Genomic DNA, 115,343 nt, shown 5'->3' on the forward strand with positions numbered 1-115,343 from the left:
GACGAAGTCGGCGTGCGGCACCGGGTTCGGGTACAGGCCGGCGGCGATCAGGCCGGCGTAGTGGGCCATGTCGACCATGAAGTAGGCGCCAACGGCCTTGGCCACGGCGGCGAAACGCTCGAAATCGATTTTCTTGGAGAAGGCCGAAGCGCCGGCGATGATCAGCTTAGGCTTGTGTTCCTTGGCCAGCGCTTCCATGGCGGCGTAGTCGATGTCCTCTTCCGGGGTCAGGCCGTAGGACACGACGTTGAACCACTTGCCGGACATGTTGAGCGGCATGCCGTGGGTCAGGTGGCCGCCTTCGGCCAGCGACATGCCCATGATGGTGTCGCCCGGTTTCAGGACGGCGAAGAACACGCCCTGGTTCGCCTGCGAGCCCGAGTTCGGCTGCACGTTGGCCGCTTCCGCGCCGAACAGTTGCTTGACGCGGTCGATCGCCAGTTGCTCGACGACGTCGACGTATTCGCAGCCACCGTAATAGCGCTTGCCTGGATAGCCTTCGGCATATTTATTGGTCAGCTGCGAGCCTTGCGCTTCCATCACGGCCGGCGAGGTGTAGTTCTCCGACGCGATCAGCTCGATGTGGTCGTGCTGGCGGGTATTTTCTTTTTGGATGGCGCCGAACAATTCCGGGTCAACGCTGGCGAGGGTGTGATCTTTTGCGAACATGAAAAACTCCAATCGAATGAGTAACTGTAGTACTTGGCAGGCTGGATCGAATGAGGGACGCCGATAGCGGACAGGCAGCCTCTTTCGTGCTTTCCATCGATGGGCTGCCCAGGCGAACGGCTAATGAAATCTCACGTTTCCCGGTGGATGCCCACCTTTCGCCGACGGATCGACGCACCATTTTGGGGCCGACCGCAGCTTTTCGCCAGTTACGTGAGACGTAATGGAACCCGGATTGTAATTTATGCGCCAGATTTGAGCAAGGAAACGGCTTGCATAACTGGCAAGATTGTGCGTTTTACCGGCGGGCCTCGAGGGATACTGCCATTTCGGCTACAATTTTGTCCAGCCTTCCGCCCTCTTACCTCATCGACAAGGATAAAACATGATCGTCTTCATCACTGGCGCCACCGCCGGCTTCGGCGCCGCCATGGCCCGCACTTTCGTTCAAAACGGCCACAAAGTGCTGATCAGCGGACGCCGCGAGGACCGCCTGCAGACCTTGTCGGCCGAGCTGGGCGACGCCGTGCTGCCGGTAGTGCTGGACGTCACCGACAAGGCATCGATCAAAACCGCGCTGGACGGCCTGCCTGCCGAATGGAAGCAGATCGACGTACTGATTAACAATGCCGGCCTGGCGCTGGGCGTCACCCCGGCCCACGAATCGTCGCTGGACGACTGGGACACGATGATCGCCACTAACTGCAGCGGCCTGGTCGCCATGACCCGCGCGATCCTGCCGGACATGGTCAAGCGCGGCAGCGGCACCGTCATCAACCTCGGTTCCGTCGCCGGCGCCACGCCCTACCCGGGCGGCAACGTCTACGGCGCCACCAAGGCGTTTGTCGAACAGTTCACCTTGAACCTACGGGCGGACCTGATCGGCACCGGCGTGCGCGCCACCAATCTGGCGCCGGGCCTGTGCGGCGGCACCGAATTCTCGAACGTGCGCATGAAGGGCAACGACGAAGCCGCCGCCAAGGTGTATGAAGGCACCGTGCCGCTGACTGCAGAGGACATCGCCAACACCGCGTTCTGGATCGCGACCTTGCCGCCGCACATCAACATCAACCGCATCGAGATGATGCCGACGTGCCAGGGCTACGGTCCGCTGGCGATCAAGCGCAACCCTTAAACCCGAGGACGGAGGGGTCGTACCCCGTACGGGGTACGACCCCGGCGGTGCGTCGCCGTGCGGGTGAAAGCATGCGTCCCTGCAATTCGTAAGCGGTTGTTACAATCCTTGGCAAGTTGCCTGTAAACCGCTTAACTGTCACTAGTGCAATCTTTGCGCCCCAAGTTGAAATCCCGCACAAGTGGCGGGATGGACGTGCATTCAACCGTCCAAACTTCAACCAAAAGAACAAAATCGCGTAGAATGTTGCTCAACACAACTTGCAATCCTAACAACATGCCAGCAGAGTTCATCTGGAACGTCCGGGTCTACTACGAAGACACCGACGCCGGCGGTATCGTCTATTACGCGAACTATCTGAAGTTCTTCGAGCGCGCCCGCACCGAATGGCTGCGGCAGATCAATGTGAGCCAGCACGCTTTATTACAGGAACACGACGCTATGTTCGTCGTCAAAAGCGTCAGCGCGGAGTATCATGCGCCTGCTAAGCTTGACGACGTAATAAAATTAACATTAAGTATCGAAAAATTAGGACGCGCCTCGATCTCCTTTGTCCAGGAGGCCTGGTGCGGCGAGCAACTGCTGAACACGGCGCGGGTCAGGGTCGGCTGCGTCGATTCGACGCTGCGCCCGCGCGCGGTGCCGCCGGCGGTCGCGGACAAAATGCGCAGCACCACCAACATCACGAAAACAGACTGATCAGACTGATAAATAATGAACGTCACCCAAGACCTCTCTTTCCTGTCCCTCATCTCCAACGCCCACCTGATCGTGCAACTGATCATGGCGTTGTTGTTCATCATCTCGCTGACCAGCTGGACCTACATCTTCAGTAAATTGTTCGCGGTGCGCTCGGCGCGCCGCCTGACGATCGACTTCGAAAAAACCTTCTGGGCCGGCGGCAACCTGCACGCGCTGCACCAGAACGCCGGCAAGGACCGCGCCAACAGCGGCCCGCTGGCGCGCATCTTCGAAGCCGGCATGGGTGAGTTCATCAAAAGCAAGGCCGCCTACGCCGCCAGCCGCGATCCCGTCGACCACGGCGCCATCCTCGACGGCGCGCGCCGCGCCATGCGCGCCGCCTTCCAGCGCGAAATGGACGTGCTCGAATCGCACCTGGCCTTCCTGGCCTCGGTCGGCTCGGTGTCGCCGTACATCGGCCTGCTGGGCACCGTCTGGGGCATCATGAACGCCTTCCGCGGCCTGGCCAACGTGCAGCAAGCCACCCTGGCCGCCGTCGCGCCCGGCATCGCCGAAGCGCTGATCGCCACCGCCATCGGCCTGTTCGCGGCGATTCCAGCGGTTGTCGCCTACAACCGCTTCTCGCACGACATCGATCGGCTGGCGATCCGCTTCGAAAGTTTCGTCGAAGAGTTCTCCAATATCCTGCAACGTCAATCGCGTTAAGAAGGCAGAGAGACCATGGCTTCCTCTTTCTCCAGCAGCATGCGCGGCGGTCGCGGCCGCAAGTTCAAGTCCGAAATCAACGTCGTGCCGTACATCGACGTTATGCTCGTTTTGCTGATCATCTTCATGGTCATGCCGTCGGCCACCGACCCGAGCATCGTCGATTTGCCGAACGCTGAAAAATCGACCAAGCCGCCAAGCGACTACGTGCAGATCGTCATCAAGCCGAACGGCGCGCTGTCGATCGGCGTCAAGGGCAAAGGCGAGGACGCGCCAGAGACGGCGCCGAACCGCGACGCGCTGGTCAAGAAACTGCGCACGCTGCACGAAACGCATCCGGAATACCCGGTGCTGATCGCCGGCGACAAGGAAAGCAAGTACGACGACGTGATCCAGCTGATCTCGGAAGCGAAAAAGATGGGCATCAACCGGGTCGGCTTGTCCACCAAATAACTAGTGCAGACGATGAAACCCGCAACCGCAGGCGGTCCGTACAAGGTTCCGCGACATAACGAAGGCTGGCGCTCCGTGGTGCTGGCCGTGGCGATGCACGCGGTGCTGCTGCTGTTCCTGTGGGTCGGCGTGAGCTGGCAGAACAATGAACCGACCGAAGTGCAGGCCGAGATCTGGGACATGAAGGTGCAGGACGCCGCGCCGGCCGAGCCGACGCCCGAGCCTAAACCAGCGCCCGAACCGGAGCCGGAACCGGAGCCGGCGCCCGTCGTCAAGGCCCCGCCGCCGCCGCCGGTGGAGGCGCCGCCCGCGCCGAAGGAACCCGATATCGCCCTCGAACGGCTGAAGGCCAAGAAAAAACTCGAAGAGAAGAAGCTGGCCGAAGCCAAGGAAGCCAAGCTGAAGCAGGAAGCCGAAGAGAAGCAGGCCAAGCTGGAAGCGAAGAAGCTGGCTGACAAGAAACTCGCCGAGCAAAAGCTGAAGGAAGAAAAGCTGAAAGAGGAAAAAGAGCAAGCCGAGAAAGAGAAGAAGGAACTGGCCGAAAAAGACAAGAAAAAAGCCGCCGCCGACAAACTGGCCAAGGAAAAAGCCGAGAAAGCCGACAAGGCCGCCAAGGACAAGGCCTTCGCCGCCGAAATGAGCCGCATCACGGGCTCGGCGGCCAAGGGCTCGACCGGCACGGCCGCGCAATCGACCGGCGGCAAGGTCGACGGCGGTTATTCGGCGGCCGTCCGCGCCAAGATCAAGAGCAATCTGGCTTACGGCGGCGAAGACGACAGCCTGACAGCCACTTACCTGATCACCCAGTTGCCGTCCGGTGAAATCATCAACAAACGCAAGATCAAAGGCAGCGGTTCGCCGGCCTACGACCAAGCGATCGAGAACGCGATTGACAAGTCGTCACCACTGCCAAAGAAGAAAGATGGTACGGTAGAACGCGAACTTACAGCCGTCTTCAACCTGAAGGAAATGCATTGATATGAAAAAACTGACCCTCCTTTACGCCGGCCTGACCATTGCGGCCACCATGGGCGCGGCCCAGGCGCAGATGCGCATCGAAATTTCCGGTGTCGGCAGCAACCAGATCCCGGTCGCCGTGGCCGGTTTCGCCAACGAAGGCGTATCGCCGCAAAAAATCTCGGAAATCATCAAGGCCGACCTTGAGCGCAGCGGCGCCTTCAAAGTGATCGACGCCGGCGTCATCAGCGACGTCAACAACATCGACTACAGCGCCTGGAAATCCAAGGGCGCCGACGCGCTCGTCGTCGGCACGGTCGACGCGCTGGCCGACGGCCGCTACGACGTGCGCTACAAGCTGCTCGACACCGTCAAGCAAGCCAAGATCTCCAATTTAGACAAAGCCGTCACCGCGCAGTTCACCCGCCTGTCGGCCCACCTGATCGCCGACGACGTCTACTTCAAGCTCACCGGCATCCGTGGCGCCTTCGCCACCCGCATCTCCTACGTCAAGCAGGAAGGCCGCAACTATCAACTGCTGGTGGCCGACGCCGACGGCGAAGGCGAGCAACTGGCGCTGCGCTCGAACGAACCGATCATCTCGCCATCGTGGTCGCCGGACGGCACCAAGGTCGCCTACGTCTCGTTCGAGCAGAAAAAGCCGGTGGTCTACGTGCAAAACCTGGTCACCCGCGCCCGCACCGTGGTCGCCAACGAAAAAGGCAGCAACTCCGCCCCGTCGTGGTCGCCGGCGGGCAATAAACTGGCCGTGGCGCTGTCGAAGGACGGCCACACCCAGGTCTACACGGTCAACACCGACGGCAGCGGCCTGCGCCGCGTCTCCAACAGCAACGGCATCGACACCGAGCCGCAGTTCTCGGCCGACGGCCAGAGCATCTACTTCACCAGCGACCGCAGCGGCGGCCCGCAGATCTACCGCATGAGCGCCGACGGCGGCGAAGCCAAGCGCGTGACCTTCAGCGGCACCTACAACACCAGCCCGCGCATCTCGTCGGACGGCAAGACCCTGGCCTACATTTCGCGCCGCGACGGCAACTTCCAGCTGTACGTGCTGGACCTGGCCAGCGGCCAGGAGCAGCGCCTGTCGGACACCACCAGCGACGAATCGCCGAGCTTTGCCCCCAACGGCAAATACATCATGTACGCCACGCAAGCCGGTGGCCGCAAATCGCTGGCCGTGGTGTCCGTCGACGGACGTGTCAAGCAACGCCTGACCACGCAGGCGGGCAACATCAAGGAGCCCACCTGGGGTCCGTTCATGCAGTAAATAAATCTGGTCTTTCATTATTACTAGGAGAATCAAATGCGTAAACTCAGCAGCTTAGCTTTCGTCATCACCACCGCCGCCATCCTGTCCGCCTGCTCGACCCCGGTCAAAGTCTCGGAGCCGGCACCAGTCGTCGAGCGTCCAGCCGACAAGGCCGCGCCGTCGCAATCGGACACCCGCACCGTCGCCCCGGTTGAAACCAAATCGCTGGATCCGCTGGACGATCCAAAAGGCGTGCTGGCCAACCGTAGCATCTACTTCGACCTGGACAGCTACGTCGTGCGCGCCGACGGCAAGCCAGTGGTGGAAAACCACTCCGCTTACCTGACCAAAAACAAATCGCGTTCGATCCTGGTTCAAGGCAATACCGATGAGCGCGGCAGCTCCGAGTACAACCTGGCGCTGGGCCAGAAGCGCGCCGAAGCCGTGCGCAAAGCCATGACCACGCTGGGCGTGCCGGAATCGCAGATCGAAGCCGTCTCGCTGGGCAAAGAGAAGCCAAAAGCGACCGGTTCGAACGAAGAGGCATGGGCACAGAACCGTCGTGCTGACATCGTCTACAAGTAATCGAAAGCACTACCCTTTTGCCGGGTCACAGGCATAATACGGGGCGGCGCGCGGTATTCAACCGCGCCCTGCCCCGTTTCCATTTTGATTTGCTGAAAGCGCCCGACATGAAGAAACTCACCAAATCCGGCCTCGCCGCCGCCCTGCTGGCCGCGCTGACGTGGCTGCCGATGCAAGCCCACGCCGGCCTGTTCGACGACGACGAAGCCCGTAAAGCCCTGCTCGACCTGCGCGCCAAGGTCGAAGCGATGCGCATCGAAATGAACGCCCGACTGGACACCAAGTCCGACAAGTCCAGCGCGCTGGATCTGGTCGCGCAAAACGATAACACGATGCAGGAGCTCAACAAGCTGCGCGGCCAGATCGAAGTGCTGCAAAACGAGCTGTCGAACGCGCAAAAGCGCCAGAAGGATTTCTACGTCGACCTCGACACCCGCCTGCGCAAGCTAGAGCCGCGTGAAGTGACGGTCGACGGCAAGGCCGCCCAGGTCGATCCGAACGAGGAGAAGAACTACGGCGCGGCCATGGAACTGTTCAAGGCCGGCGACTACAAGGCGGCGGGCACGGCCCTGTCCGACTTCGTGCGCCAGTACCCCGCCTCCGTGTACACGCCCAACGCGCAATACTGGCTCGGCAACGCCTTTTATGCCCAGCGCGACTGCAAGAGCGCCATCAGCGCGCAGCTGCAAGTGCTGAAGAACTACCCGGACAGCCCGAAGGCGCCGGACGCCATGCTCAACATCGCCAGCTGCCAGACCGAGCTGAAGGACAAGGCCGCCAAGAAGACGCTGCAGGACCTGATCAAGCAATATCCGGAGTCGTCGGCCGCCGTCACGGCCAAACAGCGCCTCGGCGGAAAATAATATCCTGAGGGCATTTGACAGGTTGGGCCGATACCCCCTATAATCTCGCTTCTTCGGGGGTCGTTAGCTCAGCTGGTAGAGCAGCGGACTTTTAATCCGTTGGTCGCAGGTTCGAATCCCGCACGGCCTACCACCGAAGCACCCTTGGGTCGTTAGCTCAGCTGGTAGAGCAGCGGACTTTTAATCCGTTGGTCGCAGGTTCGAATCCCGCACGGCCTACCAAGATTCATCAATAAAGCCCACAAACTTCGGTTTGTGGGCTTTTTTGTTTTGGGTCATTAGATCGCAAGCGAATACACAATCTACGCTAGCAGCCAATCTCATGGCGAGTTACACTGTCTGCAGATACAGTGATTTGTATTGATTTCACCGACGCGGCCAGATTGGTCAGCATATGTGTCTCTTGCTCAAGAAGATAACGTGGGGGAAAATATGGAATCAAGTCAACTATATATTTTGAGAAACCGATCTTTCCAACAAAATGTTTTGAAAATCGGGATGACAAACAAACACGCAAGTGCTCGGGCAAAGCAGATGTATGCGGGAGCCACCGGTGTACCGGAACCATTTGATGTTCTGTTCGCATGTAGCGTTGCCGACTGCCGTGTTGCAGAGCGCCAGGTTCACCGCCGCCTTTCAGCTTATCGCGTGAATTACTCTAGGGAATTCTTTAGAATTTCTGCTAAAGCAGCTCGACAAATAGTGTTAGACGTTTGCTCAGAAATAAATATTGACCGCGAACAGGAGCGCCCAGTCGTTACAGTTGATTTGATTACTGTGGAAGAGCCAGAATTACCTCCAAGCGACCAGTACCAAGAAAAGTACGGTGAGGTCCTGTCAATCCCGCTCGATCAAATCAGTCAGCGACCTATCGGCACCAGCATTTTAAGCAAGCTGCAACAAGAAAGAGTCTCCACCATCGACGTAATTCTTCAGGAAGTATTCCCAGAGTGCGAAGAAAGTTGGCATGACTCTTTCTCTCGCGACAAGCATCCAGAACCAGAAATAAGAGTTTGGGAACACATCGCCAAAGCTTTTTTAAAAGTCGATCAAATCGATTGCTTGAATACGAAAGAAAAAAAAGAGGCTTACGAGCTATTGTTAGCCAGATCACTGTGTCCGACCAAAGCTGTTCTTCAGCAACATGCTCTTCGGTATTTTACAAGGGACGCTGCCCTCAAGATTATGGCTGGCTACGAACTACCTCCAAAGCCGGTTGTCGTAGAGAAGGTAGAATCTGACCTCTCCGCGACGAAACACTGGAGTATCAAACCTTTAAAGTCGGTTGTCCCAGATATACTGGCAACTCCCAGCAAAAAAAAATAATGGCGCAGTGGCGACGAATTTAACCCGCCCCATTCCCTTCAACGGGAGATGCTCGCCGCGTCTGATGCCTCCGTGTCACTGTAAAAATCAGGTATCAAAAGAAACTTGCACAATGAAATCTTTAATACCCCAGACGCGACGCAATTTGTCGGGGCTGCTACACGAAAAATATAAGGAAAGCCTACAAACTGCGCTTCGTGAGCTTTTGTTCTCAGAGCATCTGGACACTCAAGCGAGCGGCTTGCGGCACCGTGCCGCGAAACCGTATTGACGAGCCCGGTGAGCAGCAACACCGCAGAGGTCTAGCGCTCCGAAAGTAACTAATCACGGGTACGCGTGGCCGCGGTCTCATGAAAAGCAACCATTTGCTGATCTCATATTCCGGCGTTAAATCCCGTTCGGGAAGAACCCTGCCTCGCTGAGCCATCTTGAGGCAGCGAGCCTGCCACTGGTTGGCGGCACCGCGTGGGGAGGCTTTCGTCGTGCGCGCGGGCCTCAGGGTCGGGAAAGCATTCTGATCGGCGGGGCGCCGGGGGCGTCAGCCGCGTAGCGATCCAGCTGGCGAAAGCCATTGGCGCGAAGGTGTTCACCACCGTGCGCGAGGCTAACTTTGAGTTCGCACGCAGCCTAGGGGCCGATGTTCCCATCGACTACGAGAAAGAGAATTATGTCGACGCCGTCATGCGTGAGACGAATGGACGCGGTGTCGACGTCGTGCTCGACACCATCGGCGGCGACACCCTTGCGCGCAGCCCGACGTGCTCGCGCAACTTGGCCGCGTGGTCAGCATCGTGGACATTGCAAAGCCGCAGAACCTGATTCAGGCTTGCGGCAAGAACGCGAGTTATCACTTTGTGTTCACGCGACAAAACCGTGGCAAGCTCGATGAGTTAAGCGCATTGATCGAGCGGGGACAGCTGCGGCCACACGTCGGCGCCGTCTATTCGCTTGCCGACATCCCGCTGGCCCATGCGCGGCTGGAGAGTGCCAACAACGGTCTTCGACAAGTAATTGCGACAGTTCACAAGATCATCGAAGCGAAGCGCGACGACAATGCTTCCGATCCGATGGCAAGCTGAAGCGGAATCAGATTTGGCGACGATTCTCGCCTACATCACGCGACGTAGCCGGCAAGCAGCCACTGACCTGTTCAACAAGATGAATCAGGCCATCTCAACACTCTTACAGCATCCACACCTCTATCGTCTTGGAAGGGTAGCGGGCACCTGTGAAACAAACCGCAGCTCCGGGGTCAGGTCCACCATTCCCACACGGGCCCATGCATACCCCCGTCCTGTTGCCCTGCCGCGCAACGCAAGCGGTGCTAACATGGAAATAAATCATCAACCTCGGAGGGCATCATGGCTTTGGAACATGCGAAACCCGGAGAAGTCATTGCATTGACACATGCGGGCGAAGACGTCTCGACTTTTTCTTCCATCGCGCTCACCAAGACCGAACAGATCGAACTGATCCGGCTGGTGCTGCCAGCCGGAAAAGAGATGCCGGAGCACCACGTCAAGGGCGAGATCACCTTCCAGTGCCTCTCGGGGGAAATCGCGTTCATCACGCGTGGCGAGTCCACCACGGTCAAGGCCGGCGAGATGTTGTACCTTCAAGGCGGCGCCCCGCACGCGGTCCGCGCGCTGGTCGACTCTGTGGCGCTGCTGACCATCGTCCTGCGCCACTGAGCCATCGTACCGGCAGGAGATGTCGCGTTGACCTGCGAGCCTGCGCGCAGCAAGGCGCCAGGCGGACTACGCTACGCGCATCCGCCTGTAGTGATGTGGACGAGCTCCAACACTATCGGCGTCTAGGCATCGCCCCTCAGGCACGCCGCCGCTTGAGCAGGTACCAACCGATCCCCACCATCGCTGCGCCGATCGCCGCCTTCTTCGCCACGCCGGCCTTGTTGTAGCGCCACTCCGCTGCCATGCCCATTTCGCCGAGCACGTTTGGCACCCTGCCGTGACGCAAGTCATCACCGATGCCTTCGACAGCATCGACGCGGTCGGCCAGCAACAGCATCAGCCAATGCCGAATATCGTTCTCGGTCGTTTTGAAGGCGGCACGGCGCAGCATGCCGCTCAGGCCACGCGGCGGCGCGCTGGTGCCGTACAGCGGCGTGATGCCGGGCCGTTCGGGCGATACCAGCACTTCGACGGCGCTGTGCTGCTGTTCGGGCGGCCGCAGCGGGCCGTCGAGCCGGGGCGGCGTCCGCTCCATCGGCACGCCGGGCCGGTTGGCGCGGTCGAGATCGCTTCCCCAGCCGGGGATCTGCTCGCGCGGCGTCACACCTTGGCGCACCGCGACGTCGCCGTGCGGCCCGTGCGCGTGGCCGTGCCGGTGGATGTGACTGGCGTCGTTTTCACCGTACTCTTTATCGTCGTTTTGCATGATGCCTCCTAGTGCAAGATGACGCCGGCGGGCGTCGTGGCGATCCGGGGAGTGGCGTTGGGCGGAATCAATACCGTCTTGATGCACTGATCCAGCTTCTTGGCGAAGATGTGATACGCATCGGACACCTCTTCAAGCGGCACCCGATGCGTGATGATCTGTTTCGGGTCGATGTGGCCGGCGCGAATGTGCTCGATGAGGCGCGGCAAGTGTCGCTTGACGCTGGCCTGGTTCATGCGCAACGTCAGTCCCTTGTTGAGGGCGTTGCCGATCGGCACCGCGTTGAAGGTCGGGCCATAGACGCCGACGATGGACACGTTGCCGCCCTTGCGCACCGAGTTGATGGCCCAGTGCAGGGCCGTGGCCGAGCCGGCCTGCAGTTTCATGTAGCGCCCGGTCAGGCGTTGCGCCGCGCTACCGGCCGCCTCGCAGCCGACCGCGTCGATGCAGACGTCGGCGCCGAGCCAGTCGGTCATCTTCTTGATATGCAGCGCCATATCGCCCACCTCGCGGAAGTTGACCACTTCGCATTGGGCGTAACGGCTCACGAAATCGAGCCGGTAGTCGACATGGTCGACCACGATCACCCGCCCGGCGCCCATCAACCACGCCGACTTGGCGGCGAAAATGCCGACCGGTCCGGCGCCAAACACCACCACCGTGTCGCCTTCGCTGATATCGCCCATTTCGGCGGCCTGATAGCCGGTCGGCAAGGCGTCGGTCAGCAACACCGCGTCGTCCTCATGGATGTCGGAAGGTATCACGGTGGGTCCGACGTCGGCCATCGGCACGCGCACCAGTTCGGCCTGCCCGCCATCGTAGCCGCCGGCCGTGTGGGAGTAGCCGTAGATGCCGCCCACCGCGGTCGCTTCTGGATTGGTGTTGTGGCAATTGCCGAAAAGTTCGCGGTCGCAAAAGAAGCACGAGCCGCAGAACACGTTGAACGGGACCAGCACCCGATCCCCCACCTTGAGCCGCTGCACGCCGGTGCCGACGTCGACCACCTCGCCGACGAATTCATGGCCGAACGTGCTGCCGACGCGGGTGTCCGGCACCATGCCGTGATACAAATGTAGGTCCGATCCACAGATACACGAGCGTGTGACGCGAACAATCGCGTCACCGGGATGCTCGATCTCGGGGTCAGGTTTTTGCACCGCGCGGACGCGGTAAGGGCCACGATAGTCCATTGCAAGCATGAAATCCTCCTCGGTATAGGCGCGCGGCGACCGCCTTTCGGCCACCGCTGCGTACATGGTAGGCGCCGCCGCGCTGGCCAACGTAGGCCGTGATATAGCGATCCTGTAGGAGTTTGACCAATCAACCGGCAATGCCCTGGAGCACCCAAGTTCGTTCCAGGTCAAAGGACCATGGTCGAAACCCGCATAAGATGCCAAAGCCCCCTCGAACCTGCCGCCGCGTCCATGCGGACAACCTGAAATGAACGCGATTAAAAGTTCCCTGCTGATGTCGTTCGCGGAGAAGTACACCGTACTGGTGATCGGCATGGCCGGCGGCATGGTCATCGCGCGCCTGCTGACACCAGGCCAGATCGGCATCTTTTCGATCGGCGCCGTGGTCGTCGGCATCACCCAGCTGGTGCGCGATTTCGGCATCGGCCAATACCTGATCCAGGAAAAAGACCTCAGCACCGAGCACCTGCGCGCCGCCTACACCTTGACGATGCTGATCTCCTGGAGCATGGCCGCCCTGCTCGCGCTGGCCGGCGCTCCGGCCGCGGCTTTCTACGACGAGCCCGGTGTCGGCGACGTCCTGCGCGTGCTGGCCCTCAACGTCCTGCTGATCCCGTTCGGCTCCATCACGCTGCCGGTGCTGCGCCGCCAGCTGCGCTTCCGCGCGCTCTACTGCATCAACGCGGCCAACGCGCTGACGAACCTGCTTGTCTGCCTGATGCTGATCGAACTGGGCTTCGGCTACCTGAGCCTGGCGTGGGCGGCGGTCGCCAGCAGCCTTGCGACGGTGCTGGTGAGCCTGCCGTTCCGCCCGGCCGACATCCCCTGGCTGCCCGGCCTCACCGGCATGCGCCAGCTGCTGCGCTTCGGCGCTTATGCGACAGGCTCGAACGTGATCGACGAGTGCGGCGTCGCCGCGCCGGACATGATCATCGGCAAGCTCATCGATGTCGAGGCGGTGGGCCTGTTCGGCAAGGCCCAGGCCACCCTGAACATCTTCAACATGCTCATCACGCGCGCGGTCACGCCGGTGATCCTGCCACTGTTCGCCGCCAATGTCCGTGAGGGCCACGACGTCAAACGGCTGTATCTGCGCACGGTCGCCTGCATGGCCGGGCTGGCGTGGCCGTTCTTTGCCGTGCTGGCCGTGCTGGCCACGCCGCTGACACGCCTGCTATACGGGCCGCAGTGGGATGCCAGCGCGCCCTTGGTGCGCATCATGTGCGTCTCGACCGCCACGTTCTGCCTGTTCAGCATGGCGCGCGACCTGTTCGTGGCCATGGGACAGGTGCGGCTGCGCGCGCAGCTGGAGGCCATCGGCGTGTCGGCACGCATCGCCGGCATCGTCGTGGCGGCGCCGTTCGGGCTGGAGGCGGTGGCCTGGAGCATCGCGGCGACGTCGCTGCTGCGTTCCGCGCTACTGTACCGCAGCCTGGCGGCGCTGACCGGCATGCGCATCGCCGAGCTCGCAAGCGGCGTGGCGCGCTCGGCCGCCCTGACGGCGCTGACGGTGGCCGGTCCGGCGCTGCTGATGCTGTCGGCCGGCCTCGACGGCGCCAACCCGGTGGTGCTGCTCGCGCTTGCAGGTACGGCCGCGCTGGCCTGCTGGGTGGCGGGAATAATCTTGCTGAACCACGAGATCAAGCCGGACCTGATGGCGACGGTGCGCCCGCTGCTGCGCCGACTGCTGTCGAAACCGGCGCGGCGCTAGGAACGATATGCCACAACACACCGTCATCATGCCCGTCTACAACGGCCAGGCCTATCTGGCCGAGGCGATCGACAGCATCCTCGGCCAGACCTGCGCGGACCTTGAACTGATCATCGTCAACGATTGCGCCACCGACGCCTCGGCTGAGATCGCGGCCGACTATGCCGCGCGCGACACCCGGATGCGCGTCGTCTCCACGGCGGTCAACTCCGGCGCGCCCGCGCTGCCGAAGAACGTCGGGCTGTCGCTGGCGAGGGGGCGCTACATTTCCTTCTGCGACCAGGACGACGTGATGCTGCCGGACAAACTGGCACACGCCACGCGCGTGTTCGAACAGCATGCCGAGCTCGACATCCTCTTCGCCGACTTCGAACCGTTCGGCGAGGCGCTGCGCGGGCAGCGCGGCTACCTCGCGCACAAGGAGTTCACCTCGAAGGCGCGCGACTACCTGGAGCCGCTGGGCGGCGAGCTGTACCGCTGCCGCAACTTCTGGGGCTGCATGGCCGGCCTGCAGACCGGCATGAGCACGCAAACCATCCTGTGCCGGCGCGAAGTCATCGTCGGCCAGCGCTTCGACGTCCGCTACCGCATCCTGGACGACATCGCGATGTGGTACCGGTTCGGGGAGACAGCGCGGATCGGCTTCCTCGACCGCACCGTGGCCCGCTACCGCCACCATGACCACGCGCTCACGACAAACGAAGCCCTGCTCGCGCGCGAAACGCTCGCCTTCCACAAGGAAAATTACTTCCGCCAATCGCATTTGTTCAACGCCGCCGAGAACCAGCGCTACCGCCGCATGCTGGCCGGATTCCTGATCCGCGTCGCCTCGTGTCCCAACGTCACAAAGCTGGAGCAGCGCGCCAATCTGGCGCAGGCGCTGATTTTCGAGGTCCGCCTGAGCACCTTGCGCTGGCTGCTGCAAACATTCGCGTGACAGGCGATGCGCGGTGTTAAACTTTCCCTCATGCATTCATCATTCACGTCCCACCTTTCAACCGGCACAGCGCCCAGCACGTCACGCAGAACCGCGCTACTGGCCTTGACCGCGCTGGCCTTGCGTCCACATGACGCGCTGGCGTCAGCGGAACCGATGGCCTACCGCTACTGGGACTGGGGCAAGACCCCGAAGCGCGATCAATACCAGACCGCCGTGCTCAATCTGGCCCTGCAAAAGACGATACCGGCCTACGGCCCCTTCACGGTCGAGCGCGTGACGGACACGATGAGCACCTCGCGCGTCCGGCGCGAAATCCATTCCGGCAAGCGCATGAACGTCCAGGCCTCGCCGTGGCGCGATCTGGATGCCGACGATCCGCAGGAACGCGCCATCATGATCGGCACGCCCGTCCTGAGCGGCTTGCTGGGCTACCGCCGATTGATCGTGCGCCGCGACGACCTGCCGAAATTCAAAGCCATCAACACCGCCGCGCAATTAAAACAACTGGTGGCCGGACAAGGCCGCGGCTGGGTCGACAACGCCGTGCTGCGCCACAACGGCTACCAGGTCGTCGACAGCGGCAACATCGCCACCTTGCTCGACATGCTGGTCAGCCGCCGCTTCGACTACCTGCCGATCAGCGTTGTCGAGGCGGATTTCCTGATGAAGGAGCACGCGCAACTGGTCGACACCTTGGCGCTGGCGCCGGGTCTGATGCTGTATTACCCGTTGCCGGTGGTGTACTACGTCAGCGCCAGCGCGCCGCGCCTGGCGCAGCGGCTCGAAGCGGGCCTGTCGATGGCCAAACGCGACGGTTCGCTGGAGGCGCTGACCGCGCGCTACTTCGCCAAGGAAATCGCGCTGGTGAAAGCCAGCGCCGGCCGCTGCTTCACGCTAGCCCATCCGCTACTGCCGAAAAACTACGCGATGGAGCCGCCGCGATTGCCAAGCCACTAGCGCCGCATCGGCCATGAAAAAACGGCCGGGTCCCGCATGCGATGCGGAACCCGGCCGTTCTGTTTGGAGCGGACTTTAGAAGGCCATGCGCACGCCGACGTTCACACGGCGGCCGACATCTTCCAGGGTCAGGAACTGGCTCTCGTTGTTGGCGTACTCGCGCATTCTCGCGTTGTTCAAATTGATCGCGTCGAGGTAGAGCGCGATCTTCGGCGTGATGTTGTAGCGCAAGCTGGCATCGGTCTGGCCGTACGCGGCGCGGTTGCGCGGCATGGTGCTGCCGCCGCCGCAATCGACCGAGAAGTGGTTGCGCCAGTTGTAGCTCACGCGCGCCGAGAACTGGGTGTTCTCGAAAAACAGCGAACCGTTGTACGACTGCGGCGACAGGCCTGGATAGCCGCACGCCGGCGCGCCGCCCGCGCGCTCGGCGCTGGCGTCCACGTAGGTGTAGTTGGCGGCCACGCCGAAGCCCTGCAGCCAAGGCATGATCGAGTCGTCGAAGGCGTACTGGCCGGCGATCTCGATCCCCTTGATCTTGCCTTTCTGGCCGTTGCGCACGCGGGAGTCATGCACCACTTCGTCGAACTGCGGTATCCGCATGTCCTGCAAGGTGGTCTCCAGGAAGTCGGACACCTTCTTCATGAACACGGCGGTGCTGACGTAGTTGGTCTTCGACAGATACCATTCATACGACACGTCGAAGTTCTTCGACTGCATCGGCTTCAGGTAAGGATTGCCGCCGCCGGTCTGCACGTCGCCGAAGCGGCCGCCGTACGAGTTGTCCACGCTCATCTGGCTCAACGTCGGCCGGGTCTCGGTCTTGGAGGCGGCAAAGCGCAGCAGCATGTCCTTGGTCAGGTCGAATTTCACATTGGCCGACGGCAGGTAGCTGTTATAGCTGTTGTCGACCGTGATGATCTGGTACGGTCCCCACTGCGAAATGAAGGTCGTGTCGTTCGGGCTCTTGACCGCCGACAGCAGCACGCGGCTGGTGCCGGTGGAGCTCGAGTTCACGCGCACCATGCGCATGCCGGCGTTGGCCGACCAGCCGCTGCCCTCCCAGCGCGTGTCGAGGAACAGACTCTTGACCTTTTCCTCCACGGCCCACGACGACGGCTTGGTGTAGTCGATCGCCATCGGGCCGTTCGGATACTTGGTCTTGTCCGAATACAGCGCCGGATCGTTCGACTGCGGCAGCAGCGACGGCTGATTCAGGTAATTGATGTAGGCGTGCGGGTCGAAGCGCAGATACGCCGACGGCACCTGGGCGCCGCCGCCGATGAAGTTTTCCAGCGGCGTCACCGTGAACAGGCTGGCCGGCAGGCCCACGTGGTAGCCGCTGAAGGCGTTCCACGAGTCGCTGCTGTAGGTCAGGCGGCCGACCTCGCGCTGCGAATACGCGACGCCGGTGTCGGCGCCCTTGAAGAAGCCGATATCGTGGTCCCACGACAGATTCATGCGGCCTTCCTTCAACTTGTCATGCAGGTTGACCTGGCCGTTGGAGACGGCGTGCGCGCGCACCGCCGTCGGGTCGGCGATGCCGTCGCCGAAGGTGATGCTGGGCGTGCCGTTAAAACTGAGCACGTCGCCGTTTTTCGGCACCATGCCGGCCACCACCCACATGTCCGGCGTGGCCGACGTCGAGCGCGAGGTCGACACGTCGCCCTCCAGGCGCCATTCGTCGCCCAGCTTCCATTTCGAATTCAGGCCGAAGGCGCGGGTGATCGACAGGCGGTCGCCGCCCTTGACGATCATGTCGTTGGAGGCCGCTTCGCCGAGCAGCTTGCCGGGGCCGGCGATGGCCGGGTTGTTGGCGAAGAAGTTGGAACCGGGACGCAGGAAGCTGGTCACCTGGTCGTTGTTGTCGTACTTCACCCCCAGCTGGACAGGGTTGTTCCAGTCGCTGACGGCGATCACATCGTTTTTCTGGTCCAGACGCGAGTACAAGGCGTCGGCGCTGAGCTTCCACGTCGGCGACGGATTGTATTGCACGGCCAGGTTACCGACCAGGCGCTTGCGGCTTTCCTCCTCCTGCTGGAAGCCGTAGCTCTGCGGCATATACAGCTTGCGGGTGGTAACGTCGGCCATCGTCAAGCCGCGCGAGTTGAGGTCGCCGTTGATCATCGACACGTCGCGGTAATTCCAGGCGTCGGTGATGGCCTTGTTCTGCTTGGACGCGCGGTCGGTGTACGACACCGAGCCGGCCACGCCGAAGGTGCGCGCCTCGTTGGCGAACGAGTACATGCCGCTGGCGTTGGGCGTGTACTTTTTCGAATTGTCGTCGTAGGAGCTCGATGCGTTGAACACCGTCGAATGCCCCACCTTGCCCGACAGCGGACGCGCGGTCTGGATATCCACGGTCGAGCCGATGCCGCCCTCGGGCAGGAAGGCCTGCGAGGTCTTGTAGACCAGCACCTTGGAAATGAGGTCGGACGACAGCATGTCGAACGAGAACTCGCGCCCGCCGGTGTCGCTGGTCATCGTGCGGCCGTTGACCAGCACGTTGTTGAATTCCGGTCCCAGGCCGCGCACCGAGATGTAGCGGCCCTCGCCGCCATTGCGCTGGATTTGCACGCCGGTCACGCGTTGCAAGGATTCGGCGATATTGGTGTCGGGGAACTTGCCGGCGTCCTCGGCCGACACGGCGTCGACCACGCCGTCCTGCATGCGTTTGGTGTTGAGCGAGGAACTGAGGGAAGCGCGGATACCGCTGACGACAACTGTCGCCGAGGGATCGATCGCCGGCTGATCGGCCGTTTGCGCCGAGGCGCTGAGGGAAATCACCATTTCGGCGATGAGTGCGGCCAATACAGTCTTCCGCATACGGGTCTGAGGCGTTGTCATTGTTGTCTCCAGTGTTGTGGTTGCAGTCCTTTTTTGTATTGCCATGGCTGCATGACTTTTATATTACGCCCCCCTCAACAATGCCAATCTATCATTTATTTGCAAATTCATATTCCAAAATCATATAACTGGCAACGGTGGATTTTTGTCCTGAACAACAAAATGAAAAAAGCCAACCGTTGATCGATTGGCTTTTGTAACTGCGGCGGAAGTTGACGGCGCTTAGGCGGACGACGGGCGCGCGGCGCTCTGGCCCGCCGTGCGTTGCACCAGACGGGCCAGCGGCGCCTCTACGCAGCGGAAGAACACGGCCCCGGCGGCGAGGCTGGCGGCCCACGCCGCGAGCATGCCGAACGCTTGCAATTCGGGCTCCGGCGGCACGAAACGGGTAAACATCGCGTTCACCAGCAGGCATACCGGAAAATGTATCAGAAACACGGAATACGATATCCGCGCCAAGCCATTGACGAGCGACCATCCCTGGCCGGTGGATGTTGTTTTCGCGCGACCAAACAACACCAACACGCAGGCAACCGCCATCGCCAGCGCGATGCGGCTGCGAAAATCAAGGGCCTGGGCGGCGATTACCGGCAAAAATGCCATTCCCACGAGCAACGCGGCGGCGCCCGGCTTGCGGCGCGGATCGCTGGCCCACCAGGCCATCAGCCCCAGGCCGTAGCTGCCGAAGAAATATGGCGCCCAGTTGTCCCAGTCGGCATCGAGGTTGAAGTACACCAGGGACAGCGTGACGGCCAGCGCGATCATGCCGGGCATCAACCACGCGGGGCGGCGCTCGGCGGCGAGGCGACCGCCAAACCACAGCATCAAGGCCATCAGCGCGTACAGCTGGAAGTCGATGGCGACGTACCAGGCGCCCGCAGACAAGGATGGATAGCCCAGTACGCCGTGCAGCAACAGCGCGTGCGCGGCAAGCTGGCTAAAGGTGGCAGGCGCGGAGATCGAATCGTGCGCCATCAACTTGCCTGCCAGCATGGACGCCGCGGCGGCCAGCAACGTGGCGACGATGAACGGCGGCGCCAGCTTGGCGTAGCGGCGCCAGATCGCGCCGATGGGGTCGGCCAGGCCGGCGTGGCCCGTCGGCGCGAGCGATTTGGCGGCCAAAAAGCCACCGATGACGAGGAAGGCCTGCACCGCGATGCGCGCGCTGTCACCCAGCCAACCGATCAGGGCCGGCAACATCGGTCGCACGTGATCGGCCATCGGACCATAGAAGGCGAGATGATGCAGCACGATCAGCTGCGCCGCGCCCGCCTTCAACAGATTGATCAAGCCGAATTGCGACGGCGGACGTTTCTCCGCCCCAATCGCTCCTTTTAACGCTAACGTCATGCCATTCCTTGCCATGCTAAAACCATTCAACAACATGTCGAGAAGCAATTAAATTGCTGTCAATGTTGTCAACCGGTCGCTATCATAGCTGAGGCTAGCATATAGGTGGCGCGCGCATTGCCGAGTTAGGTGAGGAAATTAACGTTTCTTCATGATCGAGCCGAGCACGCCGCGGATGATTTCCCGGCCGACCTGGGAGCCGATGCTGCGCACGGCCGACTTGACCATCGCCTGCACCGCCGTGTCGCGCTTGCCGCTTTGGCCGAACAAACCGCCCAGCACGTCGCCGAACATCGAGCCGCCGGCGGTCTCTGCCGGCGGCGGCGGTTGCCCCGGTGACTGTTGAGGTTGCTGCGCCCCCGGCGACGTCCCGCGTCCGGCGGCCGCGTCGGGAGCGTCCCGCGCCGTGCGGGCGCCGGCCGCCACGCGGCCGTTCAACTTTTCATACGCCGATTCGCGGTCGATCGTCTTTTCATAGACGCCCGCCACGATGGAGCCGTCGATGGCGGCCTTGCGCTCGGCCGCGTCGAGCGGACCGAGCTGGCTGGCCGGCGGCAGGATGAAGACACGCTCCACCATGCGCGGCGCGCCCTTTTCGTCGAGGAAGGACACCAGCGCCTCGCCCACGCCCAGTTCGGTGATCACCTGCGAGACATCCAGCGCCGGATTGGGACGGAACGTCTCGGCGGCCGCCTTGACCGCCTTCTGGTCGCGCGGCGTGTAGGCGCGCAGCGCGTGCTGGACGCGGTTGCCGAGCTGGCCCAGCACCGTGTCCGGAATGTCGATCGGATTTTGCGTCACGAAAAACACGCCCACGCCCTTGGAGCGGATCAATCGCACCACCTGTTCTATCTTTTGCAGCAAGGCCTTGGGCGCGTCGGTGAACAGCAGGTGCGCCTCGTCGAAGAAGAACACCAGCTTAGGCTTGTCGAGATCGCCCACCTCGGGCAGGTTCTCGAACAGCTCGGAAAGCATCCACAACAGAAACACCGCGTACAGGCGCGGCGCGTTCATCAGCTTGTCCGCGCTGAGGATGTTGATCACGCCCTTGCCGCGCGCATCGGTCTGCAGCAGGTCGTCGATGTTGAGCATCGGTTCGCCGAAGAACCGGTCGCCGCCCTGCTCCTCGATGGCGATCAGGCCGCGCTGGATGGCGCCGATGCTGGCCGCGCTGATGTTGCCGTAACTGGTCTTGAAGTCGGCCGCGTTGTCGCCGACGTGTTGCAGCATGGCGCGCAGGTCCTTGCTATCGAGCAGCAGCAACCCGTTGTCGTCGGCGATGCGGAACACCAGTTGCAGCACGCCCTCCTGCGTATCGTTCAGGTTGAGCATGCGCGCCAGCAGCAGCGGGCCGAGGTCGGAAACGGTGGCGCGCACCGGGTGGCCCTTTTCGCCGAACACGTCCCAGAAGGTGACCGGGCAGCCGGCCCACTGCGGCGTCTCCAGCTTGAGCGCGGCCAGGCGCGCGCCCATCTTCTCGCTTGGCGCGCCGGCCTTGGCGATGCCGGACAGGTCGCCCTTGACGTCGGCCATGAAGACCGGCACGCCGATCTCCGACAGCGACTGCGCGATCTTCTGCAAGGTCACGGTCTTGCCGGTGCCGGTGGCGCCGGTGATGCAGCCGTGGCGGTTGACCAGGTTGGACAGCATGTCCAGGGAAATGGTGTCGTTCTTCGCGATGGTAATCGGGGTAGGCATGGTCGTCCTGCTGCGGGATGATAGGAAAAACCATCATACCTCAACCGTTCCCGCTGGTGGCCTCAGCCCGTGCGGCGCAGCGCCAGCACGCGGGCGTCGTGGTGGACATTGATGGCGTAACCATTGCGCCCGGCGCTTTTGACGCCGTACAGCGCCTGGTCGGCCGCATGCATCAAGCCCTCCGGCGTGGCGCTCGGGTCGTTGCTGATGGCGATGCCGACGCTGGTGGTCACGCGCAGCCCCGGGCCGCCGACCTCGCCGAAATGGAAGGGCGCGGCCATCGCCTCGACGATCTTGTCGCCGAGCGGCGCGCCCTCCGCGGCGGAGCCGAGCTGCTCGAACACGATGACGAACTCGTCGCCGGCCAGCCGCGCCACGGTGTCGCTGCGGCGCACCAAGCCGTTCAACCGGCGGGAGAACTCGATCAGCACGGCGTCGCCGACGCCATGGCCGTAGGTGTCGTTGATCTGCTTGAATTTATCGATATCCAGGAAGGCCAGGCCCACATAGCTGCCGGCGCGCCCGGCGCGCGCGATCGCCGCCGGCAGCAACTGGTCGAACATGCGCCGGTTGTTGGCGCCGGTGAGCGGGTCGGTGCTGGCCAGGCGCTGCATCGCGTCCTGCGCCTCCTGACGCTGGCGCGACAGCAAGTGCAGCGCGCGGCTCAGCGTGCCGAACTCGTCGCGCCGCTCGCTGGCGAACACGTCGATATCGGCGACCCCGGAATTGATCGACTCGACTTGTTTGTGCAAGTGCGCCAGCGGCTGCATCAAGGCCTTGGTCAAGACCCAGCCGAAGAACGCGGCCAGCGCGGTGATCATCGACGCCGCCGCCAGCGCGCGCCCGCGCACCGCCGCCATCGGCGCAAAGGCGTTGCGGATCGGGTAGACGGCGGCGATGGTCCAATCGACCTTGCGCAGCAGCGTGTGCGCCACCAGCACCGGGGTGTCGTCGTCGAGCACGTCGTCGCGCCAGCCCTCGGGACGGTGCAGCACGGCCTGGCCGAGCGCGCCGTCCGGGTCCAGCCGGGTCAGCACGCGGGCCTTGTCGGGATGATGGATGATGGTGCCGTCGGCGCCGACGATGAACAGATAACCCTGGCCGCGGTGCAGCGAGTCGAGATAGTCGGAGAAAGACGGGCGCAGCAGGTCGATCGCGCCGAGCAGCACCATGATGACGTTGCCCTGCTCGTCCTCGACCGGCTGGGTGACGGCGATCACCGGCTTGCCCGACAGCGCGCTGACGAACGGCGCCGAGACCACGCCCTCGCGCGCGGCCAGCGTATCCTTGAAATACTGCCGTCCGGCGACGTTGATGCGGCGCGTATTGCGGCTGTTCAAGCTGGCGATGAGATTGCCCTGGACGTCGAACGCGGTCACGTTGAAGAACTCGCCGCGCAGGCTCTCGCGCGACTCGAGCAAGCGCTGCACCTGCCCCGGCGCCGTGCCACGCTCGCGCATCTCTTCCATCAGCGAGAACAGCAACAGCTTTTTTGCCTTGAGATCGTTATCGATGTGGCCGGCCGCGCTGGTCAGCAGCGACAGTTGTTGTCTGGCGACACCTTCGCGCATTTCGGTCTCAGCAATCAGCAGCGACACGCCGCCAGCGCCGAGCGCGGCGAGCATCACCATCGCCGTCACCAGCATGGCGATCTTGAAATTAAAACTCTGGATGATGCGGGCCACTGGTTTCATGTCGGTCTCTGCCACACCATGCGCGGGGAGCGCGTGGCTACGAGTGTCCGGCACGGTCTGGGCCAGGGGAAGGACGCGGGCGGGAATCGGGCTCCAACGTCAATCGGACGAGTCTATACCATTTTTATAAGTTCCACAAAGTAATTAAGTTGCATATCAACCACAATCGGGATGCAGCAGCGGTGACCGGCGCCGGGGGTTTCCAGATTTACTGGAAGACCGGCCGGAAGAAGCTGCGCTCGTAGCTGACGATGCAGCGAGTTTCTTCTGCGTATTTGAAAGCGGCCTCGCACTCGGCGTCATCCTGCGACTTGATCCGGTATTCTTCATAGGCAGCGAGCGAGGGGAACGTGAACATCGCCAGGGCGACGTTGTTGGCGCCCTCCGACGGCAGAAAATATCCATGATGCCGACCGCCGAACTTCTCAACCAACGGTATCCAGATTTTCCCGTAGTGCTCAAATTCCTTGAGTTTGTATGGATCGATGACGTAACGCAGATAGCAGGTAACCATTGATATATTTAAGTGAGTATCGAAGGCCAACTATAATATAAAGAAGGCAATCCGAAAACTTTTTGTCCAGGTCACTTCGCACTTGTAGACTGCGCCGCGCCTCACGTCCGCAGCACATACATCAAATCCTCGCGATCCTGCCCTGGCGGCTGGCTGTAGAGGCAAGCGTCCACGCCCAGCCGCGCGCCATTGGCCTCGTCCAGGCTGAAGCCGCGCACATCCTGCGCGCGCTGGATCAGGTGCACTTCGTAGCACATGTCCACGCCACATTGCAGCGCTAGCATCGCCGCCAGTCGCAGCGCGCCGCTGTTGCCGGGCAGGAAGCGGTCGTACGCTTCACGGTCCAGCGGTCCGATCCGCAACCGCACGCGCGCGTCGCAACGATACAGCCGATGGCCCAGCAACACGCCGCCGCCGAGATCGACATTCGCCATGCCCAGCCGGGCCTGGTCGCCTGCGGGCAAGTCCTGCCACTCGCCCACCAGTTGCTCCACGGCGAACGGCACGTCGAAGTACTCCGCGTACATGCCGGCCATCAGCGGCGCCGAGACCGCCCTGCTGCGGATCTGCATCGCATAGAACGCCAGCGTTTCGCGCTCGATGGTGTCGCCGGCGGCGGCGCAAGGCGCGCCCGACAGCGAAGTCAGCATGCGCAGGAAGGCGTCGTCGCCGTCGGGCGTGGTCATACACTCCGGCCGATGCCGGGCCCACGCCTCGTAGAACATGTCCAGCGCGCGATGCGAGAACATGTCGAGAAACGCCCTCGGTCCGCCGTCGCTGTTGCCTTTCTCGTGGCGGTTGATGCGCTCCGAATAGTGCAGCGGCAAGCTGCCCTGGCTACCCAGCAAGCCCATGAACGCGGGCGTGATGCGGATGCCCTTGTCGTCGCTGCTGACGTTGTCGATCTGGCTGGGCGGAAAGCCCAACGACAGCCGGTTGCGGAAGCGCACGTCGCTCAAACCGGCGCCGCCCTCCCGTTGCCGCGCCAGCGCGATCAACCGCACCGCCTGGAAGAATTCGAAGCGGTGGGGTTCGGCCAGCAGCTCGCCGATCAGGCCAGGCTCAACGCGCCGTTGCGGGGCAGGCATCGCAGTAACTCCTTTCCATTGACGCTGGAGACTATCACCAGCTGGGTGTAACTGTTCAGATGAACGTGCAGGCCAAACAGATAATCGAGCAGCTGCGCGAACATATGCAGCCCGGTGCCGGCGTACGCCTCCTCGTCCAGGGTGACCGTCACCTCGGTGCCGCGCAGGGTCGCGCTGCCTTGCGCTTGCCGCACCAGCCTGGTCGAGGGCCGGTGCGACAGGCCGGCGATGCCGTCGATCTGCCGCTGGGATACGGCGTTGTCCCGCCGCGCGTACAGCCGCAGCATCTGCGTCAGCGCCGGCAAGCCTTCGTGCGTCAGCGTGCGGTGGTTGAGCGCCAGATGGCTGATCAGTCCCCACTGGCCATTGCCGTTCGCGCTCAGCCGGTACGAGGTGGTCGGCCGGCGCAGCACGCGGATCGGCAAGCCGCCGGCGGCCGCCTCCATGGCCAGGTCGCCGCGTGGCCGTCCGTATTCCATGTGGTGCGGCAGGTCGCGATTGGTGCAGGTGACGCGCACCGACGCCGTGGCCGGCTGGTTGCGCAACGGCGAAAAGTCATGGTCGATCAAGGTCAGCGAAAAGTCGTGGCCGGCGCCGCTGGCGGCCAGCGCCTCATCGCGGCCGGCCAGCCAGTAGCGGCCCTTGCGGCTGGGCGCGCCGCCATGGCGCAGCGAGTAGTAGGGAAAGAACTCGGTCACGCTGTCGCCTTGTGGGGCCGGCCGCACCAGGTGCACCGAGTCGACGCTGTAGATCTCGCTGCCGCTGCCGGGCAGTTGGTCGGGCATCAAGGGATAGCTGCTGAGCGCATGGGTGACGCGGATCGGCGTGGCCGGCTGCGTGTACAGGTTGACAATGGGCGTGCAGCCGAGCACCAGGTTGTCCGCCAGCAGCGCGCGCAGGATGCGCGCGGCGGGCATGTCGGGCCGGCAGCCGGTCAGCGCCAGCCGCAAGGTCAGCCGGGCGCAGCAGGCGGGAACATCGGCCAGTACCGCGTCCAGGTCGATGTCGAAGAAGTCGAATTTTTCGGGAAAGGCGAAGTACTCGGCAAGCAAACGGTAGCCGCCGTGCTCGGAGGCGGCCGCAGGCAGCAGCGCATCGTCGTCGGCAAAGCCAACCGGGGCGATGGGCGACCCGGACAACACCTGCCATTGCCCGTCGGCTTCCACGCAGGCGCCGGCGACGCGCATGAACAGCGTGTCGCGCAAGGCGGCGCGCAGCGACGCTTCGCCGTCGATGAACACCCTCAGCTTCGACAGTCCGGCCAATGCCTGGCCAAGCGCGCAGCCGGCACTTTCCAGCGTGAGGCAAATGGCCGCGCCGGCATCCGCCGGTAGCGGCAAGCCCGGCGGCACCTCGATGTGCGGCTCGAACCAAGCGGCGCCGATCGCCACCGGCGCGACGGCCACGTCGTAGGCCGTGCGGAAGCGGCACGCCACCCTCGCCTGTCCCAGCGCCGTCATCGGCGTGCCGCGCGGCACCGTAATTGGCACCATCGTGACGCCGGCGCTCTCGCCGGCCCTGGCGCCGCCGTGGTCGATGCGCGCGACCGAGCACGACGGCATCGGCCTCAGGTAATGCGGGTACAGCATGCCGAGCAGCGCTTCGGTGAAGCCGGCATAGCCGTCGTCGAGCAGCTTGCCGACGCGCGCGTTGAGCACGGCGCCGCCCTGGATCAGGCGGTCGACGTGCGGATCGGCGCCGCCCTCGCCGCCCGTCCCCAGGCTGCCGGCCAGCTTGGGATAGCGTCCGGCAAACTCGGCGCCGGCCTGCCGCAGCAGGCCCAATTCACGTTCGACATACGGCAGCAATTTTTCCATCGTGGCATCCGTGACAACCCGTGCGCCCCCAGCCGTGATGGCGATGGTCGAACCGCACAGGCTGTCGATCATCGCATTGCTGCGGATGAACTTATTGACATGCAGCAATAACGAGGCGCCATGTCGCTAGTCCCGCAACACTTAGCGCAGTCGCTTGCGCGGCCACAATTCGCCCGCCCCGGATAGCTCTACTCTGTGAATTCCTCTTTATTTTTCACCATATTTTTTCACCATAACTAGACAGGGATGAGCGACATGGCGACAGCGACGAAAGATGAGAACCAGGAACTCTTTGAGCAGACGATCCATTCGCTCGAGGCGCAGCTTGCCAACGCCGGCGCCCATTTGACCATCGACGCCTCCGCCCGCATCGCCTACGCGCGCGAAATCAAGCTCATGGCGGACCGGCTGCGCACCGAGGCCTTCACCGGCAGGATCACCTGGGCCCAGGCGGCCGCGCAAGCCCAGCTAACCCGCAACACCGTCATGACCATCATCCGTTCGCGCAGCACCTCGGTGGGGCGCGCGGTGGCGCAGCGCATCAAGGCGCGCGGCTACACGCTCAACGAACTGGTGGCCCGCCAGACCACCCGCATGTACGGCCCCGGCGCGACATTCTCCCGCCTGACCGCCTCGCAGCGCAACATCGTCTACGCCTCCATCGTCAGTTCCGCCGGCAAGTCCAATCCAGCCGTCACGCAAACGATGTCACGCCTGTCGTACGTGGGGCGCGGCGTGATCTTCGTGTCGCTGGGATTGTCGATCTACAACGTGACGACCTCCACCAACAAAGTGGCGGCGGCCGGCAAGGAAATCGCCGTCAACGGCGCAGGCATCGCCGGCGGCATGGCCGGCGGCGCGCTGGCCGGCCTGGCATGCGGCCCCGGCGCGCCGGTTTGCGTTACAGTGGGCGCTTTCGTCGGGGGCGCGCTGGCGGCCTTCGGCGTCAGCTCGATCTGGTGACCATCATGAAACTGTTTTCGACAGACGACCTCTCGATCCGCCCCCGGCAGACCGCCGACGACCTGCCGCGCTGCGAACTCATACTCTATGGCGAAACCACGGGGAAAATCGTCGAGGGCGCGGTGCTGGAAGCGGCCGTGTGCTGGAAAGGCCACTTCCTGATCTTTCTGACCGACGACATCATTCACGAAGACACGTTGCGCATCTATCTGCTCGATCCCCAGCTCGACATCGTCGACGCCGCGCGGCTGGGCGCGATGTACTCGACCGGCGCCTTCACTGCCTTGGAATTGGTCGAACCCAACATCATCCACTTCGACTTCTTCGGCGCCACCACCTGGACCCTGGAGCTGCTCGACGAACAATCCTTCGCCTTGCCGATGGTGTCCGACCCCAAAGGCGTGACCCGGCCGTTTAAACTGTCCTGCCGCTTCAAGCTGCACGGCGACCCGCAACCGGGTGATTGATCAGCGGCGGAATTTCTTCGGCTGACGCTTGCGGGCGGCCGAGTTCTGATCCTGCAAGATCGCATCGACGCGCTCCGACGCTTCGCGCGACAGCTTTTGCGCCAATTCCGTGTCCGGGAAATACTCCGGCTGGCGATAGGCCAGCCAGGCGTAGGCCGAATACAGCCGGCAAGCGTCCTCCACCTCCTGCAAATTCATAAAGTGCAGCGGATTCTGCTCCGGCATGAGGCGCGTGATTTTCTTGTGCGCCAGCGCGGTGGCCCAGCCTTCCCACGCGTGCTGCAAGGTGTGCACCTTGGACGAGATCGGCACCAGCGACAGCGCGAACTTCTCCGCCACCGTCAACTGCAAGGTGTCGAGCCAGGCGGCCCGCTCGAACTGGTCCTCGGTGATGCGCGGATAAAAGAACCCGTCCGGCACATCGATGTTGTGCACGAAGCGCTTGAGCAGCTTGGCCAGCCCGTGTTCGTTGGTCACCGATGAAATCCGGTGCAAATGTTCCAACGTTGGCGCCACGGCAAAGCCGGTGGTTTTCAGCGGCACCGGCTTCTCCTGCAGCAGCGAGCGCATCACATTGTGCGTCTCGTTGTCGTAGCCGGCCACCAGGCCCTCCTCGTGCACGCCGAAGCGCCCGGCCCGGCCGGCGATCTGCCGCGCCAGCGCGGCGGGAATCTCTTCCTCTTCATATCCATTGTATTTAACGGACGTAGTCATCACGATGCGCGCAATTGGCATATTCAAGCCCATGGCGATGGCATCCGTGCCGACCACCACATCGGCCGCGCCTTCGCGGAAGCGCTGGGCCTGCGCGCGCCGCACTTCGCAGGTTATAGACCACGAACTCTTAGATGAAACAAAAATACCTATAAAAATCAAACGGTTAGACTTCATCAAAGCGCCCCTTCGGCTAGACGGGGATATAACGACAAATTCCGCCACAACTTGCATATTGCAAGTTATAAATGCAGTTCCTCAATAGCTACCCGAAGTTCCACCAAAAAAAATATCATAGGCGATTCTTCATCAAGCACTTTGCCAGAGAATCACCTTTATCCAAAAGGGATTTCCTACGAAAATCACAGAAAGAGTTCACACAATATTTTATAAAATAACCGACAAAACTTATGGAATTTATTTAGCACGCACGGCTTCAGAATTCGCGACTTGAGTAACGTCATTCGATATGGTTTAATTTCGCTTTACAGGGGCCGGCGAAAATCATGGGTTTCTCAGTCAGATATGGCGATGCAGACAAAGTACGAAGCGCTGGATTCGGACGGGTTGCTGAATTGCCTTTTATTTTCGATTCACGACCGGGCTATCACAGGGTTAGTAGTTGGTATCTGATGGACAGAGGCACCGGCGATTGGAGCCCAACCAAAAAATTTGAATCAGGTTTACGCCCCAGTGCGGCATCTATACGCGACTATGCCGACTGGTTGATAAATTTTCTCGAATGGGCCGAAGCTCGCAGTGTCGATTTGATAAAATGTGAATATAACGCTGACCTTATCGAAAAATATCAAGCCGAAATGATCTCAGGGGAATGGTCGCGTGATGGCGCTCCACTAGCTGGAGCCACTATCAACTCACGCGTTCAAGAAGCATGTTATTTTCTTACGTGGATGGCTGACCAAAAACTCCGGCCTGAGTTCAAAGTGCCATATAGACGAAACAGAGCGGGTTCCAATAATTACAAGAGCTCAGACGTAGAAATTAAGCAAAGAGAAGGCAAGGTCAGAGTCAACAAAAAAAGATTGCGAATGCCAAACGATAATGAGATCGCTGAGTTCACATTAAGCGTCTATGAAGTTGTCGGCGAAGCTGAAGGACTAATGTCGGAAACTATTTTGTTGACCGCGCTGCGAAGAGCTGAAATATCGTGTTGGCGAACGGACACACTTCCTGCAGATCCGAGGGACTGGGAAATCGTTAACCCGAATGCACCGATTTCTAGACAGTCGGTGAGAGTGTCAATTCGGTATGGAACCAAGGGTACTACCTATGGCTATAACTGCGGCGACAAAATTGGCCCTGAACGTGACGTCTTTCTCCCTTTGGGTCACGCTTATAGATTGAATCATTATTACAACAATACCCGCAATAAGTCTTTAGCGAAATATATATCCAGTGCAGATGTCAAGGAGCAAAACAATCGCATCAAGAAATCAGTTCATCTTTTTATTAATTCGGATGGTGAACGAATACACGGCAAAGCATTATACCGCGCGTGGAAGAAAGGCAACTTGCCATACAAGAACTGGTCACCCCACCTAGGCAGAGACTGGTGGGCGTGTTCCGTTTTATTAAAAGAGATGGAAGCGCACAAAGAATTACTAAAGCTTCCGCACGCGATCGCTTCTGTCTTATTAACGGCAAGCGCTATGACGATTATCCAGTTAAACATTATGCCGCGTTTGGGACACTCTAGTCCGGAGACGTCGATGATCTACCTGCATTGGATATCTGACATGATGGGTTTCAACATCGTGATCGACTACGAAATAGCAAATCAAGAGGCGTACGAAAAGCGGCTTGCCGAGGAAAGGAGGCGCATTGAGCATACGCAAGATCAATAAAGACCACTCGATCAACGCGTCTACGGTTGCTCCCCCCGACGAAACCACCTTGGGAACATCAGCCGACTGCGACGTCAACGCACCTTTGGATGATGCACTGCGCTCGATTCCTGATACGGAGCTGAGAGGGGCAACAAAAACCACCGACACAATCATCAATGATCCACTGTTATTCTGGACTTTGCACGAGACTCCAGTCCTGGTTGATCTTCACCAATTCGCTGACGGTGTAACCAGTACATATAAAATGAAGACAGGACCTCAGATGGCAATACGTGGGCGTCCTCTCCTGATTTTTGCGCTGGCTCCAATTATCCGCCAGCTCGTCGAGTACTACTCTACCGCGACAATTAGTGGCTATATTGCGACATTCAGACGCTGGTGGAGAATGTTCGACGAGGTCGAGAGATTAAGCATTGTCGACGGCACGCCAACTATGCTTGTCAATACTGTCTCGGATATTAATGGTGTTTACCGCCAGATGGCCTTAGATGACGGGATGGATCACCGAACGTTTACTGGCTTTGTACGCGTTGTCGAAATTTGGAGAATAGAAAATGATTGTCCGCCACTATATTGGTTGGCGCCGGAGAAGAAAGACCCTAAGAGGCTTCTGCCTCCACAGTGGCAAATTGACGAATATAGATTTGCGTTGAAACATAAATGGTTTTCTGCTTGTCGTCGATGGGAAAAAACTGATCAGCTAATCTCCGGAGTTGCTCCAATCGACAACAATGAGGGCTGGCTTTTGGAAAATTACTTATGGTTCCAAAGTGCTATTGATGCGGCAGGGCAAGCCCGCCCCGGCCCTGCTTACTTGCAAACCAGCACTTACGCATTTAAATCGCGCGATTTAAATGCAGCGGTCATGCTGGAAGGCTACTATCCAAGTGCGGAAGATATTCGTGTAGCTTTCCATCTTTGCCTGGCAAGCACCGGATGGAATCCAAGCGTCCTACTGGCGCTCGATATAAATGATGAATTCTTGGTGCCGCATCCGAAGGACCCGAAGCGATATCTGCTTTATGGCTATAAAGCCCGTGGTGACATGGAAGTGATCACGGAGGGACTATTTCGCTCGCAGGGTTCGGCAGGCGTAATACTTCAAACGCTGCTGCACCGAACCGCCGGCTTGCGTGCTCAAGTACAAGCACGGCTTATCAGCCTCGAAAAACGGTACGCGAAAATGCAAAAGGTTAATGTCACGGCAAGGGAACTCAACGAAATACGCCAAGAAATTGAATCACTAACCCACACTGTCCGATCGCCATGGCTCTACGTCAACCTCAATAGTAGCGATGTTCGTCACCTAAATCCTAACAACTTCGGACGCGATGAAACTGGCGGCCGGTTCCTTCGTAATATTGCCGACGAAATCAATACAAGACAGCCGGATATAAAAAAAATAGCCTACTTAAAATCCGGAGACTTCCGCGATGCTTTTGCGGGCTATGCATACCGTTCAAGCGGCGGATTCATACTGGCGGTAATGAAAGTACTACAGCACAAGCAGCTAAGAAGCACGCAACGATATTTAGACAATACAGTTATGAACGAAGAGAGTGCTCAACAGTATGCCGGGTTTAGTAACGCTTTTTTCACCGAGATGATCACTACCGGACGGGTCGATCCAACGATCATCGCAAAGCTTTCCCGCGATCACGATATCACTGACAAGGATCGCGCTAGATTAGAACAATACCGGACGCTTCAACGGAGCCGTATAGGCGTGGGCTGCAAGGACCCGAAAAACCCGCCGAAACGCATCGCACCGAATTTTAAAGCTGACGGCAAGCGACTATGCCCAACGCAAAGATGCACGCTTTGTATAGAGAACGCAGTAATCTTGTCGGACAGCCTTCCAGGCTTGTGCAAAAGACTTTCTGAGCTTAAGCATATCAAAGCCACAGTATCGGTGGCAGTTTTCGAAACGTCCTCTTTCGCCGAGGAACTGGAAAACACTACTTCGGCGTTAACCTTGTTTGACAAATATGATGTAGAGACCGGCATTAACCACTGGGACGCCGAAATCGCGGCGAATCGGCATCGCGTAGTTGACTTAGAAGGTATTTAAGGAGGAATACATGCGTACCAAAAAACCGAAAACATCCCCTCAGGTCGACCAAGATTCACAGCTCGGCTCAAGCGGTCCTTCTAAAGTTGTTGACGATAGTAATCCTTCTGCAAAGTCGGCGGAGTCGCCAGATTCGCTCGAGTCAAGAAATAAAGCTCTCCTGCTTTGTCCAGCAGTGGAAGCTCAAAGCTGCAACATTGACGATCTGCTGTTGGTTAAACGGATTTTACATCACGGCAACAGATTGGATACTTGGGAAACCCCAGAGAGATGGGCGCCTACTGACCGAATTCCCGCGACGCTTAATATCAACATCCGTGACCGAATTCTTCACTTCATGCCGCCTAAATTTCGCCTCATGGTAGGCGAGCGAAGTGTGTCTTTGATTGCAGAGAGCCAAGTGTCGACGCTGAAACAGCGTTGCGCAGCAATTCTGGACAAAGCTGTCGAGATGACCGTTCGATATTTGGTCCTGATGCGAATTGGGCCAGCCAATATGGCATATCAAAGAAAAGCAGCCTCGCTGGATACGAACTTCGTAAAAGCACTCGGCTATAGTTATATCCCAGCCCTAGCGGCTCTCGCCGCTGCGAAATTAATAGACTTAGCGGTGTACGAGTTCGAAAATGACATCGAACTGCCGCTTGGCCTCCAACAAAAACCAGCGTTCTTCGCACTGGTTACCGACGATGATTTAAAAACGCTCACCGCGAGCTGTGCCAAAGTGGTGCGCGGCGAAATAACAAGAATGAGGATGCTGGCTGAGCGAGGCTTTTGGGCAGATGTATCTCCAGCACGGGGCCGATCCGTTCACACCGAAATTGAAGGTGAAGAAGACATGCCAGAGCAGCCCTCCAAAATTAACCCTCATTTACCTTTGCCGGACGACTACGTTGCCGAAATGGGCCGCAAAGCATACTGGCTGATTAACGACCTTGGACCCGGCCTACTGGAAGTTGCGGCCAAAATATTGTCAATTTGGGAAGAAACTTCGTCATTAAAGCTTAAGCCAAAGAGCATCAAAGGACGGCGTTCGGCGCTGGTTGCGAAGTATCTGTCTGGCTTTGTGTGGCGCGACAGTGAGGGACAAGTAATCGCCAAGACCCCGTTCACAATTCGGCTAAGCCAGCTTGGAAAAAATAAAACCAAAAGTTCTGGCTCCAGTTGCAGAGATAACGAACAGAATTGGCCGCCAAAAAGCTTTAATGATGTGATGGATCTACTACAACGGCTCCAACAGTCGCATCTTTTCGTTGCCCTACTCGCCACCGCCGGACGCCATGGCGAAATTGTTGGTTTGCGGCGCTCTTGTGTTCAGTATGCAGTCAACGGCCTTCCGGTTGCGAAAGGACGAACATTTAAGTTGGTTAAGAATGCCGGGGGCGCTGTGCGCGACTGGATCATGCCGGAATTTGCTCAACACGCCATAGAACAGCAAGTCCGGCTTATCACGTTGGTCGAGAAAATTGGGCCAATTGAACCTAAAATTAAAGGCAAACCAGGGCCCCTGCCAGCGCTCGACCACCTGTGGGGAATCATTGCTGGCGGAGCGGGCACCGACAGGACGAAGCCGCTCAGGGGTATTGGTCAATCGCTTCTTAGTTATGCTAAGGCCATTGGAATGGAGGAAAGCACGGGGGGACAGTCTCTACGCCCACATCGGTTCAGGAAAACTATTGCACGCTTAGTGGCGCTTGCTTTAGTCCAAGCGCCAAAGATCTTGATGGACGTATTCGGTCACACCAACATCGAGATGACACTCTATTACATCTTGACCGATAAAACTCTTGCAGATGAAATCGAGACGGTGGTTCGGGAGTTACGCATGATGAAGGCGAAAGAAACCATTGAAGAAATCATAGCAGCCGAAAATGAGCCAGTTCATGGTGGGGACGGATATGGTGGGCCACATGCTCTGGTTCTTCGGCACGCCATCAAAGCCCACCGAATTGACCAACACCGTCACGGAAGGGATTGGGGCGCGGAATCAGCTGTTGATCTGGCTAAAATATTAACACTGCAGGGAAAGGCGTGGCAGTATGTTCGGCCAGGCATTATCTGCACCAAATTTCCAGGAACTGAGTCAGGACCATGTAATCAACATCGAGGTGCCCCCGAGCCCGCGCGCTGCCTTAGCCATTGCGCCCATCGCCTTGAGGAACCGTTCTTGCGCGAAGACGTTGACGGTGCGATTTCCGATAGCATAAATGCGTACATTGAGGCCGACGCTAATGGCAATGGTCTAGTAGCCAGCTTATGGCTGGCACAGATCCGGTCCCACCTTGGGAGGTTCGAAAACCTCCGCAAGAAGTGGGCAGATCATCCAGTTGTGCTCACGGCCGTCGCAGAAAAGGACGAGGAGGCAGCTGAATGACCGACCCGCTAAAAATGAAGAGTCACTTTAAACGAACTGAGGAAACGCGCGCCAGGATTTCTGCGAGTGCACAGAAAAAAGGTGTGGAACGTTCCAGGGCCGTTAAACAAAAAGTGGTTGCGGCCATGCGAGCAATTCGGAAGGAAATTGCCGCTAGTTGCTGGTCTCACTCAGCCGGCAGGGTCGAGCTGGACTACAGCGAGCTATGCCGTCGAGCCGGCATCCACAACACAACCCTATATCCGAAGAGGCAGGATGACGAGGTAAAGAAAGAATGGAGGGCGCGTTTGTTTAAGCGCGTCAATGCATGGGTTAAGGCCGTGAACAAACGACGCGAAAAGGTTGAGCGCCAAACTCGGCGAAGCCAGGCTTCCCGCATCGAAGACTGGAAAACACTTTACGATGGCTTAGCAAATAGCAATCACATTTCCGAGTTGCAGCTAAAACAAGCAACAACTAATTTAGCAAATGCTCAGGAAACTATCGAAGCCTTAAAATTGGATGTCATCCGGCTTACCGAGATCGTTGTAAAAACCGCTGGTAGTAATGTTGTCCAGCTTCAACCCAAAGGTAGAGATCCAGGAACACCAAAAAAACAATGATGTGTTATCGCGACCGCCGGGGGGGGCTGCATTCGGTGCAAACGATAGGCCTGGCTAGGGCATGCGCAGGTTGCCATGACCCATCGCTATGTTGCGGCGGAGGTCGAGATGATGCGACGCAGTCTGGGCAAGGCAGCCGTCTGCGGAGATAGGGCTCTGCGGTTTATGCCGAAGGATGCCGTCTTGAGTTTGCTTGAGAACCTATGACAGTACCGTGTGTTGACAATGTCGCTTGGAAAACGGGTGGCCGGGTTTAAATCGTTTTTGAAAACGACTGTTATGCTCTGCCAGACACCCGTGGCGAGATTGGTATGTTTTTCATGAAGCAGGCCGATGGGTAGCTATCGACCACTTAGGTAAAAGGCGCCTAATGAATGTCTGCACTCGACTCTGGCATCTTACTTCGAAGCCCCGCACATGGCTGATGCAGGTCGTTGGCCTGTGTTCGCTACTATTCGTCTTGTCCGCCAGCGCTCTCGACAGCACTGTGCCCCTTGCGTCGTACCACCATGACATGTGGACCGCAAAAGATGGCGCTCTAGCCGAAGTCGTGGCCATTGCCCAGGCCCTAGATGGATGGATATCGCTCGGCACGCCAAGTGGACTCTACCGTTTTGACGGCATCAAATTCCGTCGCTTTGAGCCGGCAGTTGGGGCGCCGGGGCCGAAGCGCGCCATAGTTTCATTGACCGCGCTCACGTCAGGAGGACTGCTGATAGGTCACCAAAATGCAGGATTGGGCCTGCTTCTCTCCATGGCGAGCATTCTCGCCTAAATTGGTGTCTGGGTACATTAAACCACTACAGTTCGTCGGCCCGGTCACTCAGGGGTGCCTTAATGTAGGTGGAATATGTTTTGCCAGTCAAAATCCATTCATCAAATGTCTGGTTTTGGCCAGTGCCGGACAACAAAGTTATGAGGGCCCTAAGCCCCCCCCGCGCTTCGTCAAATTTCGATGGGAGAATCAGTCAGGAACCTTCTGACTTGTCCTGATCACCATAGCTGGATCATTTCAACCTGAGGGCGGCGACGTCCTTAATCGCGGCCACCAAGCCGTCAAACGATGTCGTTTTAGCGATGTGGCGATCAAATCCAGCGGCCGCCGTCTGTTTGATTGTCGCCTGATCGCCCCAGGCGGTGTAGGCAATTAGATAGGGTTGCTCCACGCTGTTGTCGCCCCGTATTTGGGCGGCCACTTGGTAGCCATTCATTTCGGGCATGCCCAGATCAAGAAACACCAAGTTCGGTTTGAATTCCGCCACCGCATGCAGCCCCTCATGGGCTCCGTGTGCAATTTGAGCCGGATGCCCCACCATGTCCAGAACCGCCGCGAGCGCCTCCGCCGACGCCAAATTGTCGTCGATGATTAAAATTTTCTGTCCCATGCTTTCCCCAAGTTTGGCGGCAGGGCAATCCCGCCAAACTGAATGCCTTCCTGCTCAGTCGGCGGGACGGTCAAGAGCGCTCCACGCGCTTCCATGGTTCCATTATAAAGCGCAAGGCATGCGCGCCCGATAGAATCGCCCCGCATCGTCGCGACAGGGTGACGCAGTTGCAGATTGGGAACGGTTGTCGAATCAGACTTTTAGTTACAACACGAGCAGCCGCCTCGTTTGGAGGCGCATCAACCGACGACATCCATGGAAGAATTTATCGCGCAAAGGAGCCGACGCATCCTATTGGTCGACGATGCCCTAGGAGATGCCTGTAAGCGTCCGCTGAGCGCCGTCTTGAGTGATGTAGAAGATTAATCGATGATGGCATCACCCCGCTGGGAAGCGGCATGATCTCAAAGGGCTGCCGGTAGGTTGCAGTTCCAAGGCAAGAAATCATCAAACCGGTTCACGGGATGATCGGCAATATGCGTCAGCACATGACACAACCAGGCGTTGGGGTCGACACCGTTCAGCTTGGCCGTGCGAAGAAGCCGTTGTACGCACGTGCGGCGTGCAGCGAAAAAAGCACGTATTCCGCTTGAATTTTGTCAGTGCGAGCGTCTGTAATGCTAACCTGAGCTCTTGCGGTTACCTAGGACTGGCGATGATCTCCCGGCGGCAATTTCTCCAAGCAACCGTGCTCCCCCTGAGCCTCAAGCCGGCCCAACGCCTGAGGTTTGTTTTCTCACGCCCCTATGACAATCCGCGCACCCAATGGCTGATCAAGGTCTATCGCGATATATGCTCTATGAGTGGGCTGGGTTTTGAATATCTGGATGTGCCCCCCAAGCGGGCAACCGCGATGGTACAAGCAGGTCAAGCCGACGGCGAACTGGGACGTACTTTCGGCTATTTGACACTGTATCCAAGGCTGATACGCTTACGCGAGCCCAACAATGTGGTGCATTTCTGCGTGTACGGCGCCGGACCGGAGGCCAGTTTCGAAGGCATGGACCGGCTGCGGTTGCTGCACCTGCGCTGCGAATACCGGCGCGGCATCCCGGAACTGGAAGTCCTGCTAGCCGCCAAGCTGGCCCCTGCTCAGCTATCGCAAATCAGCGATGTTGGGCAAGGCTTGCGCAAACTGCAGCTGGGCCGCACGGATTTGTATTTCGATGTGCAGGAAGCGGTCGAGGACTACCTAGCGTTCCGGGAATGCAATAGCAGCCCGCCCGAGACACCGATTATCCGCCAGCTAGCTCAGGTGCAGTCTACCACTGGCCATTGCTATTTGAATAACGCCCATGCCAGCCACGCGCCACATATGGCGGACGCGCTGGCTGAACTGAAACATAACGGCACGGTGATGCGATACCTTCAAGAAAGCCTAGCCCAATATCGTCACCGCTGTTTCGACGCGGCAAAGGCTTCCGATCTGCGTCGTCAATGACTCTGCGGAGCCGGAGCTCGCGCGCTTCGATACGCTGGCGGCAGGACGATTGGACCCGGTCCGAGGTCAATAAGTGCAGTCCCATCTTCGTTTTGCGCTTTAAGAAATCGAATCCCCAATTTACCACTCTGCCTTGATCCACCTATGTCCGTCTACTTCCACTCGTCCGGTTCTGGCCGAAAGCGGAGGTTCATCACCACCGTGTAACTCGGCAAGACGCGGTGGATTTCGCCACGCCCGTGAGTCGCAATAATTTCCACAACGTCGCATCTCTTTTGAAAATCACAGACGCGAAGCCATCATCGACCAAATCCCCCGAGTAATCAAGACGTCACTGGGTAAACGCTCAAGTTTCTTCAAGCGAACTTTCTTGCTGTTCGGTGGGCGGCGGCGGGTCGTCGCTCGCGATTCGACCTGAGGTCATAGCAATTAAGTATGTACTGGAACGAATTGGCCTACTACTTTTCTGAGCGCGTTGTTCCGATTACTCAGCCCGTTGCATCATTTGACAGGCCTGGATGCTTGAGCGCAATTATGTCCATCATGGACCAAATTAGTTGGGTGCAGTTGAACCTAAAGCAGGCCATTTACTCTTCTAAGTAATTGAAGTGTTTTTTGAGAAAGGCAGCCAGATCGTGATGAAGCATCTGACGTTAGGGAAATCGGGTGGGAACGTTTGCGCAGGACGTGCCGAGGACAGCCGTGCTGCTGGACACTCTGCGGCACGACGCCCATCTTGCTCATCGCGGGCGAAAGTTATCGGCTGAGGCCTCAGCCGCAGGCAGGAATTAGGCAGAGCGACAGGTGTCTCAGGCTGCGCGACCGTGCTAAGTCATGAAGAAAGAAATTGGCGCGTGCTGATGACGAAGCTGTATCAGTTTTGAGTCGATATGACCGCCAAACCATAGTAGTTTTCAATCGCTGTTGACGATGCCTGTCTTCTGCTATTACTCTACACAGACCCCACCGGAGATGCGATATGAAAATGCTGGCGTTTTTCATGGCCGTACTGGTGTGCGATCAGGTCGCCGCGAGTGATTGCTCAATGCGGGTGGGTTATCCTGATCGGGAGCGTTTGCCTTATTACATTGGCAATGGCGTGGTGGTTCCCGAGCCCGCAGGTGCCGGCGTCGAACTGATGCGTGCGGCTGTGCGCAGCGTCGGTTGCACGGCGCAGCTAGTGCGACTGCCCGCCCCGCGCGTCCACATCGCGCTCATGGATGGTACTGTTGACCTGGCGCCGGTCGATCTGCGCGACGGCGAACGGCCGTATTCTGCCTTGCCGCTGGCCGCAGGCGGAACGCCCGACACGCGGCGCGGCATTCGGGTTACGGCCGTGGTGTATTTGCGCACCTCCGATCGCGTTGCTGCCGATACCAATCCGCGTGAATACTTCAGACATCGCATGCTGGCGACCAACCTGGGTTCGCCACTAGGGGATCAGTTGCGCGACGAAGGTTACAGTGTGGATAGCGGAACCGCCGACTCCTCCAGCAACCTCAAAAAATTGATCTTCAAGCGGGTGGACGGGTTTGCCATCTCCCTCCCCAACGCCGATGCTCTTGATCGTTCGGTGGAGGAACAATACGGCAACCAAGTGGTACGGATGGCAACGCCGATTCGCACGTCCACGCTTTGGCTTTCATCAAGCAACGCATATCATTTTGCTCACCCAGAACGGATGGAGCAGTTGTGGAACTGGTGGGGTGACAACGCCTCACGTCGGCTCGCTGAACTGCTCAAGCAGCCCTCGCCGCCCCGATAAGTGCGCGGGCTTGCGACTTACCTTTATTGTCCCCTACCGTTCTACTGGCACCTTTGACGCTAAGTAGGCTCTTTTGCACAGTAAATCAGGTGCTCCTACTCCATAGCCCTTGCGAAGTTACGGTATGGTTGAAGTCGTGGGTATCCGAGTTTGGTGAAGCGGTTGAGGAATGCGCACATTCAACGCTGCGCCGATGGTATCTGGTCTACCCCTCCATATCTTACGACCAAGGTTTCGGAAGAGATGCAGTATGGCATTGCGTTTTTCCGCCCCGATCGCCGGCTTCCTCCGGGGTTGCCGAATGTGAGTTAAAAATGGCCTGTGCGCCATGGAAGGCATGGACTTATGGCACGTCTTGCAGGCATAGACGTCAATCTGGTCGAGGAGGCGCGGCGGTGTCGACGCGTCAAAGGTGGTGGTGTTTGTCGCTTCATTAGTCAGTATTGCCATGATCATGACGTCAATTTCAGGTGCACCTGAATCAACCGCCCCGTTGTTCGGCAACATGTTTCTGCGTTTTCCACTCTCTTTTCCCCACCGACGTAATATCGGCACTCTCGATTAGTAGGTGCGATCCGGTTGTCGTCGGTTTGGCGCTACTGTTATGGTGAGATGATTGTCGGCACGACGCATTACTAATTGCTGGACCTTCCCAATCGAGGCCGGCTAGCTTGAGCAAGCTCAGCGCCATGCGGATCTCCTCCCACCGTGTCAAATTCAACACCGCCTTGGCGGTTAACCAAGTTGGGATCGCCGCCTTTCTGCATTTGCGGCTGAGCTTACGCCTGCCAATGGCACGGCCTTCCCAGCACATTTCCTTGTCCAGCCAGATCACTAGCGAACCATACGGCTTCCGCCGCGCTGTGCCCCTTCCAGTTCGTCTTCGACATTTCGGTTTCTTGGTGAACCCATGTCGAGGTTGCCTGGCCACGATTCAAGGGCGACTCAGCGTTTGTGCAACAGAGCCACATGCACGGGGGCACGCTTCCGTGATGAGTCAATTTCTTAGCGGATGCTATGACTCGCCACATCGGTTGAGGAAACGGGAACGCCGTGTGAACTTGATAATTTTCATGGTGCCATTTAGCGATTTTCGCAATTGCAACAGCCTTGCAGTAATTGCAAAATGCCAAACACGCGCGGTGCAGTCAATCTGCTTGACATGCTCGCCGCAACTATAAAAACAACTAGAAGTTCTCCCCTTGGGCGATGAGGCCACAGGGTTCATAAAATGGGCACCGCAGTTTTCCGGGTTGACCCATCAACGTTCGCTAATGCGACCGAACCAGTTAACGATCGACTGCGAGCCCGGCCTGTGCGTGCACAGCCTTCCTCTCGGCGGCACGGAGTACGCGAGGTACTCCAATAACGTCAGTGCATCATCGCACTACGTCCGCGTATAACTTTATTCTAAAAACGAAGGAGACAAGCATGAATCAGCACGCCTCAATTTCCCATTTCGCTCGACCAAGATTGCTTTTATCGGCAATCGCCGTGGCGGTACAAATAATGGTCAATCAGGCCTCCGCACAAGAAGTCGTCGCACCGGCGCCAGCGCCTGCGGAAGAAGGAACGGTGGTCGTAGTGACAGGTATGAGAGCATCCTTGCGTAGCGCGATGAACATCAAGAAAAACGCGACGGAGGTTGTTGATTCCATTGCAGCTGAAGATATTGGTAAGTTACCGGATAGCAATGTCGCTGAAGCCTTGCAACGTGTCCCAGGCATACAGATCCAGCGCAGCGACGGTGAAGGTAGAAGTGTAGCGATTCGCGGTTTGGCCCAAGTCAAAACCCTATTGGATGGCCGCGAAATCTTTAGCGATGCTGGTCGAGACTTCACGCTTGAAAACATCCCAACAGAACTGCTCGCTGGCATTGACGTTTATAAGAATCCTTCGGCGCGCCTGATTGAAGGCGGTTTAGGTGGAATCATTAACCTCAAGACACGAAAGCCATTCGATTTCAAAGGCTTTTCTGCCAGCGGTACCGCCAGGTACACAAATAATTCACTTGATAAATCGAACACCCCGCAGCTCTCTGCGCTTATTAGCAATCGCTGGGAAACGCCCATAGGTAAAATCGGTGCAATGATCAACGTGACCCATGATAAGTCGAACGTTCGCAAGGACAATGTTGGCGTTGAGCCTTACGGCAACCGCTGCGACCTCGTTGACTTTAACGGCAACGGCGTTCTGTCGAAAACCAATAACTGTGCGCTCGACCCAGGCGATCTGGTGTTTGCGCCCGCAGGCGGGGGTAACACGATCGGCATTACAAAGCGTACGCGAAAAGGCGCGAATTTGGTCGCGCAATGGCGTCCCAGCGACACACTCGAGTTCGTCCTCTCGGCCACCGAGTACAAATACGATCGGGAAAACGATAGTTACGTGGCCTATGCTAACAAGCTGGCTCTGGCGCCTCTGCCCGGCGCGACATTTGGCTACTCGACAGTCCCTGGACATGGAAACACCGTCCACTCGGGCGCATATCGCGACGTAGGCTTTACACAAAACACGAATTACCAGATCCAAAATTCATTCACGAATCAGGTCGCTTTAACTAGCAAGTGGTCGCCTACCGACGATATTAGAGTGACTGCAGACCTCGATCACACCAACTCTGGGCAGGATAGTTCCAGCGGCGGACTGCGCATGAGCAATACTTGGAATGCGACAGGTACGACGCTGAATTTCGACACGAGCGGAAAGTATCCGAAACTCGATCTGACTGGCTTCGACTTCAACAATAAGGCCCTATGGAACCCGCTCGACTCAAGCCATGGCATCAGCCAGTCGGAAGGCTCGGCAACCGCCGCCCGCGTGGATGTCACCAAGTTGCTTTCCAACGACGTTATCAATAGTGTGGACTTTGGTGTGCGCTACGCCTCGCGCGACGTGGGCAATCGTTCCGGCAACCGAAACCATGCAATCCCAGTTCAGTCCAGCGGTTATCGACTGGACCAGGTCCTCCCAGAAGCTTTTTCGCCTAACCCGTATAAAGACAATTTTTACAACGGGTTGAACCATATGGTTATCAGTAGCTACAATTGGATTATTCCCGCGAGCGTAGCCCAAGATGTGGCAAAGGTGTGTGCAGCGCTCTCCGACGTGGTTTGCTACCCAACTTTTGATCCGTTCAATACGTATGCGGCCAATGAAAAGACCAACACGATTTACGGTCAGGCAAACTACAGCATCAAGCTTGGATCGTTGCCGGTGGATGGAAACTTCGGCTTGCGAGTCGTACAAACCGATCTGTCGATCGAAGGAACGCGACGCTCAAACGGCAACCTTTATACACCGATTAGCCAAGAAACAAAATATATCGACAAACTTCCCAGCTTTAATGCACGCCTGGAATTCAAGAATGACCTTTTCATGCGCTTGGCTTATGGTAAGCAGATTACGCGCCCTGGCTTCGCCGATCTTAATCCGAACTCGAGTTACACGTTGGGCGCTGGATCCGGCCAGCAAGTTCAGGGTACGGTTGGCAATCCTAATTTAAAGCCCCTGCGTTCGACTTCCTTCGACGCCTCCTTGGAATACTATTTCACCAAAGACAGCTACACATATGCTACCGCATTTAGGAAAAATGTCAGCGGGTTCATTCAAAATATACAAGTAACGGAGAATATCTCCTTACCTGAATACCCGGATAATACGACGGCGCTAGTCTCGCGCAAGGTTAATGGGGAGAACGGCGTTATCAACGGTCTGGAAATCGGCATTCAAAGCTTCCTAACTTTCTTGCCCGAGCCTTTCGATGGACTTGGCCTACAGGCAAACTTTACGCGCGTCAACAGCAAGGCGCCAGGGCCAGTTGCCGGCACCATATTCCCTATTCAATACCTTTCAAAGAATAGCTACAATTTAGTGGCTTATTATGAAAAAAATGGCTGGCGCGCACGCGTCGCCTACAGCCATCGTGACGACTGGTTAGATACGCTGCAGGGTCCAGGCTCTGGCTCTTTGCCTATATTTGCCGGACCCTTCGGTATCCTAGACGCCTCGATCGGCTATAAATTTAACGACCACTATGACTTTTCGATCGACATGCAAAACGCGAATCAGGCCGAAGAGTCTTCTTACATGGGTGTTAAGGACAGACAGCGCTTCCATAACATCTGGGATCGCAAGGTCAGTGCCGTGCTGAAGTATACGTTCTAAAACGTCTATCAGATTAATGAGGGTGTCCGTCCATCGCGGGCACTTTCGTTGCAGGCCGCCTGCTGTTGTTTGGTAAGCGGCCAACCGGATAAAAATGTATTCTGCTATGTTGCAAGCCTAAATCAGAACAATATTAACCTTGACGGCAGTCAGGAATTCACCGTACCCGTGCGCCGATACTTATCGTACGCCCGGGAAGGAATCTTAAATCATCAGAGAAATCGAAGTAAAATCATAAGAGACAGCGATTAACTGAGAGGAATCCGGTACCTTAACCAGGGCTTTTGGTAGCATTGACGGAAATCTATTTTTCTTATTGACTTTACATTCTATTTTAAAATATCCTTCATTCGCTCCGCTAATTTTTGAAAACGGTTTCAGCGCAAAACCGATACAAGACTACCGCAGGCTTAACACGCTAGTGGTGCACCTCGACCACGATACTTTCGGGGTGATAGCGGATCGGTGATCAAAACTATTCAGGAGACAGCATATGCAACAAACCAAAAAAACAGCGGTTGCGCTCGCGGTGGCCCAAGTTGTTTGGGTAACAGCGGGAGCACATGCGCAGAGCGAAAAAGGAAATGACGCGGCTGCCGTTGTAGTGGTAACAGGGCAGCGTGCAGCGCTCAATTCAGCTCAAAAAATCAAGCAGGACGCTGACGAGATCGTCGACTCTGTCGTCGCTGACGACATTGGCAAACTGCCGGACCGCTCAATCACGGAGGTTTTGCAACGTATCGTCGGCGTCAGCATTGACCGCCAGCCAAAGGGAGACTCAGAGAAGTTTTCGGTCGAAGGTACCGGTGTCAACATACGCGGCCTGAATTATGTCCGCTCCGAACTCAACGGGCGCGAGGCTTTCGCCGCGAATGGCGGACGCTCGCTCAGCTGGGGCGATGTCCCTCCGGAGCTTATGGCCGGCGTCGATGTTTACAAAAATCCATCGGCCGAGCAGACCGAAGGTGGTATCTCCGGCTTGGTCAACCTGCGTACCGCGTTGCCGTTCGATTTTAAGGGCGCGCGCGCCGCCGCGTCGTTCGAGAAAAGCTACTCCACTCTCAAAAAAGGCAAACCCGGCAACTCCGGATCATTCCTGTACTCGAATCGCTGGAAGAGCGACATCGGCGAATGGGGCGTGCTATTCGATCTGGCCTCGTCGGAAAGTGCCACCCGCACAGACACCTTCCAGTTCGAGCCGTTCTTCCCTCGCACGGACCTGGTGCCTGGCCGGACTGTGTGGGTACCCAAGGGCGCCCAATGGCGCAGTTACGAATTCGAGCGCAAGCGACAGGGCGGCTATGGAGCCCTGCAATGGAAGCGCGGTGGTCTGCGCAGCGATGTGACCTTATTCCAGTCGCGCTATCAAGACCATTCTAACGGTCAGTCGATCTTTTCGTCAGCGAATGCCTATGGGTTACGGGTGCAGGACGGCACATACGACGACAAAGGCGCCTTCCAGACCGGCACGCTGGTAGATCCGAGCGGCGGCATCTCTTTCAACAATGCTGCCGGCTTCGATGAGGGCACTTCACGGACCACCGAGGCGTCCTGGAAGCTGGAGTGGCGGGCATCGGACGCATGGACCTTCAAAAGCGACCTTCAACGCGTAAAGGCTCGAGCAGAGGCGTTTTCGTCGACGGTCGGTCTGGGAATGCAAATGCCGCGCCAGCAACTCGACTACCGTGGCGAGCTGCCGAGCATTACCTTCAGCGATGCCGATAAAGTCTTCCTCGCCAACCCAGCAAATTACTACTGGGGTAGCACGATGGAGCACCGTAACAAGAACACGGCCAATGGCACTATCTGGAAGGGCGACGCCCGCTACACGTTCGGTGAATCAAAGGTATTACGAGACGTGCGTTTCGGCCTACGCTTTACTGATCGCAGCGCCGTCACGCAAAATTCTGATCCGAGCTACAACTGGTCGGCCATTTCGCAACCATGGCAGCTGGGCTGGAACATCAACAAGTTGGCTTACCTGAACGATCCGCGTTTCAAAGCGCCATACGTGACGAACTCGTTCCCCAATTTCTTTAACGGCTCGGTCAACGTTCCGGCCGTGGTGTTCCCTGCGCCGTCCGTGCCTAGGGACTATCCATCGTCGTACGCGGAGGTGCATAGTTACCACGACATCCTATGCGAGGAGCGGCGGCGCTTGCAAGGCGGTGGCGGTTGCGATCCATGGAAGCCAGCCAAATTCGGCGGCGATAATCCGGCCGGGACCAACGACCAGTCCGAGAAGTCCCAGGCCGCATATGGCCAGCTGCGATTCGGCTTCGACGACCTGCGCTTTCCAGTCGATGGCAACCTCGGCGTACGCTATGTTCGTACCCGCTCGCATTCGCGCGGCTTCGTTTCCTTCACACCGACCGCGAACATTCCTGCCGGCTCGCAACTGCAAGGGGTGCCGATTCCGAACATCGCCGCGTTCGCGCAAAAGCTCGACGTCGAGAATTCGTACGACAACGTTCTGCCGACGTTGAACCTGCGCATGAAGGCGAGCGACAAACTGCAGTTCCGCTTCGCATTTGGCAGTTCGCTGTCGCGTCCCGACTTTTCGTCGCTGCAGGCCTATACCACCTTGAACCAAGCAATTACCTCGCAAACCAACGCCCAGACCAAGGTTGTTACTGTCACCAGCGTCAATCGTACCGGCACCGCATCGGGTAATCCGATGCTAAAGCCGATCACCTCCAAACAGGCCGACTTGACGACCGAATGGTACTTCGCCAATTCAGGCTCGCTGACGCTGGCAGTGTTCGACAAGCGTCTCTCGGACGTGATTGTCGACCAGACCATAGGCTACAGTCTGGCGGACACCAGCGGGAAGATGCAGGACTTCCTGGTGACTTCGCCGGTCAACGGCGCCAAAGGAAAAATCCAGGGCGCCGAACTGGCCTATCAGCAGTACTATGACGGGCTTCCGAATTTGTTCAAGGGTTTCGGCTTCTCCGCCAACTACACTTACGTGCGCAGCCGACGCACGCTCTACCAGCCAGTGTTCCAGGCCTACTGCACCGGTGGTACTGGTGCCGCCAACATCAACCTCAAAGTGAATGGCTGCGATACCGACGGCCGCACCTTTGGCAATCTGCCGCTGCCGAATCTGTCGAAGAACTCGTACAACCTCGCGCTGCTCTACGACCGTGGTCCGGTGTCAGCGCGCATCGCCTACAGTTGGCGCTCACGCAGTCTGATTACGGTCAGCGGTAACGGGACCAATGGCGGCGACGGCACCGATACCAATCCCGCCAGCCCTACCTACGGTCAGCATAATGTGCCATGGGGCTTGCCACTTTGGGCAGCGGACTACGGTCAAATCGACGCTGGCCTGTCCTATAAAATCAGCGAAAACTTGAAGATTGATGTCCAGGGGCAGAACCTCGGTGACGCCCGCTACAAGCAGATAATGCAGCAGGGCATAGGTGATCGCTACCGTGCGTTTTTTGTCTCGGGGCCTCGCTATAGCTTACGCCTAGGTTATTCTTTCTTCTGATGACCACGCGCCAACCACCAGATCCAAGGGATATGGTGGTTGGCGCAACCTTCCGTAGTAGAGCAAGCGGATGCGGCGTCACAGTCATTGTATGAACAGAGCGAAAAAAAATGACGCATGCTTTAAGCCAGTTTCGAGATAGCTTCAAAATTGCCTGTGGATCACGTAGGATTGGTTGCTGAGCAATGGTCCTTATCAATAAAAAAAGTTCAGGACCATCCTTCTATTTCTTGGAAAAACGTCAAGCACCATCAACTTAATCAAGCACGTTACGGTTGCTGGCTCCAACACTAAAAAATAAAATGCCTTCTAAATTACTTTTTCTTCCCGGCGCGCTGGGGCGCATGGATTTCTGGCTTCCGGCTTCTCAACTTATTCGTAACCAAGCGGAAAAAATTCACATCGGCTGGCCTGGCTTCGGTTCAACACGACCTGAAGCAGACGTGAACGGTATTGATGATCTAGTCGCCAAAGTTGTCAGTCGACTTGACAGCCCCTGTGCATTAATCGCGCAATCAATGGGGGGTGTTGTTGCCATCCGAGCTGCATTGGCGCGACCTGATAATGTCACACATCTGATTCTTGCAGCGACCTCCGGCGGTCTCAATATGGACGGTCTAGGAGCTGAGGACTGGAGAGCATTTGTAAAAAAAGACTATCCGACGCTGCCAGAATGGTTCCTGAATTATCACGAAGATCTGACAGAGCGACTTTCAGAAATTCGTATCCCCGTTTTATTGCTCTGGGGCGGTGCTGATCCGATCAGTCCAGTTAAGGTTGGCGAGAAGCTTGCGAAACAATTTGCATACGCCAAACTTGTGATTTTTGAGGACGCAGATCATGACCTAGCACATACGAACGCCGTTGCAGTCGCCACGCTCATAGACCAGCACTTAAACACACAGCATTTATAATCAAATATTGCTGCATCCACGCAGATTGATAAACGACTAACTGGTTACTGAAATACTGATGGGTTTTGACTGACCACGATGTTCGATAGCGAATTGCAACCATTTGGGATTGGCGAAGGTAGATTGGGATAGCACTACCCCGCGTATGAAACTCATTTTTTGCTTGCTGCCGGATTGCCATCATTCGGATAGCGCGTGTTCCGAACGGATTTCTCATAAAACATCCGGTCGAACTTCTTCAGAACCACTAGCATCGCCATCGACTAATTATCCCCGACCGAATCAAATACAGGGGACTCGCCTGAAGAACACTCTTTATTATTAGGGTAGCCAGCACTTCTTTGGAAAATTACGTGATGCGTCTCGCTTGCAAGGCGCTCACCTTGCCGGTATGAATTCCTTCAGCTTGCCTAGGTAACAGAGGCTTTTGCGGAGGGTGTGATCGCGCATCGGTTCCTTTGCAGGGCATTGAGATTTCTGGCTAATATTGCATGAACAACGTCGGCAGCCTCGTAAAGGCAGGATTCCACGCGCCTACTGGTGAAGTTATGGCAGCCGGTAGCGCTTTCGCGTTACTTGAGCAACTCAAACGAAACCATCCCCTTTTGTACCTACATCGGGTGGACCAAGGTTTCAAGTGCAAACCTGCAACGAACGCTTGAAAAAGGTTTCAATCCCGCAAATACGGCGTCGATTTGGCGCGCTTTGCAGATTTTTTGGCGCAGTTTGCCTACGTAAACTGAATGTTCGTCTTTATCATGTTTAGCCAAGGACTGAGGGGTATCAGGAATTTAGTATGTGCGCATGTCTACAGATAGTTCAATTTATGATGCCGCTTGCACGTAACTTCGCCTCTAGCGATGCCCACAATACGCTTAGTGCAGCGTGGTTATCGAACAGGGCAGTTATTCAAGCGGACCGGACATGGAAGCTATACGTCGTCCGATCTAATCGTGGCTCGATTAGGCCCTGCCCTAATTGGGACTTCCGCCGCACTGCCCGGCGCCATACGCGTTGCCCCCCTGCTTGCCGTGAGCGAATTCGCCCATTGCTCTTGGCGCGCGAAGTCTACGGCGGTTCGCTGGGTTCGCTAAACAATGCCGCCGTGGAAGGAATGGTGCACACCACGTCGCTGATCCTCGGCGCCCCGCCCTACATAGACGAGGCGAAGCTGCGTCTTGCCCCGCCGACCGTCGACCGACAATTCGGCGAGTACAGAGCCGTCCTAACTTCGGCGCCCTGCTCAGCCGAGCACTGCAATTATCCTCACAGACGCCCGACCTTCCCGCCTGCGTTTGCACCAACCTCGTCGGCGCACTGGCGGGCACCATCGACGCAGAGTTTTTCGTTCGAGTCCAGTTCTTTGATGTGCACTGCAACCCGCAGTGGTCTCTTGGTACATCGACCGAAGCAACGAACTGGAGCCCGGCGTACTTTAGGTTTCAGTGGAAATAACTCCGATCATCGCCGCTGCCAATGAGCGCGTTTTCCACGCCATGCGACATCTCACGCTGTCGGTCGAACCAGCGATCCAGACTAAGGACGACCTGCGGAACATGCTGACGCCGAGATTACGGCAAAGATCCCATGAAGGTCCGTTTGCATAGCCACGTTTGAAGCCGCCTGGAGGAAGCGAAGGCACTGCGGGCAAAGTGGCCAGCACCAGCTTGAGGCCTGAACCGCTGGCAGCGCTACTATCAGCGGCAAGTGGGACACGCTCGCTGTGTTTCGAACGCCATTCCGCGACGCCACTACGCATGCACCGCTCACAGCGGCATCAAGTTAGCGAGCACACCTTTCGAACGAAAGCTAAATGGTGGTAACGCAAAAATACAACAAAATAAAAGATAAACGCAAGAATTAGTGAGTTTCGAAGTGTTTCGATATAGACTAAATAACTAATCAGGTTGAAATATGGCTGAAGATACTTTCGATTGATGAAAACGAAAGCATCAGGCCTTGTGAAACTGAAATACGAAACAAAGTAAACGTGCTAGGCAATACCCGCCAGCGATTCCCAACCCTACGGGGTAGGACTGGTTATCTCAATCGGACAGCCTTTCGGTTTACCGCGTTCACCTGCGCTACTCCAATAACTTAGAAAAGGGACCGTTTAATGACTCACCTGCAACGCCGCTCACACGCAGGCAGTTACCCTCACCTGGTACTGCATCCGCTGACTTCCGCATGCTTACTCGCACTGGCCACTTTCGCTGCCCCCGCCCAAGCTCAGGACGACACTGTTACGCCCACTGTTGAGGACGTAACTAAGGTCGTAGTCACCGGCACCCGCGCCAGCCTAAGGGAGTCGCTAGCGCTAAAGCGTAACTCGGCTGTTGTACAGGACAGCATTAGCGCGACCGAGCTCGGTCGGTTCCCCGACAATAACGTCGCGGACTCGCTGAGTCACATCACTGGCGTCTCCATAACCCGCACTGCCGGCGGCGAAGGCCAAAAAGTCAGCATACGCGGCCTAGGTCCCGATTACACGATCACCACTTTCAACGGCCGCCTGCTTGGTACTGACAGTGCGGGTCGCTATTTTGCCTTTGACGTGTTACCGGCTGACGTCATCAGCGGTGCCGACGTTGTCAAGTCGACCCAGGCTCAGTTGATTGAAGGTGCCATCGGCGGACTTGTGAACCTGCGCTCCGCCAGCCCGTTCGACCAGAAGGGCCAGCGCGGCCTACTGCGCGTCGAAGGTGACCGCAACCAGATGAGCAGCCTAAACGGTAAAAAGCTGTCCGGCACGTACAGCAACACCTTCAGCGACCAGGTCGGCGTGCTGCTCGGCGTCGTCTATGCCAACCGCGATGTGCGCACCGACACTGCAGGTAACGATGGCGGCTGGTCGCGTAACCCCATTCCAAGCGACCCTAGCCAGTTCTGGGAGTCAGGCAACACCTGGGGAGGCCCCATTGATCCCAACGGCAACGGCAAACTCGACGCCAACGAAGAAGGTCTGGTAGGACCCGGACAGTTCCGCTTCGGATCCATTATGGAGAAGAAGAAACGCCTGGCGGTTTCAGGCAAAGTGGAATGGCGGCCGACCAGTGACGTGAAGGTCATTTTCGACGGTTTCAAAACCCGACTGGACTCGCCGCAAGTCGGCTACCAGCTGTCGTACTATCCGCTGTACTCGCCAGGCCGGTGGTCTAACATGAAGGTCACAAACGGCGTCGTCACCGACGTGACTTTGTCTAGTACCGACCCTGAACTGAGGCTAAATCCCGAGGTCCTGAACAAGACCGAGTTCCGAGTGGTGGATACCGCGATGTATGGTGCGAAAGCGGAATGGAAGATTTCGCCGACGCTGAGAGTAGACAGCGACATCTACCTGTCCACATCGAAGCGCAACTCCGGCGGCAAGGACAGCTACGTAGTCCTGCGTATGAATCAGCCTAATGTGACGCGCATTCAGCTCAACGGTGGGGCTGTACCGGACGTGAAGACCACGCTTGCCGACGGCCGCGACTTACAGACTGGTTTGACCCAAGGTCTGTTCAAAGACAGCGACTTCAACACCCACTACTATGGCCGGGCGGGCGATAACATCGATGACCGCATCGGTGGCGCAACCTTGAATGCCGAATGGAAGCAAGACCGTTTCAACGTCGACCAGATTAAGTTCGGCCTGAGCCAGACCAACCGCAAAAAGAAACGCGACATGATCAATAACGCGTTCAATGCAGGCCAAGACCACTATTCTGGCGAAAACGCAATTAATGTAGGAGCTCTGGGCGCCAATGTGATTAACCAGACGTTGAGCCCGAGCGGCTTCCTTTCAGGTGTAACCGGAAACTTCCCGCGCAGCTTCCTAGGTTTTGACGTCAACAATTACGCGCAGGCGTTAAAGGGCTACGATGGCAAGCCTAGACCGGGCGGCGGGGTCTACAGCTCTGCCTTGTCGGCGCCGGCATGGAATCCGCTCGAAAGTTACCGTGTGACCGAGAAAACCACAGCCGCCTTCGTGCAAGCTGAGCTTTCCGGCGAAAAATGGACGGCCGACGCGGGCGTGCGCCTCGTTCACACCAAAACCACCTCGCAGGCATGGGATGCTAAGATCAACGAAATCGTGGAAAACGGCGCGTTCAACTTTACTGCTGTTTATGCCGCCCCTTCCGTCGTGAAGCAAGATGCGAGCTACACCTTCGCATTACCGTCCGCCAACTTTACTTATGCTATAACGGACTCGCTGCAGCTTCGACTCGGCGCTGCCAAGACAATGGCACGCCCCTCGGTGGACAAGCTCGCTCCGTCAAGCACCACCGCAAGCATTTCCTGGGGCGACTTCACGCAGATATACGGAGGCAATGCCGAACTCAAGCCGTACTCCGCGCGCCAAGCTGACGTGTCGTTGGAATGGTACTACGCCAAGAGCTCGGCGCTTACATTCGCGCTCTACCAGAAAAATATCAAGAATCAAATTACTACCCTCTGGCTCACGGGGCAGAACATCGGTGCGCCAGGCGGCCGCCTGTTCAACGTCCAGCGTCCGATCAACGGCGACAGTGCTAAGGCGCGCGGCATGGAGATCGGCCTGCAACATTTGTTCGACAACGGCTTTGGCGTGCGCGGGCAGTACACGCGCAATCTGTCTAGCAGCTGGGTAAACGGTATCGAACGACCGCTAGAGGGCATCGCTCCAGCGACTGCGTCGTTGGGCGTGTTGTATGAGCGGGGTCCGTGGAGCATGAGCACTACCGCCGACTATACCGATTCTTTCGTCACCGCCACCAACGTACTCGGTGCCGGATTTAACGAAACAGCCAACGCGGTGACGTGGTTGACAGCACAGATGGCGTATGAAGTGAACAAGTCGCTGCGGATCAGCATCGAGGGTAACAACTTGACCGATGCGAAGCAGGTTACAAAACTGGGCAACGGTTCCATTACTCTGCCGAACGGTTATTATCGCTACGGTCGATCCATCACACTGGGCGCCAGCCTGAAGTTCTGATGGGGAGGGGCACCCCAAACACACGCCCCGGCCCCCTCCCGCAACCTCGTGTGTGTCCTTTGCCGTCCCGCTACCCGGGGCGGCTTTTTTTATGAGCGTCTAGGTGAAGCCCAACCACGGTGCGTTGTCAGACATATTTTGACGAGAAAGTTACCCTAACACTCCCGTCCCGTTATGGCACATTCTATTTTTAACCGAGACTTTATAACTATATGAACTTTTCGATGAGACACGTCAAAGCCCTCTCGCTTACCACCCTGGTCGGACTGAGCGCTTGCAGCCAGTTGCCGGCCCCCGATCTGGCGTCCGCCGGACTGTCCGCGTCGCGCACGTCGTTCGGCACCTTGAGCAATGGCGCCAAGGTTGAAGCCGTAACATTGAAGAATGCCGCTGGCATGTCGGCCACGCTGATCTCGTACGGCGCCACCGTGCAAAGCCTGCGCTTCCCCGACAAGCAGGGCAATGCCGCCGACCTGGTGGTGGGTTACGACACGCTGGCCAGCTACGAAACCACGCCCGGCTTTACCAACGTGACAGTCGGCCGCTACGCCAACCGCATCGCCAACGGCAAGTTCGCGCTGGACGGCAAGCAGTACGCGCTGTCGCAGAGCGAACCGCCGAACACGCTGCATGGCGGCAGAGTCGGCTGGGACAAGCGCAACTGGGTCGTCAAATCGGTGGAGCAGGCAGCCGACAAGGCCTCGGTCACGTTCACGCTCACATCCCCCGATGGCGACCAGGGTTTCCCAGGCACCGTCGTGGCCGACGTGACGTACGAACTGAATAACAATAACGACCTGACCATCCACTATGGCGCCACCACCGACAAGCCCACGGTTGTCAACCTGACTTACCACAGCATGCTCAACCTGTCGGGCATCCCGGCCACGGGCCTGGCCACCGACGCCGAGCTGACCATCGAAGCGGACGCCATCCTGCCGGTGGACGATACGTTGATCCCGAGCGGACAGCCGCTGCCGGTGGCCGGCACGCCGTTCGATTTCCGCACGCCTGCCGATGTCACGCAACGCGCGCGCGCCACGCACCCGCAGCTGGGGCTGGCCAACGGCGGCATCGACCATAACTACGTGCTGCGCGGCGGTAAAACCGTAACGCCGAAGCCGGCCGTCACGTTCGAGGATCGCCAGTCCGGTCGCGGCCTGAAAATCGCCACGACCGAGGCCGGCATGCAGGTGTACACCGGTAATTTCCTGAAGGGCGAGATCGTGGGCAAGGGCGGTCAGCGCCTGACCAAATACCAGTCGATCAGTTTCGAGGCGCAGGGCTATCCCGACAGTCCGAACCAGCCGGCATTCCCGTCCACGCGCCTGGACCCGGGCCAGAACTACGCCCAGACCACCGTATTCCACTTCTACCAGCTGCCTTGATCAGCGCTGGTTAGCAAACGATCCCCGGCGCCGTTAAGGCAATGCGGATCGTAACTAGGGAAATAACGGTTTGGGTCAATCGGCAATCAGGAGCTCGATGCCGGCATTGAGCAGGCCGTCGCGGTACTCGCGGCTGATGCCAGCGTCGGTAATAACGGTATGCACGCGATTTAGTTGAACGATGCGGTGGAGGCTTACACAACCGAACTTTGACGCATCTGCGAGGACAATTACTTGTTTTGCCCGATCCACCATCTTGTGATTGAGGCTCGCCTCCGCTTCGTGATGAGTCGTCACGCCAAACTTCAGATCAAAGCCGTCAACGCCGAGGAAGAGCTTATCGAAGTTATAGGCTTGCAAGCAAGCTTCAGCCTGCAGGCCCTGAATTGAAAGCGATTGCTTGCGCAGCAAACCGCCGGTCAGGATTAGGTCGACGCCGGCGGCGTCGGCCAGTTCCCAGGCGATGTTGAGGCCGTTTGTCATCACCGTGATGTTCTGCGCGTTACGCAGGTGGCGCGCCAGCGAAATGGTAGTGGTGCCCGAATCGATAATGACGTTTTCACCTGCTTTCACCAAACTGGCGGCCAGAGCACCGATCCGCTCTTTCTGGTCATGGTTGATCGCGTCTTTTTGCGGCACCGTATGCTCGGTCGGCGGAGTGCGTGCCGGCATGGCACCACCGTGGCTGCGGATGGCTAGGCCCTGCGACTCCAACGTACTCAGATCGTTGCGGATTGTCACCGCCGAGACGCCCAACTGTTTGACAAGTTCGTTAACCTGCACAGATCCGTGCTCGGTGAGTGCTTTCAGAATAATTGCGCGGCGTTGACCGGTCTGTGCCATAGTTGGGCGATAAGTTTTAACAAAACAACAGCTTAACAGATCTGGGCAGCCAGAGGCCGCCTGTAGCCTTTGCTCCATGGTGTCTGCCAGGGGAAAGCGCAGCAGCCGAGGTGGCTGCTGCGGGTTATACCGGGGTCGCCTCCAACAAAAGAGCACGCTCGAAACGCAGTGTGAGGCGCTGTGGCCGCCCGCCGTCGACCTCGCCGATGTCCTTGTCATCGGCGTAGTTGCGCAGGCGCCAGCGGCCGGGGCCAAGTCCCCGGATTTCAACGGGTCCATCCCAACGGGGTGCATAAAAAGCAAAATACATGTTGCGATCCTTTTGCACGACGTGGCCCTCGGGTTTGTCGAAGCCGATGTCGTACAGCTCGCCGCGATAGACGCCGTTAGACAGCATCTTGTCGCGATAGATGCTTATCCATTTACGCCACTGGCCCTCGCGCTCCGGTGTCAGCAGATAGCTGTCCTTGGGCTTGGGATCTACCGGCCAAGTGAATTTGGTCGACAATACCGCCCCGATACCGATGGTCGAGGCGAAATCATCGCCGCCATCACTCAGCTCGACGTGGTCGCCAGCGTATGGGGCGGAGCGGCCCATCAGCGCCTTCAACGTCTTGCCTTTGTGGCGTATCTGCCAAGACGACAAGGGGTCGGCCGAAGGCGCTTGGTTCATGTACGGGAAGTTATGGAAGGCGTACGAGGTTCCGCAGGGGCAAAGCTCCACCACCGCATTGGGATTGATCTCGCGCGCGGTGTCGTACACCATTTTCCAGAAGTCCTGCAGCTTCTCGTAAGATTCCTCGGGCCGCGCATGCTTGTGCGCCGGGTTGTAGCAGGGTGCAACGCCGTTCAAATGCTGGCCGTCAATCTTGAGGCCCTGATAGCCCCACTCGCCGAAAATCTTGCGTATCCATTTTCGCGTCATCTCGATGGTTGGTTCATAGGCCGGGCATAGGTAGAAACTGTTCCACCACGTGATCAGTTGCGGTGCACCGTTCTTGTCCAGCAAAAGCATGTCCGTGTGATCATGCAGCAGGTCCGACCCCGGATCAACCGCCAGTGGCGTAATCCACAGCCGCGCTTTCAGGCCCGCGTCCTTGATTGAGCCGACCAGGCTGCGCATGTCGGCGTCGCCATTCGGGAACTTTTTAGAGTCAAGCTTCCAGTCACCTTCATTGTTCTGCCAGCCGTCATCGAGTACAGCCCATTCGAGGCCGAGCTCCTTAGCTTTTTGCAGTGTGCCAATCATAAGCGGCACGGTAAAATTGCGCTCGTAACCCCAAGCGCACCAGATCGGCTCGTATGATTCGGCCGGTGCCTGAGGGGCACTGATGCCGCGTACAGCCATCGCCTGCCGATACTGGTCCAGCGCTGAGAAATAATCACCTTTGTGCAGCGCCAGGAAGGTATCCATCGTCTCCAGCGTTTCGCCGGGCTGCAGCGTTGCCTCGGTTTCGAAATCGACCGCCAATGATGCCCCGCCAGCCACCGAGCGCACGGGTAATGCCACAAGCCTTGGCACGGTGTCGAGGTGGCCAACGGCCAGGCCGCAGTCTCGGTTCCATACATCAACTGCCGGCGTCCCACTGCCGTAGTCAGAAGCGTTCATGCCCATGAAGTTACGCTGGTCGAAACCGTCCACTAGCGGTTGTATCCAGTCGCGCCGGTCGGCGTGCGATGCCCCGGAGAACGTCCAGAACGCAGCCTTGCGACCGGCTGCTGGCCGCAGCGTATGGGCGCTGTTGGACCAGCCGGCAACCGTCAGTGAGTTGTTGCCGACATTGCGGTAAGCGACGCGGATGACGGCAAAGCCAGACAATCGGTCATAGAAGGTCACCGTCACGGTTTTTTCGATGCCTTCGGCCGATTTGCCGCTTAAGCGATGCCTCACGCCCGGCCCCTGTGGGCCGTCCACGCGGTCAGCCGCTTGCGAGGACAATGCAAAGCGCTCGATCCAGCGACCGTTGGCGGCGTTGGCCGCGTTGGCGCTGGCGGCTACGACGGCTGCGTTGATGCCGGCGCCACTGGGGCCACTGTCGGCATGTGCACCCTGCACCACCCTGAGACGCTCGCTAGGCTCGAACGCCGTCACCGCCGCCGGTCGTGGCCCGAGCCGCGAGACTACGCGGCATTGCAACTGGCCATCGAATTCCAGGGCCATGGAAGCATCGCCGATTCGCGCTACATCCTTGCCTTTGGCGCCAGGCGCCACGGCGGCGGTGGCGTCGGCCACAGTTGACGCCACTGCCGTCCCAGCCAGCCACTGCAGCAAAGTGCGGCGGCGTAGATCCAGTTCTTTGTTCATGAGTCTCCCTTTTTTTATTGCCAGGCCGTTGGATAAGCCTGCTCCGCGTTGATGCGATAGAGTTTGTCGATCACTGCGCGCGGTAGCGCTAAGCCGCGCACAGGCTTATCGAGTTCCGGCACGGCGAAGCTGTCGCCCGTGACGAAGTAGCGCCAGTCGCGCCGCCAAACCGTGCCCATGTCCGCGACGAATGCCGCATCGTCCTGCTCTGCCGACTGCGCTAGGTCGGAACCATACATCAGCCGATCCTGATATTTGATGAAAAAAGCGCGTACCGTTTCAAGGTGCCGCTGCGACTGGTACTGCAACTGACCAATACGGGCGGCGACGTCAAGCCTCACGCCTGGGTGCTCATCGAGAAACCGTCCGATCCGGCCAACGTCATATTCCAGGGACGCAAGGTGTACGCCCGTAAAACGCATTTTCGGATGCTGCGCCAGCAGGTGGTCGCGCGCGGCCATCTGCTGCTCGTAACTGGGCATTTCTGGATGCAAGTACATATGATAGGCGGGATGATTCTTGAAATATTCGCGGTCATTGTTGACCGACATCTTTTCGATCGGCAACCAGCAGTTGTGAGGCTCGCCCTGATGCCCCAGCACCATGGCGCCGCGTTGCGTCAAGGCGTTGAACAATGGTGCGAAGCGGGCGTCATCTATCATCACCAGCTTACCCTGGCCGTCGCGTAAACTCATACCGATATTCTTCCAGACCTTGACACCCACGGCGCCGTCAACCAGTGCCGCATCGATGCTTTTCAGTGTTGCCTCATTCCAGCCCGGCTGGTCGAAGCCGTCGGTGGAGAAAGTTGCGACCCAGGCCACCTGCCGGGGATGTTGATGTCGGAGCGCGCTGGCCACCTTGCGCTGCTGGTCGAGCGACGGAAAATCCGGATAGTCGACGTTGATGGTCAACGCACGGAAATTGTCCTTACGTGCCAGCGCCAGCCAGGCGTCCTGGTTCTTACCATGCAAGTGCAGGTGCGCATCTATCTTCGGGATTTTTTCGAAGTCGTCCATGGTGTAGCCATCGGCCGCAAAAGACGGAGCGGCGATCAGGGCCGCGACAAGGGTAGTTAAGAGAGGCCAACGCATATAAAACTCCTTTTTTAGTCTGCCAAGCGTTCCAACGCAGCGAAGTCGAGCGGCGAGCCGGAGCTGCGGGCGGCATACAGCGCGGCACCCAGCACTGGAGCCAGGCGCGGCGCCACCAAACGATAGGAAGCTCCACGCGCCGCCAGCGCAAGGGCGAATGGTGCGCGCAGCGGACCGTCTTCACCAAACAGGCCGCCGGTATAGGACACAGCCAAGCACTGGGCAGCATCGATACCCAGCCCTGTCCTGACTGCATCGACCAAGGCGGCCAGCTCCGAGGCGCCGGCGGCGATGATAGTTTGCGCCTGGCTGTCTCCGCGCGCAGCAGCTTCCGACACAAGTCGAGATAATCCAGCAATGCGGCTGCGTTCTCCTTTGAGGTCGCCGTAGACGACCTGACACAGATCCAGATCGTCCCTCAAAGCCAAACGCTCGCGCACCAGTTGAAGCAGCGGCCCGCGTGGCGCACGGCCATCGCTCATGCGCGAGAACAGCGCGAGACCGGCGCGCGCGATCCAGTGCGCCGAGCCCTCGTCGCCGAACAATTCGCCCCAGCCGCCGGCTCGCGCCCGGAGCCCTGCGAATTCGCCGTAAGCCATCGAGCCAGTACCTGCGATGACGCTGATGCCGTCCGCGCCTGCTAGTGAACCTGCCCAGCTGCACACCATGTCGTTGCCGCAAAGGTAGCGGCCATGGCCCAGCACCGCGAGCGGCAGAGCATCCAGTCGCGCCTGTACAGTGCGATCTTCACCGTAGGCCGGCAGCCCGAAGAAAGAAAAGCTTATATCTGCCGCAGTAACGCCGGCCGCTGCAAACAGCGCAGCACAGCCACGCGCCAACAGGGCCGACACACCGGCCATGCCTACCTCGATATAATATGCACTGCTTTCCTGATGCCGCGCCAGCACCCGCCCCGCACTGTCGATCAGTGCAAATGCTGTTTTGGTGCCGCCGCCATCAACCCCGAGGAACATGCAGCTCTCCTGCCAGCGGATAGATTGTCACTCCACGCACCACGCGATTGACGGTGCCCGAAACGCTTGGCGTATCCGGGCGCAGCCCTTGCGCCAGGGACTGCAGTAGCGCAAACGACTGGCAGAACAAAATGTAGGGGAGCGCCAGCGCAAGGTCACAAACAAATTCTGCACCTTCCAGCACCACGCAGTCGTCGTCCAATTCCGGCCCTGTCTGACCGCTCAGTGCAAGCACGCGACCGGCGCGACCATCATTGCGCAGTTCTCGCAGCAGGTCCAGATCGTAGCGGCGCGCCTGCCGATCATTGGACAGCAGCACCACGACCAGCGTTTCATTGTCGACGACCGTCTTCGGACCATGACGGAAACCCAGCGGCGAATCGAACAATGCCACCACCCGACCATCGGTCAACTCCAGCAGTTTGAGCGAAGCTTCGCGCGCCAGCCCGCGCAACTCGTTGCTGCCCAAATAGACTACGCGCTTGTATTTTTGCGCCACCAGTGATTGCAGCAGCGGCAACGCAGTGCCATGCAAATTGGCGCCAGCGGCTGACGACACTGCGGCAGAATCGGGCGGCAGCAAGCCGAACGCCAGGGCAGCAGCCAGCAGCATTGAGGTGAAGCTGGTGGTCATGGCAAAGCCACGGTCATGGGTCGCATCCGGCAGCAGGATGGCATAGACATCGGCGCGACCTTGAGCTATGCGATACAGCGCGCCATCGGCGTTGCAGGTAATGACAAGGTGGTGCACGTCTTTCACCAACTGGTCTGCCAGAGCGACCGCCGCCAGACTTTCCGGACTACTGCCGGAGCGAGCAAACGATACCAGCAAGGTCGGCACATCAGCTTGTAGGAAATGCTGCGGGCCGGAAACGATGTCGGTCGTCGGGACGGCTTCGGCGCGCCAGCCCTTGCCCAGCATGGCCGGCGCAAGGCATTCGCCGAGAAAGGCCGAGGTGCCTGCACCGGTCAGCACAATGCGCAGGTTGCCGGAGGCGAGCAGCGGGCCCAAGAATCCGTCCAGCTCGGCGCGCTTATCCGTCACCAGCGCATCGATTTGCGGCCACACGCCTGGCTGTTGCGCGATTTCGCGCGCGGTCAAGCCGCCACCGGCAGCATCGAGCGCTGTGGTATTGAGTCCCAAAATATCATTTTCCACCTTATCTACCACTAGCATGTTTCCAGCTCCTTGATTGCGGCGCCTGCACAGGCATCCATGTATTGGCGCAGCACTTTGGCCACGCCTTCTTTCAATAACTCAACCGGCAGGTTGCGCACCCGCCCTTCGCGCACCGCCTCGTATTGCGCCGGCAGGTACTGGCTGAGCAGGGTAAGCGGCGGCGTGGTGCGTTCCAGGTTGTCCAGCAACTGCGCCTGCGCGGCCTGGATGGCCGGATGCGGCCAGTAGTAACGGATGCGGTCACTGAGGCTGTATTGCTGGTCGAAGCGCGCACGGGCCGGATCGTTGTCGTAGTACTTGCGCCAGTATTCCGGCTCGGTTCGCATCACTTCCAGCACCGTGTTCTTAAAATCGGACCCGTTGCCGGCACCCGTCATTTCTTCCTCGATGTCGGCCAGCGCCCACAAGGTTTCGCGCAGCGCGAAGGTCAACCCCGGACCCACTTTCAGGATCGCGAAATGGCCGGCTACCAGCGCGGCGAGGTTGGACGGCGTCTGATAATCGGTCGAGTGGGCCTCATACACCAGCGTGGGCTCGCCTTCGATGAAGCGGCTCAGCTCCGCCGCGCTCTGCGGCTGATAGTCGATCACCTTGTGATGGTCAAACTCTACCCCCGGTTGCACCACCAGGCCGACGACACGTGGCCATACAGCATCGAGGCCGGCTGCAGCAAACGCCAGGCGGTGTACCTTGATGGTCAGCGCCGCAGCGTGGGGGCTGGTGACGCTTAGTTCATCCAGATCTTCATGCGCCCCGCCCGGCACGGGCACCTCGGTGCCAACGACATATACTGGCGCTTCGCCGCCGGAAGCACGCCACGCGCGCTCGGCCACCACGCACAGACGCGCCGCACGCTCGGCAACCACGGCGTCGGGCAGTGGCACCGGATCGCCGGCGCACGACATCGAGCAATCGAGGTGGATCTTGCGAAAGCCCGCCTGCACATACTGGTCGATCAGCACGTCGGCCTTGGCCATGGCGGCAGCGGGCGATTCGCTTTGCCACGCATTCGGTCCCAGGTGGTCGCCGCCCAGCAGCACGCGTTCGCGTGGCAGGCCGGTGCGGTCGGCAATGCCGTAGACGAAATCGCGGAATGCGGCCGGCGTCATGCCGGTGTAACCACCATCCTGATTGACCTGGTTGGAGGTCGATTCAATCAGCACAGGCAAATGGCGCTCCAGTGCGGTTTCCATCGCGGCTTCGATAACAAGCGGATGCGCGGAGCACACTGAATGGATGCCAACTGCTTCATCAGCCTTGTGGCGGCGCACCAGGTTCAATAAATAATCCATTGTTAAAACTCCTTAAGTAGATTCATCAGCGCTATCGTCCGGCTGCAACGCCAGCAATAGCGCTGCCGCGAGAGACAAGACAATGCCGGCCAGCCGGAAGCCCGTCGGCACCGTCGATGCCAGCGCCAAGGCGATCACGGTGGTGAGCAGAGGTGCGCCGGCATTCACCAGTGGTGACACCATCAGCGCTTTGCCATGACGGAAGGCGTACACCAGCGTCAGTGCACCGACCGCGTTCAAAATCTGCGTGGCGGCGGCTAGCAGCGGCCCTGATGGACCGTAATTGATCGGTTGCGAAAAATCGGTCATCGCCAGCGCCACCGGGATGAAGATCAGCGCGCTGAGCGTCATGTAGAAGAAGATGCTTTCCGCATCCATGCTGGCGTTGGCCAGCTTGATGAAGTAGGCCTGCAAGCCCCATGCGACGAGCACACCCAGCGCGAGCACGAACCACATGCCATACTGCTGCGGCGCGCCTTGCGGCGCATAGTCGAACAATGGCAGCGCGCAGATCGCCAGCAGGATGCCGGCTATGCCCATGGCGCCGGTACGCTCGCGCAGGAACAGGAAGGACAGCACGATCGTCAGCACCGGCGACAGCGAAATCAGCGGAAAGATGAGGTAGGCCGGACCGGCCTTCACCGCGTAGAACAGCACCATCTGCCCGCCGGCGCCCAGCACGCCGATGGTCAGGCCATACCCGATCGAACGGCCGTCGCGGCGTACGCGCCAGCCGCTGCGGGCCAGGACGAACAGCGCCGGCGGCACCATCGTCAACGCCCACACGACATAGATCAGCGTTTCAGGAAAGCCATGCTGGCTGGGCAGGCCCGCAAACGCGCCCCATACGCCCCACAACAGCGTGGTGGTCAGTGCGTACATCAGCCAACCGGCACGGCGTGGCGTCATCGATAATGTGGTCATATTCATGGTCACCGATCAGAATTTCATGCTGATGCTAGGCGCATCAGTGCGGCACCACGTTTCAAAGCGGTAGAACACGTCGTTGCGACTAAGGCTGGGACGCATCACCGCATCACCAAAGTTTTTACCTTCGACAAACAAAGTGACGCCCGGATTGACGTCCAAGGATGCCGACGTTACGACTATTTCTACAGGCAACGCTCCCGAGCTGCGTCTTAGTCGCCCATCCATTTCGCTCCTCATCTGGCCTGTCCCATCTTGTCGTCTCGGTTTCTCTGTGTAGTGATCGTGTTGAATAGTAAGCAAGCAATAACGAAAATACAAACACTTTCGAAAACTTTCTTTAACTGTCTTTTTTTGTCCATATTTTAGTTGATGTAGGCAATTTCGTGTGAAAATCGAAACCTTAGACAAATTTTCGACTGCCGCTATAATTCGAGCGGCGTCATAAACTGGCTAAGAGACGAGCAATTCGAAACAACGGGGCACGAAAACCTTTCGAATCGGCGTTATTTCAGCTTCATCCTGTTCCCTATCCTAGTGTCACGGGTAGGTATGGTTTTCCAATTACAAAAGCAAGGAGATATGCATGCGACAAAGCCGCTCTAGTAACAGCGAGCTCCGTAAAACCAAATTGATTCACGGCCTGATGGCGGCGGCATTGACCACCTTGGCCATTCCCGTACTGGCCCTGCCAGGCGTAGATCAAGTGGCGCCCACCGGCAGGTGGGAGGGACATGCGAGTGGGACCGCCAAGACGCCGCCGATGGGATGGAACAGTTGGAACGCTTTTCGGACGGAAGTCGATGAGGATAAGGTGCTGGGGGCTGCTCGCGTGTTGGTTGACAGCGGGCTGGCAGATCTTGGCTATCGTCATGTCAACATCGACGATGGCTGGTGGCTTAAGCGGCGTCAGAGCGATGGCCGCATGCAGATACGCACCAACATCTTCCCGTCGGCAGCCACTGGCGGCGCGGAGGGAACCAGCTTTAAGCCATTTACCACCAAGCTTCATTCGATGGGGCTGAAAGCGGGCATCTACACCGATATCGGCCGCAACGCCTGTTCGCAAGCCTACGACCTGCACTCGCCCAATCTGCCACAAGGGACGACGGCTGAGCGGGAAGTTGGACTCGAGGGGCACGTCGAGCAAGACATCAATCTGTATTTCAAGGAGTGGGGTTTCGATTACATCAAGATCGACGCTTGTGGACTCGCCGATTTTGTGCCGAACTCCAAGCTGGTTAAAGAACAAAAGTACCGTGCGCTCGTGCCGCTCATTGACCGCAGCGCCATCAACCGCACCGACATCAAGGCCGTGCGTGGCCGGTACGAAGCGGTCGCCACCGCGCTCAAGGCCGCTAGGCCGGACAACGATTACGTGCTGTCGATCTGTGCCTGGGGGATGGCGAACGTTCGCTCCTGGGGCAAGGACGTAGGCAATTTGTGGCGCACTAGCGCCGACATCACGCCGAGCTGGACCAGCATGCTGCATAACTTCGACAGCGCTGCGAAGCGTCCGCTATACGCCGGCCCCGGCAACTGGAACGACCCGGACATCTTGCACATCGGCCACGAAGAATTTGATGCCGACCATCTGGTTGAGGCGCGCTCGCACTTCACCCTGTGGGCGATGATCAATGCTCCTCTACTGGTCAGCTATGACCTGCGCAACGGCCCAGCGGCGCTACTGGGAGTGCTGGGCAACGCCGAGGTGATCCGCGTGAATCAGGACCCGTCGGGACACCAAGGTGTCGTCACTTATGACTCCGATGATGCTCAGATCATCGTCAAGACACTCGGCGACGGTAGTCGAAAGGCCGTTGCGCTTTTCAATCGCGGCGCAGCACCGGCCCCGGTGATTTTACTGGCCAGGCACTTGAAACTGGCGGACGGCGCGCCGATCGTCCTGAAGGACCTTTGGTCGAAAAAAACGCTTACATTTTCCGGCGAGCAGGCATTCACGCTTGCGCCGCACGAGACGCTGGTGTTTGAAGCCACTGGCAAGCGGCAATTGCAAGACGGCGTCTACCTTTCGGAAATTCCCGGGTCGATCAATGTCGCCGCCGACGGCACCCGCCATCCTGAGCTCGATCCGACGATCCACCGCATGATCGATCCGTGGAGCAGTACCCGCACTGGTGGTTCGCGGGCGCAATATGCAGGCTGGGGAGGCGCGCAGGCCGATGCCACGCCTTATGGCCAGACCTTGCAGATCGCCGGGCAATCCTTCGATTCCGGTATTGGCGTGCTGTCGAACTCGCGAATTCAGGTCCGCAACGAAGCGGGTCACGAGCAGCTGCTGGCGTCAGTGGGCGTCGATGATTCCTCTGCCAACGTGAGCCAAGACGTGCAGTTTTTTGTCTATGGCGATGGCAAGCTCATTGCCAAAAGCCCGGTGACAACATTGGGCGGCAAGGCGATCCCGATTACGGCGAAGATTAAAGGCAGCAAGCTCATCGAGCTGGTGGTACGCGGCACTAAGTCGGAGTCTATGCAGCCGGCGGTGGCAACTTGGGGCGAGGTACGCTTTGTATCCGAAGCCGCCGCCGCTCGTTGACATGGTCCCCGGTTGGGGCCCCTTTCAACCTTTTCTGGAAAGGATAGCCATTCGTTAGAATTCCGGATTGCATGGCGCTGCGCGCGCCTGCAAACTTCTCAATATTACCCATCGATATGCTCAAGACAAAATGACTCCTGCACACAACTTTTTCAGCAAAAAATTGTCGTCAGCAACGACGCTCCTGCCCACCGACACTAGCCGCCTCATGCCGCTGGCATCCTTGGCGCTGGTTTTTTTCTTCCAGTCTCCTCAGGCGCTAGCGCAGCAAACCACAATTAATTTGGCGGAATCGTCTGAAGCCTTTAAAAATCCGATGAAGGGATTTCGGCCCACGCGCTACATCCAGGACAGCACCTTCCCTAGTCACGAGTATGCGACAGTGTACAAGCAGTACATTAAGTACACCGATCTGGAAAACAACGCGACTGATTCAGTTCAAAAAATCAAGGACTGGAGCAACGTCGCGTGGGCAGGGATTGAAAATAAAAATATCAAGGTAATTCCCCGCGTCATCATCGTCTATCCGAACGGCCCCGGGGGTGGACAGTACTGGCCCGCCGGGATTGCACACGACGGAACGCCGAGTCAGTGGACTACTGTACAACTAAGGAACCGTCTGGTGTCATTCGTCAGCAAACTGGGGCAGGCATGGGATGGTGATCCAAGGGTAGCTGCGGTCGAACTGGGATTGTGGGGTAACTGGGGCGAGCATCATATCTATCCGGCCACCTTGCCCAACGGGGAAGACCGTATCCCGGTCGATTTTCAAACCGCGCTTGGAACGGCCTATGCCCAGGCATTCCCCTCCAAAAAAGTGATGGTACGATATCCGGACTCATTCTCCGGCTTCCAGGTCGGATATATCTGGGACTCGTTCGCTTTACCCGACGAGGCCGCTGCAGGCGAGGCGCTGATCGCTCGCAAGACTTGGCCCACGCAAATGAACAGCGGCGAGGTAGCGTACGATTGGGGCGATCAATCGCGACTGGGCGGCAGCCCCGATGGCACGCTCAGCAGCGCCTCCAATACCGATTATGTGATCGACTGGATACGACGCACCAACACGTCCAGTCTGGGATGGATTGCCGAGTACTCGGCAGGGAATACCACCATCGCCGCGAACGCGACAAAAATGCAGAAAGCACTCGGCTATCGCTATGTACTCGGCAGCGCAACCTTCCCGTTGCAGAGCCAGTCGGGCAGCAATTTCCCGGTCTCGTTTACCATCACCAACAAAGGTAATGCACCATTTTATTACCGTTGGCCGGTCAAAGCCTCGCTGCTGAGGGCCGATAAGTCGGTCGCATGGTCGGGTTCTTTCAGCACAGACATCCGGACCTGGATGCCAGGAAAATCTTATACCGTGTCGCAGGCATTCGCGTTACCTTCCTCCCTGGGTAATGGGGTGTACACGTTGGCGCTGTCGATCAATGATCCGGCTGGCGATCTGCCAAGCTTGCGGTTCGCAAACAAGAATTACTACAGCGGAGGCTGGACGGTTGTCGGCAAAGTCGGCGTAGGTCAAACGCCGACCAACCAGAATCTCGGCACTTTCGATGTCCTCAAAACGGACAGCTCACTGAAATACAATTTGGTGAGCGCCCCCACTGCATCGACCGTCTTCGCTCGCAGCGCCAATCAAGCGCTGGTCTCAGGCGGTGCGGCACTTGCCAATTGCGCTGCATGCGTATCGGGACAAAAAGTGGGCTACATCGGCAACAATCGCGGCGAACTTAAATTCACTAATATCCCGGTGAAAGTCGGCGGTGTCTATGCGCTGACTGTCTCCTATCTTTCCGACACAGCGCGCAGCGTATCTGTCAGTATTAACGACCAAAAAGTTGTCAACGTGCCCGTCGAGGCAAGTGGCGGCTGGGAAAAACGAGGGACTAAGACGATCGATATACCGCTGGCTGCGGGGAACAATACGCTGAGATTGTTTAACTCCACCGGTTGGGCGCCCGATATCGACAAGGTCGAAATTGCCGGACCATTCTCTGTCCAATAGTCGCTGATCAAGCTGACCGGCCCGGCTGCAATTAGTTAAGCTCTTCGCGCGGCCTGGGCCACCGAAGTCTGGCGCTGTCAAGTGCCGGTCGTGCGAAGAGACAATACTCGGCCAGTGGCGGAAGATTCATGTGCGTTTGCAAAGAATCTGGATGCGCTCGCAGCCACAACGGCACATGAACCCTGACAAGGCATTATAGAGACGGGCCTGGTATCGAATTGCCGCGCCTGCGAGCGTACTTCATCACTACATATTCGTTCAGACGATGAAATCCAGTCTTCCTTATCCTACTTAAATGTCCTGCGGAACGTCTATGCCGATTGCGAAAACTGAATTTACGACGCGATTTTTCACCGAGGCGGGCATCTCTCCTGGAATGCGGGTTCTCGATGTAGGTTGCGGCTCGGGTGATCTGAGCTTTTTCATCGCGAGCCTGGTTGGGCAGGAAGGAGCGGTAGTCGGAGTTGATCGCGACCTGAGTGCCTTATCGATGCCTCGGCAAAGCGCGCCAGCCGAGCACGTGCAGCCCCCCTCCTTCATACAAAGCGATTTGATGTCGTTGTCCCCAGATCTGGGTCAATTTGACGCAATTGTTGGCCGACGCGTACTCATGTATCAGCCTGACACAGTCGCTGCGGTGCGCGCCTTGTCCAACTTTTTGAAACCGGGGGGACTTGCGGTGTTTCAGGAACACGACTCCACGCTGGTGCCCGTTTCCCTCGGGGCATTTCCTCTGCATCGACAGGCACAGGCATGGATCAAAGAAATGCTAGTACTCGAGAGAGCGGACTTGCATATTGGCCTTCATCTCCAAAAGATACTTAGCGCGGCTGGCTTGTATGTAGACGTTGTGAAGGCAGAGTGCCTGTTGCAGCTGCCTGACCAACCGAACAGCCTTGGGGATATCATAAAAGCCTGTTTGCCACGAATCATCAACTTGGGAATTGCGAGTGCGGAGGCAGTGGACATGCCTACCCTGCAGGACAGATTGAACTCGGAACGCGCGCAATCCGATGATATCTATATAAGCGATATCATCTTCGGTGCCCGTGCCCGGAAACCATTCTAGCCCACCGATGCGTTGTCAGCAGCGTTAAACGATACCGAGAAGACGCTGGCCGGAGGTCGATCCTAGGTAAATATGGGAAATCACGCACAGTAGCCTCCACTCCCCTAACCCGGACCTTGACCCTTTTCTACTCATGTAACATAATAAGATACTTGATTACCCGCTGCGCATGTCAGTCGAAAAAAGCGCTCTTCGTGCAACCCCTGCCGGTAGCGTCGTCGCTACAAAATTACAATTGGGTAACTGCGGTGGTCACCGCGCCTTGGTTAAGTGATTGGCAAGGCTAGGGACCGGACGCAGCGGGGATCCAACGTCGACTCTTAGTGAAAGAAATATGAGAACCACCATTAAATCAACAGTATTGGCTGCCATAACCGTTTGCGCCCTGCTCTCTGGCACCGCGTCGGTCGGAGCTGAGAACCTTGCGCCATCGGCGCGCGCCACGATCACTCAGAATACAGCCCAAGTAGGCGAGCAAAAGTTTCATTATTTGCGCACGGGCTCAGGCGATACTACGATCATTCTCCTCCATGGCTGGCCACAAAGTTCGCATGAATGGCGGCATGTGATGCCATTGCTTGCAGATCATTTCACTGTAATTGCACCAGATTTGCCAGGCATTGGCGGCTCGTCCCAACCGCCCTCTGATGCGGGCGCAGGGCAATCCTTCGAGAAGGCTGCTTTGGCGCGAAATCTCCATGGGTTCATCAAGACATTGTCCGCGCGCCGTGTGGTTTTAATCGGTCATGATGTCGGCGGGATGGTGGCTTACGCGTACGCCAGGCTCTATTCGAAAGATTTAGCAGGAGTAGGCATCCTGGACGTCCCGCTACCAGGCATTGCACCTTGGAATGCAGTAAAGTCTATTCCCCAAGCGTGGCATTTCAATTTTAATGCACAAAAGCCTTTGGCGGAGCGCCTCGTCGCCGGCAGACAAACGCTTTATTTTCGGCAGTTCATCGACAACAACGCGTTAAACGCGTCGGCCATCTCGGATAGAGATGTCGCCGTCTATGCCGCAGCATACGATGCACCTGAAAGCCTCAGTGCGGGCTTTGGCTTCTATCGGTCATTCGTGGAGGATGAAAAATTTAATGCCGCCCAAAGTGAGCGGCTGGATTTGCCTTTTCTTCTGGCAGCGGCCGATGGCAGCCTGGGTGGCGGCATCGTACCGATGGAGGCAGGTTTGAGGGCACTCGGCGTTCGCAATATCAGCGTCACGCTCATCCCGAACTCAGGGCACTGGATTGCGGAAGAGAATCCCGTTGCGACAGCTGAAGCGATTGCGAAATTTGCTGCCGCTGTCCACTAAACGCTTTTAATCCCCACACCGTCGGGGCGCCACCCAGTGTCCACGCAGACCGTATCGAAGCGCTCGGATAATTGCGCGAGTGTGACAGATCGCAATTCGGTGCGGAGCAGTTCTTCGGCATCTTTCAGTGCCGCACCGATGGCCTCATTGACTACGCGCTCGACACCACAATGCGGACTCAAATTGTCTACGCCTACGGAAAACAGGCCAGTGCCGCCGATGGCATCATAGATATCGAGTAAGGTGGTTTTTGTCAGATCGCAAGCGATCGTCCACCCCCCGCCATGCCCTTTCAGGGATGTGACATAACCAGCCTTGCGCAGCCCGGCCATAGTACGCCGAACCACAACCGCATTAGTACCCAACATTTGTCCGATCTGATCGGACGTGAACTGCTGCTCGGCCCGCGCCATATGCAATAGGACATGCAGCATGCGTGAAAGTCGACTATCGGTTCTCATGGGATAACATCTTCCGGCTCAATTATTTGGTTAGTGTTACCGAGCATTATCCCACACGCGTGCGCCAGCGTGACTTGCGTCCATGTGGGATCGGGAATCGGCCAATAATCGGCGCTAATGGCAAGTTTGCGTTAATCAATCGTTCGTTTATAGTTGCCCCCAAAAAAAGAACTCTTCTCTGGTAAGGGTGTGAACGCGGAAGGACTTATGGCCGCAGACGACTCAATACAGCAGCGAAGACATCAACCTGTATTAGGCCACAGGCTCCTTAGCCGACGGACAAGGATGGCTTCCGGGCATATTTCAGCAAGGTAGGCGCAGATCGCCGCGCTCTCGGTTATTATCTCGGCATCGTGCAAAAAATGCGGGAATGTTTCCAATCGGATTTATGTTGTCGAAGACTTGCATTGCGGATCACTTCGGTTGGATGCATCATGTGTGGCAAAGGCTGCGCCACCCCAGCGGTCGGACTCGCTCGACTCTTGGTAGTCCTTTACTGCTGCTACACACTTGGCATCAACTTCTGCGAGCATCTAAGGCACAATGCGTCCACGCGAACTCGGATTTGTATAAAACGTTATCAGCAGCTCAGTCTTTCAATAGATGGTGGGCCACGCATGATAGGCAAGAAGATGGCCCAAACATACCCAAACAACGTCAAAAACCTTGCGCGACATGTAAATGTTATTGCTATTTCCACGCCTTGTTCGGAATTACCAGGAACAATATATTTTAATTTTTAATTTTATATCTTATTTTTTAAAAACCCCCACGGATTTGTTACTATATTTCGCAAGATTATAATTAACGATTTTATTCAATTTTATAGCCCCCATTGTAAAAAATAATTTCTATGAAATCCTATAGTGGCATGAGCAACCGCTGCAAAATCCCTGGCGCATTTTGGCAAGCAGTTAACGATCTTGGGATTTCTACGGGAGACGTGTTGAGGGTTGCAAATCTTCCGCTCAGTGTGTATTCCGACGATTCCGTCACGATCTCCACCGCGCAACTTTTTTCGATATGGAACGCTATTGAAGTATTGTCTGGAGACTCGACATTCAGTATTAGGATGGTCAGTGAAACCAGCACTCCGAAACATAAGATTGCTTTTTTGGCGGCGTCATACGCTAGCAACTTTTCTGAAGGCATTGCCAGAATTTCTCGTTTCAAGCGTTTATGCAGTCCAGACAAAAATTGTTTAACTGAGCTTGATGGGGCAGTGGCTATCACCATTGACTGGCCGCCAGGCTCGCCACCTGAACCACCATTGTCTGTTGACGCCAATTTTGCACTTTTACTGGAACTTGGTCGTCGCGGCACTGGGCAGCACCTTGCACCGCTGGCACTTGAACTACGCCGGCCTTTGCCAAAAACAGATAAACATCAAGCCTATTTTTGTTGCCCGATCCGTTACGGCGCGGAACGGGACAAAATGATTTTGAATTCCGAACATTTGGAACTACCTTTTACTGGCCATAATGAAGAATTTCTTGATTTGTTATCTCCCGCGCTTGCATCGGCAGTGAGCCAAATTGAAGGAGAAGCGAGCCTTGTCGAACGGGTCAAGTCGCAATTGAAAATCACGCTGAGCCATGGCACACCTGATCTTTCAGGCATAGCACGAACTTTGGGGATGAGCGAAAGGACATTGCAACGCAGAATTACAACAGAAGGAAAAACCTTCCGCGCCTTGCTCACCGAAGTGCGACACGAAATGAGCCGCCTGTTTTTGGCTGATCGAGCAATTGAGTTAAATGAGGTAGCGTACCTTCTTGGATATGACGATACGAACTCATTTAGTAGAGCATTTCGCGATTGGGAAGGTATGACGCCGACGGATTGGAGAAGGAATAACAGAAAGGCTTGAGCGTTAATCACACATATTTCCGGGAACAGTGTTACGAACCTAAAGGCGCTCTAGGGAGTATGTTCCCCCCCCCCCCAAAGACCCCGTCGCTCGTAAATCACCTGATTTTCTCAGGCCATCCGACGCAAAAGTTGTTGTGCGCGTTGAGCGATAGATGAGACATAGCCACGTCTCCACACCATGCCGACGGGACACCGAAGAGCCGATGGAAGTACTTGTTGTACTACTACATTGGGCGGCAACTGCCCTTCCATGAGGGCACGTGAATTGATCAGGCTAACGAATGTCGTGCGAGATACAGCCAGCAGAAGCGCTGGCATGCTGTTAACTTCAATCGCAATTTTGGGTCGAGGCAGCCCTTGCTGCTGAAGTCTCATTTCCATGAACTGGCGGGCATATTCTCGCTTGGGCGAGGCAACCCAAGCGCATGCGACCAAGTCCTCTAATGTCAAGTCATCGCGTCCTGCCAGCGGATGGTTGCGGTTAAGCACAAGGCTATATGGATCATCAAACAGGATTTCAGAATCCATGCTTGTGTCTGTCTCAACAAGGAGTGGACCGACCGCAAGGTCCAGTTCCCTTTTTGCCAGCGCTTCGAGCAAGGTATCGCTAAATCCATCCCAAAAGCTGATGGTCGCGGCTGGCCGCTCCTGCTGCAGCGATGGCAGTAGTGCAGACAGCGTGAAGTTTGCTGCCGCAGGCGTCGCGCCTATCCTCAACCATCCCGCATGCCCTCCTCCCAAGTCACGAGCCTCCTGCATTGCATCTTCTGCGTCTCGTGTTACGGCGCGCATGCGCGTGTAAAACGCACGTCCCGCTTCCGTGAGCGTAGAGCCTTGAGCACTGCGAGACAGCAATTTCACGCCAACCTGTTGCTCGATTCGCTGTAGCGCTTTGCTTAGCGCAGGCTGCGTCATGCTGAGCCGCTCCGCTGCGCGTGCCAAACTGCCCGCATCGGCCACCGCCAAAAAATATGCAACGTCGTGATTCATCGTAGGTAGTCCTAATAGTTATATCAAAGTTCTTAGTAATTTACTTTAAATTATATCGGTTCTGATCCAGAATAAGTACACAACGCCGTTATAGGAGACAAGAATGCTTCAAAGTAACAATGCCCCGGACAATGCAATCTACGTTCCGACGAACCAAGTCAGCGCCGCTGAGTGGGCGGCACGCGTCGATTTAGCGGCGGCCTACCGGCTGTTTGCCTACTACGGGTGGGACGACCTAGTTTTCACCCATATATCCTGTCGCGTGCCAGGCGAAGAGGGACATTTTTTAATCAATCCTTACGGCTGGCTGTTTGAAGAAATCACCGCCAGCAGTCTGATCAAGGTGGACTACTACGGCAAGCAGGTGCAAGACTCGCCTCACAACGTCAATCCGGCCGGATTTACCATCCACAGCGCGATCCACAGCGCAAGGCCTGATGTGTTTTGTGTGATGCACACCCATTCGCTGAACGGCTGCGCGGTGGCGGCGCAACGGGACGGTGTCCGCGCGCTATCGCAACAATCACTTTTCGTGCTGTCTTCGCTGGCGACGCATGACTACGAGGGCGTGGCGCTGAATGACGAGGAAAAACCACGATTGCAGCAAGATCTGGGCGACAACACTTTCATGTTGCTGCGCAATCACGGGCTGCTCACTGTTGGTCAGTCAGTTGCGGATGCATTCCTGGCAATGTACATCTTCGAAGCCGCATGTGCGATCCAGGTTCGAGCACTCGCAGGCGGCGCATTGAATCCCATCCCGAATACGGTGGTTGATGCTATCGCGGCCCAAGCTGCGCAGGTGACGCAGGGCTTGGGCGGACAACTGGCCTGGCCCGCGCTGTTACGCAGACTGAACCGCCTTGATCCGAGCTTTAAGGAATAAAAACAGCTACTAAAAAGGAGCATCAATATGCACGACGACGACAAGCACGCCGACGCTGGAGGTGACTTGAACTCAGGCACCGAGCTGGCTCAGCCGGGAAGAGCCAGCTTTCATCATATGCGCGACGGCAGCGCTTACGACTGGTCCATGATTGCTGCCGAGTTCAAGAAATACGTTCAGCGCTTACCTGATCGGGTGCTTGACCACTTGCATTTACTCGACGGTGACCATGGCGGCTTTGCGGTCGATCGACTCACGCACAGCCTGCAAACGGCCACCCTCGCGCATCGCGACGGACAGGACGAGCAATACGTCGTTTGCGCGTTGCTGCACGATATTGGCGACAGCCTCGGCAGCTTTAATCACGCCGATATTGCAGCGGCTATCGTGCAGCCCTTCGTGAGTAAGGAAAACCACTGGATGGTCGCTCACCACGCGACGTTCCAGGGTTACTACTTTTTCCATCACTTAGGACTGGACCGAACGCTTCGGGATAATTTCCGGGAATGGCCAGAACTGTATAAGCGTACCGCGCATTTTTGTGAGAAATACGACGCGGCGGCCTTTGACCCGAACGCCGAGACGCTGCCATTGGAGTTTTTTGAGCCGATGCTGCGGCGAGTTTTTGCCCGCCCCATCAACAGTATCTATTTACCACAGACAGAGATAGCTCTCTAGCAGGCAGGCGGAATTAGGGGGCGTCAGTGCAAAAAAATAGCCGGTCTAGAACAAAGTTTGTCGAAAGCGACGAAATATAGACCGATCTAGGTATTTTTGCGGCTGACGATCCTAAGTCCGACAGGCTGCTGGCGTTATCCCATTTGCCTTCACTACAACGACGGCCGCTGAAGCGGCTGCAAGGAGACTTACATGAACGGAGACTGGCTGTCGGCACTAATGCTGCCGCTAATGCTTGCCTTTATTATGTTTTCATTGGGACTCGGCTTACTTCCGACCGATTTCCGACGTATCGCCGCCCATCCACGGGCATTTTTCCTAGGGGTGCTTTGCCATTTCATCTTATTGCCTCTAACTTGCTTGGTATTGCTTCATCTGTTCCCGCTTCCCGGCGCGTTAGCAGTAGGCTTCATGCTGATAGCCGCCTGCCCCACAGGAACGACCTCCAATTTGCTCACTTATATTGCCCGTGGTGACGTCGCACTGGCATTGACCTTTACCGCTGCGGCGAGCTTGCTGACGGTTGTGAGCTTGCCGTTGATCATGAGCTTCTCAATGCAATACTTTCTGGGAGCCGATAGCGGTGTGGTTATGCCCACTGCCATGCTAATCAAGCAAGTGGTACTCATGCTTGCACTGCCTGTCGGACTAGGTATGTTAGCCCGCCATTGGTTGCCTGAACTAGCGTTGCGAATTGAGAAAGGCGCGACCCGCCTGTCGAGCGTCTGTTTTCTGGTAATCGTCGTGGCGTCCGTCGTTCGCAATTGGACACTTTTCGAATTACATTTCACCAGCGTCGCACCGCTCGCTATCGGACTCAATGTGCTCATGCTGGGCACCGGTTTCGTGGTGGCGCGTATTGGCCGGCTAGATCGGCGCCAAGCGGTCACGCTGGCTATCGAAACAGCGATGCAAAACGCTACCTTGGCGATCGTTATCGGTGGAAGTGTATTGAACCAGCCAGAAATGGTGATTCCGGGCGCAATTTATGGAGTGCTGATGTACACCGGCGGTCTGGCGTTTGCCTTTGCCGTCAGGGGCTCATTGGCGCCATTGGTAACGCAGAAACGGAGCGCCCCATGATTGCGCAACGTCAAGGAGTGGCTTCGATGGCCGATATCCGTGCGATCGAGCAAATACCTTACCACCGTCGTGGCTTCCCGACGACGACTTATGATATTTTGCGCCGCACCGCCATGCTGTATCCGCAACGCCTTGCTCTGCGTTTTCTGGCGACTGCCGAACTCGAAGAGGTGGCGGCCTGCTGGACGTACGCCGAGCTCTTTGAAGACATACACCGTACTGCCAATCTATTTACATCGTTAGGCGTGAAACGAGACGGAGTGATCTCATGCGTGTTGCCTAACTTGCCGCAGATGACGATGACGCTCTTCGGCGGTAGCGCTGCCGGCATTGTCAACCCCATCAACCCTCTGCTGGAAGGGGCCGTTATTGCGGCCATTGTGCGCGAGGCAGGTGCCAGCGTGTTGGTACTTTCGGGACCTAGCATGGGCGACGGTATCTGGCAAAAGCTGCTACCACACTTCGCCCTTCTGCCAAAGCTGAAGGCGATATTACAGGTTAATCCTGCCTCGGATGGCCTGATCGACAAGGAAAATTCACCTCTGTACTACGAGGGCGATCTGCCGGTCTACGATTTCGACATGGCGATCGCGACGCAGTTGCCCGACGTGCTGCTGGCCACCCCGCCACTGCAGCACCATATTGCTGCGTATTTTCATACTGGCGGCACCACCGGGATTCCAAAGCTCGCCATGCATACCCATGCAAACCAGGCATTTCTCACAGCGAGCGCGAGTCTGGTTTTGGAAAACGGCATGGAGGACGTTGCCTTGGGTGGCTTGCCGCTATTCCATGTGAATGCCCTATTTTCTGCCGGGCTATTGGTCTTTGCCGGTGGCGGTTCGGTATTGATAGCGACGCCGTCAGGATTCCGCAACCCGCGCGTGATCCAGAATTTTTGGCAATTGGTTGAGCGTTACCGCGTCACCTGGTTTTCTGCTGTGCCCACCGTGTTTGCTGCCTTGCTCTCGGTCCCACGGGAAAACACGACGCATGCAACGTTACGGTACGCGATTTGCGGCGCAGCACCCATGCCTCATGGCACATTTGCTGCCTTTGAAAAGCACAGCGGCTTGCGACTGATTGAAGGCTATGGCTTAACCGAAGGCACATGTATGAGCGCGCTCAATCCGCTTCACGGCGAGCGTCGTATCGGGTCAATCGGATTGCGTATTCCCTATCAAGAAATGAAAGTGGTGCGCCTCGACGCACAAGGTGACTATGCCGGTGATTGTGCAGTCGACGAAGCCGGCGCCGTCGTGATACGGGGACCAAATCTGTTTGCGGGTTACTGTCATGCCAATGACGAAGCGAACCTGATGCACGATGGCTGGTTCAATACCGGCGACCTCGGTCGTTGCGATGCCGAGGGCTATTTCTGGCTGGTCGGACGGGCCAAAGACCTGATTATTCGTGGCGGCCACAATATTGACCCGCATCCGATCGAGCAGGCATTTGAACGCCATCATGCCGTCCTCCTGGCCGCTGCCGTAGGTCAGCCCGATGCCTACGCTGGTGAACTGCCGTGCGTGTATGTGACCGTTAAGCCTGGCCAGGAGGTCACTGCGGAAGCGTTGCACGCTTTTGGTCTTGCGCACTGTGGCGAGCGGGCCGCAGCGCCGGTGCATGTAGAAATACTGCCGCAGATGCCGCTCACGGCGGTGGGCAAGATATTCAAGCCGGCATTGCGCTGCATGGCCGCCGAGCGGGTGCTGATGCAAGCGCTCGCGGCTGCCAATCTGGCTGCGCAAGTGTCTGCGAGTGTTTCGCCACAGCATGGCATGACGTTGATGGTACGCAGCAGCGCAGCCATCAGTGCGCTACAAACGGTGACCGAAAAGTTTGCGTTCAAAACCGAATTTTCGTAGCCGCTGAATTCGCCAGTCAAATAAAAAATCAGGAGACAAACAATGAAAAGATTTTTTCTCGCGGCCACGGTGGTCGCGTGGACCAGCACGTCCATCGCCGCCTTCGCACAGTCATCACTCACAATATATGGCAACTTCGACGTCGCGCTTGACCGCATCGAGAAGAGCGAAGGCAATGTTCAGGGCACGGTTTTTGGCTCCAGCGGAGGAAAGCAGGTGCCCAATGCAGTCGCCGCCCCCAGATCTGTCACCCAGAGGATCAGCCCGTCGCTGAGTCGTCAGAGCAACTTAGGATTCAAGGGTACTGAGTCGCTGGGCCAGGGCTATAGTGCTTTTTTTAACCTCGAAGCGAGCCTCTCGCTTGATACCGGCATGACCGCCAATGATGGACGTCTGTTCGGCCGACAATCTTATGTTGGCTTGGGTTCGCCTTTTGGCGAGGTAAAAATTGGGCGCCAAGCTAGCCCGATGCTGGCGGCCTATTTCAGGGTAACCACTGAAGCGCTGGGCAGCACTGATTTGCTAGCTGCGGGACTGGTGATCAACACCCTGCAGCAATTCCAGGACAACGCGCTTAGTTATAGCGTGCGCCATGGATCATGGAGCGCGATGTTATCGTATTCGACCAACGCTGGCGTGGGTTCGGGCATCAGTGCCGCGCGGTCATTTGCGACTGGTTCGACCCCGGCCGCCAACGCCGCCACCGGACAAATCGTTGGTGGCGCGACAGCTGGTGCTGAAACTGCCGCTCGTCGCGGGCGTGCTCAAGGCGCAATGCTGGCCTACGCGAATGACACGCTGACTGTACTGGGCGCACTGCACCGCAACGATTTCGGCGACGTTCCGGTCGGGATCGTCTCGGGCGGTCTGCTGGTGCCGCTTTTTGAGGCAAACAGTTTTCACTCCGCACTACTCGGCGCCAAATACAAGTTACCCAATACAGGCACCAGCTTTGCCGCCACCGTCCACCTCGGCCGCTTCGATTTCGCTGGCACCGCCGATCCGCTGGTGCGCACCTATGGACTTGGTGCAAAACAGGCTTGGGGGGCGCTAGCCTTGGGTATCGAACTGGTCGATACGCGGTTTGTGAATTTCACAAAAGGCGTAGATCGGGGCTACATGATGGGAGTAGACTATCAGTTATCCATGCGTTCGGCGCTGTATATGCGCGCCGGCGTGCTCAGCGATAAACGGGGACGCATCGTCAAAGGCGACAGGACACCCCTCGCGATTGCCGGTGGCCCGGCGACGATGTTGATTCCCTTGGGAGCTCAGGAGGTGCCGCTATTTTCCGGCGCCGGACAGAATATTGACGCCCGCACCAAGATCATCAGCATCGGCATGCGCCATGCCTTTTAGCAACACCGACAGCGCATCCCACAGGCAGGAAAGCTCATCCCTTTTAAGTTGAGCCTAGCAATTCTTGTCCGCCTAGGGCGCCGCATGGCCACAGCCAGTCGTCGCCTTATTTTCCGTCGTAGCTTACCCGATAGACCCGGCCGCCATAATCATCGGAGATCAGCACTGAGCCATCGGCAATCACGGCAATGTCCACCGGCCGCCCTACCACTTGCTCCCCTCGTATGAAGCCATCAAGAAATGGGGTGTCTGATACCATCTTATTGTCATACAAGGTTATCAACTCAACTCTATATCCAATTTTTTTCGAACGATTCCAAGAGCCGTGTTCCGCTACAAATAGATTGCCCTGATAGGCTTCGGGGAACTGGGTGGCATTGTAGAAACTCAGGCCCAGGGGCGCAACATGCGGTCCTAGCTTAGCAACTGGAGCCTCGAATTCGTCACAACTACGGCCGCCCGACAACTCGGGATCTGGCACTACTCCACCATGGCAGTAAGGGAAACCAAAGTGTAGCCCAGGCTTTGGCGCCACGTTCAACTCGCATGATGGGCTATTGTCGCCGAGATTGTCGCGGCCGTTATCAGTGAACCATAGCGCGTTGGTTTTTGGATGAAAAGCGAATCCCACAGTATTGCGTATGCCACGCGCATATTCTTCAAACTGGCTTCCATCCGGATTCATGCGCCAGATTTTTGCATGCGGTTTATCCTCTGTCTCGCAGACATTGCATGGCGCACCGACCGGCATGTATAACTTGCCGTCCGGGCCAGCCTTGATGACTTTCTCCCCGTGCCATTTGTCGTTAGGGATGTCTGCCTTGACCACAGCGAAAGAAGGCTTGGTCATGTAGCGCTTGTCGATGTCGTCAAAACGTATGATGCGGCCTATCTCTGCCACATACAGCGCACCGTTCAGGAGGGTGAGCCCGATCGGTGCATCTAACCCTTCGGCGATGACCACGACTTTGGCCGTGATTTTATCGGCATTGGGTACCATTGCGTACACCTTGCCAGCAGCGCGGGAACCGACGTAGACGATGCCGCTGCTGGAAACTGCCATTGCGCGCGCAGCCGGCAAGCCATTCGCATAAACATTGATATGGAAACCAGCGGGCAGCTTGAACCCAGCCAGGTCAGGTATCGGCGTGACTTGTGCTACCGGCTGGCCGGTGGCAGGTGCCACTTTGGCCCACGAGGTGAGCACTGGCGCCGCAGCCGTGGTCTTGGCATGGCCGGCGATATAGTCCGCCAACAGTCCAATTTGCTGCGTGCTCAATATTGCGGACCAGGACGGCATGCCTTTTTCCGGAACCCCCTGCGCAATCACCTTGCGTAAATTGGCTGCGGTCGGTGCGCCGTGGAGCCAATTGTGTTGACCCAGCGTGGGCGCCGAAGCGCCTTCCATATTGGCGCCATGACACGCCGCGCAGTTGTTTTGATACAGCTGCCGGGCATTGAGCGTGGGCCCGGCATGCACTGCCGGAATCATCAGTGCGAATATCAAGCCTGGTAGGGCGGGAAGAATTTTAAATATATTCATGGTTACTCATCAGCATAGACTCATGTACATGACCGACTCTCGTAGGTCTGTGATCGACAGCGCGGGGCCATGCCGTATACGACCAACCTGGCGCCGCGCTGGGAACATCATTTTTTGCGGTCAGTGACAACCGCGTCGCCAATCACTATATCAATCGTGTTCTCAAGATAAATCCCGAGATTCGGTGTGCGTCCGCGCTGCGCCGATGGCCCCAGTTCATGCGGCAAATTGAACTTTGTACCGATTGGCAGGATCGCGTTCAAGAACGAAATATCGCCCGGCGGGAACTCCATCTTCGTCGACTTGGGCTCGAAACCCTCGCCACTGGCCTCCTTCGGCGTGAAAACCCGCAACGCAATATCGTCGCTATGGTTGATCAACGTGATCGGTAGATTCCTAGTTGCCAGCGTGGCCCAATACACCTTGTCGTGGAATCCCTTGAACTCTGGGTAGTTCCATGACAAGCCGGTGATGGTGTCGTTGTAATCCTTCTGCCACACGTCGAACTCCACACCCTGGGTGCGGTTCTTCCACACGCGATAAGGACCGCGTCCGAGCCAGCGCATCGACTGCACCTGCGATTCGGGATAGTCGAAGGTCACGCCCAACGCATCGGCGGGCTTGCCGCCCTCCATGTTGTAGCCGTAGTTCACACTGAGCGTGCCAGCCGCGTCAAGGCGCCAGTTTACCTTGCGCAGATTGCCCGTATATTCCGCCTGCACGGTCACATCGTTGCCGTCGCGCCGCGCGGCGATGCTCTTCAAGGTCGCGGTGCCTGCCACCAGACGCGGACCATTGGTCAGCGGCACCACGGTATCGCCCTTCTTCAGCGAACGCAGATAGCCGGTGCTCTTGTCGATCACCGCATTCAGCGCCCCGGCCTGCAACCGGAAGCTGTCGTCCGCTTCCGTCAGCGTGGCCGGGGTTAACGCCGCAGCCACCGGTTGCATGCGCTGCGCCACCTGCTGCGCACTGGCGATCATCCACGACCACGTGTAAATCTCGCGGCCGTCCTGGTCGGTCGCCGTGAAGTACAACGCGTCCTGCTGCGCCCAGTCGGCCGGCAAGGCGATGCTGGTGGCGCCGCGCATGCCGGCGGCGACATCCGGCGCCTTGGCGCTGCCCTTGGCGACGACCTTGTGGCCCGCCTCGGTGCCGAACTTCACCAGCTGCCAGCTCAGCTTGACCTGGTTCAAATTGCTGATGTCGTAGCGGTTCTCCAGCGTGATTTTGCCGTCGAAGGTGGGCGGCAGGAAGGCCATTTCGGACAGCGGCAGATACACCGGCGTCCAGATCTTCTTCACGGCGAAGAAGCTGCCCTCCTTCTCGCGATACGGCCCGACGATGCCGTCCGGCGCCAGATTGCCGGCGACGTCGATGGCGCCGTTCTTGTCGTCGCGGACGATGCCCTCGTCGGCGAAGGACCAGATAAAGCCGCCTGCACTCAGCGGATTGGCCAGCATCTGCTTCCACCAGTCGTCCAGGCTGGCGCCAGCGCCGCCATCGTACAGACCGTGCAGGAACTCGGTCGGCATGAAGACATCCCGTCCGTGGAACAGCGAGGTGGCGCAGCAATCGTATGTCGGATAATGCGCAGTATCAATGCCGCCGAAATTTGCCCATGGATGGATGACCGGACGCTTTTGCGTATCCCACTGTGGGAACAGCTGGTCCAGATCGCGGTTGAACCCTCCCTCGTTACCGTTGGCCCAGAAGACGATCGACGGGTGATGCTGATCGCGCGTTACCAGTTCCCTGACCAGCGGCGTGGAGACATCGGTATCGTAGAACTTCTGCCACCCGGTCAACTCGTCGATGACGTATAGCCCCACTTCATCGGCAACATCAAGGAAATGCGGGTCCGGCGGATAGTGGGACATCCGCACCGCGTTCATGTTCATTTCCTTCATCAACTTGGCGTCTTGATAGCTAAGCTCCTTGCTGCTGGCGCGGCCCGATGTCGGCCAGATAGTGTGCCGGTTCGAGCCCTTCAAGCGAACCTTGTAGCCGTTGACATAGAAGCCGTCGCGCGGCCGCAGTTCAACGGTGCGGAAGCCGATCGTCTTGCTCACTTCATGCACCACCTTGTTGCCGCTGACCAGCTGGAAGTTGACCTTGTAGCGCTGGGGATTCTCCGCCGACCAAGGCGTCACCTTGGCGAAATTGCCCTTCAGTTGCGCCTTACCGCTGAGGACTTGCGCTGACATCTGCTTGCCAAGCGCCTTGCCATCGAGGGTGGTCACGCGCGCGACGACTTTGCCGTCCGGCTGGCCGGCGAGGAAAACGTCGGCGCTGAAATCGCCATTGTGGCGCGCATCGAGGCTGATACGGTCGATATTGTCGAGGGGTTTGGCCTCAAGCCACACCGGCCGGTAAATGCCGCTGAAGAGCCAGTAGTCGGAGCTACGCTCAGCGCGGTTGACCGACTTGTTGGCCGAGTAGCGGTTGACCGTCACCTCCAGCTGGTTGCTTTGCCCCGGCTTCAGCAGCTTAGAAATATCGTACCGAAACTCATAGAAACCGCCCTGGTGTACGGCGCCAGCAGGCTGTCCATTCACCTTCACCAGCGTATCGGTCATCGATGCGCCGAACACGATATCAATTTGCTTGCCCTGCCAGTCGGAAGGCACGTCGAACTTGTGGCGGTAGATGCCGGTGGTGTCAGGCGCAGGGTCCTTTTCCCAGTCGTTGTAATAGCGGTAGGTGCCGAAGCCCTCCATCTCCCAATTCGACGGCACCGGTATAGTTTTCCAGGAGCCGCTATTGCGCCCGCCGTTGACCATGAATTCCCAATCGACGCGATGGTCCTTGTCGGTACCGCTCAAATATCGCACTTGCGTGCCTTCTGCAAAAGCGAATCCGCCCAATGCCAGCAGCAGCATTCCAACCACAAGTCTTATCATAGTTTTTCTCAAAATTGTCTCCACGCCACATCACGCGGTCAAAGCTTGTAAAGATTCAAAAGTTGAAGCACTCCGTCGCAATGTGGCATTGGTGGTGCAGGGCTTGCGTCATGCGCCGACGATACGATACGCCAAAGGTGCGGAGTAAATGCCTCCCGGATAGCAGTGCTGTCGCCATGATCAATATGGCTTCATCGTCAAACGCATTAGCTACAGTAGTTTTGCTGCGGCACGCACGCCGAGCACTTTACTTGCATTATGACTGGTTGGCAGTTTGCAATTCTTGCAATGCTGTTGCAATTGCGAAAATCACTAAAGGTCACTATGAAATTTAGCAAGTTCACTGACAGTTCCGGCGCGGCATCATGTGCCAACGACGGTGCCGCTGAACAGGTAGGCCTGTGTGCCCAATCACTGGTCAATTCGACAGGCCAAACGGATATGCTTTCCATTTCGCCGCTCACATACCATTTGCAGATCGCCGGCAAAACTCGCCAAAAAAAGATTACTTGGGCGCGCCTTCAGGCGCCGTAGTAAGCACATCGTCGGAGCTGCTCCAGGCAGGCGAGGTAATCGCGTAGAACTCCAGCGCCACACCTTTACTTGCGCGAATTGACCGCACGGTTGCAGGCTGTATCACGATGTAAGAGCCAGGTCTTACAGCTTGTACTTTGCCATCAGTCCATACCTCGCCCTCCCCTTTGAGTACAAAGAATGATTCTTCGCCGATTTTATTATGACTCCATGCGCTGGCTTTGCCAGGCTCTAGGTGAAATAAGGCAACACTGACAAGTTCACTGCGGGCTCCTGCCGGCGCAGTCCGGCCGATCAACTCACGTAGAGAAACGCCAGGCGAAGTGGTGATAACAGCTTGGCTATCCTGATGTAACACCGGAGGCAGCTTCTCAGCGAATCCCAGGAGTGGGATCACTGCAATACTCGAGGCAAGCAAAATTTTACGCATTTTTTTGAGACCAATCGAATGTAATAGACATTAAGAAAAGCGCGCGATAACTGAGATTCTTCGTTAACATTACCCCCCCCTGCAACGATTTTAGCCAAGGTCAGATGATTGAGACAACAATTTGGCGAAGGTCGATCCCCCCAAGGCATCGGAACGATATTTTGATGAACAGATATTTGCTGTCGAAGCTGGCGAATTCGGTGTACCTCCGCTTTAGATTTCAGCGGTCCGAGAGCGTACAGGTCAAAAATTTTTCAATGCTATCGGCACAACAACCTTGTCGTCACCGATCTCGATGGCGGCGTCATTAAAGTCCGGCGGGCCGAACTTGCCGCGCGCATCGCGACTGAACGCATAATTTTCCGTGGGCATACCGATGAAATTGCGGTCCAGCTTGTTGTTCTGGTTTTCATCCTGGTACACCAGAACTGCCCATGTACCCTTCGGCACATTGTCGATGGTGACCTTAGTCTGGCCCGCTTTTGCTTGGGCCGAACCGGAGTAGGTGCAATCCTTGAGAAAGTGTTCCTTGTCGCAGACGGCGGCGTTGATCTTGCCCTTGCCTACGGCCACGCCGCTCACTTTTACTTCCACCGTGGCGGCCGAGGCCGAGCCGCCGAACAGGGCGCAGGCCAGCCAAAGCATGGCACGCGAGTAGTTCGGCTTGTGGTAGGCTGTATGCATATGGTTTCCTTTGTGTGATGAATGTGTTGGAGTGGTGATGTTGACGAATGCGTTATTGAATACGGCTATCGTATTGCTGACAGTGGTGTTCATGGAACTGTTTTCCATCTTCGCGCACAAATACATCATGCACGGCTTCGGCTGGGGCTGGCACCAGTCGCACCACGAGCCGCACACCGGCAGGTTTGAGAAAAACGACTTGTTTGCGGTGGTGTTTGCCTGCGTGGCCATCGTCCTGATTTATTTCGGTGCCGAAGGCCACGCGCCGCTGCAATGGCTCGGCGCCGGCATGACCGCCTACGGCGCCTTGTACTTCGTCGCTCACGACGGCCTGGTGCACCGCCGCTGGCCATTTTCGTACACGCCGCGAAGTGGCTACCTCAAGCGCCTGTACCAGGCCCACCGCATGCACCACGCGGTGCCTGGCAAGCATGGCGCGGTATCCTTCGGCTTCCTGTACGCGCCGCCGGTAGCCAGCCTCAAGCGCCAGTTGCATGCGCTTCATGGCGGCTCCCTCGAAGGCCGTCTTCAGCGCGATACCGTTCCGGCGGATGGCGCTTCCACAAGCCCGCAGGACGCTGCGCCATCTTCCGCAAGCGCGAAGTGAGCGCACTCACGCCGCCCTTGAACAGCAACCACAGCTTAGCCGCTTTCGAGGTACCGACCCGCTCGTCCCACGCCCGGGCTCCACGCGCCTTGACCTCGATACCGATCTGCCGATACACATTGCGCGCAGTGGCAATCGCCCACGCCGAGCGCAGTGATAATGCGACGATACCTTCATTGGCCGAGTCGTAATATGGTTCCGCGTAATCGATCAGCCGGGCCGCCACGGTGGCCAGCGCTGCGCGGTGTTCGGGTAGGGCCAGTTCACTTGGAGGGATACCCGCCTCCCGCAGCCAGGCGGCCGGCAGGTAGCAGCGGCCGATGTCCGCGTCAGCGACGATGTCGCGCGCCATATTGGTGAGCTGGAAGGCCAGGCCCAGGTCGCAAGCGCGGTCGAGCACATCCGCATTCTTGGCGCCCATGATGGTGGACATCATCAGGCCCACTACGCCTGCCACGTGGTAGCAGTAGCGCAGCGTGTCGTCGATGGTTTCGTACTGCGCATCATGCACGTCCATGGCAAAGCCGGCCAGGTGGTCGTACGCGTATTGCGGCGCAATCGCGTGGCCCAGCGCCACTTCCTGGAAGGCGGCAAATGCCGGCTCGGCCATCGGCTCGCCCGCATAGGCGCGTCGCGTTTGTTCTTCCAGCGTGGCCAGTTCGGCATACGCGTCGTGGGCGGGGGCTGCGGTTGTCGGTGCGAAGCCGAGCTCCTGGCCGTCGACCACGTCGTCGCAATGGCGGCACCACGCGTACAGCATCAGTACACTGCGCCGCACGTCGGCCGGGAATAGCGTGGCGGCGGCCGCAAAGCTTTTGGAACCCACCTTGATGGTCTCGGTGGCGTGGTCCATCAACGCTTCGTTCATCGCGCCGTCCCCGCCAGATCGTCAATCATCAGGCCGGCGGTGGCCTTGGCCGAACCGACCACGCCAGGCACGCCCGCACCGGGATGGGTGCCGGCGCCAACCAGGTATAGATTGGCCAGGTCGGCATCGCGGTTGTGCGGGCGGAACCAGGCGCTTTGGGTGAGGATCGGCTCGAGCGAGAAGGCCGAACCGACGTGGGCGTTGAGCTGGTCGCGGAAATCGAACGGCGTGAAGAAGCGGCTGGTGACAAGCTGACTGCGCAGGCCCGGCATGTAGCGCTCTTCCAGGTAGGTCAGGATGCGGTCGCGATAGCGCGGACCTTCCACGTCCCAGTCGATGTCGGCGTTACCCAAGTGCGGCACCGGCGCCAATACATAATGGCTGCCGCAACCGGGGGGCGCCAGCGACGGATCGGTCACGCACGGCGCGTGCAGGTACAGGGAAAAATCTTCGGCCAGCGTTTTGCCGTTGAAGATTTCCTTGATCAGGGGCTGGTAGCGCGGCCCGAAGCACACGGTGTGGTGCTGTAGCTGGCTGTGGTGGTGACTCAGGCCAAAGTACAGCACAAACAGCGAATTGGAATGGCGCTTGCCGGCCAGCGACTTGGCTTGCGCCGGGCCGCGCGGGTGCTGGCCCAATAGCTCGCCGTAGGTATGCACCACGTCGGCGTTCGACGCCACTGCTTGCGCGGCAAAGACGCGGCCGTCTTCCAGCCGCACGCCGGTCACGCGGTTGCCGGACGTGTCGATCGCTGCCACTTTGGCACTGAGTTCGATCTTGCCGCCGATGTCTTCGAACAGTTTTACCATGCCGTTAATCAGAGCGCCGGTACCGCCACGCGGAAACCACACTCCCCACTTGCGCTCGAGGGCGTGGATCAGGGTGTAGATCGACGAGGTGGCAAACGGATTGCCGCCGACCAGCAGCGAGTGGAAAGAGAACGCCATACGCAGTTGCTCGTCCTTGATGAAGCGCGACACCATGCCGTACACGCTCTTCCACGCTTCGAGCTTGGCCAGTTGCGGGCCGGCCGCCACCATGTCGCGGATCGACAGGAACGGCACCGCGCCCAGTTTCAGATAACCCTCGTCGAACACGGCTTTCGAGTAGGCCAGGAAGCGCTGGTAGCCGGCCACGTCGTCGGGGTTGCGGGCGTGGATCTGGCGGTCCAGTGCTTCCTGGTCGTTGGCGTAGTCGAAGTGGATGCCGTCTTCCCAGCACAGGCGATAGAACGGCGCCACCGGCAGCATCTCGACATAGTCGGACAGGCGCTTGCCAGCGACCGTAAACAGTTCTTCCAGTGCCGACGGGTCGGTAATCACGGTAGGACCGGCGTCAAACGTAAAACCCTGGTCGTGGTACACGTAGGCGCGGCCGCCCGGCTTGTCGCGCTGTTCCAGCAGCGTGGTCTGGATGCCGGCCGCCTGCAGGCGGATGGCAAGCGCGAGGCCGCCGAAGCCAGCGCCGATAACAACGGCCTGTTTTGCTTGGTTCACGCGGATGTCCTGATCTGTTGAGGTTGAGTTTTGAATGCGGCTGCCACGGCCTGGCCCACGGGCACCGGCGGCTTGCCGGACAGCACGCGCAGCTGGTCGCCCAGTGTCGGGTGGCCAGCATAGAAGCGGGCGATCAGGGGCGCGGACAGCGTATAAAAGCGCTGCATCACGCGCCAACGGCGGTCGGCATCGCCGGCCAGGAAAAGCATGCGGTTAAGTAGGCGGAAAAAGCCCTGGCGGCGCCATTCGCCGTTGGCGTGCTGGCGGATGGCGGCAAACAGCGCTGGCGCCCGCAGGTCGGTTTGTATGGCAATGCATTCGGCCAGTCGTACCGCGTGCGGCAGCGAGTAGCCGGTAGTTGGGTGGAACAGGCCAGCGCGCAGCCCTGCGCTAGGCTGGCCGCGCAGGTCGACCCAGTAGCCATCGTGGTTGGACGCCAGCGTGATCGGCAGCGCGCCGCGTTCTTCGCGCAGTACGGCCACGATGGACCATCTGCGCGCAGCCGCATAGGCGGCGATGTTGGCGCGCAAACGGTCGGGATCGAGCTCGGGCGCATCGACGTAATGGGTGTCTTCGATCAGCAGCCGCTCCGACCCGAACGGCAGCACGTACACGAAGCGGTAGCCGCCTTGCTGGGCCACGCTGGCGTCCATCAGGATCGGCGCCGTCAAGCCGTGCGGTGCAGCCAAGCGTACTTCCTGGCCGAGAAATGTTTGGAAGCCCAGCGCCAGCCGGTCGCTATGGACCGGGCCGCGACCATCGATCACGGCGCCCGCGTGCAGCACGGTGCCATCGACCAGCGTGACCGAGGTAGGCGTGAGCGAGGCAATGGTGGTGTTGGTGCGCAGCGTGTCCCCCAGGGCCGGGGTGAGCAGGCGCGCGAAATCTTCGGACGCGATGCTTGCATAGCCGCCGTCCAGTGTGCGTTTCAGGTCCGGGAAGATCACGTCGTAGCGCGGCCAGCGGGCCGAGACGAGCGGCGCGATCCAGGCGCGCTGGGCGTCATCGAGGTCGCTGTCGTGGAATGACCAGGTATGGTTGCCGCCGAGGTGCGCGTCCTGTTCCAGCACCAGTATGCGCAGCTCGGGGCGCGCCGTACGCAGGCGCCAGGCGATCAGGCCATTGGCAAGGCCGCCGCCGGCCAGGATCAGGTCGTAGGGTTTTGCGCTCACGCAGGTTCTCCTGCCGGTGCGCGCGCCAGGGCCTGCTCAACGACATCGGCCGCGCGCGCAGTGCCGCCTGCCTGCGCCAGTTCGGCCGACAATGGCGCCAGGCTGCGCTGGTATGACGAATCGCTCAGCAGCGCGCGCAGGTGCGCAGCCAGCGTGCTGGCGCCGCTGATCCGGGCCGACGCGCGTCGGCCGATGCCCGCATGGCTCACGCGCGCGGCCACGCCGGGCTGGTCGAAGGCGATCGGCAGCGCCAAGATCGGCGTGGCGGTGGCGATCGCATCCATCACGGTATTGAGGCCGGCGTGGGTGACCACAGCGTTGGCGCGTGCCAGCGCCGCCTGCTGTGGCGCGAATGCGCAAACAAGGGTTGCGCCGGGCGTGCCGGCGTGTTCGATGGCTTTGGCCTGGTGTTCGGAAAGGCCGCCACAATGGGCCGCCAGCAATTGCACGTCCAGCGCGCGGCAGGCCCGGGCGATGCGCTTGAAGGCACCGAAGCGCTGGCCCTGCAGGGTGCCCAGTGACGCGAAGACTAGCGGCCGGCCCTGATCGAAGGCGGGCAGCGGCGTGATGGTGTCCTGGGTTCCCGAACCCGCCCGCAGTGGCCCCACGTGATAAAAATTGGCGGGCAGGTGCTGGCGCGGAAAGTCGAAGCCGGCGATGGTCTGGCTGATCTGCGCCAGCGGCGACAGGCACTCGTGCATAGCGCCGCGCGCAGGTAAGCCCAGCCGGCGCGCCTGGCGTTCGATGGCACGGCGGTGCGGAGTCATGATCCAGTCGTATACGCAGCTGCTGCCAGCCACCATTTGCAAGCCGCGTTCGCTGGCATCGTAGCCAAATGGCATCACCGGCAGCGGCACGCCGGCCTCGCGGTTGACGGGCAACGCGCACGCTACCGAGATCAGGGGCAGTTGCAGCGCCTCGGCCACCAACCCGGCGGCCGCTTCCATCTGGTCGCCCAGCAGGGCGTCGATGCGCAGTGCCTCGATGGCATTGGGTAATTCCTCGCACAGCATGTCGGTGGCAGCAGCCATGTCGAGGATGACCTCGCGCAGGCCCAGCGGACTGCCGGGGCTGGCAGCGCGGCGCAGTGCGACCTCCATCGAGCCAGGTGGGAAGCGTTGGATGCCCAGTGCCTGGAAGGCGATGCCGGAAATGAGCGTGCCTCCCGCGTCGCCGGCTCTACCGTGTAAGGTGCTGGCGATGCGGGTGCCCAGGTAGGCAGCCGCGTCGGGCCGGTGCAGGAACGTCACCCGGTGGCCACGCCGAATCAGTTCGCCCGCCAGCGCTGCTAGCGCGCTGAAATGGCTGGGGAATGCCGGCGCCACCACGCCGAAATGGCGCGGTGACAGCAATCCGGGCATGCTGGGCTGATGCGCAAACGCCGCCTTTGGCACGCCAGGCGTGCTTGCCCATGCGGGGAAAACCGCGCCGGTCACGACGCGCGCGCAGCGGCCAGCGGGCTGGCGTTGCGGAACAACGTGCCCACTAGGCTGCGGGTGCCCTGTTTGCCGCCGATGGCGTCGCTCAGATGGATGTCGGCCTCGCGCAGGTGGTCGGCCAGGCGGCCGGCGGTGCGTTGGCGTCCCAGCGTGGCGTTGAAGGTGGCTTTGCCGGCGTCCTGGCCGGCGTCCTTGCCTGTGATGGTGGCGTCGGCGTCGTCGAGCAGGTCGTCCTTGATCTGGAACGCCTGGCCGGCCGACAGTGCAAACGAGCGTAATGCTAGCATCACGCGCTCGTCTGCTTCGGCGATGATGGCGGCCATTTCCACGGACAGGCCCAGCAGCACGCCGGTTTTCAGTTCGTTTGTGCGGGCGATGTCGTCGAGCGACCGGTGCGGGTTGCCGTGCAGGTCGAGGAACTGACCTCGCACCAGCCCCTGAGCGCCAACGGTATCGGCCAGCGCGCCGACCAGGCGGGTGCGTACGTGGGCCGGAATGCCGGACGCCTGCGACAGCAGTTGGAAGGCGCGGCTGAGCAGGGCAACGGAGGCCAGGATGGCCACGTGCTCGCCAAACTGGCGATGCACAGTGGGCATGCCACGGCGCAGCTTGGCGTCATCCATACACGGCAGGTCGTCGAGGATCAGAGAGGCGGCGTGCACCAGTTCCACCGCGCAGGCGGCGTCTAGCAAAGCTGGCGAGGTGCACCCGAGGTCGCGTGCAACTGCCATCAGGAGCAATGGGCGCATGCGCTTGCCGGTCCCGAGCGTGGCGGCGCGCATGGCGCCGGTGAGCGGGTCTGACCGTCCTTGGTCGGGCAAGGCGTGGCTAAGCCGCTCTTCGATATGGCGGCGCACATCTTCCATGTCCGATGCCAACGAGTCATGGCATTGTTTGATATCGACGCTCCCCAAAGTTAACGTCTTGGTTGACATTCCGTGTTTCCTTTTGCTGTGTGATCTGGAATGGATTGGAGATAAAAAACTGCGTTAAGACTCGTTATTTCTCCTACTAGGTCTAAGTGCCCCTTTAATCGCCAACCCCATTTCGGCAATTCACATGAAAGCATGTATTGGCTGAATATTACCTTGAGGGAGGCGCTTCCAATTTGGCTATTCCACGCACACTACTCCGTGACTGTAATCGTCAACGGAGCTATTCTTTGTTATCAATGATTCCGAGCATGGCCCTTGGTTTTGATATACCAAAAACTGAAATCACATTCAGCGAGAGCGAATACATGAGCAACCTCAGTAATCTGAGATAGTCGCCTCTGTAATCGTCATCTCACGTATCGTTAAAAAACTTGAGCATAAGGCATTAGATGACAAGATTTCAGTCTATCTAAGTGCCTCGAGCTTCAAGCTATTACGTACTTCATTTCAGCAACGCTCGGTTAGTGCAAAGGATTACCATAAAAATATAAATTTTATAGAAACCCAACGGTTGAATATGTTAACCGTGAACAGGCCTTCGGGCGTAGGCAAACCGCGACAAAAAACCAGCAAAGCGCGCCAATGAGAGTCCATGAAGACTGATATCTTCAGAACTATCGGGCCTTGTTGCCACCCTGCACGCCTGGCCCGTCTGCGCCGCCTCGGCAGCGACGATGACGCCGCCTTCTTATATTAACCGGAGGTGATAAATGTGGGCACTGTGCCTTTGGACGACACGACAAAGGCCTGAGTCGGCAACATTACCTAACGGAAAGCTAGGGGCTTAGTGTCAATTAAGAACTTGAACAGGGCGAGTTGGCGAACTCGGTGCGCTGACCGCAAGGGAGAGCGGATAGTGCAACATGGTTTAACCGCGACCGCACCGTCCAACCAGCGAGTTTTCCCTCGTCCAAAGAGGGCATCTTCAGCTTCTCGACATATGTTACCCCCCAGATTGATTGAGCCTCCGAACAGCTTCGGAGACCATAGATTCTCGCATTGCCCGGCGCTTGCCTGAATCTTTGAGTACGGCCGCGACTATTTCAGGTGGTGAGGTATATGGGGTGCCACCGACAAATGGCGGCGCCGGATCGTATTCCATGGCCAACTGGATCTTTTGCGCTGTGTCGATGCCGGCAATATCAGCCACCACGCGAAGAGCCATATCAATGCCAGACGTCACACCACCGGAAGTATAGATATTACCGTCCAGGGTCATCCGGTCATTTGATACTGTTGCCCCAAACTGCGTTAACAGGTCCCGCGCCTGCCAGTGGCCGCCGGCGCGCTTTCCTCTCAATACTCCTGCTGCGCCTAACAGCAGGGAGCCGGTACAGACGCCAAATACGTAGTCGCATTTTGCACTCTCCATGCGCACATACGCTACCCATTCAGGGTCCAGCATCGCCGCATCAATACCGGTTCCACCGGGTATGACTAAGATGTTGGACGGTTTGGCGGTAGCTCGCGTGACGTTAGGCACTAATCGCAATCCTCTGTCTGTACGGACAGCCTCTGGACTAGACGCAACAAGGTCGACAGTCCAGCCCGGCGTTCGCGCGAGTACCTCAAAAGGGCCGGTGATATCGAGCTGCACCATGTCAGGAACGATGATGATGTTTACGTGAACGGGTCTGTTCTTTGAAACACCTTGGGCCAGCGATCTCGCCGTTACCGATGTTAAAAGTACGCTAGCAATGCTGCTCGCCTGCAAGAGCTTCCTGCGCTTTTCATCCATGCTGATCTCTCCTAAACTTGTCGTATACTCTGATGCGGATTATGCGGAACAGTGCCGGAGGATGTATGCCAGATAGCAGTCGAAAAATGCCAATGCGGCGAGTTGTGATTCTAGTTTTTGACGGCGTGCAACCTATTGATTTTTCGGGCCCCGCTCAAGCACTGATCACTGCAAATGACGAAGGAGCGTCCCCTCTTTACTTGGTTAGCGTGCGCTCGCTTACCGGAAAAACAATTCAGACCGCGTCCGGATTTTCGATCAATTCCGACCCTGCTGACCTCAATCTCGATATCGATACCCTGATCATTCCAGGGGGGCCAGGAGTGCATGCAGCGGCCCAAACGAATGCCGAATTCAACAATCATTTACTTGAGTTATGCGGAAGGTCAAGGCGGATATGCTCCATCTGCACGGGAGCTTTCCTGTTGGCTCGTACCGGTCTGCTGGCGAACCGCCGTGCCGTGACGCATTGGCGCTCTTGCGAGCGTCTTTCGCGTGAATTTCCGGAAGTGCAAGTCGAGGCTGATTCACTTTTTCTGAAAGATGGAAAAGTATGGACTTCGGCCGGTGTGACTGCAGGAATCGATCTGACCTTATCGCTAATTCAGGAAGACCATGACACTATCCTTGCCGCAAAAGTCGCCAGGCGACTGGTGGTTTACTTACGCAGGCCAGGTGGCCAAAATCAATACAGTGATCCACTGTCTTTGCAGGAGGCGTCAGGTACGCAGTACGCCGATTTGCTCCAACAGATGATCAACAAGCCAGAATATTCGTGGACTGTTGAGCACATGGCTTCGATAGCTGGCCAGTCGCTTCGATCCTTTCATCGACAATTCAAGGAGGAGGTCAAAACCACGCCTTCCAAGGCGCTGGAGAAGATTCGGGTCGAGCTAGCGCGATCTTACCTGCATACCACTGACATGAGAATGAAACAGATTGCCGCCAAAACAGGATTCAACTCTGAGGATTCAATGCGCGACGCAATTATTCGTCGGTTCGGACTGCCCCCCACGGAACTACGCGCACGTTTCTGATCCACCATTAACGCATTAGGAGACATCCGTAGCGAAAAAGATGCAACCCTACACCCGTGTGGCGCAGTGCCCATCACCTTACTGACCGGGATGGTGTCGCTTTATCTCTTGGAGCAACGTCTGTGTCGTCATCGCCAGCGTAGCGCAGAGCAGAGCAGAGCAGCGGCAGGATCACGCTTTCCCAAACCGATTGGACAGGGTGGGACGGGTGCGTGCGCGCTGCGATAGTCCACTATCCTCCGATGCGACACACTTCTTTCAACACCATTTCCCTGCTCTTGTTTGCCACCGCCACCCTGTGTCGATTGTGAGGGATAGTTTGGCGGTGCCTCTCAGGAGTTCCTGGAAGGTACAGAAAAACGCTCTAGAAAGTAGCCTTATCTTCAGCGACAACCAGCGAGCACGCTTCTGGACTACCGATTGAGAGCCTTTTGTGCCAAATAGTTGGCCTCGGACATCAGCTACAAGCAACTCTTCGGCACGTGCAGATCTAAGCCCACGTCAGTCGACCAAGACTCGTATATTGCGAAAATTGATTTGGGCCCGCCTGACAGAAAGATCCTTATTTGATTAAAAAGTCTTCTTTGTTTTTACCATCCAGCCATCTTGGAGAACGGCCGCGACCAGTCCACTCTTGCCCAGTATCGACGTCTCGATATTTGGCAGCAACTTCCTTCTTAGGCTTGGTGGTCTTTAGTTTTCCAGTAGGAACAATGTCGGCAATGGTCAAGCCGTAGGTTTTCATGATGTCACGGATCTTTTCCAAGCCAGCCGCTGTCTCCGATTCACGGGCTGCCGCTGCCTGTCGTTTAAGTTCGGTGATCTGCTTTTGATAGTCCTGATATGTTGTCATTTTATTTCCGTAATAAAAGTTGTTTGATCCGATTATCCGCCATTACAACGTGAATCGTCCATGAAAATTCCAGAAAGTGTCGCCACCATCTAGAACCCTCATCCTAGTAGGACTGCGCTAAAGCAAGGGCGACCATGCTTTTTCGGAAGCTTATCAGAGAAGGATTTCACAACTTGTCGCGCTTTTTGGCCCCAACTTCCGAGTAGCCATATCGACATCGGGAACTCACCTCACCAAACCGCATATCTCATACGCGCAAAACCAGGCGTCTCTCCTCACTAGTCATTTCAGCGTAACGGCCGGCATCAACGACCATTCATTCTGGATAGGCGGCATCAGAACGAACATAGTGATGGTGCCCACTAACTTCAATCTATGCGGACGCCCTTCTCAACATCAATAAGAAACCCATCCTCTGACGAAGGAGGTATTTCTTATGACCCTGATAGCGTGGCTTTACGGACTATAATAAAAATAGACCTGAGGAATAAGTGCTGGAATTTTTTGCTGACCAAGTAGCTTAGGACTAACTGTAGAAGGTCTTGAATATTGTCTGCTCACCCGGTGACTTAGCCAAGCGCACATGTGCATTCAACCTCTTATAGAGCCTGGACTTTTATTGGCTATTGATCGAGGTCATTATTACGCTCCACTAATCACGCAGATGCTTCAACAGCAAAGCGCCAGATCGAGGCATCACCTGATCTTAGAAAAAACACTATCCGCATTTTTCAAAATCTCAACGTCGTTGTTGATAGCGCCTCGAAATCGTTGTTGGTGGTGTCTCGAAATACCAGTTCCGGCTTCTGACCTATGAAGGCAAAATAAGCTTGTTCATCTCCCTGCCACGTACGAACTGAAGTCAGTGACAGAAAACACTGGATAGCCAGAGTCACCCGTGGGATGCATGGCTGGTGATGCAGGTGATGGGTGATGCAGACGTTTAGCGTGGTCCGCAGCAATGAACTTTCATGATTGAGCAAGCGCTGGTGCGTTATCGATGCAGGTTGCAGATGCCCGGCCAAGTGGCTGCCACCAGGATGCATCTGTGGCACCTTGGCGACCGGGGCATGCGTTCGTGAGTCTACTTTGCTTTAACGTGACGGTGGGCTACACGCACGTAGCTGGCCGGCTTAATTTCCAGTGGCACCAGGTGCACATGGCCGTGGCGTACGCCGGTTTGCGACACCAGGCCGTCGGCGCACGCCCGCACATCCTCGTAGCGGCCGCGCAGAATGACCGTTTCCAGGCAGTTGTCGTGGTCCAGGTGCACATGTTGGGAAGCAACCGCGACATCATGATGCTCATGCTGCATTTGCACCAGCCGATTCGACAACTGGCGTTCGTGATGGTCATACTGGTAAGTCACCGTGGCGACACACCACTTGACCTTGCCGCTGGCTAACGCGGCGTCACCAAGGTCCTTGCGAACCAAATCACGAAACGCCTCCGAGCGATTGAGGTAGCCCTTCCGCTCGACCAGCGCGTCGAACGCGTCCGCCAGATCGTCGTCCACCGAAATAGTTAAGCGCCGCATGAGAGTCCTTCAAAAACGTAAAACGCCAGTCTAGTCGATGTTGTCGTCTGCCGCCGATCAGAAATTATGCGTTAGCGTGACTCGTAACGAGCGGCGCTCCACCGGATGGAAGTGGAAGTCGTTGACGCCATCGTCCGCCTCGCCCTTGAGCCGCGACGGGTAGTAATAGTCGATATCGCTGGCGTGCTTGTCGAACAGATTAAACACGTCAACGGCGAGTCTGGTGTTCTTGCTGAACTTGTAGCCCGCACGCGCGTATGCAAGGGTGGTTGCCGACGAGCGCACGCTGTTGTCCTCGATTAGCGGACGCGGTCCGAAGTGGCGCAGATCGAAGCCCCCATACCAACGGCCCAGGTCGTTAATGGTGACGCCAAACGACGCAACACGGTCGAGCGAGCCGGGAATGTAGTTGCCGGAGGAATCATCTTGGGTGTAACGTGCGCGCGAAGCGGCCAAGTCTAGGTCGAACAGCAACCACGGCGCGGCAATGTAGTGGTTGTTCCACTCGACGCCTGTGCGCCGGCTCGATCGGCTCGGTTCGGTCTCGCCTGCGTCGCCGACGAAAAGAAGTTCGGACTCGATGTCGAGCCGCCACAAGGCTAGCGAGCTTTGCAGGCCGGGGACGACTTCGGTACGGACGCCAATCTCGCCACCCTTGGTCGGCACCAGGGGTGTCACGGGTACCGACGCGCCGCCGTCCGCGAGGCGCGTTTGGGTGGTCCCCCTTGCATCGTTGCTGTGGAAGCCCTTGCCATAGTTGACGAAGTATTCGGTCTTGTCCCACGGTCCAAAGATCAGCGACAGTTTGGGCGAGACGATATGATCTTCAGCCTTGCCACTGTTGCCGTCGATGCTGCTGGCGACGTTAAACCGGTAGGTGTCGTAACGCACACCAGCAATGCTGCGCACCCAGGGCGCCCATTGGGTAACGTTTTCGGCATATAGGCCAACGCTTGCCTCGCGTACGCGGTCTTCCCGAATAGTATTGGTGCGCACACGCGCGACGGTGTCGTAGATCCCCACGGGGGACAGGCGGTCGTAACGGGTCTGCAGGCCAATCTTGTTACGCGTCTCAAGACCACCGACCGTGTTCACCCACGACTGGGCCAGGTTGGCGCCCGCCATGTTGCGGTGCTCACTTTGATTGAACTGGTCGCCTTGCTCGGGATCGGCCAGGAAGTAAGTGAAATTGCTGAAGAGGTCCAGCTTGGAGCGCAGCAAATAGGCGTCAAACTCGAACAATCCGTTGCCGCTGCGCTTGCGCATCGCATAAGCCAGGCTATAGCGGGCGCTGTCGCCGCCATCGGTGGGATCAATGCTGCCGAAGCGACCGATCTGTCCCGATTCCACCGCCCGCAGCGGAACCTGATCCGTGGCATTCCAGCTGTTGTGATACGCCATCCCGGTGATGCTAAAGCCGTCGTCGGCACTGCCCTGGCTGTAGCGCAGCGTACCGCTGTACTTGCGTACGCGCTCCGGCGTCTCCCATGGCCCGTCGTTGCGATTGATCTCCAGCCCGTAGAGCAAAGTACCGTTGCCTGCGTTGAGCGAGTCGGCAAGCACGCCACGCTGGTACCCGAAGCTGCCCAGCGACAAGCTGGCAAACCCCTGCGGCAAGGTGTCCGCCAGCCGGATGTGCGCGGCGCCGGCCGAGGCGAAGTCGCCCTCGTTGGCAAAGTAGGTTCCTTTTTTATAGTCAATGCGCTGCACCAGTTCCGGGATCAGGAAATTGAGGTCCGAATAGCCTTGGCCATGGGCATGCGAGCGCATGTTGACCGGCATACCGTCCACGAACGTGGCGAAGTCGGTGCCGTGGTCCAGATTGAATCCGCGCAGGAAATACTGGTTGGCTTTGCCGTCGCCACTGTGCTGGGTAACGATGAGGCCGGGGACAAATTCCAGCAACTCGCCCGTCCTCAAGGCGGGGCGATTGGCTATCAGGTCGGCGGTGATGGTGCCCGCGCTGGCGGCATCCGAGGTGCCCACCGCATTGTCGTAGTGGCCCGGCACTTTCACTACCGCGCTCACCGGCCCGACTTCATCAGCCCAAGCGTTCTGTTGACATGCGTAAGCGAACAATATCGCCAGATGGATTGCGCTTTTCTTACCGTGCATCTGTTTCTCCCGAGTGAGTTTGCCCAACGAATATGAACAATTACGAAATTGTCATACGTTATATTGGGTATATGCAGCTAGCGGTGCGGGCTAGATTGAAAAAAAATATATTTCGCACAGCTGTTTATTTTTTTTGATGAATGTGAAACCGAATGCACTCGGGGCGAGTACAAGCTCTGGGCGATTTTTGCCTGAGTCTGTATGCAAGAAAATTATTAAAGGCTCCGCCCGAACAGCGATGCCGCCCGCCAGACGCTGCGAATCCGGGTGCTCATGGTCTGACCTCCCATGGGCTTGTCATTTTTTGTGAGCACGTCGAGATGGGCTAAGTACACGCCAGGCCAGCACGCAGCCAGTGAGGCACAACAACAGTCCGATCGCACAAAGCCCCAAGACCATTGTCGCTCGCAGCAATGGCCGCGCCAAGAGCGGCCCGAAGTCAAGGCTATGCAGGCCGTTGTAGAGGACGCGCTGCCACGGCGTGCGCGCGTCGGCACGCAGCAGCAGACGCGCCGATGCAGGATCCGCATAGATCCGGACGCCATCAGACCAGCTGGCACGCCAGACTGGCAACGGCCGGCTAAACGTCCCGGCCACTCCCGCCGGCTTCTGTGAGTAGTACAAGTCGTCGTACTGCGCCAGTCGTTCCAGAACCGGCGTACCCGCTTCTTCCAACCGCAGCAAATGAAGTGCATCGGTTATCGACGCGTCCGGCAATGCAGCAAGCGAAGCTTCTATCGCGCCACTGGCGCTGACCAGTACCTGGTCTGCAGGCCCGGCCCCGCCGCGTACGCGATACCAGGCCTGCCCACGCAGCTGCACCAGGTCAACCTCTCGTGGTGCGTCGATCGTCGCCAATGTGAGCGCACGAGCGGCGTTGACCATGATCAGCGCTTGTTGCCCCTTCCAGCTGGCGCTCTCCGCCGGCGTGGCGCCGCGCGGCGAGAATATACCAAAGGGGTTCATCGACAGCAATCCGGACAGTATCCAAGTCACGCTGATCAAACTGGCGGAAAGCCCAAGCATGTGGTGCCAGCGCATCCAGAACTTACGGTAGGGGATCCGCCGGTTACGATTGAGATACAGCTGCCAGATGCCCAAAGCGACGCCGGTCACAGCCAACACCACGCCAGGCAGCGAAAGCCATACCACGACGTTATGCCATAGATCGGGCCAGCGCCGCAGCTGAGTAAAATACAGCCAGTGCGGCACGGCCCCGACCCAGTTCCAAAAGCGCTCGGCGCGGCGCGTATCGAGCACCACTTCGGCGGCGCCCGGCGATACATAGAGTTCCAGGCCGTCCGGCCCGTCCATCGTCACACGTACCAGCGGGCGGTGCGGGTTGTAGCCCTGCGCCACAGTCCACTGATCGCGTTCCAAGCGTTCCGTCGCCAGCGCGCGACGTCCGCTAAAGCGTTCAGCGACCTGCGCAGCTTGCGCGTCGGTCAATGCTGCGAGCGCGGCGCCGCTTCCTGCATCGACAGTAAGCCAGCGCTTATTGCTGCCCAGCAGGCGCCAGACCGGCAAAGGGCCGTGCATGCCAAGGCGCGCCTCGGTGAACTCAATGGTGGCACTTGCCGCTGCATCTTGCGCGCCTACACAGCAAGTGCCAGCGAGCTGTAGCGGCTGCATGCCAGCGAGACGTTCACCTGTCGCCAGCGTAGGGAATGGCACGTAATACATGACGATACCGCTGACAAACCACATCAGGAACAACAACGCCAGGCCAACGCCCAGCCACTTGTGCAGGAAGATCAGCGCTTTTTTCATGGCGCGATCAGAAAGTGGTGCGGGCGGTCAGCTGGACAGTACGCGGTGCACCCAGCAGCCATCGCACGCCTCCGGCGCCTGAGAGCGCATAGTCGCGGTTGGCCAGGTTCTTCACGGCCAGCGTCAACGTCAAGGCCTCGGACTGACGCCATGCCAGCGATGCATCGAGCACGGTGTAGGCGGGCAGGTTCGCCGTATTGGCCACATTCGACTGGCGCATGTCGACATAGCGCGCGCCCATGCCCGCATCCCACTGCGGCAGGAACCGATAGCGGCTCCAGAGGCTTGCGGTGCGTTCCGGCACACCGGCCGGTGTGTTGCCGTCACGCGAGACTGGCTGGCCGTTGACGATCTCTTTAAAATCGTCGTAGCGTGCACGGAGCACAGCTGCATTGGCATCGATCGTCCAGCCTCGCACCGGTTCGGCGGCAAAAGCCACTTCAAGACCGGTGGAGGACTGCTGGCCGATTTGCTGTGCCACCCCTGGATTGTCCGGATCGCGCGACAGCAAATTGCGTTTCTCGATTCGGTAAACAGCGACCGTCCATTCGCCCTTCACTGCCGACAAACCTCCTTTGGCGCCGAATTCCAGTTGCCGCCCACGAGTCAGATCGAAACTGACCGACCCATTCGGCAGCGCGAGCGCGCCGCTTAGCGGATCGGTCGCGGTGCCGAACTGGCCATACAGGGACAGCTCAGCGGTCGGCATCCATATCGTGCCTACACGGCCAGTAACCGGCGCATAGTTCTTGCCCAGTACGATCCTGGTACGCAGGTCCCTATTGTCGAAATCCATCGCGTCGCGACGTAGTCCGACAATCAATTTCCAGTGCGTGGCGACATCGAGCACATTCTCGGCGAAGAAAGCGCGGTTTGCCAGCTCGGCTCGACGGCCAGGCGTGGTCGCAACAGGGCTGATGAAGTTGCCTGGCTCAAAATCTTTCGGATCGATGACGCTGGCGCCGCCGTAGGGTGAATTATTGCTGTGAATGAGACGTGTGCGGTACCACTCGAAACCAATCACTGTCCGGTTCGTGAGACCTGCGATGCGGCCATCGATGACGGCGTCGAAGCGGTTGCCAGCCTGTTCCTGGTCGTGCAGGATTTCCAGGTAGTCGCTGCGATTGACGAGCGTGCCAGTGGCGTTCAGCGTGTACGTCTCAGCGTTGCGCCAGTGGCGGTTGCTGGTGAGATAATAACTTTCATTGCGCAGCAGCATACCTGGCGCTGCACGATACTCAAGTCGCAGTCGTCCGATCCGGTCGTTGTAGCGCACCAATGCATCATCGACGTTAAAGCTAGTGCGGCGCAGGCCAGGGTCCAGCTGCCTGCTGCGCAGCGGCGTTCCAAAGTAGCGCGCGTCGTCGTTGTGACCTGCGTCGAGCGACACCGTCGCCTTCAGGTCCGGGTTGATGCGCCATGCCAGCGCTGCCGAAACGTTCTGGCGCTCGTAGCCGTTGTCGCGACGGTAGCCATTGCTCTTTTCCCCATCCACGTACAAGGAGTAGGCCACACTGTCGCTGGCAGGACCGCTGACGCCGATACCGCTTTGTACGGTATCGAATGAACCGATGCCGAAAAAGGCTTCGCGGCGGCTGCGGTCGAAGCGCGGCTGCCTGGTGACATAGTTAATGGCCGCGCCAATGGCACCGTCGCCGTACAGTACCGATGCAGGGCCGCGCAATACTTCCACCGATGCCAGCGGCCAGGTGGAGAAGGGATAAGTGATGGTGCCGGCTGCAACGACCAGGCGGGTCCCATCAACTAGCTGAGCGACGGAATTATGTCCTCCGAACCCGCGCACGGACAGGCTGGTACCGCCATTGCCAGGCGATGGTGCTTCGCTGATGCCGGGCATTCGGATGGCCACGTCTTGGGCTCGCGTAAGGCTGCGCTCGGCGATATCAGTACTGCCAAGCGCGCTCACGCTCGCAGGCGTTTCGCGTGCCGTCAATCCCAGCCGCGAGCCGGTGCCGTTTCGCTCGTCAAGCGACAGGCCACTGCCAGCCAGGTAACGTGATTCGGTGATCTCCACTGTGGTGAGGGACTGCTCTTGGGCCGCGCTTTCGGCACCAATGGCAAATCCCAGAGCGCCAGCGGCCAAGGCGGTCCTCTGCCAACGGCAGTTCTGCATACGTTTGTTCATTTCTATCTTTCGACGAGGTGACAGACGCTCGCCGGTCCAGGACTGGTCGTGCAGACGCACCAACGGAGACATGTAAGTACGCGCGCGACAAAGCACACGGCACATCCACCGCAAAAAATAATCCCAGGTCTGAAAAAGCTAGAGCGTCCAATAGGCAAGACCACACCCCGGGTCTTTGCACAATGATCGTGACCGGCCGGTCTTCTGGCTCGCCGTCGTCCTCCCCGGTTCCTGCCTTCCCGCCCCATTAATTCAGGCAGTGGCGTTGAACCGGCTCGTCAGGCTTACAGCAGCGGGGGCTGCGCCGGAATGGCGGGGATGAATATCCCGCGCGTCACCGGCTTCCCGTTTCACCCCGCCATCGGTTGATGGCGGGACACCGTTCACTTAAGCGCTGGATTCTACAGGCAACGTTGGGCCTTTGTCACTCATCAAGTGCCGCCGTGAGGCTACACCAGGTATATAGCCCGAGCGAGACCGGCAAGTGTTTAACTGGTGGGTAATGACAAGGAGACTCACCTGCTTCCCGCACAAAGAAAAATTGCCAAGCGGTTACAAAATACGCACTTCTTGAGGCGACTTATCGGCTATATTCTGTGCCTAGAGGATTGTCTGGTCACGCTATTAAGGAGCGAAGCTTGGGTTTTTTCACGGATGACGAATTAGGATCGCTCAAAATTACAAACATGATCCTCCACGTTGTTGGTGGCGGTGAGTTCAATCCGGCGCCGGCCAGGGCGGTGGAGCACGAGCAGTTCTTCCTAGCCCGCATTGGAAACACTGATGCGTCGCCCGTGTACAGCTTTGCGGAGACGTCGCTGACAAAGGCGGAAGTGCAGCGCATGTTTACCAGCGAGATTTCTTTCGAAGACGGTGCGCAAAATTTGGCCCGAGAGTTTTCAAAGCTTCACGTTAAGACCAGCAGTGATGGAGCGCTCTTCATGTTCGAACTGTCGGTCAAGGATAAGAATACAAAACTGTATAGCCTTATCAAGTACGACTATCGCGAAGCCATTGAACAGCCCGATGGGGAACATGGGCTGTTGAGACGCATTGTCCATGCATTTATTGCTGACAAAAAGGCGATACAAAAATCAGCGATCATAAGGGTCAAGGATGGGGTAGCTGAGACCGTCATTTCGACAACCGATAGGATGAAGCAAGCACCGGCCATCGGCGACTACTTCGCGACGTTCCTTGATGCTACAAGGAGCCTTAGCGACGAAGAGCTCAACCAAAAAACCGTTGACCTGGTTCGCAACTTGTTAGGTGAAAACAAGGAGCATCTGCCGAACAAGAATGTCGCGCTGGCGTACGGTATCGCCAAAAACGTTTTGCGCGATCGGCAGGAAATAAATGAAGAAGCGATTATTGATGCTGTCTTGGCAGCTGCGGGGAATCCGCAAGATGAAACTGTACAGTCCCGCCTGCGTACCGTCACCGCGAGGAAGATTCGCGGCGCAAGACTCGATGGACTCGGCTTCAAGCCCAACCCTCGAATCCTCAAGCGCCCTACCATTCGCAAAGTTAGAACTGTAGAGGGCGTCACGATCACCTACCCTGAACAAGACGGGGCAGTTACCGTACTGAGGAAAAAAACCGATCGTGGTGGGGAGACGATTACGATCGAAACAGAGAAGGTGACGGAGGATTCAGTTGTCGGAAATTAAGCTCGCCGCCGTGATTGACAGGCTAGTGGCCGCCGACGAAGCGTTCGTCGCTGAGACGCCCGAGCGCGTCACGTTGTCTCAGCTGAGCCTGCCGTCAGCGAACGAGCTGCGAGCTCTGATTTCGCAGGCCGGCTTAATAGCGCTTGTCTACGATGGCGCCAACGAAGACTGGTCGAGCCTTGATCTTGTGGAGGCGTATGCTCCTTACCGCATAACGTTTGCAAAACCTGCCGTCTCTGCGAGCGAACTACTCGTTCTTACGAACACGGCATTTTCTGCTTTTCTTAGAACCGAAAACCCAGCAGCGGTTTGGCGCATCGCCTTGCTCGGTGCGTCGATCTTCACTGAAGGACGAACATACACGAGCTGGGCTGACAAGGCGTCAGCCCCGCTCGCGGTGAGGAAGAAAAGCCCCCGGTCTCTCGTACGCGAGGCCAGCGGCAATCGAATTGTGCCTCCAACTGTGGCGCCTTGGACATTGGTTGACTCAAGTTTCGTCCCCCAATCAGCAGCAGCGGTCCTATGGGCAAACGCCAGCATTGCAGCATGCATGCGCTCCTTGGCGGACGATATTGATAGTGAAAGCGGCGAACTGAAGTTCAAAGGTCCGCCACGCCTTACATTTAAACTACACGATCAGCCGAACAAATACTTCGACGAACTCGGGTCTGACGGCTTCGCAGCCTTGCACCTCGCGACAGCTTGGGTTTTTGAGAACGAACGTGAAGCGGAGGTTCGCCATATACTTTTTGCCTGCGAAATTGCGCGGTCAAATGGCGCAGGCGATAGCGAGTTGCTTCTGTTCGGTAGGAATATCATGCCCGCACTCGATGGTGCCAAAATCGCCTACCAAATGTCGATTTCCGAGGTGGGAAAGGACACGCTAAAAAGCCTAGCGGACCTCCGAAAATCCGTAACAGAAGATACCTCGAAGGTCACAGAAGGTACAAGGCAAGTCGCAGCGGCTGTTGCGGGAGCGCTAGCGCTAGGATTTGGTCTCATCGCCGCTCGTCTCTCGACATCTACACCACGCTGGCTTCTCATAACTGTCATGGTCATCGTCGTGTTGTACGTTACAGCGATAATTTTTTCAGGATACGACTTCATACGTCTACAACGAAACATCAGACGGCAGTGGCAGTCTCGCTTGTATCGGTTTTTACCGCCAGAAGAGTACAAGTCGATGGTTGCGACCCCGACCGCGCACGCGGAGAGGACATTTAAAATAACAGCATGCGTTGGCGGGGTTGCAGTGGCATTGCTGGCTGTAGCAATCTTTTGCGATTGGGCCGCTGCCGCCTCTGCAACGGCGTCAACTGATGCGAATACCGAGGCGCCTGTCGAAGCTGGGGGAAAGGCAAAGGTTCAGGTTCCAGCTGCGGCAAATGCCCACACTTCGCTGCCGATATCTACCGGTGCGGCGAAACAGGAACTTGAAAAACAGGCTTCTTCTGCTGCCGCGCAAGAAGGCAAGGAAAAGGCACAGACTGTCCCCTCCACTGCCAAACCCTAGCGTTCGTCACCGACTAACATGCTCAAGCAAATCAAAATTTTTCGCTGGTGCTGCGCGAGCGCGCACTTCGTTTAACGTAGGAGCTAATTTTCATGATATCAATTTCAACTTGGCGATTCACCCGAAACCATCGTACACCTGCCGGCTTCTTAAACGCAAACCGGCCGAGTACGAATGCGCTGTCCGTGCTTTACCGCTGGCAAACCCTCGCAAAAAACAGATCTTTCGAAGTGACGGTCGACGAGGATGACAAACTAGAGGCAACCCTTTGTTGTAGCACCGACGACATGGCGGCAGGAAGCCAAATAGACGCGATGTGCTTAGAGCTAGGCGTTGTACGCGGGCCGGTCTCCGCTAGCCAAAGTTAAACTCGCGATTCTTCCCTTGTGCGACATCGCCCCAGATGCGATTAGGGAGCGGATGTCGACTAAAGAATACCAAGTGGTAAAGAGGGCGATTTGCATTGTCGCGGACTAGCGGCATTCTTTGACTAATTGTGAACCCGAGCGCCGCGACTAGCCCGCACCAGTAGTCGAAGAACGCCTCATCAGCGTGGCCGCTGACAAACGTGGCAGGATCTATATGATCGCGCCAGCCAGGGGCCGTCCGGTCGAAACGAGCCCGCTCCGGATTGAACTCCATGAGAACATTCCGGCGCAAATCCATCGTACTGAAATGAACCGCGAAGTCCACATACTGCAATTTAGCGAGCTTTTCTATCACACCAAAATCCAAGTATTGCAAGTTATATGGGTCAAGGTACGCAAGACACAGGGCACCACTGGGGACAGCTTTTAGGACATCATCGACTGTTTCATCTGCCGGTCCTGTCAAAGCTTCGACTGGCGCACCAAAATATCGCAACCTAGCCTCACATGCTCTCGCGCGCTCCGCATCCAAATCACCAACTAAGCAAGAAGTGAAATCCGCCCTACCCAACCGAGAGTGCTGCCAAGCGATGAGCGAGCCGCCGTGGCGACTAATGCTCTCGCCCTTAACCTGAATACGGCCGGGGCCGCAGAAAAGGTCAACAAACACCCTGCTATTGAACTTCTTGCGAGCCTCTCGCGTTCCCTCGATATACTTGGCTAGGAATGTGTGCTTCTGAGACGGAACCCAATCGCCGACGCCGTCACCATTTCTGCCTCGCTCAATAGAGAGCAATGGGAACGGATCATTGTCGTAAGATAAAGTGAATGTCATATAGCCTTTAAATGCTAGAACAACTTGACCTGACCGGAGCGCTCAATAAGGTCGCTATCGCCCATGTAGCGTGAATGCCTTTGGCGTTTTCCCTTTTGAGTCGTTATGATGATTTCCTTCTCTGCGGCGAGCATGGCCAGTGCATCGTGGTACATCTCAGCTGTAGCTGGGGAGGTATTGCATGTCGAAGAGAATAGCTCTGCGATCGTCAGAGGGCCAGGCCTAGCCACAATGTTCTCGGCTAGTTGCTCTACAAGCGAAATCTTGGTCGCGGCCCTTGCGACATCGTCGAATTGGAACCCACCATCGAATTCCTGTCTGAAGCCCATCGTCTGCGGAGACAACATATCCAATCCAGCGCCACCGTAATGCACAAAGTGATTTTGGAACTTCCAATGGACTTGCTTCATCACATCCTGAGCTCTGTGGTGCTGAGCCAAATGCACAAGCCAATATTCACCATGTCCGTTTCCTTGTCCCCGAATAAAAAACGGGGTAAAGAATTTAGCTCCGCAATTCTTCACGAGTGCTTGGTACAGGGCCCCCTGGATAAATCGACGCCAGTCTGCATCGTTCGCTTTTATATCCTCTACAGACTGCCCCCTAAGCGCGGTACGAATATCGATCGCCAACGCCTTGCTTACGTGATCAGTAAACTCGTCGTTCGTATAGGTGGCAAATGACGAAACATGAAAGGTCAGAACGACCTCACTATTTGGCAGGCCCGTAAAAATCTCTTTGATCAGCGGCGCGGGCACCTCCATATAACCATACTGATCCAGAAAGAATAGCGCTCGATACGCTTTGGGTGTATGGCGCGAAACACTGGCGATCGTCGCTGAGGCAGCCACACCAAACTCTTCGCAAATCAAGTGAATGCTCTTCCCGATCTGTGCGCCGTATCCCTCTTCACCTAATACCTTCGACAGATGATTGATGGCGTGCTTGTCTTTATCGATGAAGATGTACTGCACATCCAATTTCAGCTTCTTCGTCCGGTCGCGATTGATGGCAAATTCGGCCTCCTCCACCGCCTTAATCATCCTTATTGGAGAACCCCACGCCATTTCCGATGTTCCGCGAATCCGGTAGAGCCCGCCACCACAAAAGCCGTCAACCAACGTCAGACGGAATCGATCCATCGCCCTAGACTTCAATGTCCGCTGCTCAAAATACCGAATCAAATAACCCACAAGGACCTCATGCTTAGTGAGGCTATGAGCATCTAGCTCTGCCGGGCCATTTCTCCAGTCGTAATGCTTCCCCTGCGCCAAGTGAAGTCCTTTAAGGTGGCTACTCGTTATTTACTCTTCTGAACCTTCGGAAATTGATCCCAGTGTTTGCCGGAAAGGACTCGTCCGGCCTTTCCTTTGCCCACGGCAGCAAGCTTAATTTCCTTGTCGTCATGGCGAACAATGTGGATTACAGTCCTCTTCGTCATGGAGTCTGCCGCATGCTCCACTGGCGCCCAATGGCCCCACTGCTTGAAGTGAAATGCCACCTTTGCGGCGCCACACTGCTTGCGTAATGCATCAGGCCACTGCGGCTCCATTGGCCGAGCCCCATGCCCAGACTCTCCTCCAGCGATCACCCAATCCACCCGGATCCCGCTTTCATTCCGCTCCAAAAAGGGAGAAATATCGACTGGTCCCAACAGGGGTTCACATGACAGAAATCGTACAGCAGGCGTTGCAAAAGCCAGCAAATGACGAATTCGCTTATCAGCCTCTGCCTGGTTTTCCACCGTAGTACCCAGCCAAACATTCGCAGGAAAATCGTACCCTTTAGGCAATTGCTTCCTAACGAGGTGAATGCGCTTAGTGAGCAGCAGCCAATCAAGATGAGGAGTCTTCGAAATCAATTCTAACAGGCGTAATCGATGAGGAACCAAGTCAGGGCGATTTTCAAAAACATCCGCCATCGAAGCACAAAATACACGCTTACGAACGCCCTCCGCTGCTGCTTCTGCGTCCCACTTCAACGGCTCCTTCCAATGCGCATCAGAAAAAAACCGGCGTTCAGATTTTGGCCCCCACACGTCCGCACCTAATCGCTTGGCCCATGTCTCTGCATAGCAATGATCGCAGGCAGCGGACACCCGGATGCACCCCCACCAGGGATTAAATGTGTGGTGCGTCCATTCAATTGCAGCGTCTTTCCCCATTACTATGTTCTTCAGTTAGTCCCGGCAAGAAGCTCTGAGAAGCTGCGCGCCGAAGGTTGCGTATTAAATTTCTTATCTATCATGCATGAAGCGTTGGAAGGATTTCAGGTCGAGACTTTTCGGAAGGTCACTGAGACTCGCCTACCCCGAATAACGCCGGCATCAGCTCGCTTCTTAGCAATTTCATGACTCCATTTGCTACGAGCCTCTCCTGCTAGAATCACAGCGCTACCACGAGGCAACATCTGTCGGTACTTCTGTTCCTCACCTTTCAACTTCCGGCTGAACACCATCTCCCACGTCTCGCGAAGGCTTATCGTCACGACAGGACCGCTGAAACAAGAAGGGCAATCAATGTGTTTAGAAATGCCTTGCCCCCCAGTGTACTCATTCACAATTACTTGGTCAGGCACTTCTGGAACCAAACCTTCCTCGTACAGGCGTTGCGCGATCACCTGAGCCCAACTTGGCAGCGGCCCCATATACGCACTAGGGTCCACACGGCGGGCTTTGTAATCGTAACGCCACCCGTAATGCTGAACGCGCCGAGCCATACTTGCATCCCATAGATTTGAGTCGATTACCTCCAAAAGCGCAAACTCCTCATCTGGCTCCAAGAAGGCGGGAATAATCGTCAACCCAGAAGGCGGGTCTAGCGCAGGCACCGAGTTCTCTTCAGTCAAACTCGATGAAGACCGACGGACGCTTTCGGTTGCCAGAAACGAGGTTTGCGGATGCTCTTCTTCACCTCGTACGCTTTCGCTCTGCTTCTGAGCCGGCCTCGGTAACTTAAAGGGAATCGAAGCAACTGTCAGCCAAGAGCGGAATCCATCAACGTCCAATTTCGAGCTTACAGCCCCTGAAGGAACAGTGATTTCAACAAACCCTTCAACGCTTAAAGCTGCCTGTTTTGCGGCTGCCTTAATTTTTCCTTCACCCGAGTACTTGTAAATACCAGACGGCAGGGTCAACGTTTGCTGCACAAGATGCGGGCAAACCTCACGCGCCAATGCTGTCGCAGCAGCCCGTATTCCAGAGGCCAAAAGGTCGTTTTCATACCATAAACCCCGTTGGCTCATCCGGCGCGACCACAGACTTTCCTTGCCGATGTTGATTTGGGCATGTTCATCGACTGGCTTCCAAGATACTTTGTCTTTGCACAATTTCCCCCAAAAATCGATGCCATCCGGCCTTGCGAGCTTCCAAGTCCGCAAGGACAAATGACGCCTTTCCGTGTCGCTTCCACGGAGCAAACCCGGCAGGCGGCTATATCCTGCAACGTAGCCAGTCAGAATAGCGCCAGTCCACCACGCTCCGGGCGGAATAGCTCGCCAATCTTCTTTCCATTTCATGTAGCGTTCTGGGTCAGGCCGTAATAGCACAAGCTGAAACACCAGTGCCACAATATTTTCATGAATACCGAGGTCTTGAATTGTTCCCCGATCCTGAAGCAGTAGCATTGTCGCATCCATGAGACTATCGATGAGGGCATCGTCCTCGCCTAGTTCCCTGGCACGCAAACATACATTCTCCAAAATTCGCTGCGCCCTCCAGTCATCGTAGATGTTCGGACTCGACAGCTCATCAACTATGGCCCCCCAGAGCGGAGAGGCACCTCGTGTGCAATCTTCTGACCATAGTGCTGCACGCAGCCATGGGGCCTGCGCGAACTTCGTCGCATCACTTCGCTTACCCCCGGAAAGCGACTCACATAGGATTTGCAGCCAAGGTCCAATTGTGGGAACCGTTCCAAGTGCCATGGCCGCAGCCCCTCTCAAGTAATCCCAATTTAGTGGGTGAGCAATTTTCGAGGCCTGCTCGCACGGTGGACACTCTTCAACCTTGGCCACCATCTTCACTTCGACGGGCTGCGGGGGTACCTCCATGTCAGAAAATCTCCGCACCATCCCCAAGAGGTGCAATCGAAACTCACTTGACTCTACGCTAAAGTACTTCGCGGCAAACAGAGGAAGCGGACCCGGCCAACGGAGAATCCTATCTGCATCAGAGAGCCGAGAAAGCGCCTTAGGGCTCCAGTAGGACCCTTGCCAAACCATGACTTCAGCTTGCGGCAACTTAGCTACATCAAACCAAACAACAACGACTTTCAACTCTGAATTAGGTGGCCGCTCAACGCAGTCAATGCCTGCGCGCACCCATCCTTCAGAGTTCGGAAATATCCAATCCTCAACTAACGAATTCAAAAATGTATGGTGGTCCAAACCAACAGCAAGAACGTTCGTGTCGCGTCGCGTAGCGCCGGAATCGTTCGGTTCGCTGAGTAGCTCTAGTTGGCTCGGGGATTGATCATTCATCTTGTGAGAATAGGGGGTTGGGGAAGTGAGTTTAGTTGCTGCTTGTTAAGTTCCTGGGGGCCATTGACGAGCACTAGCGTATCGCGAGCCCGTGCGCAAAGCATGTACATCCTGCGGCGCTTGATTGGCGTGTTAGCAGGAAGAGAGCGATCTAGGTCCTGCAAGAACATAGTATCAAATTCTAACCCAATAGCAGACTCGCCGGAAAGAACAGTTACCCCCTCATCCCGCATCTGTATGCCAAACTCATCACCTTTACCCCGTTTCTTTGTGTACCAATCGACTCGGTATCCCTTTAATCTTTTCGTTAATAGCTGAGTCATAGATTCAACGTCTTCAATAGCAAAACAAATTACACCTACAGACTCTCGCCGATTAACAAACCTATTCGCCACAGCATCTGCGAAAGAGTTCCAGCTATCAAGCGTCAAGACATAGGGAACATCTCCAGCTAGACGGCTTGGCATAGCTTGGGGAACAATCCTGTCAACGTGAAAATGCCCAACAACCTTCGCAATATTGGCGGTATTACGATGATTATGCAGGAGGACAAACACGTTAGGAAATCCCAACTTCGAAATTTCCCCTACGCTGGCACCATCACTCATAGTCGTTTGATGCTCATCTGCAAAAATCGATATTTTTTTTGATCCAAATCTCATAGCCCATTCAAAAAATTTTAAGGGCAAATTTTGACCTTCATCAATAATTAAGTGATCTAACGAAGGCGCGACGTTTGCGCCTTCATAATTCGCAATTATTGTATTCCAATCCCAGGAATATCCACCGCCGTAGGGAAGTGTTGGGACGTCACATCCGAAGCGGTTGCGGTAATCTGTGGAAACAAACCGATGCATCGTGTTCGTTTCGAGTTTTTTACTTTGCTCTTTCCCTAAGTGACTAGCAATTGCAGTAAGCAATCGCCCTCTAGTTATTAAAATAACTTTTAAATTGTGCTCTTCTGACGTTAAAGTTAGCGCTCGCCAGATTGCCATAGAAGTTTTGCCAGATCCAGGCGGACCCGAAACAAGCATCGACTCATATGGAGAATGCTCATACACTGCGAGCTGATCTTTCTCTTTTATAACATCTCTAAATCGGGGAAGTCTCATATTTGAAATTGCGAACTTGAAATTTTTGAAATAACCGGCCTGACGAACAACGCGTAATGAATTTTTCGCGGCTTGTCGGTATCGATGAAATTCTCTACGCAGTCGGCCTCAATTGTAAAACCCTCACTAATCATCTTGTCTCTAAAAGCGGGGAAATTAGCACCAGCTGCCTCTCGAGTCGTGTTGGTATAAAAGACGAAAACCGGCCCCCATCCAATCTTCTTACAAGCCTCAATAATCTCATCTGCCAAAGCATTGACGTCAATAGTCGCACTAGCGAAGAGATACGAAAGGATAACAACAATGATTTTGTTAGGTGGTTGCTTCGCAAATTGCACATCATTGAGGCTTTCATGAAACGAAATCCATGTCTCAGGATGCGTCTCATTCACCTCACGAACTTTTGTCGCAAACATAGAGCCAACGTCTCGCATGGATTTACATCGGTCTATACCATGATAAATAAACGACTCTTGAGGACCAACGATGTTAGCCAAAGCAAGCCCCGCAGTAAATGGCCCGCAGCCGATATCTAAGACCGTAATGCCTGCCATATCGGCAGGTCCACTCACCAACTGATTGAAAGCATGAATTAATTCGTCAACGTGCGCTTTCTGATTAAAATAGGCATAAAGCATTGCACGATCCCTAGGCTTAAGATTGTCTACTTCTTCATCGAAATCAGCCTGTCCTCCGCCGATACCAATCCGAAAATTCCAATCTGGGCTGTGCCCAAAAATCTCGTTATTCTTTGTCCTGGGATCCTCGCGCAACGGCGTAACAATCTCGTCGCGCCTGAACTTTTCGAGCCAATCTTTTCTTTGATACACAGTCTCTCCTCGCAAATATGAAAATTTCGACAGCTACTCAAGAATTAGCCGCCCGCCTATTTCTGTTGCCCATCATCTAGGGATGATGTTGCACTGTAAATTCGCTGAAAATCTATCGAAATGTCACGGATGAAGAATTTTTTATTGCAAAAATGACGACTCCAACCAAAAAAAGTCACGTTATCGCCCCCCTGAAACACAACAAGCATGTATCAGAAAATGTTCAAGCGTTCGCACAGGCTCTGCACTGATTAAAGTACATATTGGGTGTCGCGCTTTGCAGTCACCGAATCAAGGCACTGAGAGAGAGAAGCAGGGACAGCTAGAGTAAGACTTTTGAAATTACGGGGGCATACAAATGAAACTTGGAGAACCTTAAAGAGGCAGGTCAGCCTTGCGCGGTACGCCTTCCATGCGCCAAGTATTGCGTCCGGCCGACTTAGCCTGGTACAGCGCCAAGTCGGCCGCCTTGTACAGCGAGTCGACATCCTGCTGATTGAAGAAGGCGGCGCCGCCGACGCT

82 protein-coding genes, 2 tRNA genes, 5 pseudogenes and 2 riboswitches (2 of these 91 cut by a window edge) are annotated in these 115,343 nt (G+C 57.5%); of the genes and pseudogenes, 44 read left to right on the forward strand and 45 right to left on the reverse strand.

Annotation, left to right across the window (positions count from 1 at the left end):
• Window positions 1-669, reverse strand: partial view of a serine hydroxymethyltransferase gene (locus NHH73_22215; GenBank protein ID USX25295.1) — the 5' portion only. The gene continues 579 nt to the left of window position 1, outside the view; the window shows 669 of its 1,248 coding nt (coding positions 1-669); it begins with the start codon at window positions 667-669; the stop codon falls past the left edge of the window.
• Window positions 670-768: 99 nt separating this feature from the next.
• A riboswitch (ZMP/ZTP riboswitch) is annotated at window positions 769-892 on the reverse strand.
• Window positions 893-1,054: 162 nt separating this feature from the next.
• Between NHH73_22215 and NHH73_22220 the strand changes: the two genes are divergently transcribed.
• The 14 genes from NHH73_22220 to NHH73_22285 all read left to right on the forward strand — a co-directional run bounded on the left by NHH73_22220 (window position 1,055) and on the right by NHH73_22285 (window position 10,356).
• Window positions 1,055-1,804, forward strand: a complete 750-nt coding sequence (locus tag NHH73_22220) for an SDR family oxidoreductase (protein USX25296.1) — start codon at window positions 1,055-1,057, stop codon at window positions 1,802-1,804.
• Window positions 1,805-2,080: 276 nt separating this feature from the next.
• The gene (ybgC, locus tag NHH73_22225) at window positions 2,081-2,503 is read left to right on the forward strand and encodes a tol-pal system-associated acyl-CoA thioesterase (GenBank protein USX25297.1); all 423 of its coding nucleotides are present in this window, start codon (window positions 2,081-2,083) and stop codon (window positions 2,501-2,503) included.
• Between the two features lie 15 nt (window positions 2,504-2,518).
• Complete coding sequence (tolQ, locus tag NHH73_22230; GenBank protein ID USX25298.1) at window positions 2,519-3,211, forward strand: protein TolQ; 693 nt, start codon at window positions 2,519-2,521, stop codon at window positions 3,209-3,211.
• A 15-nt stretch (window positions 3,212-3,226) separates the two neighbouring features.
• Window positions 3,227-3,664, forward strand: a complete 438-nt coding sequence (locus tag NHH73_22235) for an ExbD/TolR family protein (GenBank protein ID USX25299.1) — start codon at window positions 3,227-3,229, stop codon at window positions 3,662-3,664.
• Between the two features lie 12 nt (window positions 3,665-3,676).
• On the forward strand, window positions 3,677-4,642 hold the full coding sequence (gene tolA, locus NHH73_22240) for a cell envelope integrity protein TolA (GenBank protein ID USX25300.1): 966 nt from the start codon (window positions 3,677-3,679) through the stop codon (window positions 4,640-4,642).
• Window position 4,643: 1 nt separating this feature from the next.
• Window positions 4,644-5,909 (forward strand): Tol-Pal system beta propeller repeat protein TolB, encoded by a 1,266-nt coding sequence (tolB, locus tag NHH73_22245; GenBank protein ID USX25301.1) that lies wholly within the window; start codon window positions 4,644-4,646, stop codon window positions 5,907-5,909.
• Between the two features lie 36 nt (window positions 5,910-5,945).
• On the forward strand, window positions 5,946-6,476 hold the full coding sequence (gene pal, locus NHH73_22250; GenBank protein ID USX25302.1) for a peptidoglycan-associated lipoprotein Pal: 531 nt from the start codon (window positions 5,946-5,948) through the stop codon (window positions 6,474-6,476).
• A gap of 107 nt (window positions 6,477-6,583) precedes the next feature.
• Entirely contained in the window at window positions 6,584-7,339 is a 756-nt protein-coding gene (gene ybgF, locus NHH73_22255) for a tol-pal system protein YbgF (protein ID USX25303.1), read from the forward strand.
• Between the two features lie 57 nt (window positions 7,340-7,396).
• Window positions 7,397-7,472, forward strand: a tRNA-Lys gene (locus tag NHH73_22260).
• Window positions 7,473-7,485: 13 nt separating this feature from the next.
• Window positions 7,486-7,561, forward strand: a tRNA-Lys gene (locus tag NHH73_22265).
• A gap of 276 nt (window positions 7,562-7,837) precedes the next feature.
• The gene (locus tag NHH73_22270; protein ID USX25304.1) at window positions 7,838-8,665 is read left to right on the forward strand and encodes a GIY-YIG nuclease family protein; all 828 of its coding nucleotides are present in this window, start codon (window positions 7,838-7,840) and stop codon (window positions 8,663-8,665) included.
• Between the two features lie 582 nt (window positions 8,666-9,247).
• Window positions 9,248-9,484 (forward strand): zinc-binding dehydrogenase, encoded by a 237-nt coding sequence (locus tag NHH73_22275; GenBank protein USX25305.1) that lies wholly within the window; start codon window positions 9,248-9,250, stop codon window positions 9,482-9,484.
• On the forward strand, window positions 9,424-9,744 hold the full coding sequence (locus tag NHH73_22280) for a zinc-binding dehydrogenase (protein USX25306.1): 321 nt from the start codon (window positions 9,424-9,426) through the stop codon (window positions 9,742-9,744). Before NHH73_22275 ends, NHH73_22280 begins: the two co-directional genes overlap by 61 nt.
• A 282-nt stretch (window positions 9,745-10,026) precedes the next feature.
• Window positions 10,027-10,356, forward strand: a complete 330-nt coding sequence (locus tag NHH73_22285; GenBank protein ID USX25307.1) for a cupin domain-containing protein — start codon at window positions 10,027-10,029, stop codon at window positions 10,354-10,356.
• A gap of 136 nt (window positions 10,357-10,492) precedes the next feature.
• Here the strand turns inward: NHH73_22285 and NHH73_22290 are convergent, their stop codons facing one another.
• Complete coding sequence (locus tag NHH73_22290) at window positions 10,493-11,062, reverse strand: hypothetical protein (protein ID USX25308.1); 570 nt, start codon at window positions 11,060-11,062, stop codon at window positions 10,493-10,495.
• An 8-nt stretch (window positions 11,063-11,070) separates the two neighbouring features.
• Entirely contained in the window at window positions 11,071-12,261 is a 1,191-nt protein-coding gene (locus NHH73_22295; protein USX25309.1) for a glutathione-dependent formaldehyde dehydrogenase, read from the reverse strand.
• Between the two features lie 241 nt (window positions 12,262-12,502).
• Between NHH73_22295 and NHH73_22300 the strand changes: the two genes are divergently transcribed.
• The 3 genes from NHH73_22300 to NHH73_22310 all read left to right on the forward strand — a co-directional run bounded on the left by NHH73_22300 (window position 12,503) and on the right by NHH73_22310 (window position 15,863).
• Window positions 12,503-13,966, forward strand: a complete 1,464-nt coding sequence (locus NHH73_22300) for a lipopolysaccharide biosynthesis protein (GenBank protein ID USX25310.1) — start codon at window positions 12,503-12,505, stop codon at window positions 13,964-13,966.
• Window positions 13,967-13,973: 7 nt separating this feature from the next.
• Window positions 13,974-14,903, forward strand: a complete 930-nt coding sequence (locus tag NHH73_22305) for a glycosyltransferase (protein ID USX25311.1) — start codon at window positions 13,974-13,976, stop codon at window positions 14,901-14,903.
• Between the two features lie 120 nt (window positions 14,904-15,023).
• The gene (locus NHH73_22310) at window positions 15,024-15,863 is read left to right on the forward strand and encodes a transporter substrate-binding domain-containing protein (protein USX25312.1); all 840 of its coding nucleotides are present in this window, start codon (window positions 15,024-15,026) and stop codon (window positions 15,861-15,863) included.
• Window positions 15,864-15,938: 75 nt separating this feature from the next.
• Here the strand turns inward: NHH73_22310 and NHH73_22315 are convergent, their stop codons facing one another.
• The 7 genes from NHH73_22315 to tssF form a co-directional block, all read right to left on the reverse strand.
• A complete protein-coding gene (locus NHH73_22315; GenBank protein USX25313.1) occupies window positions 15,939-18,671 on the reverse strand; it encodes a TonB-dependent receptor in 2,733 nt (910 codons plus the stop codon).
• Between the two features lie 258 nt (window positions 18,672-18,929).
• The gene (locus NHH73_22320; GenBank protein USX25314.1) at window positions 18,930-20,057 is read right to left on the reverse strand and encodes an acyltransferase; all 1,128 of its coding nucleotides are present in this window, start codon (window positions 20,055-20,057) and stop codon (window positions 18,930-18,932) included.
• Between the two features lie 138 nt (window positions 20,058-20,195).
• On the reverse strand, window positions 20,196-21,755 hold the full coding sequence (locus tag NHH73_22325) for a DUF853 domain-containing protein (protein ID USX25315.1): 1,560 nt from the start codon (window positions 21,753-21,755) through the stop codon (window positions 20,196-20,198).
• Between the two features lie 62 nt (window positions 21,756-21,817).
• Window positions 21,818-23,449 carry a diguanylate cyclase gene (locus NHH73_22330; protein ID USX25316.1) on the reverse strand — a complete coding sequence of 544 codons (1,632 nt, stop codon included), beginning with the start codon at window positions 23,447-23,449 and terminating at the stop codon, window positions 21,818-21,820.
• Window positions 23,450-23,657: 208 nt separating this feature from the next.
• On the reverse strand, window positions 23,658-23,963 hold the full coding sequence (locus NHH73_22335; protein USX25317.1) for an NIPSNAP family protein: 306 nt from the start codon (window positions 23,961-23,963) through the stop codon (window positions 23,658-23,660).
• 101 nt (window positions 23,964-24,064) lie between these two features.
• Window positions 24,065-25,051 carry a type VI secretion system baseplate subunit TssG gene (gene tssG, locus NHH73_22340; GenBank protein USX25318.1) on the reverse strand — a complete coding sequence of 329 codons (987 nt, stop codon included), beginning with the start codon at window positions 25,049-25,051 and terminating at the stop codon, window positions 24,065-24,067.
• The gene (gene tssF / locus NHH73_22345; GenBank protein USX25319.1) at window positions 25,015-26,976 is read right to left on the reverse strand and encodes a type VI secretion system baseplate subunit TssF; all 1,962 of its coding nucleotides are present in this window, start codon (window positions 26,974-26,976) and stop codon (window positions 25,015-25,017) included. The genes tssG and tssF overlap by 37 nt, the downstream gene beginning before the upstream one ends.
• 147 nt (window positions 26,977-27,123) lie before the next feature.
• Between tssF and NHH73_22350 the strand changes: the two genes are divergently transcribed.
• Both NHH73_22350 and NHH73_22355 read left to right on the forward strand, forming a co-directional pair.
• Window positions 27,124-27,831 carry a hypothetical protein gene (locus tag NHH73_22350; protein ID USX25320.1) on the forward strand — a complete coding sequence of 236 codons (708 nt, stop codon included), beginning with the start codon at window positions 27,124-27,126 and terminating at the stop codon, window positions 27,829-27,831.
• Window positions 27,832-27,836: 5 nt separating this feature from the next.
• Window positions 27,837-28,298, forward strand: coding sequence for a hypothetical protein (locus NHH73_22355; GenBank protein ID USX25321.1), 462 nt, complete (start codon window positions 27,837-27,839; stop codon window positions 28,296-28,298).
• Here NHH73_22355 and NHH73_22360 read toward each other — a convergent pair.
• Window positions 28,299-29,132: pseudogene (locus tag NHH73_22360) on the reverse strand (RNA helicase).
• 386 nt (window positions 29,133-29,518) lie between these two features.
• On the opposite strand from NHH73_22360, the gene NHH73_22365 reads away from it, so the two are divergent.
• The 4 genes from NHH73_22365 to NHH73_22380 are packed head-to-tail and all read left to right on the forward strand — an operon-like array spanning window position 29,519 to window position 35,927.
• The gene (locus tag NHH73_22365) at window positions 29,519-30,877 is read left to right on the forward strand and encodes a site-specific integrase (GenBank protein ID USX25322.1); all 1,359 of its coding nucleotides are present in this window, start codon (window positions 29,519-29,521) and stop codon (window positions 30,875-30,877) included.
• Window positions 30,855-32,951 (forward strand): hypothetical protein, encoded by a 2,097-nt coding sequence (locus NHH73_22370; protein ID USX25323.1) that lies wholly within the window; start codon window positions 30,855-30,857, stop codon window positions 32,949-32,951. The genes NHH73_22365 and NHH73_22370 overlap by 23 nt, the downstream gene beginning before the upstream one ends.
• Window positions 32,952-32,961: 10 nt before the next feature.
• The gene (locus tag NHH73_22375; GenBank protein USX25324.1) at window positions 32,962-35,325 is read left to right on the forward strand and encodes a hypothetical protein; all 2,364 of its coding nucleotides are present in this window, start codon (window positions 32,962-32,964) and stop codon (window positions 35,323-35,325) included.
• Window positions 35,322-35,927, forward strand: a complete 606-nt coding sequence (locus NHH73_22380; GenBank protein USX25325.1) for a hypothetical protein — start codon at window positions 35,322-35,324, stop codon at window positions 35,925-35,927. The genes NHH73_22375 and NHH73_22380 overlap by 4 nt, the downstream gene beginning before the upstream one ends.
• 1,007 nt (window positions 35,928-36,934) lie before the next feature.
• On the opposite strand, the gene NHH73_22385 is transcribed toward NHH73_22380, so the two are convergent.
• Window positions 36,935-37,312: a response regulator gene (locus NHH73_22385; GenBank protein USX25326.1), complete on the reverse strand. Its 378-nt coding sequence runs from the start codon at window positions 37,310-37,312 to the stop codon at window positions 36,935-36,937.
• Between the two features lie 404 nt (window positions 37,313-37,716).
• Window positions 37,717-37,854, reverse strand: a pseudogene (locus tag NHH73_22390) (transposase domain-containing protein).
• A 113-nt stretch (window positions 37,855-37,967) separates the two neighbouring features.
• On the opposite strand from NHH73_22390, the gene NHH73_22395 reads away from it, so the two are divergent.
• The 7 genes from NHH73_22395 (at window position 37,968) to NHH73_22425 (ending at window position 55,446) form a co-directional block, all read left to right on the forward strand.
• A complete protein-coding gene (locus tag NHH73_22395) occupies window positions 37,968-38,753 on the forward strand; it encodes a hypothetical protein (protein ID USX25327.1) in 786 nt (261 codons plus the stop codon).
• A gap of 979 nt (window positions 38,754-39,732) precedes the next feature.
• Complete coding sequence (locus NHH73_22400; protein ID USX25328.1) at window positions 39,733-40,518, forward strand: hypothetical protein; 786 nt, start codon at window positions 39,733-39,735, stop codon at window positions 40,516-40,518.
• 1,431 nt (window positions 40,519-41,949) lie between these two features.
• Window positions 41,950-44,685 carry a TonB-dependent receptor gene (locus NHH73_22405; GenBank protein ID USX25329.1) on the forward strand — a complete coding sequence of 912 codons (2,736 nt, stop codon included), beginning with the start codon at window positions 41,950-41,952 and terminating at the stop codon, window positions 44,683-44,685.
• 493 nt (window positions 44,686-45,178) lie between these two features.
• Window positions 45,179-48,184: a TonB-dependent receptor gene (locus NHH73_22410; protein USX25330.1), complete on the forward strand. Its 3,006-nt coding sequence runs from the start codon at window positions 45,179-45,181 to the stop codon at window positions 48,182-48,184.
• A gap of 302 nt (window positions 48,185-48,486) precedes the next feature.
• Window positions 48,487-49,098: an alpha/beta hydrolase gene (locus NHH73_22415; GenBank protein USX25331.1), complete on the forward strand. Its 612-nt coding sequence runs from the start codon at window positions 48,487-48,489 to the stop codon at window positions 49,096-49,098.
• Window positions 49,099-51,214: 2,116 nt separating this feature from the next.
• Window positions 51,215-54,058, forward strand: coding sequence for a TonB-dependent receptor (locus tag NHH73_22420; GenBank protein ID USX25332.1), 2,844 nt, complete (start codon window positions 51,215-51,217; stop codon window positions 54,056-54,058).
• A gap of 224 nt (window positions 54,059-54,282) precedes the next feature.
• The gene (locus tag NHH73_22425; protein ID USX25333.1) at window positions 54,283-55,446 is read left to right on the forward strand and encodes a galactose mutarotase; all 1,164 of its coding nucleotides are present in this window, start codon (window positions 54,283-54,285) and stop codon (window positions 55,444-55,446) included.
• Between the two features lie 75 nt (window positions 55,447-55,521).
• Here the strand turns inward: NHH73_22425 and agaR are convergent, their stop codons facing one another.
• The 7 genes from agaR to NHH73_22460 all read right to left on the reverse strand — a co-directional run bounded on the left by agaR (window position 55,522) and on the right by NHH73_22460 (window position 64,058).
• Window positions 55,522-56,289 carry a transcriptional repressor AgaR gene (gene agaR, locus NHH73_22430; protein ID USX25334.1) on the reverse strand — a complete coding sequence of 256 codons (768 nt, stop codon included), beginning with the start codon at window positions 56,287-56,289 and terminating at the stop codon, window positions 55,522-55,524.
• Window positions 56,290-56,413: 124 nt separating this feature from the next.
• Complete coding sequence (locus NHH73_22435; GenBank protein ID USX25335.1) at window positions 56,414-58,594, reverse strand: alpha-galactosidase; 2,181 nt, start codon at window positions 58,592-58,594, stop codon at window positions 56,414-56,416.
• A 14-nt stretch (window positions 58,595-58,608) separates the two neighbouring features.
• Window positions 58,609-59,688, reverse strand: coding sequence for an amidohydrolase family protein (locus tag NHH73_22440; protein USX25336.1), 1,080 nt, complete (start codon window positions 59,686-59,688; stop codon window positions 58,609-58,611).
• A gap of 14 nt (window positions 59,689-59,702) precedes the next feature.
• Entirely contained in the window at window positions 59,703-60,662 is a 960-nt protein-coding gene (locus NHH73_22445; GenBank protein ID USX25337.1) for an N-acetylglucosamine kinase, read from the reverse strand.
• Window positions 60,646-61,839, reverse strand: a complete 1,194-nt coding sequence (locus NHH73_22450) for an SIS domain-containing protein (protein ID USX25338.1) — start codon at window positions 61,837-61,839, stop codon at window positions 60,646-60,648. Before NHH73_22450 ends, NHH73_22445 begins: the two co-directional genes overlap by 17 nt.
• Window positions 61,833-63,134, reverse strand: coding sequence for a D-tagatose-bisphosphate aldolase, class II, non-catalytic subunit (locus NHH73_22455; GenBank protein USX25339.1), 1,302 nt, complete (start codon window positions 63,132-63,134; stop codon window positions 61,833-61,835). Before NHH73_22455 ends, NHH73_22450 begins: the two co-directional genes overlap by 7 nt.
• A gap of 12 nt (window positions 63,135-63,146) precedes the next feature.
• Window positions 63,147-64,058, reverse strand: a complete 912-nt coding sequence (locus NHH73_22460) for a DMT family transporter (protein ID USX25340.1) — start codon at window positions 64,056-64,058, stop codon at window positions 63,147-63,149.
• Window positions 64,059-64,647: 589 nt separating this feature from the next.
• Between NHH73_22460 and NHH73_22465 the strand changes: the two genes are divergently transcribed.
• From NHH73_22465 to NHH73_22480, 4 genes are all read left to right on the forward strand, one after another.
• Window positions 64,648-66,618 (forward strand): NPCBM/NEW2 domain-containing protein, encoded by a 1,971-nt coding sequence (locus NHH73_22465; GenBank protein ID USX25341.1) that lies wholly within the window; start codon window positions 64,648-64,650, stop codon window positions 66,616-66,618.
• A 130-nt stretch (window positions 66,619-66,748) separates the two neighbouring features.
• A complete protein-coding gene (locus NHH73_22470) occupies window positions 66,749-68,629 on the forward strand; it encodes a DUF4832 domain-containing protein (protein USX25342.1) in 1,881 nt (626 codons plus the stop codon).
• A gap of 313 nt (window positions 68,630-68,942) precedes the next feature.
• Complete coding sequence (locus tag NHH73_22475; GenBank protein ID USX25343.1) at window positions 68,943-69,698, forward strand: methyltransferase domain-containing protein; 756 nt, start codon at window positions 68,943-68,945, stop codon at window positions 69,696-69,698.
• Window positions 69,699-70,032: 334 nt separating this feature from the next.
• On the forward strand, window positions 70,033-71,010 hold the full coding sequence (locus NHH73_22480; protein ID USX25344.1) for an alpha/beta hydrolase: 978 nt from the start codon (window positions 70,033-70,035) through the stop codon (window positions 71,008-71,010).
• On the opposite strand, the gene NHH73_22485 is transcribed toward NHH73_22480, so the two are convergent.
• A complete protein-coding gene (locus NHH73_22485) occupies window positions 71,007-71,471 on the reverse strand; it encodes an Rrf2 family transcriptional regulator (protein ID USX25345.1) in 465 nt (154 codons plus the stop codon). The genes NHH73_22480 and NHH73_22485 overlap by 4 nt on opposite strands.
• An 853-nt stretch (window positions 71,472-72,324) precedes the next feature.
• On the opposite strand from NHH73_22485, the gene NHH73_22490 reads away from it, so the two are divergent.
• A complete protein-coding gene (locus NHH73_22490) occupies window positions 72,325-73,341 on the forward strand; it encodes an AraC family transcriptional regulator (GenBank protein ID USX25346.1) in 1,017 nt (338 codons plus the stop codon).
• A gap of 110 nt (window positions 73,342-73,451) precedes the next feature.
• On the opposite strand, the gene NHH73_22495 is transcribed toward NHH73_22490, so the two are convergent.
• Window positions 73,452-74,333, reverse strand: coding sequence for a LysR family transcriptional regulator (locus tag NHH73_22495; protein ID USX25347.1), 882 nt, complete (start codon window positions 74,331-74,333; stop codon window positions 73,452-73,454).
• Window positions 74,334-74,436: 103 nt separating this feature from the next.
• On the opposite strand from NHH73_22495, the gene NHH73_22500 reads away from it, so the two are divergent.
• From NHH73_22500 to NHH73_22520, 5 genes are all read left to right on the forward strand, one after another.
• Window positions 74,437-75,219 (forward strand): class II aldolase/adducin family protein, encoded by a 783-nt coding sequence (locus NHH73_22500; GenBank protein USX25348.1) that lies wholly within the window; start codon window positions 74,437-74,439, stop codon window positions 75,217-75,219.
• Window positions 75,220-75,336: 117 nt separating this feature from the next.
• Window positions 75,337-75,897, forward strand: a complete 561-nt coding sequence (locus tag NHH73_22505; protein ID USX29680.1) for an HD domain-containing protein — start codon at window positions 75,337-75,339, stop codon at window positions 75,895-75,897.
• A 192-nt stretch (window positions 75,898-76,089) separates the two neighbouring features.
• Window positions 76,090-76,980: a bile acid:sodium symporter family protein gene (locus tag NHH73_22510; GenBank protein ID USX25349.1), complete on the forward strand. Its 891-nt coding sequence runs from the start codon at window positions 76,090-76,092 to the stop codon at window positions 76,978-76,980.
• Window positions 76,977-78,848 (forward strand): acyl-CoA synthetase, encoded by a 1,872-nt coding sequence (locus tag NHH73_22515; protein USX25350.1) that lies wholly within the window; start codon window positions 76,977-76,979, stop codon window positions 78,846-78,848. The genes NHH73_22510 and NHH73_22515 overlap by 4 nt, the downstream gene beginning before the upstream one ends.
• Window positions 78,849-78,890: 42 nt before the next feature.
• A complete protein-coding gene (locus tag NHH73_22520; GenBank protein ID USX25351.1) occupies window positions 78,891-80,207 on the forward strand; it encodes a porin in 1,317 nt (438 codons plus the stop codon).
• Between the two features lie 106 nt (window positions 80,208-80,313).
• On the opposite strand, the gene NHH73_22525 is transcribed toward NHH73_22520, so the two are convergent.
• The 4 genes from NHH73_22525 to NHH73_22540 form a co-directional block, all read right to left on the reverse strand.
• Entirely contained in the window at window positions 80,314-81,750 is a 1,437-nt protein-coding gene (locus tag NHH73_22525) for a PQQ-dependent sugar dehydrogenase (protein USX25352.1), read from the reverse strand.
• 107 nt (window positions 81,751-81,857) lie between these two features.
• Window positions 81,858-84,653: a glycoside hydrolase family 2 gene (locus tag NHH73_22530; GenBank protein USX25353.1), complete on the reverse strand. Its 2,796-nt coding sequence runs from the start codon at window positions 84,651-84,653 to the stop codon at window positions 81,858-81,860.
• Between the two features lie 505 nt (window positions 84,654-85,158).
• Window positions 85,159-85,617: a cupin domain-containing protein gene (locus NHH73_22535; protein ID USX25354.1), complete on the reverse strand. Its 459-nt coding sequence runs from the start codon at window positions 85,615-85,617 to the stop codon at window positions 85,159-85,161.
• Between the two features lie 243 nt (window positions 85,618-85,860).
• Window positions 85,861-86,394 (reverse strand): DUF2141 domain-containing protein, encoded by a 534-nt coding sequence (locus NHH73_22540; protein ID USX25355.1) that lies wholly within the window; start codon window positions 86,392-86,394, stop codon window positions 85,861-85,863.
• A 34-nt stretch (window positions 86,395-86,428) separates the two neighbouring features.
• Between NHH73_22540 and NHH73_22545 the strand changes: the two are divergent.
• Window positions 86,429-86,692, forward strand: a pseudogene (locus NHH73_22545) (beta-carotene hydroxylase).
• An 88-nt stretch (window positions 86,693-86,780) separates the two neighbouring features.
• On the opposite strand, the gene NHH73_22550 reads toward NHH73_22545, so the two are convergent.
• The 6 genes from NHH73_22550 to NHH73_22575 all read right to left on the reverse strand — a co-directional run bounded on the left by NHH73_22550 (window position 86,781) and on the right by NHH73_22575 (window position 94,418).
• Window positions 86,781-87,776, reverse strand: coding sequence for a phytoene/squalene synthase family protein (locus tag NHH73_22550; GenBank protein ID USX25356.1), 996 nt, complete (start codon window positions 87,774-87,776; stop codon window positions 86,781-86,783).
• Window positions 87,773-89,272 carry a phytoene desaturase gene (locus NHH73_22555; GenBank protein USX25357.1) on the reverse strand — a complete coding sequence of 500 codons (1,500 nt, stop codon included), beginning with the start codon at window positions 89,270-89,272 and terminating at the stop codon, window positions 87,773-87,775. The genes NHH73_22550 and NHH73_22555 overlap by 4 nt, the downstream gene beginning before the upstream one ends.
• Window positions 89,269-90,444: a lycopene beta-cyclase CrtY gene (crtY, locus tag NHH73_22560; GenBank protein ID USX25358.1), complete on the reverse strand. Its 1,176-nt coding sequence runs from the start codon at window positions 90,442-90,444 to the stop codon at window positions 89,269-89,271. The genes NHH73_22555 and crtY overlap by 4 nt, the downstream gene beginning before the upstream one ends.
• A complete protein-coding gene (locus tag NHH73_22565) occupies window positions 90,441-91,805 on the reverse strand; it encodes a glycosyltransferase (protein ID USX25359.1) in 1,365 nt (454 codons plus the stop codon). Before NHH73_22565 ends, crtY begins: the two co-directional genes overlap by 4 nt.
• 71 nt (window positions 91,806-91,876) lie before the next feature.
• On the reverse strand, window positions 91,877-92,818 hold the full coding sequence (locus NHH73_22570) for a polyprenyl synthetase family protein (GenBank protein USX25360.1): 942 nt from the start codon (window positions 92,816-92,818) through the stop codon (window positions 91,877-91,879).
• Between the two features lie 943 nt (window positions 92,819-93,761).
• Entirely contained in the window at window positions 93,762-94,418 is a 657-nt protein-coding gene (locus tag NHH73_22575; GenBank protein ID USX29681.1) for a DJ-1/PfpI family protein, read from the reverse strand.
• Window positions 94,419-94,621: 203 nt separating this feature from the next.
• Here NHH73_22575 and NHH73_22580 point away from each other — a divergent pair, with 203 nt between their 5' ends.
• A complete protein-coding gene (locus NHH73_22580) occupies window positions 94,622-95,593 on the forward strand; it encodes a DJ-1/PfpI family protein (protein ID USX25361.1) in 972 nt (323 codons plus the stop codon).
• Window positions 95,594-96,155: 562 nt separating this feature from the next.
• Here the strand turns inward: NHH73_22580 and NHH73_22585 are convergent.
• From NHH73_22585 to NHH73_22610, 6 genes and pseudogenes are all read right to left on the reverse strand, one after another.
• A pseudogene (locus NHH73_22585) lies at window positions 96,156-96,251 on the reverse strand (H-NS histone family protein).
• Window positions 96,249-96,446, reverse strand: a pseudogene (locus tag NHH73_22590) (H-NS histone family protein). The pseudogenes NHH73_22585 and NHH73_22590 overlap by 3 nt, the downstream one beginning before the upstream one ends.
• Window positions 96,447-97,530: 1,084 nt before the next feature.
• Window positions 97,531-97,983, reverse strand: a complete 453-nt coding sequence (gene nikR, locus NHH73_22595) for a nickel-responsive transcriptional regulator NikR (protein ID USX25362.1) — start codon at window positions 97,981-97,983, stop codon at window positions 97,531-97,533.
• A 57-nt stretch (window positions 97,984-98,040) separates the two neighbouring features.
• Window positions 98,041-100,098: a TonB-dependent receptor gene (locus tag NHH73_22600; protein USX25363.1), complete on the reverse strand. Its 2,058-nt coding sequence runs from the start codon at window positions 100,096-100,098 to the stop codon at window positions 98,041-98,043.
• Window positions 100,099-100,395: 297 nt separating this feature from the next.
• Window positions 100,396-101,868: a PepSY domain-containing protein gene (locus tag NHH73_22605; protein ID USX25364.1), complete on the reverse strand. Its 1,473-nt coding sequence runs from the start codon at window positions 101,866-101,868 to the stop codon at window positions 100,396-100,398.
• 7 nt (window positions 101,869-101,875) lie between these two features.
• Window positions 101,876-104,014, reverse strand: coding sequence for a TonB-dependent siderophore receptor (locus tag NHH73_22610; GenBank protein USX25365.1), 2,139 nt, complete (start codon window positions 104,012-104,014; stop codon window positions 101,876-101,878).
• Between the two features lie 176 nt (window positions 104,015-104,190).
• Window positions 104,191-104,413, reverse strand: a riboswitch (cobalamin riboswitch).
• Window positions 104,414-104,652: 239 nt separating this feature from the next.
• Between NHH73_22610 and NHH73_22615 the strand changes: the two genes are divergently transcribed.
• Window positions 104,653-105,684: a nucleoid-associated protein gene (locus NHH73_22615; protein ID USX25366.1), complete on the forward strand. Its 1,032-nt coding sequence runs from the start codon at window positions 104,653-104,655 to the stop codon at window positions 105,682-105,684.
• Window positions 105,671-107,197, forward strand: coding sequence for a hypothetical protein (locus NHH73_22620; GenBank protein USX25367.1), 1,527 nt, complete (start codon window positions 105,671-105,673; stop codon window positions 107,195-107,197). The genes NHH73_22615 and NHH73_22620 overlap by 14 nt, the downstream gene beginning before the upstream one ends.
• 354 nt (window positions 107,198-107,551) lie before the next feature.
• Here the strand turns inward: NHH73_22620 and NHH73_22625 are convergent, their stop codons facing one another.
• From NHH73_22625 to NHH73_22655, 7 genes are all read right to left on the reverse strand, one after another.
• The gene (locus NHH73_22625) at window positions 107,552-108,400 is read right to left on the reverse strand and encodes a three-Cys-motif partner protein TcmP (protein ID USX25368.1); all 849 of its coding nucleotides are present in this window, start codon (window positions 108,398-108,400) and stop codon (window positions 107,552-107,554) included.
• A gap of 14 nt (window positions 108,401-108,414) precedes the next feature.
• Entirely contained in the window at window positions 108,415-109,674 is a 1,260-nt protein-coding gene (locus tag NHH73_22630; GenBank protein ID USX25369.1) for a three-Cys-motif partner protein TcmP, read from the reverse strand.
• A gap of 26 nt (window positions 109,675-109,700) precedes the next feature.
• Window positions 109,701-110,564 carry a phage Gp37/Gp68 family protein gene (locus NHH73_22635; protein USX25370.1) on the reverse strand — a complete coding sequence of 288 codons (864 nt, stop codon included), beginning with the start codon at window positions 110,562-110,564 and terminating at the stop codon, window positions 109,701-109,703.
• Between the two features lie 104 nt (window positions 110,565-110,668).
• A complete protein-coding gene (locus tag NHH73_22640) occupies window positions 110,669-112,036 on the reverse strand; it encodes an alpha-ketoglutarate-dependent dioxygenase AlkB (protein USX25371.1) in 1,368 nt (455 codons plus the stop codon).
• A gap of 839 nt (window positions 112,037-112,875) precedes the next feature.
• Entirely contained in the window at window positions 112,876-113,991 is a 1,116-nt protein-coding gene (locus NHH73_22645) for a hypothetical protein (GenBank protein USX25372.1), read from the reverse strand.
• Window positions 113,988-114,821: a hypothetical protein gene (locus NHH73_22650; protein USX25373.1), complete on the reverse strand. Its 834-nt coding sequence runs from the start codon at window positions 114,819-114,821 to the stop codon at window positions 113,988-113,990. Before NHH73_22650 ends, NHH73_22645 begins: the two co-directional genes overlap by 4 nt.
• Window positions 114,822-115,196: 375 nt before the next feature.
• A protein-coding gene (locus tag NHH73_22655) for a GGDEF domain-containing protein (GenBank protein ID USX29682.1) crosses the window boundary here: on the reverse strand, window positions 115,197-115,343 show its end. Its footprint extends 372 nt past the window's final position; the window shows 147 of its 519 coding nt (coding positions 373-519); the start codon falls outside the window, past its right edge; its stop codon occupies window positions 115,197-115,199.

The organism is Oxalobacteraceae bacterium OTU3CINTB1 (genome assembly GCA_024123955.1).
GTDB lineage: Bacteria > Pseudomonadota > Gammaproteobacteria > Burkholderiales > Burkholderiaceae_D > Rugamonas.

Coding starts and splice junctions, on each gene's coding strand:
- NHH73_22220 (USX25296.1), top strand. CDS start 1,055: ATGATCGTCTTCATCACTGGCGCCACCGCCGGCTTCGGCGCCGCCATG.
- ybgC (USX25297.1), top strand. CDS start 2,081: ATGCCAGCAGAGTTCATCTGGAACGTCCGGGTCTACTACGAAGACACC.
- tolQ (USX25298.1), top strand. CDS start 2,519: ATGAACGTCACCCAAGACCTCTCTTTCCTGTCCCTCATCTCCAACGCC.
- NHH73_22235 (USX25299.1), top strand. CDS start 3,227: ATGGCTTCCTCTTTCTCCAGCAGCATGCGCGGCGGTCGCGGCCGCAAG.
- tolA (USX25300.1), top strand. CDS start 3,677: ATGAAACCCGCAACCGCAGGCGGTCCGTACAAGGTTCCGCGACATAAC.
- tolB (USX25301.1), top strand. CDS start 4,644: ATGAAAAAACTGACCCTCCTTTACGCCGGCCTGACCATTGCGGCCACC.
- pal (USX25302.1), top strand. CDS start 5,946: ATGCGTAAACTCAGCAGCTTAGCTTTCGTCATCACCACCGCCGCCATC.
- ybgF (USX25303.1), top strand. CDS start 6,584: ATGAAGAAACTCACCAAATCCGGCCTCGCCGCCGCCCTGCTGGCCGCG.
- NHH73_22270 (USX25304.1), top strand. CDS start 7,838: ATGACAAACAAACACGCAAGTGCTCGGGCAAAGCAGATGTATGCGGGA.
- NHH73_22285 (USX25307.1), top strand. CDS start 10,027: ATGGCTTTGGAACATGCGAAACCCGGAGAAGTCATTGCATTGACACAT.
- NHH73_22290 (USX25308.1), bottom strand. CDS start 11,062: ATGCAAAACGACGATAAAGAGTACGGTGAAAACGACGCCAGTCACATC.
- NHH73_22295 (USX25309.1), bottom strand. CDS start 12,261: ATGCTTGCAATGGACTATCGTGGCCCTTACCGCGTCCGCGCGGTGCAA.
- NHH73_22300 (USX25310.1), top strand. CDS start 12,503: ATGAACGCGATTAAAAGTTCCCTGCTGATGTCGTTCGCGGAGAAGTAC.
- NHH73_22305 (USX25311.1), top strand. CDS start 13,974: ATGCCACAACACACCGTCATCATGCCCGTCTACAACGGCCAGGCCTAT.
- NHH73_22320 (USX25314.1), bottom strand. CDS start 20,057: ATGACGTTAGCGTTAAAAGGAGCGATTGGGGCGGAGAAACGTCCGCCG.
- NHH73_22325 (USX25315.1), bottom strand. CDS start 21,755: ATGCCTACCCCGATTACCATCGCGAAGAACGACACCATTTCCCTGGAC.
- NHH73_22330 (USX25316.1), bottom strand. CDS start 23,449: ATGAAACCAGTGGCCCGCATCATCCAGAGTTTTAATTTCAAGATCGCC.
- NHH73_22335 (USX25317.1), bottom strand. CDS start 23,963: ATGGTTACCTGCTATCTGCGTTACGTCATCGATCCATACAAACTCAAG.
- tssG (USX25318.1), bottom strand. CDS start 25,051: ATGCCTGCCCCGCAACGGCGCGTTGAGCCTGGCCTGATCGGCGAGCTG.
- NHH73_22350 (USX25320.1), top strand. CDS start 27,124: ATGGCGACAGCGACGAAAGATGAGAACCAGGAACTCTTTGAGCAGACG.
- NHH73_22355 (USX25321.1), top strand. CDS start 27,837: ATGAAACTGTTTTCGACAGACGACCTCTCGATCCGCCCCCGGCAGACC.
- NHH73_22365 (USX25322.1), top strand. CDS start 29,519: ATGGGTTTCTCAGTCAGATATGGCGATGCAGACAAAGTACGAAGCGCT.
- NHH73_22375 (USX25324.1), top strand. CDS start 32,962: ATGCGTACCAAAAAACCGAAAACATCCCCTCAGGTCGACCAAGATTCA.
- NHH73_22380 (USX25325.1), top strand. CDS start 35,322: ATGACCGACCCGCTAAAAATGAAGAGTCACTTTAAACGAACTGAGGAA.
- NHH73_22385 (USX25326.1), bottom strand. CDS start 37,312: ATGGGACAGAAAATTTTAATCATCGACGACAATTTGGCGTCGGCGGAG.
- NHH73_22395 (USX25327.1), top strand. CDS start 37,968: ATGATCTCCCGGCGGCAATTTCTCCAAGCAACCGTGCTCCCCCTGAGC.
- NHH73_22400 (USX25328.1), top strand. CDS start 39,733: ATGAAAATGCTGGCGTTTTTCATGGCCGTACTGGTGTGCGATCAGGTC.
- NHH73_22405 (USX25329.1), top strand. CDS start 41,950: ATGAATCAGCACGCCTCAATTTCCCATTTCGCTCGACCAAGATTGCTT.
- NHH73_22410 (USX25330.1), top strand. CDS start 45,179: ATGCAACAAACCAAAAAAACAGCGGTTGCGCTCGCGGTGGCCCAAGTT.
- NHH73_22415 (USX25331.1), top strand. CDS start 48,487: ATGCCTTCTAAATTACTTTTTCTTCCCGGCGCGCTGGGGCGCATGGAT.
- NHH73_22420 (USX25332.1), top strand. CDS start 51,215: ATGACTCACCTGCAACGCCGCTCACACGCAGGCAGTTACCCTCACCTG.
- NHH73_22425 (USX25333.1), top strand. CDS start 54,283: ATGAGACACGTCAAAGCCCTCTCGCTTACCACCCTGGTCGGACTGAGC.
- agaR (USX25334.1), bottom strand. CDS start 56,289: ATGGCACAGACCGGTCAACGCCGCGCAATTATTCTGAAAGCACTCACC.
- NHH73_22435 (USX25335.1), bottom strand. CDS start 58,594: ATGAACAAAGAACTGGATCTACGCCGCCGCACTTTGCTGCAGTGGCTG.
- NHH73_22440 (USX25336.1), bottom strand. CDS start 59,688: ATGCGTTGGCCTCTCTTAACTACCCTTGTCGCGGCCCTGATCGCCGCT.
- NHH73_22445 (USX25337.1), bottom strand. CDS start 60,662: ATGTTCCTCGGGGTTGATGGCGGCGGCACCAAAACAGCATTTGCACTG.
- NHH73_22450 (USX25338.1), bottom strand. CDS start 61,839: ATGCTAGTGGTAGATAAGGTGGAAAATGATATTTTGGGACTCAATACC.
- NHH73_22455 (USX25339.1), bottom strand. CDS start 63,134: ATGGATTATTTATTGAACCTGGTGCGCCGCCACAAGGCTGATGAAGCA.
- NHH73_22460 (USX25340.1), bottom strand. CDS start 64,058: ATGACCACATTATCGATGACGCCACGCCGTGCCGGTTGGCTGATGTAC.
- NHH73_22465 (USX25341.1), top strand. CDS start 64,648: ATGCGACAAAGCCGCTCTAGTAACAGCGAGCTCCGTAAAACCAAATTG.
- NHH73_22470 (USX25342.1), top strand. CDS start 66,749: ATGACTCCTGCACACAACTTTTTCAGCAAAAAATTGTCGTCAGCAACG.
- NHH73_22475 (USX25343.1), top strand. CDS start 68,943: ATGCCGATTGCGAAAACTGAATTTACGACGCGATTTTTCACCGAGGCG.
- NHH73_22480 (USX25344.1), top strand. CDS start 70,033: ATGAGAACCACCATTAAATCAACAGTATTGGCTGCCATAACCGTTTGC.
- NHH73_22485 (USX25345.1), bottom strand. CDS start 71,471: ATGAGAACCGATAGTCGACTTTCACGCATGCTGCATGTCCTATTGCAT.
- NHH73_22490 (USX25346.1), top strand. CDS start 72,325: ATGAAATCCTATAGTGGCATGAGCAACCGCTGCAAAATCCCTGGCGCA.
- NHH73_22495 (USX25347.1), bottom strand. CDS start 74,333: ATGAATCACGACGTTGCATATTTTTTGGCGGTGGCCGATGCGGGCAGT.
- NHH73_22500 (USX25348.1), top strand. CDS start 74,437: ATGCTTCAAAGTAACAATGCCCCGGACAATGCAATCTACGTTCCGACG.
- NHH73_22505 (USX29680.1), top strand. CDS start 75,337: ATGCGCGACGGCAGCGCTTACGACTGGTCCATGATTGCTGCCGAGTTC.
- NHH73_22510 (USX25349.1), top strand. CDS start 76,090: ATGAACGGAGACTGGCTGTCGGCACTAATGCTGCCGCTAATGCTTGCC.
- NHH73_22515 (USX25350.1), top strand. CDS start 76,977: ATGATTGCGCAACGTCAAGGAGTGGCTTCGATGGCCGATATCCGTGCG.
- NHH73_22520 (USX25351.1), top strand. CDS start 78,891: ATGAAAAGATTTTTTCTCGCGGCCACGGTGGTCGCGTGGACCAGCACG.
- NHH73_22525 (USX25352.1), bottom strand. CDS start 81,750: ATGAATATATTTAAAATTCTTCCCGCCCTACCAGGCTTGATATTCGCA.
- NHH73_22530 (USX25353.1), bottom strand. CDS start 84,653: ATGATAAGACTTGTGGTTGGAATGCTGCTGCTGGCATTGGGCGGATTC.
- NHH73_22535 (USX25354.1), bottom strand. CDS start 85,617: ATGCGTAAAATTTTGCTTGCCTCGAGTATTGCAGTGATCCCACTCCTG.
- NHH73_22540 (USX25355.1), bottom strand. CDS start 86,394: ATGAACACCACTGTCAGCAATACGATAGCCGTATTCAATAACGCATTC.
- NHH73_22550 (USX25356.1), bottom strand. CDS start 87,776: ATGAACGAAGCGTTGATGGACCACGCCACCGAGACCATCAAGGTGGGT.
- NHH73_22565 (USX25359.1), bottom strand. CDS start 91,805: ATGCCCGGATTGCTGTCACCGCGCCATTTCGGCGTGGTGGCGCCGGCA.
- NHH73_22570 (USX25360.1), bottom strand. CDS start 92,818: ATGTCAACCAAGACGTTAACTTTGGGGAGCGTCGATATCAAACAATGC.
- NHH73_22575 (USX29681.1), bottom strand. CDS start 94,418: ATGGTGCAGCTCGATATCACCGGCCCTTTTGAGGTACTCGCGCGAACG.
- NHH73_22580 (USX25361.1), top strand. CDS start 94,622: ATGCCAGATAGCAGTCGAAAAATGCCAATGCGGCGAGTTGTGATTCTA.
- nikR (USX25362.1), bottom strand. CDS start 97,983: ATGCGGCGCTTAACTATTTCGGTGGACGACGATCTGGCGGACGCGTTC.
- NHH73_22600 (USX25363.1), bottom strand. CDS start 100,098: ATGCACGGTAAGAAAAGCGCAATCCATCTGGCGATATTGTTCGCTTAC.
- NHH73_22605 (USX25364.1), bottom strand. CDS start 101,868: ATGAAAAAAGCGCTGATCTTCCTGCACAAGTGGCTGGGCGTTGGCCTG.
- NHH73_22610 (USX25365.1), bottom strand. CDS start 104,014: ATGAACAAACGTATGCAGAACTGCCGTTGGCAGAGGACCGCCTTGGCC.
- NHH73_22625 (USX25368.1), bottom strand. CDS start 108,400: ATGACATTCACTTTATCTTACGACAATGATCCGTTCCCATTGCTCTCT.
- NHH73_22635 (USX25370.1), bottom strand. CDS start 110,564: ATGGGGAAAGACGCTGCAATTGAATGGACGCACCACACATTTAATCCC.
- NHH73_22640 (USX25371.1), bottom strand. CDS start 112,036: ATGGATGCGACAATGCTACTGCTTCAGGATCGGGGAACAATTCAAGAC.
- NHH73_22645 (USX25372.1), bottom strand. CDS start 113,991: ATGAGACTTCCCCGATTTAGAGATGTTATAAAAGAGAAAGATCAGCTC.